Raw genomic sequence first — 94,513 nt, forward strand, 5'->3', positions numbered from 1 at the left:
TTCTCCCCGCCCGCCCTGTCCTCTCGTCCGCCCCCCCCCCCCCCCCCCCGCGCCGCCCCCCCCCCCCCCCCCACCCCCCGCCCCCCCCCCCCCCCCCTCCCCCCCCCCCCCCCCCCCCCCCCCCCCGGGCCCCCCCCCCCCCCCCCCCCCCCCCCCCCCCCCCCCCACGGCCTTGGCCCCCACCGGCGGCGGGCTCGCCCGGTGGGGGCTTAGTGCAGCGCAGAGCGCGGCAGCAGCCGCGGCGCTTGCGTTTTTGGCCCGGCCACCCGCAGGGGATGGGCCGGGGCGGTTCTTGCTGTGGGCCGTGACCGGGGCCGGCAAGACCGAGATGATTTTCCCCTTGCTCCAACATACATTGGATCGCGGTGGCCGAGCTTTGGTCGCTACGCCGCGCAGGGATGTGGTGCTGGAACTGGCTCCGCGTCTGGCCAAAGCCTTTCCGGACACCTCGCTCGCTACCCTTTACGGCGGCAGTGACGAACGTTGGAAAGACGCTCAACTGACGCTCGCGACCACACATCAACTGATGCGTTTTTATCAGGGGTTTGACCTCGTGATCATCGATGAACTGGATGCCTTCCCTTACCATAACGATCCCATGCTCGCTCACGCGGCGGCATCTTCCTGTAAACCGGATGGGAATTTTGTATATTTGTCTGCCACACCACCAGCTCGGCTACAAAGGGAAGCAGCGCAGGGGAAACTCACTCATGCCAAAGTCCCGGTACGTTTCCACCGTCATCCTTTGCCCGTACCAAGATTGATTAAGATGGTTACCGTTGCTGAATGTATTAGGAAACGAAATCTTCCGTCTGCTTTGAAATCTAACATCCAAATTTCATTGAAGCGTGACGCCCAGGTATTTGTGTTTGTGACACGCATTGCCCAGATTGAGGCGTTTGTGAATCTGATGCGTCATACTTTTCCCGGAATCCATATCGAAGGAACTTCATCTCAGGACCCCGATCGCGCTAGCAAAGTTACAGCCTTTCGTGAACGCACAATTCGTCTGCTCGTAACAACCACAATTCTGGAGCGTGGCGTAACCATTCCGCGCAGCGATGTCTTTATATTGGATGCAAATAATAGTCTCTTTGATGAAGCTTCACTGGTTCAGATGGCGGGCAGAGCAGGGCGTTCCATGGACGACCCGGCGGGTAGAGTGGTTTTTGCATCGTCTCGTCGGACACGTTCACAGGTGAGGGCCGTTGCACAGATTCGGAAAATGAACACCATCGCTCGTCGCAAAGGTTACCTGCATCCGCCATCCCAGACATAATTTTCATCTGCCTAAATATATGAATTAGCAACCATATTTCAAAGTACACACAGCGTATATTTCCGTACAACCATTAGATTCTCCAGACCAGATTGGAGGTTTACACGATTATGTTTAACTGGCTCAGCAACATGACTGATCACGCTCAACACCTTACCCAACGCCTCCACCATCTGCTCGCCCCACCGGGAGCGACTTGTCTGACATGCGGCACTCGGGCGATCCTTTCCTCGCTCTATCCAGGTGTATGCCCACGTTGTGTGAAGCAGATTCCATGGATTCGTTCCATCCGCTGTCTGCGTTGTGGTCGGGGTGTCGGATGCCCGGACTGTGCTCGTCCACATATGCAAAACCGTTCTTTTATCCTCAACCGCAGTGCCGTACAATACAACCCTCTTATGAAAGAATGGATAAGCATGTACAAGTTTCGAGGCCATGAAAGATACACGCCGCTCTTAACCGCGCTGTTGATTCAAGCTTTTCAAGCGATGAGAGAGGAGCAGAATTCTGCTTTGGCAAAAGAACCCCCAGCCCCCGTGGCTCACTCCGCCACACTTGCTCAACAAACGAAGCCGCAATGGCGGCCTGACGCGGTCACCTATGTTCCCGTGAGCAGCGAGCGCCTGGCCGAGCGCGGCTTCAACCAGGCGGAGCGGCTGGCTGCTGGGCTCGCCACCGCCTGCCGCCTACCTATCGTTGATCTGTTGCAGCGCCAGATCAACACGACCAAACAAAGTTTCAAATCACGCGGTGAGCGTATCGAAACGATGAAGAACGCTTTTTCCATCAACCCGGATGGCATGCATTTAATTGAAGAGCTACACAGGAGATCTCATCTACCAACACAAAAGGGCATATCACATGCTAAACCCATACTGATCCTGCTAATCGATGATATATACACAACAGGCAGCACCTTGGACGCTTGTGGCCGGGTTATTCTAAATGCTGGCTTCAACATGGCAATTCCGATCAAGATTTACACACTGACACTGGCAAGATCCTAATTAATAAATGGACTTTTTATATATTTATGGAATAATTTTATTTTAAATGTACGAATAGCATACTCCGCAGGAGGAGATTAGAGCGATATTTTAAGCAAAATGGCCATGAGTGGGATTTCGTATATGTGCATCCTGTTCCCCTCTTTTGTTTTGCAAATAGACTATGGCTTCATCGAAGAAAATAAGGTAATGTATAGTTATTATCTATTCGGAAATGGAAGTTTGAGAGGGGCGTTTTAGCGATGAATCTAGGTAATTGTCCTCGCTGTGGTAAATTATATGCGTTGAATTTTCGAGATGTATGCTCGAATTGTATTAAGGAAATGGAACAGGAATATCAGATCTGTGTAGATTATTTGCGCGAAAACAAAGGCACCAATATACAGGAACTATCGGATGCAACAGATGTTTCGATCAAAACCATTACCAAGTTCATCCGTGAGGGACGGATTTCCATCGAAAATGCCCCGAATATGATGTATCCTTGTGAAGTATGCGGAACATTGATTCGTGAGGGTCATATGTGTGACTCTTGTCGTCATCGCTTGACGAAAGACTTGGCTAGTGCAGCTCGCGATGTAGGTCAGAAGGATAACGGCAATATAGGCGGACGAACCTACAATGCTGTCGACAAACTACGCGATTAATAGGAGCGAGGGCTCAAATACATGTTTTGCTATAACAAATGTTTTGAAACGTACCGATAAACTTATTAAAGATTATCGGTTTTTTTTATTATCCTAATCATTTCGATAACATAAAGATAAAGTAAGAAAAACGTATATCAATGTAAAATTCTAACGTGGAAGGAAGTGCATTTTAAATGAAAATCAATGAACCGAGTAGAATTGGCGCTATCAATTCATATCAGAGGAACGTTGAATCCAATCAGCAGGCTGATGCCAAGAAGAGCCGCCGTAAGGACGAAGTATCCATTTCTCCGGAGGCGATGAAGATGCTTGAGGAACAAGGGCGTACACAGGATGCAGGACGCATTCAGCGGATACAGGAACTGAAAGAACAGGTCAGTTCAGGAACGTATCAGGTAGACAGCAGCAAGCTTGCTGACAAATTGCTACCGTATTTTAAGTCTTTTGATAAGGAATAGGTGATCACGTAATGGCAGCACTGGACAGATTAATTGCAGTTTTGCAGCAAATGGAACAAAGTCACCGCGATATGCTGGCACTCAGCGAGGTAAAGAGACAGGTCATTGTCAAAAACGATGTGGATGAACTCATTGCCGTTCTGAACAAAGAGTCCCGTTTCATGAAACAACAGGAGCCATTGGAGATCGAACGGCAGAGCGCAGTTCACGAATTGCTTCAGGAGCGTGGGATCAAGTCCATGCTGAACCTGAACATTACAGAGATCTCCAAACTGATTTTTGATCCGGCTGACAAACTGCGATTGCTTGAAGTCCAGAAGAAGCTGGCGGGAACACTGCAGGAGTTAAAGGAAATCAATCAACTGAATCAAAAGCTGATCGAGCAATCGTTGATGTTTATTGATCTTTCAATGGACATCTTTGCTTCTCGACCAGAACAGGATGCCACATATCAGCATCCTGCTGATAAGAACGGCAATCCAGGGCGAATCGGTCTGTTTGACACGCGTGCCTGATTAATTAGGGGGAAACCAGGTGACATCTACATTTCATTCAATCGAAACGGCTAAACGCAGTTTGTTCACACAGACGACAGCTCTTAGCACAACAGGCCACAACATAGCCAATGCCAACACGGAAGGCTACTCACGCCAAAAAGTAAACATGCAGGCATCTATTCCAATGGAGCCGTTCGCATTTCTGCATAGCACAACACCAGGACAGCTCGGTACAGGGGTAGAGTTCGACTCTATTACCCGTGTGCGTGAGAAATTTCTGGATGACCAGTATCGCAATGAAAATACCAACTTCGGGAGTTGGTCCATTCAACGCGATACACTTGAGAAACTTGAGGCTATTGTAAACGAACCATCGGACACCGGTTTTCGAACTGTCATGGATAATTTTTATAAATCCTGGTCAGACCTGAGTAAGAATCCTGAAGATGTTACAGCACGGCGGATCGTGAAAGAAACAACGTTAGCTCTGACCGATGCGATGAATCAGATCAGCCGCCAACTGGATGCCCTGAGTCAGGATTTGGATAGTAACATCGCTGTAAAAAGTAATGAGATCCAGGGTTACCTGGGTAATATTGCGAACCTCAATAGTGCCATTGTGAAAATTGAGTCACTTGGCGACAATGCCAACGATTTGCGTGACCAGCGTGATCTGATGACCGATAAGCTTTCCAAAATCATGAATATTACTGTTACGGATTCTCCACAAGGATATCAGATTCAAATGAATGGACAAGCACTTGTTACAGGCGGAGCAGTGCAGGTTGCAGTAGATCCTGCTTTTCTGAATGCCGCGTATACAGCAGGCACGCTCACTAATGGTGAAGTCCACGGCATGATTAAGTCCAGAGACACGTTGGTAAGTGATTACCAGAAACAAATGGATGACTTGGCTAATACCCTTGCTAACGGAGATATCGAGATTACTCTTCCTGCGGGTTCTGTTTTACCTGATAATACGATCCTTGATGGAGTTACATACACAGGTGCAGCACGGACACTAGCTACAGATCTCAAGGTTACAGTCAAAGGTCTGAATGGACTGCATCAGCTTGGATACAGCATGGATGGAACTAACTCTGGAGGATTACCATTCTTTACAGCAGCGGGTGGTGGAACAGCCATTACAGCTGGCAATATTTCATTGAACGCAGAGATCCTGGCTGATCCGAATAAGATTGCGACCTCACTCCGCACATCGGATGCTTCTGGTACAGAGACAGTAATCAAAGGTAATAATACACTTGCTATCTTGCTGGCGAATCTGAAAGATACACCGATGAAATCTGCAGACGGGTTACGTAATGCAACGATCGGTGCACAATTCAGTGCAATTGTGGGACAACTGGGGGTACAATCTCAGGAAGCTGCACGTCAGACATCCAACTCGGAGTTCCTTGTGGAGCAAGTGGACACCCGTCGTCAATCTGTTAGTGGTGTATCGCTGGATGAAGAGATGGCCAACATGATTAAGTTCCAACATGCTTATAGTGCTTCTGCACGTTTCATGACCACATATGATCAACTTCTCGATAAATTGATTAACTCTACTGGCGTAGTAGGCAGATAAAAGAAAGGAGTGACATAAAAGATCATGAGAATTACTAATAATATGCTCAGTTCACAGCTACTTTTGAACTTAAACCGGAACGCACAGCAGATGAACAACACCCAGACCCAACTGGCAACAGGTCGCAAGATCAACAAACCTTCGGATGATCCAGTAGGTATCACATACTCCCTTCGTTATCGAGCTGAGTTGTCGTCTAATGAGCAGTATCAGAAAAACGTAGACAGTGCCGTATCATGGCTGGAATTCAATGATACTGTAATGAACCAAGCTGGAAACGTAATGCAACGATTGCGTGAGTTGACGGTGCAAGCTTCGACGGGAACGAATCCTCAATCTGCATTGGATAGTATAAATGAAGAGGTACAACAGCTAAAGGAGCAGCTTGTCGATATATCCAACAGTAAGCTGAACGGTAAATACATTTTCAACGGCGAGACCTATGATGTTAAGCCATATGACTTTCCTACCAATGCAGATGGCTCGTTCGACACAACAAATGCTGCATCTGTGGTAACGGATAAAGGTAAGATTAACTTTATTGTTGGTGAGAGTGTACAATTACCAATTAACGTGGATGGTAATGAAGTATTTGGTACAGGTATAGAAGATGACAATTTATATGTTATTATGAATACAATTATGAAAGCATTATCGGATGGCGACCAGAAGGAGCTTTCGGGTCAACTTGATAACATTGATAGTCGGATGGACAAAATGCTGGCAATTCGCTCTGAAATTGGTGCAAAGACGAACCGAGTTGATTTGATGATGGGCCGATTAGATGACCTAGGGATTAACCTAACTAATCTTCAATCCAAGGTTGAGGATGCCGACTATGCAGAGCTTGCTATACAATCTAAGATTCAAGAGAATATTTACAATGCTTCCTTGTCTGCAGGTGCCAAAATCATTTCTCCGTCTTTGGTAGATTTCTTAAGATAGAAGGGGGAACGGGCTCTTGAAGACTCTTCCTTTCGTTCAGATTCGAACAACGCCATCTATTCTTAATTTTGATGCTGATCCTGGGCATTACTCCATTCGTCAGCCTAAGGCTGAAGTTCAGCTAAACACCAGACCTGCCAAGCTTACAGTGGAGAGTCAACCGATTACTCTTCATGTGGATCAGAGCAAGGCATTCTCTGCATACAATGGTGGCAATATGATTGACATGAATGCCCGAATTTACTCGGGTATTCAACAACAGTTTTTACAAAACATGGCTGAACGCGTTCAACAGGGAAATCAGTTGGCTGCTATTCATAAACCAGGCAACACGATAGCTAATATTATTGGTATGGACTGGCAACCAAAGCCTTTTCCAGAAACGAGGACTCCCGCATCATTTGATAACGTAGATATTCAAATTGATACGAGACCGCCAGACATTAGTTATGAACCAGCTGTCTCCGAGATGAATGTTATTGTGAATAAACCGGAAATTGATTATCAACGAGGTAAGTTGGATATCTATGTGAAACAGTATGCATCAGTTCAATACACTCCACCTGCCATAGATGTGGGGTTATGAGTTATAATGTAGAGCTATAGAAGGTCTCGGATGCAGCCCTCTATGGCTCTTTTTGTATATATATTAATCGCCAAGGAGGCGTTCGTTATTATTATTCATACAAGTACGTGGGGAGATGTAGAGATTAGTGGGGAAGAGGTATATCAGTTTCCCAAAGGTTTGCCTGGATTTGAAGAAGAGACAGAGTTTGCGTTAATTCCGTGGGAGGAAACGCCGTTCATTTATTTACAGTCCGTACGAGAGCCGAGTTTATCGTTCTTGTTGGTAAGTCCATTTACGTTTGTATCCGATTATAGCTTTGAGCTGAGCGAGGTAGACAAGGAAGAGATGGGAATCCTTGATCAAGTATCGGTGTACTCCATGGTTACGATCCATTCCCAAACGAATAAATCTACAATGAACCTTCTTGCACCTATTGTGCTTAATCCCGAAAATCGTGTGGGTAAGCAAGTTGTACTCCATCAATCCAGCTATGAGACACGTCATCTCATATGGGCAGAAGATGAAGAAAAATCAGTGAAGGGTGGAGTCTGACATGCTGGTACTATCACGAAAAAAGGGCGAGTCCATCATCATTCAGGATCATATTGAGGTGACTGTACTTGCCGTAGAAGGTGATACGGTACGAATAGGTATCTCTGCACCCAAGCATATTGATATATTCCGGCAGGAGATATATGCATCGATCCAAGAAGCGAACCGTGAGTCTGCAACACCTCTAGCAGCCAACGTTGAAGCGTTTATGGAGCGTTTGCGAAATGATAGTAATAAAAAAGAATAAAAAAATTCCAATTTGCTATAAACAGTTGATCCTCTCCTGTCGATATATTATTTAGACGCTGCTTCGGCAGGGCGGCCGACCTTAATGTCGCGGCGTTTACCACAAGGATGTGGAACTAACTTATTTTCAGGGAGGAAATATCAAATGATTATTAACCACAATATCGCGGCGTTGAACACTCACCGTCAACTGTCTACTAACACTACTAACACGAACAAAAACATCGAGAAATTGTCTTCCGGTCTTCGCATCAACCGTGCTGGTGACGATGCTGCAGGTCTGGCAATTTCCGAAAAAATGCGCGGTCAAATCCGTGGTTTGGATCAAGCATCCCGTAACTCGCAAGATGGTATCTCTTTGATTCAAACTGCTGAGGGTGCATTGAACGAAACTCACTCCATCCTGCAACGTATGCGTGAACTCGCAGTTCAATCCGGTAATGATACGAATACTTCTGGCGACCGTAAAAACTTGCAAGATGAGATGGATCAATTGAATAAAGAGATCGATCGTATCCAATCGACTACTCAATTCAATACTAAAAACTTGCTCGATGGTTCCATGGGTAGTGCGGTTAATACTGCTGTAGCAAATGTTAATGAAAATGCTGCCCTTAAAAACTCTGCAGGTGCTGCTTTAACTGCGGATACTACACTTTTAACTAATCTTACTGATAAAAATGGTAACAGCCTTGGAGTCACTGCTGGCGATAAAGTTACTGTTTCTTATGTTAAAGATGGCACGACTGTTAACACTGAAATCACAGTAAGCTCTACTACAGCTATAAGTGATTTAAATGGTGCTGATTCTGCACTTACTATTAGTACAGGTAAACTTGTTGTCACAGCAGGTACCGCAGGAACAACTGGTGCGGTAAATGGACTCACAATTTCTGTTAAAGATTCAAGTGGTAATGTTCGTACTTCTGCTACGAATGCACTCTCTTCGTTCACTGAGACAACAGCAGCAGCTAACGTTCGTACCGATGGAACAGCAACATTCCAGATTGGTGCAAACACAGGCCAATCAATGAACCTTGCAATCAATGATATGGGTACTTCTGCACTGGGTGTTAAAGGATTGCAAATTTCTACTCAAGCTCAAGCTGACGTAGCTATTAAAGTCATTGACGCAGCGACACAAAAAGTATCCACTGAACGTTCTAAACTGGGTGCTGTACAAAACCGTTTGGAGCACACAATCAATAACTTGGGAACAGCTTCCGAGAACTTGACTGCGGCTGAATCACGTATCCGTGACGTTGATATGGCTAAAGAAATGATGGAACAAACCAAAAATAACATTTTGGCACAAGCTTCTCAAGCTATGCTGGCTCAAGCTAATCAACAACCACAAGGCGTGCTTCAATTGCTTAGATAATTTGTTTAAGCTCATTCAATACATGTGCCCCACTTTTTGTGGGGCTTTATTTTTATAGTTTGATTTACAATGAATTGTTTTTAAATATGTATTTAAGGAGAAATTGCGGTGAAATTAATTGAAGAAAATATTAATATTTTATCTATGAACAAGTTACATTGGATTGGTGAGCCTAAAAATAATGATATTTCTTTTAACCTCTATGAGAAAGATCCGGATAAGGGGGACCTAATTGAAGTAAATAACCAAATAATATATTTGAAGAATAGCTTCGATGCTACCTTTTTACCAAATGTATTAAAGAAGGAACTCATTTTTGCTATAGGTCTATACTCAGTTTCAGAACTTAAGCAATTAATTCAAACTATGAGCAAAGAGTCTTTTCTGATCATTATAGAACCAAGTTTCTCATTCTTTAATCACGTTCTGAATGAAGAAGAACTTTCTTTTATCCAATCTTCGAACGTGATTCTTTTTGCTGATGATTTGAGCAGTATGCCTATGTTTTTGGAACATACGTTCTCTACTAGCCTGATTTTTTACCTCAAAAATATTAAATTTTATTTCACCACTTATTACCGGGATTTTGATGTCGATTCTTGTATTTCAGTTGTTAAACAAATTAAAGAAGTAGCTCAATATAAAACGACATCGTATGGAAACTCTGTAGACGATAGTTTACTAGGATTCAGACAAAATATGCTAAATATTAAAAATCTCGCGCGTTCGAAGGATGTTTCTCAATTAAGAGATTTGTTTAAAGATATGCCTGCTATTGTTGTAGCTGCTGGTCCGTCACTTAATAAAAATATAAAAGAGTTGAAAAAATTTAAAGGTAAAGCAGTTATTGTTGCGGTTGATACGATTGCTGAGAGGTTGTGTCAGGAAGGTATCGTACCTGATTTTATCTGCTCAATCGAAAGAGGCGAATTAACCTATTCCTATTTTTATAAGGATAAGTCATATCCATCTGAGGTTACATTAGTTGCACCCTTGCTAGTTTATCCGGAAATATTCGAAGAATTTCAAGGCGAAGTTATTATTCCAATTCGTGATAACGTTGGAGAGTATAACTGGCTTAAAGAAATATTAAATCTCACACAAGATAATTCAATTAGCATTGGATTATCTTGTGCTCATATTGCTTTTGGATTTGCTGAGCATCTAGGAGCTTCACCTATTGTTCTTGTTGGACAAGATCTTGCATATGGAAATTCCCTGGCGGAAACTCATGCTAGTAATACTATCTATGATCAGAAGCCTATAAATGCTGATAATGTGGCTAAGAGAGTGTATACAAAAGGGTATAGTGGCAGCGATGTAGCGACAACTGACACATGGAATGCATTCCGTAATTGGTTCGAAGCAGAAATATATAATAAACAGCTAAATGTTATTAATGCAACAGAAGGTGGGGCGTTGATCAATCATACATCGCAGATGAGTTTGAAAGAGGTCTATGACACATATTGTGGTACTAGTTCTTACTTAGTGAGCGCTTCCCAAGAATTAAAGAAACTAAAAAATTATTCTGTAGATATTAATTATATTAAAAATAGCTTGAAAGACGAATTGGAAAATTTCAAAGAAAAAGAAATGAAATTAAAAAAACAACTTATAAAACTTCAACAACTAGTCATTCACAAACGCTGTTCTCAATCTCAACTTTTAAAGTCGTTAAAAATATTAGAAAAGACGGATGTTCTTTTTGGGGAGCTAATGAGTAATTGGCTTTTACGTCATAATTTACAAGCCGTTTTAATTACTAGTGTGTGGAGATTGTTTGAGATAGAGCAATTCCTTTCAGCAGATAATTTAAGCAAGAACAGGGATATTCAAATCGAATTTGTACAAACAAGCCTACTTGTTCTCTCAGAAATAATAGCAGTGTTAGAAAACACAATCAGAGATTAAATAAAGTGGAGTATACAAAAATTACCTAATGTAACTTTGGGAATATACCGATAAACATAATAACATATTATTGTGGAGGCGGTCATTCATGAATATAGAATTATCATTAACGGCAAATAACGCTATAAGTAGACAGCAAAATTCTGAATACAACAACCAGCACTCGTTGACTGATCAATCAGTTCCTTTGGTCTCTGAGCCTAAAGAATCGAAGACAGCAGCGGTTCAGAATTCTGTAGTTAATGAACAGCTTGTTAAGACAATAGAGCGGGCAATCAAGTCTTTAGAGGGGCCTCAAACTTCATTAGAAATTAGTGTTCACGAAAAGACGCATGATATTATGGTAAAAGTATTGAACAGAGAAACTGGAGAATTAATTCGTGAGATTCCACCTGAAAAAACACTAGACTTAGTAGCTAAAATGATGGAAATTGCTGGAATTCTTATTGATGAAAAAATCTGAATCTAAGGGGGAAAGGAATTATGGTAACTCGTATTAATGGTTTTTCAGGTATGGATATAGATAGTCTTGTGAAAAGTATGATGACTGCTAAACGTGCTTCATACGATAAAATCACCCAAAATAAACAATTGGTAGAATGGAAGCGTGATAGCTATCGGGAGATAAATAGCAAGCTCTATGATTTCCGTTTTAATAAACTAACGGATAAGTATGGTAAAGATTCAGCATTAAATGCTAATAAAGCCATTATTACGGGGAATAAGGATGCACTTAAAGCAGATGCTACCGCTGATGCTAATGGGATTGATATGAAAGTACAAATATCAAAACTTGCAACAAGTGCTACCGTGCAAACTACAGGTACGGATAAGACTTATAAAGGTACTTCTACTCTTGCAGAAGTTGATGGTGTTGATTTGGCAGGGATGAGTGAAACTGCTCGTAAAGATTATCTTGATAAAGGTTTCGATCTGGTCATCAATGGTGTGAGTTTCAAAGATGATAATGGAAAGCCATTGTTCAATGGCCTTACATCAATTTCAAGTATGATTTCTACAATTAACTCTAATACCAAAGCGAATGTCAATGCAAGTTATGACGAATTAACAGGCCAGTTGATCATTCGCTCTAAGACAAGTGGCCCTACTGGTAAAGTAGATATCGGAGGGAACACTGGTACAAATTCTGTTATTAATTTATTTGGTGGTACACCCGATAAAACAGTTATCGAGACCAATGGTACGGGTTCAGGTTTTTTGGGAAGCACTAAATTGTCTGCACTTACTGGAGCCACTGAACCTTTTTCTCTCAAAATTAACAATGAAACTTTTAGCTTTGCAGGTTCTGCTACTATTGATGATGTCATAGCAGAGGTGTCGTCTCGTGCAGGTGCGAATGCAACAGCAAGTTTTGATAATGCAACTGGGAAATTAGTGTTCACCTCCAAAAATGGAGATGCAATTAAACTTGGAACTGATACAGGTGATAACACCTTACTGAATCTGTTTAAAGGTGAGAAAACATTCCAATCTGGTGAAAATGCAAAATTAAATATTAACGGAATAGATGTTGAGAAGGATAGTAACAACTTTATTTTAAATGGAATTACATTTAATTTGCTTGCAACGACACCGCCTGGGGAGACCGTTAATATAACAACTCAGAGAAATCCCGATAATGTTTTGGAAACTATTAAGGGATTTATTGAAGATTATAATTCTTTACTCAGTACATTGAATACTAAAACGAGTGAAGCCAAATACCGTAGTTTTGCACCACTTACAGATGAGCAAAAGAAGGAAATGAAAGAGGCAGATATTAAAGCTTGGACAGAAAAATCACAAAGTGGTTTGCTGAAAAATGATGATATATTGACATCCACGGTTTCGCAGATGCGGATGATTATCACCGCAAATTTGAGTGATCTTAGTGCTATGGGGATAACTACAGGTAAGTACTATGATGAAGGTAAACTTATACTGGATGAGTCTAAATTGAAGAGTGCTATCTCTGATAATCCTCAAAAAATATTGGATCTATTTCAAGGGTCGGTAAGTTCTCCTTCAACGGGAATTTTTGATAAGCTAGCTGAAAAAGTTGGTAATTCAATCAACATGATTTCTGACCGTGCGGGTACTGACCGTTTTTCTGGCTCAATCACAGGAGCTTATAAACCTGAAAGTGTTATGGGACGTGAGCTGAAATCGTATGATAGTCGTATGGATACAATGCTGAAAAATCTTACTATTGCTGAAAACAGATATTACAAACAATTTACTGCAATGGAACAGGCCATGAGCAAATTAAATTCCCAGTCTTCCAGTTTGTTATCAAGTCTGGGCTTGAATTCATAGTTAGAGGTGAGCGAATTGATTAATTCTCCTTACAATAAATACAAGCAATCAGCAGTCCAAACTTCAACTCCAGCCCAACTTGTTGTTATGCTGTATGATGGTGCAATAAGGTTTATCAAAACTGCGCTTCAAGGCCTACAGCAACATGATCATGAGAAGACAAGTACCAATCTTGGTAAGGCACAATCTATTGTCAGTGAATTGATGGGTACGCTTAATTTTGATTATGAGATATCAAAGAATTTGTACTCTCTTTATGAATACACCAACTATCTTCTTATCGAATCGAATATACGTAAAGATCACCAAAAGATAGAAGAAGCTTTAAGTTATCTAATTGAATTACGTGAGACTTGGGTTCAGGCCAATAAATTAGCATTAGGTCAAACGGAAACTGCTAATGGATAATTATATCGAACAATTGGAAAAATTAACCAATTTATTTATGGACAGTATCGAGATATGTTCTTACGAGGAAGTAGAAGAATTTATTACAAAGAGACAATCCATTGTGGATTTCATTAATATGGAATTGCAAAATAAAGATGTATCCACGGAAGATCAAAAAGACAGGATTAAACGAGTACTGGGATTGGATCCGGTTATACTAAAAAAAATGGAATCACTCCGTCTTGAAGCTCAGGAATGGTTGTATAATCGTAGGCAAGCGGCAACTCAACGGAGTGCCTATGAATCTAATCTCTCACCGGGTAGCATACTTATGGACCGTAGGAAATGATAGAAATGTTATCAAAAGAAACCCACTCAGTTATACACTGAGTGGTTTTTTTGCTCTAAGGATTCATAGAAGATTGTTTTAAACCGATATATGATAGTAAAGTAAAATATTTAATCTGATGAATTGTAATACGAAGTCGGGCCCCTTGTTGTGAAAAAGAGCTTTGTGTGTAGACTATAATGTTCACAACACTTTAATATATGAGAATCAGCCTAGGAGATATTAAAAGGTTGATTTATCTATAAATTTAATATTAAGGATTTAATAATTGAACTTCTTCAAAATTGTAATTAAGGAATTCATAAAAAGTGGTGGAATATACATGAGTGCCCAAATTCATAAAAATAGATTGATGAATAGCATGTGAATGGGACTGGATGGAGGTTATGTAGTATGTTTAAAAACAAAGTAATATTAATTACTGGGGGAACTGGATCAATAGGTAGTGAAATTGTTCGAAACTTATTGACTTATCATCCCAAAGCAATACGAATTTTCAGTAGAGATGAAAGTAAGCAGTTTGAACTACAGCAGGAACTTAAAGAGTTTGATAATATAAGATATTTAATTGGAGATATTAGAGATAAACAGAGGCTTGGATATGCCATGGAAGATGTGGATATAATTTTTCATGCAGCTGCTTTAAAACATGTTCCTTCTTGTGAGTACAATCCGATGGAAGCCATCAAAACGAATGTTATTGGTGTACAAAATATAATCGAAACAGCTATTGATCACAATGTTGAGAAGGTCATCGCTATTAGTACAGATAAAGTTGTCAATCCCACAAGCACAATGGGAGCGACCAAACTATTGTCTGAAAAACTGATTTCGGCTGCGAGTTTCTATAAGGGTAGCAAACGAACTATATTCTCTTGTGTTCGTTTCGGAAATGTAATGGGTTCTAGGGGTTCGGTTATTCCATTGTTCAAGAATCAAATTGTTGAGGGGAGACCATTAACGGTCACACATGCGGAAATGACGAGATTTATGATGTCCATTCCACAAGCTGCTCAATTGGTTATCGATGCTGCAAAATACTCTCAAGGCGGTGAGGTATTTGTACTTAAAATGCCAATCCTTAAGATTACAGATCTGGCAAATTGTCTGATTGATTCATATGAACAAGCTGGGAACCTAAGTTATTCCGGTGAGGTGATTGAAACGGGTATTCGACCTGGAGAAAAGTTATATGAAGAACTTATGACACTGGAAGAATCTGAGAGAGCTTTAGAGAATGGACAAATGTTTATTATTCCTTCTATATTCCTTGCAAAGGAATATGACTATGAAGGTTTTAGGAAAGCGAATCATCAAGAATATTCTTCCAAAACAGCCAAGCGAATATATACAGCAGAAATTAGAAAACTTATTGAAGCTAGTGGTCTTGGCTTCTCAAAAGTTGTGCTATGAATAAAACTGCTAAATGTCTGGCAGTGATCCCTGCACGTGGGGGATCGAAAGGATTGCTTCAAAAAAATATAAGAATGCTAGACGGAAGTCCGTTAATCGAGTATACCATTGAAGCTGCTCTTAAAAGCGGGTGTATGGATGTAGTAGTAGTGTCGACAGACAACGATGAGATAGCGAGAATAGCGGAGTTGGCTGGGGCTGATATACCTTTTCTTCGTCCGGTAGAACTGGCTACTGATGAATCAGCGAGTATTGATGTATTAAAACATGCGGTTCATTTTTATGAGCTTAAACTGAATCTTCATTTCCAATATATTATGTTGCTTCAGCCTACCTCTCCTTTACGAAATGATTACGATATCCGTGAGGCGTACCAATTATTTATAACCCATAAGGCAGATTCATTACAAAGTATTACGTTAGCCGATACTCATCCCTATCTTTTAAGGGAATGGAATCAGGGAATAATTCAACCTTATTTGAAAGATCAAGCTGGAAACCTTAGAAGGCAAGAGTTGCCTGAACTTTACATGTTAAATGGAGCAATATATATAATTAAAAGAGATCTGCTGATGGATGAAAACTTGATGGTAGGCCCAAATAATATTGGCTATATCATGCCAAAAGAGCGATCTGTAGATATTGATGATGAAATGGATTTGAAGTGGGCAGAATTTCTTATGCAAAATCGAGTGTAATATAATTCATATAACGATGTATCCATTTGATAGAGAGGAAGTATACATGAATGAGCAAATATTTATCAAAAATCAACGCTGGTTCGGTGTATATTATTGCAGAAGTAGGGGTGAATCACAACGGAACTTTGGAACGTGCGCTTCAGTGTGTGGATCAAGCTGCGATATGTGGGGCAGACGCAGTTAAGTTCCAAACGTTTGATAGCAAGAAATTAGTAACTAGGCATGCTCAAAAGGCAGCCTACCAAGCTGAAAACACAGGAATTTCAGGCAGCCAATTGGAGATGCTGCAAAAATTGGAGTTAAGTCATTCCGAATTTATAAATATCAAAAATTACTGTGACAAGAAAGGAATTGATTTTCTTTCAACCCCTTTTGATGAGGAAAGTGCTCAATTTTTAGATTCTATTGAAGTGAATGCTTTTAAAGTCAGCTCTGGCGATTTAAATAATACTCCCTTTCTCCAGCAACTTAATCAGTACGGCCGGCCAATTATACTTTCTACTGGTATGTCTGATATGAATGAGATAAGGGAATCAATGAAAATCTTTACAAAAAGTAATGTTTCTTTGCTCCATTGTACATCAGATTACCCTGCCCCTTTGGAGGACGTTAACCTACTTGCAATGAAAGCAATGGCCGATGAATTTGGCAGAATCACTGGTTACTCCGACCATACAGATGGTATTGAAGTGGCTGTTGCTGCTGTAGCAATGGGTGCAAAGATTATAGAAAAGCACTTTACATTGGATCGTAGCCTTCCTGGCCCGGATCACCAAGCATCTTTGGAGCCATCAGAGTTTGCTACTATGATCGAGGCCATTCGAAGAGTGGAAAAGGTACTGGGTAATGGAATTAAGCGTTGTATGCCATCTGAAGAAAGTACTAAGGCAGTTGCGAGGAAAAGTCTTGTTGCAGGCCGATCATTACAAGCTGGCGATACACTTCAAGAAAAAGATATTCATATTAAGCGTCCTGGAACAGGAATTGAACCTAAATTTTATACTGAATTTATAGGTAAGCAACTCACCAGGGATATTGTTGAAGATCAATTATTATCATGGGAAGATTTACGATGAAAAAAATTGTAGTAGTTACGGGAACTCGAGCCGACTATGGCATTTATTATCCTGTTTTAAAAGCGATTAATGCAGAAGAAACCCTTGATCTGCATCTTTTAGTAACGGGCATGCATTTGTCTCCGCAGTTTGGTAATACCGTAGAACAGATAAGACAAGATGGGTTTCAAATCTCAGCACAGGTGGATTGTCTGCTGCAAGGCTCCTCACATGCCAACATGTCTCGTTCTATAGGATTGGCTATTATCGGAATGACTCAAGCGCTGGAAACCATTCAGCCAGATGTGGTTGTGGTGCTGGGAGATCGGGGAGAAATGCTTGCGGCAGCTATTGTGGCTTCTCATACAAATATTCCCCTCGTCCACCTGCACGGGGGGGAAGTGACAGGCACTATAGATGAATCCGTTCGCCACGCGATCAGCAAATTGGCACATATACATCTGGTCGCTACTGAAAAGAGTGAAGAAAGATTAATTAGACTCGGTGAGGATCCATGGAGAGTTCATGTCGTAGGCGCTCCGAGAATCGAAACGATAATGAATACTGTCCTTCCCGACTATGAGCAAACGGCAATTAAATACAATATTCACCTGAAAAATAAATATGTTTTATTTGCATATCATCCTGTCACCACCAAATCAACAAATTTGCAGATGCTGGCTAGGATGCTACAGGTGTTGTTGATCCGTGGATACGAGATTATATGTATCATGCCTAACTCAGATGCAGGCTCAGATACACTTGTTGATATCTATAATCAGTTTGTTGTAAATCCTGATGTTCATCTTATAACCAATTTTGAGCCGCTGGATTATCTGGTGATGCTGAAGCATGCGGAGATTTTAGTAGGGAACTCATCTTCTGGAATCATTGAAGCAGCCTCATTTAATAAACCAGTTATTAACATTGGCGTTCGACAAGGGCGAAGAGAACGTTCTTCTAACGTGATTGACATTCAAGAGGACGATATTGAGCTTCAAAGAGCACTGGAAAAAGCAATTTCGCCAGACTTTCAGAAAGTTATCTCTGAAACAAAAAATGTATATGCTAAAGATAATACAAGTAGTTTCATTGTCAATATTCTCGAAAATATTAGTTGGACTGAACAACTTATTCAGAAAACAATTACGTATTAGTTGAGAATTCTCCATGGTATTGGCATTGCATCATGAATAGGGAGGTCTTTTTCTGGGCTATATTATCTTTGGAGCGGGTGGTCACGGAAAGGTAGTGCTAGATAACCTGCATTCATGTGGTGAAAAGGTCATTGGAATTATGGATGATCACTTGAGAGGTAGTGATTGGAGGGGGATCCCATTGCTCGGTGGGCTAGACCGGCTAAAAAAGATTGATCTTATGTACCCACAAAGCCTCTATATCATAGCCATCGGACATAATGCTACAAGAGTCAAACTAGCCAACATTTTTGAACAGAGCAATGTTCAATTTGGAAAAGCGATACACTCAACTGCGATTATAGGATCTAATGTTGTCATAGGCGATGGAGCTGTTATTATGGCTAATACAGTAATTAATGCTGATGCTCACATAGGTAGACATGTTATTGTGAATACTGCTGCTACGGTTGATCACGATTGTTTTATAGGCGATTTCGTCCATTTGTCACCAGGTGTTCATCTGGCTGGTGGTGTGGAGATCGGTTGTTCTGCTCATGTTGGGATTGGTGCGAGTATAGTTCCACAAGTTAAGGTTGGTAGAGGGACTATTGTGGGGGCAGGAGCTGCTGTTATTCAAAGTCTTCCTGAGCAAGTAGTGGCTGTAGGGTGCCCAGCGAAAATCAATAAACATTTCAAAAGCAAGGGATGAAAAGCACATGTCAGAGCGTAATCGTATTTATTTGGCCTCTCCCCATATGAGTGGGTTGGAACAACGATATATCGATGAAGCATTTACGAGTAACTGGGTTGCACCGCTCGGACCCAACGTAGAAGCTTTTGAACAGGAACTGGCTGATTATGTTGGTAGTGCTGGAGCCGTCGCTTTAAGTTCCGGAACGGCTGCTATCCACTTGGCTTTAGTTCTGCTTGATGTACAAGCAGGAGACATTGTTTTTTGTTCTTCTTTGACCTTTGTCGCCAGTGCCAATCCAATCTTATATCAGAAAGCAACGCCTGTATTTATTGATTCTGAACCTGGTAGCTGGAATATGTCTCCACTGGCTCTGGAGCGTGCCATGAAGGTTTATGCAGATAAAGGTCAAAAACCAAGAGCGGTCATTATAGTGAACTTGTATGGGCAAAGCGCAGACTACGATTCACTAAAAAAAATATGCGATGGGTACGGTGTGCCTATTATTGAAGATGCTGCGGAATCGCTTGGAGCTACATATAAGGGGCGAATGAGCGGAACGAATGGTAAGTTTGGCGTGTACTCGTTTAACGGTAATAAAATCATAACCACCTCAGGTGGTGGAATGCTTGTTTCAGATGATGTTGAGAGCTTGAATAAAGCAAAATATTATGCTACTCAAGCAAGGGACATAGCTAAGCATTATCAACATAGTCAGATTGGTTACAATTATCGGTTGAGCAATGTGCTCGCAGGTATTGGACGTGGCCAGCTTCAAGTACTAAACCAGCGAATTGAACAGAAAAGAGCGATTTTTGACCGATACTTTAGAAGTCTCTCTGATAGTGGTAGTTTTAATTTTATGCCAGAAGCTAGTTATGGAAATTCAACGCGTTGGTTAACAACAGCTTTGGTCTATAACGATAAACAAAACGATAATATTGAATCAATCATTAATCATTTGGAAGAAAACAATATTGAGTCACGTCCTGTGTGGAAGCCACTTCATCTGCAACCGATTTTTGAGGGGACCGATTATTATTGTCATTACGATAATGAAGATGTGAGTAAAATGTTATTTAACTATGGGATTTGTCTGCCCTCAGATACCAATATGGGATTGGAAAATCAACACTTTGTTATAGATCAATTAAAAGAGATAATAATTTAATAACTTTTGAAACGCACAAAAAAGTTTACTTGAAGTGAGGGGCATTGATGGAGATGAAAAAAGTTGTTTTATTCGGAGCGGGAGATGGGGGCCTACGCGTCAGCTACTCCTTAATTGGGGATTTTGAAGTTATAGCTTTTGTGGATAACGACTCTAATAAACAAGGAGAGACTCTGCTAGGAAAACCTGTATTAAGTCCGGAAAAATTATCGGAAATTGACTATGATTTTATTATAATTGCTAATATTCATGGTGATTGTATCTATGAACAGCTGACCATGGATTTGGGAGTTAAAGCAAGTAAGATCATAGATTATTATAATAATCAAATATTTGATTCAAGATTAGCAGTTTTACGGCAGGTAGCGGATGAAATTTATTATAATAACATTTCTGGAAACGTAGCGGAGCTTGGTGTTTTTCAAGGGGAGTTTGCTAAATATATTAATAAAACTTTTCCTGATCGTAAGCTTTTTTTGTTTGATACATTTAGTGGTTTTGATGAGAGAGATATAGTTGTTGAAAAAACTAAAGGGTTTTCTAATTCCCAGACTGGTGAATTTATAAACTCTGACATTGAAATCATATTAAAAAAAATGACAGTAAAAGAGAATTGTATCTTTAAGAAAGGATATTTTCCTGAATCCGCAATTGGTATTGAAGAAAAATTTGTGTTTGTAAGTATAGATGTTGATTTATACATGCCTATCCTAGAAGGGTTAAAATATTTTTATCCACGTTTAGAAGTGGGTGGATATATATTTGTACACGATTATAACAGCACTCGTTTTTTTGGAGCTAAACAAGCTGTTAGAGAGTTTTGTCTAGAAAATGGGGCGAGATTCGTACCAATAAGTGACCTGTGTGGTAGTGCTGTTATAGTAAAATAATTCATAGGCTCGATGGAGGGGAGGAAAGTCATGAATAAACAGAATATGATTATACTTTCTGATACGAACGTAAATCCACTTATTCGGTTTTTATCAGGAAGTTTCCAAGGTTTGTCTTTAGAAGTGACAGAAGGTCCCTATGATCAAGTTTACCAATCCCTCATGGACACATCTCATTCTGTTTGGAATAAACCTGCAGACATGTTATTTTTATGGACCGTTCCTGAAAAAGCAATTCCTTCTTTTAATAAATTAATTGATTTTAGAAGTGAGTTTAATATAAATGATATTTTAAAAGAGGTAGACTTTTTTTGCGAGCTCGTTTTGAAGCAGAAAAACAAATATAAGCATATATTTATTTCCTCTTGGTCCATTCTACCGGATTTAAGATGGATCCAAACACTTACTTGTAAACATAATAGAGGGTTAAGCAATATACTAATGCAAATGAACTTACGTTTAGCAGAAAGATTTGGTGATAGTGATCATATCATCATATTAGATACCCAATATTGGTATGCCTCACTTCAAAAAAAGAGTTATGATGCTAAAATGTATGCTTTAGGAAAAATTCGCTATTCTAGAGATTACTTTGAATTGGCTGGAAAAGAAATTCGTAGTATTATTTCTGGTTTATACGGACAATCTAGAAAGCTCATTATATGTGACTTGGATAATACTCTATGGGGAGGGATAATAGGAGACGACGGTATATCAAACATTAAGTTGGGAGGGATAGACCCTGTCGGAGAAAGCTTCCAAATATTTCAAAAAGAATTACTATTTTTAAAAAGACGTGGAATTATCTTGGCTATATGCAGCAAAAATAGTCAGGAAATTGCTATGGAAATGATAGAGACACATCCTGAAATGATACTCAGGAAAGAGGACTTTGCAGCTCTGAAAATAAATTGGGAAGATAAGGCGGGAAACATTTTAGAAATAGTGAAGGAACTCAATTTAGGCTTACAATCGGTTGTTTTCCTGGATGATAATCCCACAGAACGTGAACGAATAAAGCAAATTTTCCCTGAGGTGCTAGTACCTGAACTTCCGATAGAATTCACTCGTTATCCAGAGTTTATCCAACGTTTAGATTGTTTCGAATCTCAAGTGGTCACCAAGGAGGATCTCATTAGGACTGAGTGGTACGGCCAAGAAAAAGAAAGAGATTTGAATAGATTAAAAGTAGATTCTTTGAATGAATGGTTGCATTCCTTAGAAATCAATTTAACCGTTCATAAGCTTGATGAAACATCACTCAAAAGAGCGGTTCAGCTGTTAAACAAAACGAACCAATTTAATATGGCTACTCATAGGTATTCTGAGAAAGAGTTCTGGACGTGGAGTCTGATACCTGGGAATTTTGTTTTTATTTTTGATGTGAATGATAAATTTGGAAGTTCTGGCTCTACAGGCCTTATCTCTGTTAAACTACAACCCTATAATAAAGTGGAACTTCAGGATTTTGTAATGAGCTGTAGAGTGATGGGGAAAAACATAGAAGAGGCAATGTTGGCATACATTTGTAAGTACTTCAACACTTCAAACATAATAGCAAACTATATAGAAACACCCAAAAATCAACCGTTTAACATTTTTATTTCTAATTGGCTAGAGATTAATGAAGAAGAACAAAAATTGTTACTTGCCGAATTGAAAATGCCAAATTATATAACATTAATAGAAGGAGTAAATATAGATGGATAAATTTGATCGTGTACGTGAAATTGTTTCCAAAATACTGGAGGTTCCTATTTCTGAAATAAATATAGATTCTAAAAAAGAAGATTTTGAAAAATGGGACTCCTTGAACCAATTGAATTTAATAATGGAATTAGAAGCAGAATTTGCAGTGTCAATACCGATGGAGGAAATTGCAAATATTAATTCTTTAAAAGCAATATTAGGTGTTATATAAGCATCTAAGAGGTGTTTATTATCATTCTGACTAGGACTGATTATAATTTTAGGAAGAAGTGACTGGAATGGAAATTATAAATTATAACGATGCGTGGTATGAAAAATTGGTTTCCTTTCTTAAGGTGAACTGGTCAGAAAAACATGTTATATACAATCAGGAGTTATTTAATTGGCAATATAAAATTCGAAATACTGAAGAATCATCATCATTACTCCTTGTGAATAATGGAATGATCGTTGGATTCCTCGGTGTTATTCCAAGTTTATATGCAGTTAACCAACGCTTCGTTAATGGAGCAGGGCTTGCGATGTGGATTGTGGATGAAAAATATAGAAATAGCGGTATAGGAATTTTATTATTAAAGGAAGTAGAGAAAAAGAGCTTATTAACGCTGACTTTGGGTTGTAATCTACAAGTAGCGCCTATGTATCAAAGAATGGGCTACTCTTACTCTCCGAATTTAAATAGATATGTGTACCCTCTTAAACTTGAAGGTTATGTCAGTCTACTACCGAAAAAAATAGACAATTCAGTCATTTATGAATGGATTCAGGAGAATCTTCTGACCCAATCCGAAATGGTCGAACCCAATGAGTTTAATGATCTGAAGGAGCTTGAAAATCTATATTTAAATAGTATTGCAAAAAACTTTTCTTTATCTCAGGTACGTGATGCTTCATTTTGGAAGTGGAGATATTTGGAAAATGAGGGATATAGCTATATCATGTTTGGAAATCCTACACAGGAAGGTCTTATTGTAACTCGTTTAGAAAGTATACATGCCCCTGAAAATCCAAAACTGGATGGTTTGAAAGTATTGAGAGTTATTGAAATAATTCCTTCTTTAAATACTGTGTGGAATGGATATATTGACGAAAAATTAATTGAATTGATAAAAGGAGTATTAATATGGGCTGAGGGTAAGGGGTGTGTGGCTGCTGATTACCAACTTAGCTCTAATCGACTGGAACATATACTATTAAAAGTGGGATTTCGATTACAAAATGCTGATTATACTCCAACTGAGTGTGGGATAGCCGGACTATTTCAGCCATTTAGAAATCTTGTGAATCCTATTAATCTTGTTTGGAAATGTAACAATGACACGGAGAATTCCATAGATATTAATGATACTTATTTAGTTAAATCGGATGGCGATATGGATCGGCCTAATATATGGCCCTTACCTGAAAGAGGTGCTAAGCTTGAATAATGTCGCCGTTATGTATCATTATGTTCGTGAGCCGGATCATTGGAATGGTATAGTACCTTTATCTCCTAAACATTTTGAGGATCAAATCGATTATATAAGTAGAACTCATAACATTATTTCTGTAAATGATATTAGAAGGAAGCATACCAAACCATGGTGCGTACTAACATTTGATGATGGGACAAAAGATCAATATACATTCGCATTTGATATTTTAAAACGCAAGGGAATTTCTGCATATTTTACAGTTATGTCAGGGCCTGCAATAAGTCAAGATATTCCGCTTGTGCATCTTGTTCACTCAGTCCTGTCATTCATATCGGATGAAGAAATGTGGGAAAGAATAAATAATAAGTTCGATACCCGAGGAGTAGAAGGAGAAAGTCAGATTTACAGCTATGAAAAAAATATTCTTCGTAGATATAACAAATATATGCTTAATTTCAAATTATCTGAGACAGAGGTCGGAATGTTTCTTCAAGATATATTTAACACTCACTTTCTTAGTAAGGAAGAGTTTATTAAGGATTTTTATTTAAATGCTGCAGAAATTAAAGAAATGCATAATGCTGGTATGGAAATTGGAATACACGGCAATCGACATTTACCATATAATCTCGATCCGCAGACTTTTTATCGAGAAGAAATTGATACATGTAAAAAGTGGCTATGTTCAATCGGTATAGAACCTCGTTGGTATACACCTCCATTCGGTGGAGGTAAGAACTTTCATGAGATGAGAAATCAGTTAACTTCGATCTTGATTAGTAACGGTATCAATGGTGCATTTACTACACAGAAGGGTTTTATTTCTGACAATCAGGATTTTTGGATGAATCGTATTGATTGTAACCAAATTAAACAATTAATATAATTCTACAATTGAGAAAAAAACGATAAATTGATGCTTTATAGTAACGAATTGTAATAAGAAGTATAATAGATGCTGGAATAACGGCTCATGTGAAGTCATCACACAGCTTTTACAAAAGGTTCACCATTAGCTACCTTTAAAGAAGTAAAATAAAAATCCTCCATCGCCAAGGTGAAATTTCAACAACCTCTGCGAAAGAATTGGATATATCTTTCTTAAACGACTTGCTGTGAACTGGATCGTCTCAAACCGCACCCAATTAAGCAGAATAGCGGCGCGATAATGTTGTTTGTCAGTAGTCTTCATATACTATGGTGTAAGGTTTTCTTCATCTTGAGTAAAATAAAGACCGTATTTGGCGTCTGGTATCCACCACGAAGTGTGGATGACAGCCAACTAATTTCTTTTTCTTTCAGTTCCCCTACAGGTAATTGATTCTCTTGAGCATCTACATGATCGGATGGAGTAAATCTCCAAATCACAAAATTAAAAGATAGACGGTATAACATAGGAGTCCAATTTAGGCTTTTAAAGTGGGTAAAAGTTCATGAATAACAACCTTTTTCTAATAGGATTTAGTAGTCTGGTTGATATGTTGAAACATCCTTTACCATTACTATCTTGGAGAAATTATTTCAACGGAGACATAAAGAGTGCGGTTATATATTGAAACTATTAAAGACCAATCTGATCTTAAAAATGGCTAAAAATAGACTTACCAATCTTCAATTACCTGATATATTCAACATATCCCACCATTCAACACAATCCCCAATTAATCTACAAAAAATTCCAAGAAAACATTTACTTTACCAATTGACAATGGATAACTTTGGATGGTATTATCTGAATTGTGGGCAGAGGTTAAGGCCGAAAGCTTCACTTCATTTGATGACGAAGGGAATGTTAGTGCATGCAAGGTAAAGTAAAATGGTTCAACGCAGAAAAAGGTTACGGTTTCATTGAGACTGAAGATGGCGGCGACGTATTCGTACATTTCTCCGCAATTCAATCCGAAGGATTCAAAACTTTGGAAGAAGGTCAATCCGTAGAATTCGACATCGTCGAAGGCGCGCGTGGACCGCAAGCAGCTAACGTAATCAAATTATAATCATCCGGACAATCCGACCTACATATATGGTTAGATGGTTACCAAATTGAATTATCGCTAGCATCAGACTCCGGTACTTTCCGGGGTCTTTTTTTGTTGTAATAGATTCGAGATTCAGATCAGTTCGGGAACAGTATTCTTGTGGGATTTAATAGATTAAAGCAGTAGATTCAAGAGATCGATCAAAGTTCATTTTACATATTAGATTGAGGTGGCTCAAAAACGGTTAATTACATCATCAAGCGCCTAATAATTCATATCAACTAAATATTCGATTATGGCTGAATATGATAAAATATCGCGAAATATGGCGTTATGTCTATGTTGGCAGATGTGGCTTCAACAGATGTCATTATTCGGTCACCGGGAGTTTTTACATGGCGCTTACATTCGTGTTATAATGAAGTGGCAAAGGAAAAAGGAGGAGTGCCCTATGAATTTAAGTATTCGAGGTCAACAAATCGAGGTTACTGATGCTTTGAAGGATTATGTCGACAAAAAGTTGAGTAGACTCGAGAAGTATTTCGATGCACCCCTTAACTCTGACGGTGCTGTTACATTGAGCACGACGAGAGGTTTGCATACGGTAGAGGTGACGATCCCTTTGAAAGGCATTGTGCTCCGCGCTGAGGATGAGAGCGACGATATGTACGCATCCATTGACTCCGTGGTGGACAAGCTGGAACGTCAGATCCGCAAACACAAAACTAAAATTAACCGTAAGTTCCGCCAGGAAGGTAGCCTGAAAACACTCTTCGTTGAAGATCCAACAGGTACTGTAGCTACAGCTGAACTGGATGCGGACACGGATGAAGATGATTTGGAAGTTGTACGTACGAAACGCTTTATGTTGAAACCAATGGACGTGGAAGAGGCCATCCTCCAAATGAACATGGTTGGTCACAACTTCTTCGTATTCTCCAACATTGACAGTGAAGAAGTTAGCGTGGTTTATAAACGGAACGATGGTAAGTACGGTTTGATCGAACAAGGTTAATTTTAACGTACAGGATCATCGGAACTGAATAAGAACATCTAAATTTTAATAATGAACTCAGGAACTGTAGTTTCCTGGATTAGAGTTAACAAGAGCTTCCATCCCTTAGGGGGTGGGGCTCTTTTGTGCGTAGAGGGACGGGGAAACGACCTTTGGAAATAAAATGGTGAAACTATTCCCTATGCTGCTGCGTCTAATAGATAGTATGAAGAATCAATAATCCGTACAATTTAACCACCAGATTCCGATGGTTACGAAAATATTCGTACACCTAATATCGAGAACTTAATTTTGAGATTATCATCCAAATTTACCATCAAAATTCGTTGACAGGGCAGTCTGCCTTGTGAAATGAAACAAGACAATCGAACGCTTCCGCTAACGACTATGATTTTTTGCACTTAAACTCCATTTGATATGTCTCAGAAGTTCAAAGAAGTGTGCCGTGGCGTGTTGCGGCGACCCTTACAAACTGTTACAATTTATGCAAAGAGAATCATTGTCCTGATGAGGAATTGTCAACGAATGATCGCTAATCATAATCAATGACAGGCACAGCACCATGAACATGATTCGCAAGGCGCGGGCTTCGGCTAGTTTTTAATAACCGAATCCGTTTGAACACCGAATCAGCTTCATGAGGAACCCTTGGCAAGCCTGGAGTTGATTCATCCATATTACTTTTTATATTTTTGTCACCCCCGGGTAAGTGGATGCAATATCCATCCGATGGTGTCGCGTGGCGGCAACAGGGGGTCTATTCTGTTTTGCACGAAAGGGGTATACCATGCTAGGACTTGTCAAAAAGATCTTCGGCGACATGAATGAACGTGATGTTAAACGTCTGATGAAGACGGTCGATGTGATCAATAAACTGGAACCACAATTTCAGGCGTTGTCTGATGAACAACTGAAAGGTAAAACGGAGGAATACCGTGCTCGTATTGAAAAGGGAGAAACAACAGATGAGCTTCTTCCAGAGGCATTTGCAACCGTACGTGAGGCATCACGCCGTGTACTGGGCAAACGTCACTACGATGTACAGATGCTGGGCGGGATCGCTCTGCATGAAGGCCGTATTTCCGAGATGAAAACGGGTGAAGGTAAAACGCTGGTAGGAACACTCCCAGTATATCTGAACGCGTTGATGTCCAAAGGTGTTCACGTGGTTACGGTCAATGACTATTTGGCACAGCGGGATAGCCAGGAAATGGGACAAATCTACGAATTCATGGGCATGACGGTAGGGGTTAACCTGAGCGGTATGGACCATGCTTTGAAACAGCATGCATATGCATGTGATATTACGTACGGAACGAACAACGAGTTTGGTTTTGACTATCTGCGTGACAACATGGTTCTGTACAAAGAGCAAATGGTCCAACGTCCATTGTTCTTCTGTATCATTGATGAAGTGGACTCCATCCTGGTCGATGAGGCGCGTACGCCACTCATTATCTCTGGACAAGCTCAGAAGTCAACGGATATGTACTATGCAGCAGATCGTTTTGTGAAACGTTTGGTGCCGGAAGAAGACTTTACGGTAGACATTAAGGTGAAATCCGTAGCGTTGACTGAGGCGGGTGTGGCCAAAGCAGAGAAAGCATTTGGGATCGAGAACTTGTATGATCATGCCAACGTTACGCTCAACCATCACATTGTACAGGGCTTGAAAGCCAACGTAATTATGCGTCGTGACGTAGATTATGTGGTCAGTGATGAAGAAGTTATGATCGTTGATGAATTCACAGGTCGTCTGATGTCTGGACGTCGTTACAGTGATGGATTGCACCAGGCGATTGAAGCCAAAGAAGGCATTGAAGTACAAAACGAGAGCATGACGCTTGCTACGATTACCTTCCAGAACTATTTCCGGATGTACCGTAAACTTGCGGGTATGACGGGTACAGCGAAAACCGAGGAAGAAGAGTTCAAAAAAATCTACGGTCTCGAAGTACTGCAAATTCCAACCAACCGTCCAAACAAGCGGGATGACATGGCAGATGTCGTGTATAAGAGCATCGATGGCAAGTTTAATGCCGTTGTAGAAGAGATCGTTGCACGTCACAGTAAGAACCAGCCGGTTCTGGTAGGTACAGTATCCATCGAGAACTCGGAGCGCCTGTCTGACATGCTCAAACGCCGTGGTGTTAAACACCAGGTACTGAACGCCAAGTACCATGCGGAAGAAGCAGAGATCATCTCAGGAGCTGGTCAAGCGGGTGCAGTAACAATTGCAACCAACATGGCTGGACGGGGTACGGATATTATTTTGGGTGAAGGTGTAGCTGAAGTAGGCGGTCTTCATATCATCGGTACAGAGCGTCACGAATCACGCCGGATTGATAATCAGCTGCGTGGTCGTGCTGGACGTCAAGGTGACCCGGGTTCAACACAATTCTATCTGTCACTCGGTGATGAATTGATGAGACGTTTCGGTGCAGACAATGTACTCAACATGATGGAGCGCCTTGGTTTTGAAGAAGACCAACCGATCGAGAGCCGGATGATTACCCGTGCAGTAGAATCAGCGCAGAAACGTGTTGAAGGTAACAACTTTGACGTGCGTAAGGTCGTTCTCCAATATGATGATGTTATGAACCAACAACGTGAAATTATATATAAACAGCGCCGCGAGGTACTGGAGTCCGAAAACATCAAACAGATTGTTATGGATATGATCAAACCTTCCATTGAACGTATCGTTGAAGCACATTGTGGTGACGATATTCCAGAAAACTGGGAGCTGCAGGAAGTTGCCGATTACATGAACAGCAAATTGCTGGATGATGGTTCGGTAACAAAAGATGATCTGTGGGGCAAGGAAGCAGAAGAGATTATCGAGTATCTGTTCGAGAGAGTTCAGAACAAGTACAATGCACGTGAAGAGCGAATTGGCGAAGATATGGTTCGTGAGTTCGAGAAAGTGGTTGTGCTTCGTGCAGTAGACAGCAAGTGGATGGATCATATTGATGCAATGGATCAATTGCGTCAAGGTATCCACCTTCGCGCCTACGGCGGTACAGATCCACTGCGTGAGTACCAGTTCGAAGGCTTCGAGATGTTCCATCAGATGATCGCTTCGATTCAGGAAGAAGTAGCGACTTATGTGATGAGAGCACAGATCGAGAGCAATCAGGAGCGTCAAGCGGTTGTTGAGGAAAGCCAGATCTCGACAAGCGGTGAACCTGCTGAGAAACGTCCAGTGAAGGTTTCCGACCAAATCGGACGTAACGATCCATGCCCATGCGGTAGTGGCAAGAAGTTCAAACACTGCCACGGGCAAGAGTAGTACAATGGTTTTTATATACACTCTATAGTGTAATAAGTTGAACCTTGATTTTACACCGTAACGGAGAGTGCAGAAGCAATCTGAAGAAGCGGAGCGTTCGCCTTTATCCCCGGATTTTACCCTTTTGTAAGGGGATTAAGAAAATCTGGGGATAAGAGCGATCGGAAGATGCTACTGCAATCGGAGTGATATGGTGTAAAGATTGCTGGCTCAACTTAAATAGCATGACATGAACGGCTCCTTGCAGCCGGGCATTCCATAGGATGAAGTGAAGGATGCAAAACCGGTTAATGGTGCATAGTTATAATAATATGCCCATGATCATGGAGAAGAGATATACTGATACAACAGTAGTCTCAACACTAGGGTGGCGCATCACTTACTTGATCTGGAGGAATCCCCTGGATGCGGGGAGCTTATCTTAATGAAAAGAGGAATTGCACATGATCGATCCAAACGTGAAGCATGACCTGCGTGAAATAGGCAAGAAACTAACAAACCTTAGGGGGTCTCTTTGACTTAGATCTGAAGCAAGAGATGATCGGCAACTTCGAAGTGAAGATGTCTGCCCCGGATTTCTGGGATGATAGTGACAAGGCGCAATCTGTAATCGCTGAGCTAAACGCGGTGAAGGGATCTGTGGATCAATACACCAAACTTCAGCAGGATTATGATGATGCGGTGATGATGATAGAGCTGGCGGATGAAGAAGGCGACGAAGACCTCGCTACCGAGATTGGTAACAGTATTACAGCGATCGTGAACAAAGTCGCAGAGTTCGAACTTCAACTTCTTCTGAATCAACCATACGACAAGATGAATGCGATTCTGGAGCTTCACCCGGGTGCGGGTGGTACCGAGTCTCAGGATTGGGGCCAGATGCTGCTTCGCATGTACACACGCTGGTCTGAGAAGCGAGGCTTCAAGGTGGAGGTACTGGATTATCTGCCAGGTGATGAGGCTGGGATCAAGAGTGTTACGTTGTCGATCAAGGGACATAACGCTTATGGTTATCTGAAAGCCGAGAAGGGTGTACACCGACTGGTGCGGATATCTCCTTTTGACTCATCGGGCCGTAGACATACGTCCTTTGTATCCTGTGATGTGGTACCGGAGATTGATGATACGATCGAATTGGACATCCGCACAGAGGACCTCAAGATCGATACGTACCGAGCAAGTGGCGCGGGTGGACAACATATCAATACCACCGACTCTGCCGTACGGATTACTCACCTTCCAACAGGTGTAGTTGTAACGTGTCAGAATGAACGTTCACAGATCAAGAACCGTGAGCGAGCGATGACGATGCTTCGTTCGAAATTGTATGAGCGTAAAATTGAAGAGCAAAAACAACAGCTGGATGAAATCCGAGGAGATCAGTCGGATATTTCATGGGGTAGCCAGATTCGCTCCTATGTGTTCCATCCCTATAGTATGGTAAAGGATCACCGTACAAGTGTAGAGACAGGAAACACAGGAGCAGTAATGGACGGCGACCTCGATGCATTCATCGATGGTTATTTGCGTAGCCAGATTAAAGTAGAAACCGATTAATATAAGTTCCTGTATGGACCCATACGTGTAGGCGTATGCTGGTGTATACAGGAGCTTTTTTTTGAATCATTTTATAAGATATAGAGAACATGAACAAACAACTGATCAGTCACAACAAAGGAGAGCACGAGAACATGCAACAACGATCACAACTTCACAACAGCCGCAAAAAGAGGATAACTAGCCTCATTCCACTCAATGGTCCATGGAGAAACGTCGTGGACACGGTATCTATCATTTTAGGTTCGTTTTTAATTGCAGTGGCCTTTAATTTATTTTTATTACCGAATCAGATCGCTTCAGGTGGGGTATCCGGGTTATCGATCCTGGGCAAGGAATGGCTTAATTGGGAGCCGGCATATACCCAATGGGCGATAAACATCCCACTTCTAATCGCGGGTTTTCTGCTTATTGGTAAGCAGTATGGTATTCGTTCAGTCCTGGGCAGTATTGTCCTGCCGCTCTTAGTCTATCTCACAAAGGATTGGGCCATCCCAACAACGAATCCGTTACTTGGTTCACTGTATGGTGGAATAGGCGTTGGTCTCGGGATCGGCATTGTATACCGCGGTCGAGGATCAACAGGGGGCATGAGCATTCTGGCCAGAATCGTGCAGAAATACAGTGGACTGAGTTACTCAATCTGTGTGGTGATTATGGATGCTACCGTTATAATTATGGCTGCATTTGTATTATCATTGGAACAATCTCTCTATGCACTGATTGGATTGTATGTTACGGGGAAAGTGATCGATGCGGTTGAGATGGGGCTGGGTTTCTCCAAGGTGGCTTATATTATCTCCAACCAGACAGAAGCGATAAGTAAAGTGATTCTCGATGACCTAGACCGTGGTTTGACGAAGCTGGAAGCCAAAGGTGGTTACACCGATGATCAGCGAACTGTCCTGATGGTGGTGGTTGGGCAAAATGAGGTGCCAAGACTCAAAACGTTGATCCGGTCTGTGGACCCGGGGGCTTTTGTCATTATCAGTAACGCGCACGAAGTGCTCGGCGAAGGTTTTAAGCGGGGAGAACATGTGTGAACGGGTGTGAAAACTAGTTAGTGAGCCGTGTGGGCTCATGAGTTTGGAAATAAAAATTCAAAAAAAGCAGGTACATCCTTCTCTGCAATGACAGAGAGGGAGTACCTGCTTTTCTACTATTAAAAGTTCAACTTAACATTTACATGATAACGGAGGGGACAGAAATATCCTGAAGAAGTGGAGCGTTCGCCTTTATCCCCGGATTTTCCCCTTTAGAATAGGGAATCAAATAAATCTGAGGATAACAGCGATCGGAAGAATGTTCTGTCATCGGAGTACTCTCACTACAGAATCGGAGACAGCAGACGGGAAATGGCTTCTTTAAAGCGGATAATCAGACTGCGTTTTTGGTATTCATCGAGCGTCATCTCCCGCGATACATGCAGGTCGTGCTCAAAGGTTTGTACAAGTGCTGTCGCAATCGTTTCATCATACATAAAAGCATTCACCTCAAAGTTCAACCGAAAACTGCGGTAGTCAATATTGGCGGTTCCCACGGATGCAACCAAACTGTCAATGATAAGTGTTTTGGCATGAATGAAGCCATTATCATATATAAATACTTTGGCGCCGACCTTCAACAACTCACCAATATAAGATAAAGTTGCCCAATAGACGAAGGCATGGTCTGGCTTATTCGGGATCATAATGCGAACATCAATGCCGGACAGACACGCGAGACGAATAGCTTCGAATACACTGGCATCCGGGATAAAATATGGCGTTTGGATCAAAATCGATTGTTTGGCACCGTTAATCATCTTGAGGTAACTGTTCTTAATATGCTCAGTTTCTGCATCTGGTCCACTGGAGACAATCTGCATGGCAGTGTTACCCGTACCCTCGATATGAGGGAAATGTGCCGGAACATAAGGGGTATCGTGCTGTTTGGATGCTTCATTCCAATCCAGGAGGAAACGGGTCTGCAGCGCATGGACAGCATTTCCCTGAATACGCAGATGTGTGTCACGCCAGTAACCGAATTTCGAGTTCAAGCCGAGATACTCATCTCCAACATTAAACCCGCCTGTGTACCCAAGGTTACCATCAATGATGACAATCTTGCGGTGGTTCCGGTAGTTCATACGCAAGTTGATCAGACTGAATTTGGAAGGGAAAAAGACTTCAACCAAACCGCCTGCTTCGCGCAATTCTTTGAAAAAGCGTTTCGAAACCCGCCGTGATCCGAGCGCGTCATACAGTAAACGGACTTTGATGCCTTCCCGCGCTTTGCGGATAAGTGCATCCCGAATTCTTTTACCCAGACGGTCGCCTCTATAAATGTAGTATTGTACGTGCACGTGATCCTGAGCCGCTTCGATGTCGTCCAAGAGCCGTTGGAACTTGTCTGTTCCGTCTGTAATGATCTCAACCGCATTATCCTCCGTTAACAGAGCGCCGTTCTGCTTCAGGTTCATATAGATCATGTCCTGGCTACTCTCGGTTGCTTGGTTGCGGAAAGGGGTGCGGTTATCGTGCAACTGCGTGAGCTGGGCTTCAATACGTTCCTCTAGCCCGAGCTTCTTACGTTCTTTCCACTGGAAAAGCCGGTATCGGGTCAGATTCTGACCGGTTAAAAGATAAAGTACAAAACCAAACACCGGAATAAAGTTCAAGACGAGCAGCCAGGCCCATGAAGCGCTGGCATCCTTCCGTTCGAAGAAAACAACGGCTGCCGCAAAAATAATATTCAGGCCCAGGAGTACAATAAGTAAAATGGATTCGATATGCACTATAGTCCCCCACGTCTCATAATGACCATCATGAATCTATTCATATGTCCTTGATTAGCAGGTTAGTTATGAATGAGACCCTGATTGTAATGTTTCCTACTAATACGTATTTTAACAGAAGTATACCTGTTCGTCCCGGATGTTAAAAAAGATATGTTCGGATTGGGTGGAAATCCATGTGAAATTGATGATAGAGTGTTGTATTTATATAACCAGAGTCGTATAATAATACACAAATATGCATATAAGCGACGGAATTGCTGTGTTCGAGCCTCATTCATGCAAGGACATAGCACAAGTAGCGCATACATCGAGATTGGGGGAGCGAGAGTGAATAACAAATTAAAAGTAGCAATCGTCGGTTCCACCGGCTACGGCGGGGTGGAACTGATTCGTTTTTTCCAGAACCATCCGCAGGTAGAAATCACATCGGTGATCTCATCATCGAGCAGTGGTGAATCCATCGCAGATGGATTTCCGCATTTGACGGACGTGATTCACAGGCCACTCGACGGTGTAGATCCGGCTGAAATTGCGAGTCGTGCAGATCTGGTATTCACAGCGACCCCGTCCGGCGTAAGTGCAAAGCTCGTACCAAGCCTGCTGGCAGCAGGGCTTAAGGTCATTGACCTGTCTGGCGATTTCAGACTCAAGGATGGAACGGTGTATGAAGAGTGGTACAAACATCCGGCTCCTTCAGCTGATTTGCTGGAACAAGCTGTGTACGGCATGGCTGAGGTGTACGGTGAAAAGGTGAAGGGACAGAATTTCATATCTAACCCAGGCTGTTATCCAACGGCTACACTTCTTGGACTGATTCCTGCAGTAGAGGCAGGCTGGGTTGATCCTTCCACTATTATTATTGATGCCAAATCAGGCGTATCCGGAGCAGGACGCGGAACAAGTCTGACGAACCATTATGCAGAGATGAATGAGAATTTCAAAGCCTATAAGCTCAACAAGCACCAACATATTCCCGAGATCGAGCAAGTGCTTGGCAACATAACGGGAACGCCTGTTACGGTTACCTTCACCACACATCTGGTGCCAATGACACGTGGAATCATGAGTACGATGTATGCAAAACTCGTTGGGGAACACAGTGACCGGGAGATCGTAGATTTGTATCGCAAGTATTATGAGAACAGACCTTTCGTACGTGTACGTGAACCGGGTATCTGGCCTTCTACCAAAGAAGTGTACGGATCTAACTATTGTGATATTGGATTTGCGGTGGATCCTCGCACAGGGCGTTTGACGATTATTTCGGTCATCGACAACCTGGTGAAGGGTGCATCCGGGCAAGCGATTCAAAATATGAACCTGATGATGGGATGGGAGGAGAACCTCGGGCTGAACATGACACCGGTTTATCCATAAGGATTGGAATTCAGAAGGCACTGGAATATTCGATGTAAAAGTAAGAGTGCATTCATGGAGTGAACTTAGGGAGATCGGATCAGGTTAAGCAGGCGGATCATCGGCATATAGCTGAACGCATACGGGGGATATGATATGGGAACGAATGTGGAGCAACAGAGTTTTACCGTGGTTGAGAACGGAACAATTGTAACCCCTGGGGGATTCACTGCTGGTGGACTTCACTGCGGATTGAAAAAGACATCTCGGAATGACATCGGAGCGATCCGATGTGATGTACCGGCTACAGCTGCTGCTGTATATACAACGAATGTGTTTCAAGCAGCGCCACTCAAAGTAACGCGCGAAAGCTTGAACAATGGACGTCTTCAGGCTGTTATCGTTAACAGCGGTAACGCCAATGCATGTACAGGGCAACAAGGGGAAGAGGATGCGTATGCGATGCGTTCGGCTGCTGCGCGTGAGTTGGGTGTGGCAGAAGAGGACGTGGCGGTGGCTTCCACAGGTGTCATTGGGGAATTGCTCAAAATGGATGCTGTACATTCAGGCATCACCGGACTTCCAGCGCATATGGGCAAGGAATCGAATGAGGCGGAACAATTTTCACAAGCGATTCTGACAACGGATTTGGTGAAAAAGGAAGCCTGCGTCTCCGTTATGGTTAACGGCAAGACGGTTACGATTGCGGGAGCCGCCAAAGGCTCGGGTATGATTCATCCAAATATGGCGACGATGCTCGCTTTCATGACCTCTGACGCGGTCATTGGTGCGGAAGCGTTGCAGCGCCTGCTGCGCCAGGCAACCAATCACACATTTAACATGATTACCGTCGATGGCGATACAAGTACAAACGACATGCTGGTAGCTATGTCCAGTGGATATGCAGGCAATGAAGAGCTGACAACCGAGCACCCGGATTGGGACGCTTTTGCAGCCGGCTTCACCTATGTATGCCAAGTGTTGGCTAAAGCCATTGCTCGCGATGGTGAAGGAGCAACCAAGCTGGTCGAGGTAGAAGTTACAGGTGCGGTAAGTGATGAATCCGCGCAAGCCATTGCCAAAACCGTCATCGGGTCCAGTCTGGTGAAATCCGCCATGTTTGGCGCTGATGCTAACTGGGGACGGATTATTGCAGCCGTAGGACGTGCAGGGCAACCGGTGAACCCTGATACGGTGGATATTCGTTTGGGAGATATTTCGGTACTCGCGCAGTCCCGTCCAGTCGTGTTTGACGAAGAATTGGCATTGGCCTATTTGCAGACCGATACGGTGCGCATTGTGGTGGATCTGCATCACGGTGAGGGAACGGCAACAGCCTGGGGCTGCGACCTGACGTATGACTACGTCCGAATTAACGCCGCATACCGTACGTAATATTTTTGAGTTTTATTAACCTAGAGCAGCTTCATTATTAAAAAAGCTGCTTTGCAGAAATATGTAGAACCTCTATAAGGATTAAACTTTTGAGTCTGATCATTGACGGGGATAGTGGAAAAGTCGGAATCGATTCTGTAGAAGCGTAGTGTTCGCCTTTGTCTCCGGGTTTCCCCTTTAGAAAAGGGAATCAAAAAACCTGGAGACAACAGCGATCAAAAGAACGATCCGAATTTGTAACGGCTAACCCGTCAAACATGGATTTTATAAGTGTTAAGCCTTTAAGAATATTTGAACGAAAGGAGCTTGCCCCATGAATTCAACAATGCCAAACAAGAGTACCGCAACGGAAGCGAGCACAGAGAAACAGATGTTTGTCATGAAATGTGGAGGCAGCACGCTCGCAGCATTGCCTGAGTCTTTCTTTGCGGATCTGCGTGATTTGCAGTCTCAGGGCACGCAGCCGGTCATCGTGCATGGTGGAGGTCCTGCGATCTCAGATAACCTGGCGAAGCTTGGTATCGAAACCGAATTCGTTAATGGCCTGCGCAAAACAACTGAACCTGTGCTGGACGTAGTGGAGATGGTGCTTGCGGGCAGTATCAACAAACAGATCGTGCGCCTGATCCAACGTGTGGGCGGTCGTGCACTAGGTTTATCCGGCGTGGACGGTGGCTTGATCCAGGCTAAACCTGTTACAAACCACGCAGAGATCGGTTGGGTTGGCGATGTCACGGGTGTGAATGCAGAGATTATCCAAGGCATCGTGAACATGGGTTACATGCCGGTTATCGCACCAGTTGGCGTAGATGCAACTGGTCAACGCTACAACATTAACGCAGATACAGCTGCGGGTGCAGTGGCGTCTCATCTCGGCGTAAGCCGGATGATTGTCGTGACTGATGTTCCTGGCATCATGAAGAACGTGGGCGGCGAGAAAAAAGTACTGCCATCCGTATCTGTACAAGAGATTGAGGACATGATCCAGACCGGAGAAATCTATGGCGGCATGATTCCCAAAGTGCGTGCAGCTATCGCATGTATCCATGGCCAAGTACGTGAGGTCGTCATCGTAGACGGCAGCGAACCCCAAATCCTGAGCCGAGTGCTCGGCGGAGAAATCATCGGAACAAAAATTATCCGTATGCAATAATTATACTCAGTGCGCTAGGGTCTTCATGATCTGATAATAAATAAAAAATATGTGCACGGCTTTTTTTATATAAGAAATCTAATATTACACACACTTTAACGTAGGGTGCAGAATCAATCTGAAGAATAAAAATGCACAACGGAGAGGACAGAAATAACCTGAAGAAGCGAAGCGTGCGCCTAAAAGCTTTCTGAAAGAAAGCTACTTCGGAAGCATACACTATCCCCGGATTTCGACCTTTAAACAATTAATCAAAAAAATCCGGGGATAACAGCGATCGGAAGGTTGTTCTGTCATTGAAGTGGAGTATGCAGGCGTTCAAAAGATGATTCTGCAATCGGAGTGGTCTAGTGTAAGTCAGGGCTCTTATATGATTGCCGTTGCACCAACCAATAGGAGTGATATGGTCATGGCAAAAGGCAACGAACAGCCAGGTTCTGGCACAGCGGTAGCGGGCGCGACAGCAACAGGTGCAGCGGTACAGACGGAAAGCTCGCTTTTCCAAACGTATGCACGTTATCCAATCAGTCTGGTTAAAGGTAAAGGCAGCTGGTTGTGGGATGATCAGGGCAACCGCTATCTCGATTTCATGTGCGGCCTCGCTGTAACTAGCCTGGGCCATGCACCGGAGAAAGTTGGAGCCAAGCTGAAAGCTCAGATTGATGAGTTGTGGCATGTGTCCAACCTGTTCCAGATTCCGGGCCAGGAGAAAGCAGCAGCATTGTTGACAGCCAATACATGCGCTGATGCAGTGTTCTTCTGTAACAGTGGTGCCGAAGCGAACGAAGCGGCTATTAAAGTAGCCCGTCGTTATCACCAGAAGGTGAAGGGTACAGATCGGTATGAAGTGATTACCTTCGCCCAGTCCTTCCATGGACGGACACTCGCTACACTGACAGCAACCGGACAGGATAAGGTGAAAGAAGGATTTTTGCCATTGCCAGCCGGATTTGTAACTGTACCTTTGCATGACATCCCTGCACTTGAAGCGGCAATTGGACCTAAGACGGCAGCAATTATGCTGGAAATGGTTCAGGCCGAGGGTGGTGTATATCCGGTCGAGCCGGAATTCGTCAAGCATGTACGGAAACTGTGTGACGAGCACGGATTGTTACTCATTGTGGATGAAGTGCAGACTGGAATGGGACGTACTGGTAAATTGTTTGCACACGAACATTATGGCATTGAGCCAGACGTGTTCACCGTTGCCAAAGGTATCGGCAGTGGTTTCCCTGTAGGCGCGATGTTGGGTAAAGGCTTCCTGCGGGATGCGTTCACGCCAGGTAGCCATGCAACCACCTTTGGTGGAACACCACTTGCTTCATCCGTTGTGATTGCAACCATCGAAACGATGTTGGAAGATCGTTTGCCAGAGCGTGCAGCGGAGATGGGTGAATACCTGATGAGCTCCCTGCGGAATCGCTTGGCAGGCAATTCCTTTGTGAAGGAAGTACGTGGCATGGGATTGCTCGTTGGTATTGAATGTGCTGAGCCGGTAGGTGATATTGTACTTGCTGGGCAAAAACGCGGTATTTTGTTTGTCTCTGCAGGACCGAATGTGATTCGTTTGCTTCCGAACCTGTATGTGAGCAAAGAAGAGATCGACGAGGCCGTATCGCTGGTAGCCACATTGATTGAAGAGCACGTAGCGGCGAAAGCCTAATATAAAAATGAGAACCTTTCTGTCTCGGGGCCATTACCGGCCTCGAAGCAGAACGAGATGATGAATCCCTGTAGCCGCGTGGTGAACTTGCAGAAGATGGAAATGATTAAACAACTTGAGAAGCACCCAGACAAAGTGTCAACGTTGCTCTCTCTTCTGCCCATGCGGGTGCAGGGAACCGGAAATAAGGAGGACATTATAGATGACAGCACAACAGACGGAAAAGATTCAGAAGATTGATCTGAGAGGCCGGGATTTTATCGAGTTCACGGACTACACGGCAGAGGAGATTCGTTATCTGCTTGATCTCGCGATTGAGATTAAAGGCAAGCAAAAAAGCGGCGTACCTTTTCAACCGTTGAAAGGCAAAACGATCGGACTTATTTTTGAAAAATCATCCACACGTACGCGTGTATCCTTTGAAGTGGGCATGTTCCAATTGGGTGGACACGCACTTTTTCTGAGCAAAAATGATATCCAGCTGGGTCGCGGGGAAACCACACATGATACAGCCAAAGTATTGTCCCGCTACCTGGACGGCATCATGATCCGTACCTTTGGACACCATAATGTAACTGAACTGGCAGAGCATGCTGATGTTCCAGTCATTAACGGCCTGAGCGATGCAGCGCATCCTTGTCAGGTACTGGCAGACTTCCAAACGGTGCTGGAGCACAAAGGCAAGCTCTCAGGTCTGAAAATGGCCTACATCGGAGATGGCAACAATATGGCACACTCCCTGATGCTCGGTGCAGCGAAGATGGGTATGCATGTTGCTGTAGCAACGCCAGAAGGCTATGAGCCGGATAGCGCAGTTGTGGAGCAGGCGCGCATTATCGCACAGGAGAGCGGTTCTGAAGTGACTGTAACGTACAGTGCACAGGAAGCTGCGAAAGATGCAGATATCGTGTATACGGATGTATGGGCGAGCATGGGCTTTGAGGAAGAGCAGAAGATTCGTGAGCAGGCATTTGCGGCATATCAAGTGGACGAGGAACTGATGAAAGGCGCGAAGCCGGACTACATGTTCTTGCACTGTCTGCCAGCACACCGCGGCGAAGAAGTGAGTGCCGGTGTAATTGACGGACCGAACTCCCTGATCTTTGATCAGGCGGAGAATCGCTTGCATGCACAGAAAGCATTAATGGCTGCGTTAATGAGCGAATAGATGCTGTTTGCCTTTATGGGTTGATTTTAGGCGCAGATTTCGCGATGATAGATTCATCTATAATGTACTTTAAAAAGTTAATTAAATAAGAAGCTCGTAGGATTCAGTGTATGAAGGCTCTGTTTAACTTAACTGATCTTGGGGAGGACCATCACACATGGCTAAGGAAAAAATTGTACTCGCGTATTCAGGCGGGTTGGACACATCTGTAATTTTGAAATGGTTGAAAGAAACATATGATGCTGAGATTATCGCCTTCACAGCGGATATCGGACAAAAGGACGAACTGGATGGCTTGGAGGAAAAAGCACTCGCTACGGGCGCTTCCAAAGTATACATCGACGATCTGCGCGATGAATTCGCGAAAGATTTCATCTATCCAATGTTCCAGGCAGGTGCCCTTTATGAAGGACAATACCTGCTCGGCACAAGTATCGCTCGTCCACTGATCGCTAAACGCATGGTGGATATCGCTCGTGCAGAAGGTGCTACAGCCATCGCTCACGGCGCTACAGGTAAAGGAAATGACCAAGTTCGTTTTGAGCTGAACGCGGCTGCACTGACACCAGACATTAACGTCATTGCACCTTGGCGTCTGGAAGAATTCCGCAACCAGTTCCCGGGACGTGCCGAGATGATCGCGTACGCCGAGAAACATGGTATTCCGGTAACCGCATCTGCGGCTAAACCGTATTCGACAGACCGTAACTTGCTGCATATCAGCTATGAGAGCGGTGTGCTCGAAGATCCTTGGTTCGATCCAAGCGCGGACGAGAACAAAGACATGTTCCTGCTGAGCAGTGCGCCTGAGGATGCACCAGATCAAGCGGAATATGTGGAACTGGAATTCGAACAAGGCGACTGTGTTGCGCTGAACGGTGAGCGTTTGAGCCCATTGCAAGTGATGGAGCAACTGAACGAGCTGGGTGGCAAACATGGTATTGGCCGTGTAGATATGGTTGAGAACCGTTTTGTTGGTATGAAGAGCCGTGGCGTGTACGAAACGCCGGGTGGAACAATCCTGTTCACCGCACATCGCAAAATGGAATCCATCACGATGGACCGTGAAGTGATGAACCTGCGTGACAGCCTGATCACACGTTACAGCACACTCGTTTACAACGGCTTCTGGTTCGCGCCGGAACGTCTGGCGCTGCAAGCGCTGGTGACTGAAAGCCAGAAAAATGTAACAGGTACCGTTCGTGTGAAACTGTACAAAGGCAACATCATCGGCGCAGGTGTGAAAAGTCCTGTCAGCCTCTACAATCCGGACATTGCAACGATGGAAGCTGATCCAACGCAAGCCTACGATCAAGGCGATGCAACAGGCTTTATCCGCCTGAATGCACTGCGTTTGAAAGTAAACTCCGGCGTGGAGCAAAACAAAAACTAATTTCAACCTGCACAATAAAGCTACACCAATATAAATGACAAGGCAGGCCGTTCTTGCACATCTGGCAGGAGCGGCTTTGTCCATGAGCGAAAGGGGAGTACTCACTGTGAGCAAGCTGTGGGGAGGACGTTTTACAAAACAAACCAATCATTTGGTTGAGGAATATACGGCATCGATCAATTTTGACAAAGCTTTGGCTGAGGAAGACATTCAGGGTAGTCTGGCCCATGTAACGATGCTGGGCAAATGCGGCATTCTTCCGGCGGAAGATGTGGAAACGATCAAAGAAGGTCTAATCACTGTTCTGCACAAAATCCGTGCGGGCGAAGTGGAATTCTCCGTATCAGACGAAGACATCCACATGAACATTGAGAAAAACCTGATCGAAACGATTGGCCCTGTAGGCGGTAAATTACATACAGGCCGTAGCCGGAACGACCAGGTTGCAACGGATATGCACTTGTATCTGCGTGAGCGCGTGGTTGGCTTTGTAGGTATGCTGCACTCCTTGCAGGAAGCACTGATTGGACAAGCCAAAGATAACCTCGATACGATTGTACCGGGTTATACGCATCTTCAACGTGCACAGCCCATTCTGTTCGCCCATCACCTGATGGCGTATGTATCCATGTTCCAACGGGATGCGGAGCGTCTGATGGACAGCTACAGACGCATTAACATCCTGCCACTGGGCGCAGGTGCGCTCGCAGGCACAACATTCCCGATTGACCGTCATTTTGTGGCGGAACAACTGGGCTTCGATGGGGTTTACGAGAACAGTTTGGACGCAGTAAGTGACCGTGATTTCATCGTTGAGTTCCTGGCGGCAGCTTCGCTGATCATGACTCACTTGTCCCGTCTTAGTGAAGAGCTGGTATTGTGGAGCAGCACGGAGTTTGGATTCGTTGAACTGGACGATGCATTCTGCACAGGCAGCAGCATCATGCCTCAGAAGAAAAATCCAGACGTTCCTGAACTTGTCCGTGGTAAAACAGGACGTGTGTACGGCAACCTGATCGGCTTGCTGACGGTACTGAAATCTCTTCCACTGGCATACAACAAAGACATGCAGGAAGACAAAGAAGGCATGTTCGATACGGTAGCAACGCTGGAAGGTGCACTTCAACTGTTTGCTCCAATGATCGCGACAATGACCGTGAACAAGGATCGTATGCGTCAAGCGGTCAACCAGGATTTCTCGAACGCTACGGATATTGCCGATTTCCTCGTAGGCGAAGGCTTGCCTTTCCGTCAGGCGCATGAAGTCATTGGTAAAACAGTGCTGTACTGCATCCAGAACAGTAAGTATTTGCTGGATCTGACGATCGATGAATTCAAGCAGTTCTCACCGCTGTTCGATGAACGAATCTATGACGTACTGCAACCAGAAGCTGTTGTGAACGCTCGTAATGTTTACGGCGGAACAGCTTCGGGTCAAGTCGCCGAAGCCATCGCACGCAGTGAGAAGGTACTGGAGATTACCGAGCAATGGATTACGAACCGCGGTTAATATCACGGTTACTATAGGTATTTGTACAGATACGCCAGTACAATAAAGAAGCAGGCCAGAGAACTTTGTTCTCAACGGCCTGCTTTTTTGTGTTTTACAGCAATATGATGTGGATCATTCCAGCTCCATAGCAACGGAAGGTTGTTTTGTCATCGGAGTACCAGCCTTCATTATCCGTAGTAGCTCCCAATGTCCATTAGTCCCGCTTTGGCAAAGGCAACCATCTCAATACATCTTGAATCTTCGCATCCCAGTAGCCCCACTCATGTTCGCCAGGTCCTTCCTCGTATGTCAGTTCGAAGTCCGTCTGTTCACAGGCTTGACGGAAGGTTTGATTATCCTCATACAAAAAATCTTCCGTTCCGCAGCATTGGTAGAGCAGAGGCCGCTGAGGTTGGCTCTCTTTTAACAGATGAATCAGATCATTCTCAGTGCCTGCCACCTGTGGTCCGAAAATCCGTTGTAGCTCAGCCTGTTGCAATGCTGAGGATGCGTTTCTATCCATATGTGCAGACATATCGAGTGCTCCAGACAAACTGGCAGCTGCCGCATATTGCTCTGGTTTACGAAGGGCCAGCTTAAACGCGCCATAGCCACCCATGGATAATCCAGCAACGAAGTTATCCTCACGCTTTGGCGATAGAGGGAAGAAAGAGCGAGCAAGTGTAGGCAGTTCTTCGCTGATAAACGTCCAGTATTGTCCGCCTTCGACCATATCTGTATAGAAGCTGCGATGTACCTGCGGCATAACAACGGCGATTCCCAGATTTGCTACATAACGTTCAATTGATGTGCGACGCAGCCAGATGGAATCATCATCCGATAGACCGTGTAACAGGTACAGGGTTGGGTGAAGACCTTTGCCGGTCACGTTCTCCATACCGATCTGATTGTGGGTTTGTTGCGGGAGAATGACATGCATGCTGGTACTCAGCCCAAGCGTATCGGAGTAAAAATCACATTTAATAAGTGCCATGAGTATAAGAAACCCCTTTCATAAGTTCGTTAACCAAGTGTTTTTGACTTGTGAGAATGAGCCGGGATTGCTCCCTAATAGCTTTTAAGTGTCCATATGTAACAGGTTATACGCATTGCGCGTGCAATGCAATAACAAGATGCACTTTAAGAAATCATGCAGGATTATCTCTAAATTGTAAGGTAACATCAGGCTAAGCCGGGTGAGTGGCATGGAGGGAAAATCAACATTGTTACGACGTTGTTTACAACGTAACAATGTTATGTTACACTGATTTCACTATAAAGGGGGACCATATATGACGGATGATTTGATCTCCAAGAAAGAACTGCTGGACCTGACAGGAATCTCCTATGGCCAGTTATACCGATGGAAGCGGAAAAATCTCATTCCGGAAGAATGGTTTATTCGAAAGTCGTCCTACACCGGACAAGAGACCTTTTTTCCCAAACAACAGATTTTACTGCGCATTGACAAGATTCTCAATATGAAAGACGGATTATCGCTGGATGAGCTGGCAGACGTGTTCTCGCCTACGTTGGGTGAAGTAGAGATGTCTGCACAGCAACTGTTAGAGCGAAACATTGTTTCACAAATCTCGCTGGATCTGTTGAAAGAAGCAGCTCAGGAACAACCGCTATATGCTTTGGAGCAGATCATGATGCTCTACGTCCTTGATAAGCTGTTAATGAGCGGAGATATTACTCGGCAAGAGGGTGCGTTGCTGATCGAAGTGATGTCCGAACATTATTATCGTTTTACAGGCAAACCCAGCGAACTCGTGCTTATTCGTAAGATGGGTGTTCCTTCATTCATGCTGGTAACAGCAGGAACGGAGTTTTATTTTGACAATGGTGTGAAAGTGGTTCTTAGGCAGCCGATGGGAACATTTATGGAAGAATTAAAACTCAAATTGGGATAAGGAGTGGATCATCTATGGAAGAGCGGAATAAGCGGAATGATCTGAATGTGGCGGGCATAAGTCAAACGGCAGGCGGGAATTTTCACCGTGTATCTATTGATGGCATGGCTAAGGTGAACGGTAACCTGGACTGCACCTCTATGGAAGTGAATGGAACATTGAAGATGCACGGCGCTTTAAGCTCCGAGAGTGCAACGATTAACGGCATGTGCACGTTGAATGGGCCTTTGACCAGTTCTCGTGTTCGGGTGGATGGCTTAACTACAATTAACGGAGATCTCCATAGCCCTGAGCTTGAAGTGAACGGAAAGTGTACCGTACGTGGAAGAGTGGATGGGGAACGAATTGATATTGGCGGTGTGATCGATATTGAAGGGGATGTCCAATGTGAGTCCCTGAATGTACAGGGCAATATTAAGATTAGCGGCTTACTGAATGCGGGAACAGTGGAGATCAGGCTGCATACATCTTCTTCGGCTAAAGAGATTGGCGGAGAGCGTATTGATATTCGTCGCAAGGAGCAACAGAATGGATTTTGGAAAAGTATTGGCCTGGGCGGGACTCCATCATTTAAGACATCCTTAATTGAGGGCGATGAGATTGTGCTGGAAGATACCGAAGCTGATATTGTTCGGGGGAGTAACATTTTTATCGGTCGCGGCTGTAACATCAGGCTGGTCGAGTATTCAGGTGAACTTGAGGTAGATCAGGATGCCAAGGTGGGCAGCAGTCAGCGAATTTAAATTTTGGATATGGAGAGAAAGGGATGGGATCGACATGAATAACAATCCTGGGCGTTCTTTGGACAAAAAAGTGGATATCAGCATCGTTGGTGACGGCAGTTCTGCTGGGGGCGTGTACGGCAAGGTCAAGGTCGTAGGGGACGCATCCTTCAACGACAATTTATCTTGTGATCGATTCAAATGTACGGGTACATCGGTCATATACGGATCGCTTGAATCCACAGATATTAAAATTACCGGAACCCTTACTCTGACAGAGCGAGAGGCCAGCAACGATGTTGAGGATGGAATCCAGGCACCTGGCATGCATGCCAAAGCTGAGCATATCAAAGTGGTCGGTGAGCTTCATCTGTCAGGGGATTGTCAGGCGGAAAATATCAAGCTGAACGGACGGTTGACAATAGCCGGGATGCTCAGCGCTGAACAAATGACACTCAAAATCATGGGTCCATCCGAGGTCAAGGAAATGGGCGGTTCCATCATCTCGGTGAAGAGTGGCAGGTTAAATGACTTGTTTACGGGGAATAAATCAATTCTCAAGGCACAGATTATCGAAGGTGACAATATTGAATTAGAAAATACCGAGGCCGAGATTGTACGTGGCGATAAAATAAAAATCGGTCCTGGCTGCCGGGTCGGTACAGTGGAATACCGTTCATCTCTGCAAATTCATCCGCAATCGGAAGTTTTGCTGCAAAGCAATCGGTCCTTGGACTGATTAACGAAAACTTCTTTTCGGATATACTAATGCAGTCATATGAATAGAGCGTGAATGGAGAGATTGAGTACAATGGTTGCACGTAAAAACAGTATTGGATTGGTGCTGGCAGGGTTACTGCTCAGCATACTAATGGCTTCGATGGATAATACCATCGTGGCAACAGCTATGGGGGATATTGTTGGGAAGCTGGGTGGGCTCGACAAGTTCGTCTGGGTTACCTCCGCGTACATGGTGGCTGAAATGGCAGGGATGCCGATATTCGGTAAGCTATCCGATATGTATGGACGGAAGAAGTTTTTTGTATTTGGTATTATTGTGTTTATGCTTGGCTCAGCGCTGTGCGGAACGGCAACGTCTATTGTGGAATTGACGATGTACAGAGCGATTCAGGGTATTGGTGCGGGTGCCTTGGTGCCGATTGCCTTTACGATCATGTTTGATGTCGTGGCACCAGAATCTCGTGGTAAATTGGGTGGATTGTTTGGAGCGGTCTTCGGTCTGTCCAGCGTCTTTGGACCACTGCTTGGTGCTTATATTACTCAGTATGCGACATGGGAATGGGTATTCTATATCAACCTGCCACTCGGCTTGATTGCATTTGTGTTTATTGCATTCTTCTACAAAGAGTCTCATCAGCATCAATCCCAACAGATCGACTGGCTGGGTGCAGTAACGCTGATCGGCGCTGTAGTGTGTTTGATCTTTGGTCTGGAACTGGGCGGCAAAACGTTTGCCTGGGGTTCGTGGCAGATTCTTGGCTTGTTTGCCGGATTTGTAGCACTAGCGCTACTTTTCCTTTTTGCAGAAACAAAAGCCAAAGAACCAATCATCTCCTTCGGCATGTTCCGCAACCGGGTCTACTGGTCCAGTAACGTTATTGGGATGTTCAGTGGTGCGGCGTTCATTACAGCATCCGTGTACATTCCGATCTTCATACAGGGGGTACTTGGTGGCAAAGCGACCAACTCAGGTCTTGTGCTACTGCCCATGATGCTTGGGTCCGTTGTGACGGCGTCCCTGGGCGGGGTGTTGATGACCAAAATCAAATATCGCAATATCATGATCCCTACGTTGGCCTTACTTGTCATTGGACTTGGATTGCTGACTACGTTGGATGAGAATTCATCCCTTTGGACGATACGTATCTACATGGTGATGGTTGGTCTGGGTGTCGGTGCTTCGTTCTCGGTACTCAGCAATGCAGCCATGAACGCATTTGAACCGCAAAGACGCGGTGCGGCGAGTTCCACACTTAACTTTTTGCGGTCCCTCGGCATGACGATGGGCATTACGATCTTTGGTATCGTACAGAGCCAGGTATTTACGCGTAAAATGAACGATGCTCTCGCTGGTTCAGCTGCGGAAGCAGGCGGTGTTTCAGCCGGTGGCGTGCCTCAGGGAGTGGATCTGACCGATCCACATGCGTTGCTCTCGCCAGAACTCAGACAGGCGATTCCGCCTCAGGTGCTGGATAGCATCACACATGCTCTATCTTCTTCCATCGTGCAGTTATTTGCCTGGGCTGTAATTCCGGCTGCACTCGCGTTGGTCGCTTCCTTCTTCATGGGAAAAGAGAAGATGGTTGTAGGCGAAGAGCAAGGCGAATACACAGGCGGTCACTAAGCCGTTATGCAGTAAACCGTAAGTTACGGTAGTAAAGCCGATCTTAGCTTGGTAAAACTCCAATAACTTATCTTGAAATTGTAGAGACACACTTCTCGCTTTTCCTCAAAAAGGACGTGAAGTGTGTCTTTTTGTTTTCGTGTGATCAGCTTATGCTTATCCATGAATTACGGCAGGACCTTGTTTGTACCATTCCGTGATCTGTAAGTTGTCGGTTGCTTTGAAAAAAAATTAAGGCTGTTTCGTATCGCTGATCCCGTCCTCAACCACAGAAGGTTCTTGTGGATCAGGCAGGCTGCTATGACCTGAGCGGGCAATCAGACGACTTTGAGCTTTGTACGTGTCCCGTGTAATCGTTTTGGATTCGACCACTTTGCCGTCCAGCCTCTTGGTTCTTACCGTCTCCACAATATATCCAGGCTGTCCGTCTTGCAGCACCTGCTGTGCACCATCAGGCAGTACCGTACTGGACACATATTTTACCGGAACACTTAATGTTTCAATGGTGCGAGATTCAAGTGCATAGCTGACATTCTCCGGGAATGTGCCGAAAAATTTCACCATCAATTGATGGTTCTTCACCTCTGCATGAATGAGTAAGGATTTTCCGGTGTTGTTCTTGAAGCGAAAGTTGATGGCTCCGGAGGCAAAGGTGGCATCCAGTCCTTTCGGTAAATACTTGACCGGCAGGGAGTGGTTGCGACGCTCAATAATATCAAGACCCGTCAATAGCGCTGCGTTATACACTGTACTTGATACCTGGCAGATGCCACCCCCAATCCCGGGGGTCAGCCTTCCATTCACAATGACCGGGGCCTCACGAAACCCATACTCCTTTTCAGCCTTACGGATGACCTTCTCATAATCGAATGTGGCATCTGGTGGCAAAATCATGCCGTTAATTGCTTCCGCCGCTGCGCTGACATTATGTATCCGGCCTTCACTACTATTGCCCAGACCCGTGGAGAACTGGATGATCTTTCGGTCAATGCCTTCTTTGCGTAGCGAATCAAGGGTTACTTCAGGCTTTAGCGTATACAGTGGTACCTGGATCAGCAGTGGGGCAGGTTTCTCATTCGGGCTCAGTACACTGAAATCCCTGTGCAGCTTCGTCTGAATGAGATTTGTGAGTGTATCCCAATCAATCCGGCGGACACCCTTTTCCGGGATATACTGCACTTTGTCACTTGCGGTAATGCGTCGAACAGCGTCCGCAGGTGTACCGAAGGTTTCTTTTTCCCAGGCAGGGCTGAGATGTTCGTGAAGTGGTTGTAAGTCGTAACTCATATCAAGAGAGAACTTTTTCGGAAAATGATAACGTGCGTAAGCACGTTCCCACAGGTTACCTTTCTCCAGCTGCTGTATCGCGGATTCAAAGCTTTTAACGTTGTAGCTCACCCCCACCTGAGCTGCGGTATACGACATCGTCTGGGGGTTGGGTTCAGTCACTTCAAAGGTGACAGGCCAGTCCTCCAGCTTTTGGATCTGTTCATGCAATTCATGCAATACGTTCTTGCGATTCTTCCCCTCCAACAGCATGCCGCCAACATGAACATCTTTGGGCAGGGCAGGTTGATTCACATACATATACAGCAATCCATAAGACGCGGAGCCGATCAAGAGGATGGAGAATAGAACAATGACCGTCAGATGTATTTTTTTCATAACCGTACGCTCCTTTATACTTCAGTTGTTCCCGACTTTGTAACACTTTCTATATATATGATCCAATGCAGGAAAACTTTCGGGTACTCAATAGGTAACAAATTTGTTACAATAAACTTCATATGAATCCATGCTTCACCATCGAAACAGGAACGAAGTGGATTTTTTCCTGATGAAATTCAGGTCTTTTTAAAGGAAATGCCGGGATTGTGTCGAAATGATAATGGCTAACTATGCGAGCAGGAAGTGATGATGTGATAGAAATGCAGGACGTGTGGAAGACCTACGCCAATGGGACCCACGCATTACAAGGGGTGTCGGTGAAGATCGACCGCAATGAATTTGTCTATATCGTCGGTCCGTCCGGCGCAGGTAAATCGACATTTATGAAATTGATGTACAGAGAAGAAGTTCCGACAAAAGGACAAATATCCATTAACGGATTTAATATTGGTAAGTTGAAGCCAAGAAAGATTCCTTATGTGCGTCGTAACATCGGCGTTGTGTTCCAGGATTTTCGTCTGCTGCCACGGATGACAGCATTTGAGAATGTGGCATTTGCGATGGAAGTTATTGAAGCGCCGAAGCGTCATATCAAAAAACGGGTGATGGAAGTGCTCGACTTGGTGGGACTGCGGAGTAAGGCAAATCGCGAACCTTCACAGCTCTCGGGTGGAGAACAGCAACGTATTGCCATTGCAAGGGCTATCGTCAATAACCCGTCGGTTATTATCGCGGACGAGCCTACAGGGAACCTCGATCCGGAGACGTCATGGGGGATTATGCAACTGCTGGATGAGATTAATTTCCGGGGGACAACCATTGTTATGGCGACCCACAACAAAGATATCGTAAACACGATGCGTAAACGGGTAATCGCCATTGAACGTGGACAGATTGTACGGGATCAGATGAGAGGGGAATACGGTTATGAATTTTAGTACTCTCTTGCGCCATCTGCGGGAGGGATTCAAAAACGTATTCCGCAACGGCTGGATGTCTGTGGCCTCCATCATGTCCATCATTGTATCGCTATTGATTCTTGGTGTGTTTATGTTGCTGGTGCTCAATGTGAACTCCATGGCGAATCAGGTTGATAGCCAGGTGGAGATCAGCACGTTCCTCGAACTGAATGTGGACGAGAACCTGCGTAACACACTGGAGCAAGAAATCAGCGCGATGCCTGAAGTAAGTGAGATTCGTTTTGTTTCCAAGGAAGAAGGACTCAAGGAGTTCCGTGAGCGTCTTGGAGAGAGTGCAGATAACGTGCTTAGCGGTTTCGATGTGGACAACAACCCACTGCCGGAGACCATTGAAGTTGAGGTCATTGAACCGGAAACCGTCACTTTTGTGGCGCAAAAAATCGAAGCTTTGAACGAAAAACACCCGGAGAAGCCGATCATGAAAGTGAACTACGGCAAGGAAACGGTGGAAGTGTTGTTTAAATTTACGAAACTTGTTCGTAACATCGGATTTATTTTTGTCGGGGGACTGGGTCTCATGTCCATGTTCCTGATCTCTAATACGATTCGCGTAACGATTCTGGCACGTCGCCGGGAGATCGGAATTATGAAGCTGGTTGGCGCAACCAATACCTTTATTCGCTGGCCTTTCTTTATTGAAGGTGCACTCATTGGATTTATTGGATCGGTCATTACGGTTGGGGTGCTGTTCGTTGGATACAGCCAGTTGATGAAGACGATTGGTCAGGATGTCTTCATGCAGATGCTTAACTTGATTCCGCTCGGCGAAATCTGGTTGCTGTTTGGAACACTGTTGATTGGACTCGGTGTGCTGGTAGGTATTTTGGGAAGTACACTGTCCATTCGGAAATCACTCAACGTTTAATTTTGTTTTCAACGATCAAATTGCAGAATATGTCGAAAAGAATGGTAAAGCAGGTTCATTAATGGACGCTGTTTGACGATATGTAGGAAAGACGGAGTCTTTTAAGATTGAAGAAAGCAAAGAACATGCTGTTCACCACCTGTGCAGGTTGCTTTCTTGTGAAATCATAGGATGGGGGATCATCATTTTGAAAAAAACCGCTTCGCTGCTGGCCTTTACGTTATTGGCCAGTTTGACGCTTCAACCTTCTGACGGATATGCCAAGAGTAGCATCAGCGATATTGACCAACAGATTCAGCAACTGGAGAGCAAGGCGGCTTCTGCCAAGCAGGAGCAAAAAAAAGCGGCTTCCAACAAAAAGGAAGCACAGCATTACAAGAACAAAACCAACGCTTATCTGAAGGTTGTCATGGAACAGATCAATGTCGTTAGTGATGAACTGGCGAGTGTATCCTTGCAGATCGAGAACACGGAGGAAGATCTCCGTACAACGAAAAAAGATCTGCAAGCGGCAGAAGAACGCATTGTTGCAAGGGAAAAATTGTTGGAGTCACGCGTGCGCCTGATGTATACGGACGGTGCTGTATCCTATCTGGATGTATTGTTGTCCTCTACTAGCTTCACTGACTTCCTGACCCGTGCGGATTCACTCAAAACGATTGTGGATCAGGATCAGCATCTGCTGGATGAGCACAAAGCGGACAAGCAACTGGTCGTGGACAAAAAGGCAGAATTGGATGTGCAATATGCGGAAGCCAAGAGCCTGTATGCACAGAAGAAACAGCGCAAGTCCCAATTGAATGAAAAAGAAGCGGAAAAGCAAGTGCTTCTCGCTTCATATGATGCTAAAATTGAAGAGTCAGAAGAGCTGACACAAGAGCAGGAAGATGTATTAATGCAGATTGCCAGCAAACGTTCGGCGCTTCTTCAAGAGAAAAATAAATTGCGTGAACAGCAGGCAGCCGCCGCAGCCAAAGCAAAAGCCGCAGCAGCGGCTCGGGCGAAAGCAGCAGCCAAGGCGCCAACCAGAGTGAGTTCGGATAGTAGCAGTGAGGTCACGTATTCATCCGGTAATGGTATCTTTTCAAGACCGGTATCTGGAGGACGTATTTCTTCTCCATTCGGCCCCCGTACCCATCCAATTACGGGCGTAGTAGGTAAGATGCATGCAGGTGTCGATTTTGCTGTTCCTCAAGGAACTTCGGTTCACGCTGCTTCTGGCGGAATCGTGATCATGGCTGAATGGTATAGCGGTTATGGCTATACAGTTATTGTGGACCACGGCGGTGGACTATGGACGTTATATGGTCACTTGCGCGAAGGTGGATTCAAAGTCAGCAAGGGAGACACAGTAAGCAAAGGGGATACCATTGCTGAGTCAGGAAATACAGGGAACTCTACTGGACCTCACTTGCACTTTGAAGTGAGAGATAACGGTACCGCTGTAAATCCGATGAACTATTTGTAATTATTGCTCCATCGTTCGAATGGAAAAAACATATTCCGTACAAGCTAGACATATAATAAGCTGGCATGTTCAGGGAATGGATTCTGGCAACAATGGAATCGGACACGCTTCAAAACTAAAGGCGGTGACAAACGGATGATGAAGAAAAGATCGGCGCTACTGCTTGTCATTGTGGGTCTCCTGGGTGGTAGTTTGCTAACCCTGGTACTAATGACTTACCCGGGAATAGCAAACCAAACCACAGCTGGCGAAGGTTTGCTGGCTAGTGTAACCGGCAATACACAGCAGAAGAACGATTTGAAAAAGATTGAAACTGCGATGGATTTGATCTCAAGCAACTATTATAAAGACGTGGATCAGACCAAATTGATTGACGGTGCGATCAACGGCATGATGGAATCGCTTGGTGATCCGTACTCCAACTATATGGGGCAGGAAACGGCTGCTCAGTTTGAAGAGTCGATCGAAGGTTCATTTACCGGTATTGGCGCAGAGGTATCCTCACAGGATGGAAACGTTGTTGTTGTTTCCCCGATCAAAGGATCACCTGCCGAGAAAGCGGGTATTCGTGCCAAAGACATGATTATGTCAGTCAACGGCGAATCCTTGCAAGGTTTGGAACTGAACAAGGCTGTCAACAAAATCAGAGGTCCCAAGGGCAGTGAAGCGAAGGTACAGGTCAAACGTGCCGGATCTTCCGAGCTGATTGAATTTGTGATTGTACGGGATGACATTGATCTGGAGACCGTATATGCTCACATGGAGGATGGTGGAATTGGCGTTATTGCCATTACTCAATTCTCTTTGAATACAGGCGATCGCTTCAAGGAAGAGTTGGCGAAGCTTGAGAAGCAGAACATGAAGGGTCTGGTCATCGACGTACGGAATGACCCAGGCGGTGTATTGCAAGTTGTTATTGATATTGCTGAACAGTTTGTTCCTAAAGGCAAGGTTATTGTGCAAGTTGAAGACAAGAACGGCAAAAAGGAACAAAGCAAGTCCAATGGATCAGCCAAAGCTTATCCAGTCACAGTCCTGATGAACAAAGGCAGTGCGAGTGCTTCGGAGATTTTGGCCGGTGCATTACAACAGTCAGCAGGTGCGAAGTTGATTGGTGAAAACTCCTTTGGTAAAGGAACCGTGCAGACGAGTTATGACAAGCAAATGGGTGACGGCAGCTTGCTGAAGATCACCATTGCCAAGTGGCTCACTCCGAACGGAGACTGGATTCATGAAAAAGGAATCAAACCGGATATTGCGGTAGACCAGCCGGATTATTTCTCGGTGGCACCGATTAACAAAGAGAAGTTACCACTAAAATATGACAGCAATAGCACGGATGTGAAAAGTGCGCAGACGATGCTGAGAGGACTCGATTTCAAACCGGATCGTGTGGATGGATACTACGACCAGAAGACGGAAGAAGCGGTCAAGGCATTCCAGAAGCAAAAAGGCATTCAGGCTACAGGCCAGATTGATGAGAAAACCGCTGAATCACTGGAAGCGGCTCTGATTGAACGTATTGCCAATCCTCAATATGATGCACAGCTGAAACGCGCGATCGAAAATGTCTCAAAGGATATTTCGTCCGCTGTGTCGAAGCCATAAAGAAGGCTGATTTTCAGCCTTCTTTTTTTCTGAACCGGCTGAAAGAGAGGGGTGACCGACCACAATGGAATGGGTATGGCCGTGGTTAACTACATTAGGGGAAGCTTTGTTGCAGTTGTTTATTCAGCCGTTTTATTATATTGCGGTGATCCTGATTGCGCTGATCTATCATCGTCAGTTACTGCAGGAGCGTAAATTGTTTCATGTTCGTTTGCAAAGCTCGATAACACAGACGATTCGTGCCGTGCTCGGAGGCATACTCATTGGTACCATCGTCTCGATTGTGTCCCTATTCCTCGGTGCACATCTTACACTGGGAAGTCTGATATGCATATGGGCTGCAACGCTAGTTCTATCTTTGTTCCGCATCCGGTATCTGTGTTTTGCTTATGCAGCAGGGTTACTGGGTGTGCTGCAATTTGGTTTAAATCTGGCTTCAGGCTGGCAGCCATCGGGTTGGATGGGCAGTATCACGGAGGCACTACGTACCCTGGATATGCCTGCACTGCTTGTCCTGGCGGCGCTTCTACATATGGGTGAAGCCCTGTTGGTACGCATGCAGGGGGTATCGATGGCATCACCACTTCTCTTCGAGGGAAAACGCGGGAAACTGGTTGGTGGATATCAACTGCAACAGTTCTGGGCCATTCCTCTACTGATTCTTGTCCCTGTCACAGGCAGTGGCGCGGAACTGGCTTGGAATCCACTGATGAATGCAGGTCATAGTTATATGCTGGTTGCATTGCCGATTATGCTCGGATTTGGTGAGATAACGCAGAGTATGCTTCCGGGACAAAAGGTGCAGATCTCATCAAAGCGGTTGATGATATACGGGGCAACTTTGCTCGTGTTCAGCTTGCTTGCTGCATGGTGGTCTCCACTCATGGTGGTTGCTGCGCTAATTGCATTTATTGGACATGAATTTCTGGTATGGTACAGCGCGTTTGAAGAGCAAAACCGGAGTCCGGTATTTGTCCATCCGCAGCATGGGCTGAAGGTATTGGCTGTTATTCCGGAGAGTCCTGCTGCAGATTTGGGGATTGAAGCAGGAGAGACCTTGTACAAGGTGAATGGTAAGTTGGTTCATTCACCAGAAGAGTTACATCGTGCCTTGCGGATGAACCCGGCTTTTTGCAAACTTGAGGTGCGAAATCACCAAGGAGAAAGCAAGTTCATGCAACGAGCGATCTATGAAGGGGAGCATCATCAGCTTGGGGTCATTATGGCACCGGACAATCACGAGGTTTGGGCGATACGGTTACGTCCACTGACACTGTTCCATGTCATTAATCTCAAATTGTTTGCCCGTCTGAAAAAACCACAAAGGGACGAAGCTCCATTGGCGTTACCGCCAGCCCCAGTTCCCAGTGACAAAGGGTCTATTGAGATGTAACTAAGCATACATGATGAAGTATGTTCCATAAATCAAGCAATGAAAAAGGTATTTCCTAACGCCGTCACAGGCAAGGGAAATACCTTTTTTGTTATTGTTTTAACATAAAGATGGCGATTTGAGTCCGATCACGCAAGCTCAGCTTGCCGAGAATATCTGTGACGTAGTTTTTGACCGTGCCTTCACTGAGGAACAATTTGGCGGCAATTTCCTTATTGGACAACCCCTCCGATATGGCCTCGGCAACCGCCAGCTCCATACGTGTCAGTCCATAGGCTTCGATTGGGTTCTGTGTCAGGGGAATCGCAGCAGGACGAAGAAGGCCTGCCAATTTGCGGGCTATATCCGGATGAATTAACATATCACCGTTATGTACGGTCTTGATGCCTTGAATGATCCGCTCCGGGGGAACGTTTTTGAGCAAATAACCGCTTGCTCCATTCTGTAATGCCTGAATAATATACTCGTTGTCGTCAAACGTAGTCAGCATGAGCACCTGGATTTCAGGAAAACGTGACTTGATGCGTTTGGTACCTTCAACTCCATCACATTCCGGCATCCGAATATCCATCAACACCACATCCGCAGGTGTGCTTGCTTCAAGCAATTCCAACGCTTCCTGTCCATTTGAGGCTGTGCCTGTAACGCGAATGCCGGAGTCCAGTCCGAGCAGCACTTTCAGGCTCTCACGAATGAAGTAATCATCGTCGGCGAGAATCAGCCGAATAAGTGGGAGTTGGCCTGAATCATTCTTGTTGTTGACATCATTCCGTTCGGACATGAGAACATTCACTTCCTTTTTTCAGAGTATATCCATCTGGTTCGTTAATGGAATGCGTGTAATCACTGTATACGGATAAGCCGATTGAATCTCCAGAACTCCTCCCACCATTTGTGTGCGCAGAAGCATGCCTTCCTGTCCTATGCCATTTCGCTTGGAAGAATGAGGATTGATTTTGCCATCATTACTCACACTCATACACACTTCTGGATCCCCGAATACCAGCTCCACAGTGATCGAAGAAGCATTTCCATGTCGCAGGGCATTGGTCAGGGCTTCTTTGGCATTTTTGTATAAAACGATCTGTATGCTGGGATACAGCACATGGGATGGGCCATGAACTTCATAATTTGTCTTCACGCCGGTATCTCTGCCCACTTCCTCTAGGAGACGATCCAGCGCGTAGGCCTCGGATGCATAGGAATTAGGTTGCAGTTTGTGCAGTGTGCTGCGCATATCATCCATACTATCGGCCAATTGATCGCGAATCTGTCTCACCATTTCCGTTCCTTGTTCCATATTCAGGGGAAGGGTCAGCAGGGCGGCTTCCGACATCATTTTGGTGCGAATCAGTCGATGCCCGATATCGTCATGAAGCTGTCTGGAGATACGGGTACGTTCCTCTGCCTGAGCCACTCCTTCAAGTTGCTTTGTAAATAACAGGAGCTGTGCACGTGCTTCTTGTAGTTCGTAATGTTTGCTGCGGAGCTCGTCATAGACTTGTTCCAGTTGTCCGCGGCTGCTTGCCGTTCTTGATCCCTGCCAGGACAGAGCCGCTGTGATGAGCAGAAGCAGGTTGCCGAGAACCATCACAGTTGTCTCTGCGGAGAGTAATGTAGTGGCGGTTGTATTTAGTGTGGTTAACCCTGGCTGCGGTGCCTGTGGGACAGCATAATGCCAATGCAAAGCGACATTGTTAGCGACAAGCTGAATTGCAAACATCAACCATCTCCGATTTCCCTCCAGTCTGTATATATACACGTAGAGCACGGATAGAGAGAGGAATAGCAGAAACGGTCCATACGAAGCAATCAGCCAGCAGCTCCAGAGTATTTCGGCCAGAAGCAACAGCCATTGCTGTGTACTTGAACGGTTGAAATCTTTCCACACGGAGAGTCCAAGCGCGATGATGATATGCAGGGTGTAGACGGCTTCGTTTTCCAAGGGCAGCATCAACATGTACAGCACGGCTGGAACGATAATTAATCCGTATTGCAGAAACCGCATCGGCATATGTAAATGACATCCTTTATATAAAAAGTGGAGTAGAAAATCTCTTGGTAATGCGCCCTTGATTATACCATAAGCAGCATTCGAATCAGGAGATGACTTAAGTCACCTTCGATTCATGACTTTTTGTACCTTCGCTACAGAGTGCGATCCGTTACAATAAAATTATGAAATCCAGCGGCGAAGGCCGAAACGGAAAAGGGGCGTAAAAGGGATGGGCATACTTGAAGTAGATCATGTAGTAAAACGATACGGCAGCAAGCTGTCCGTGGATCATTTGAACCTTAGTGTTGGCAAAGGCGAAATTTTTGGATTGCTTGGTCCCAATGGAGCAGGAAAAAGTACCACCATCAGCATGATTGCAGGGCTCCTGAATATGGATCAGGGTGAAATCAGATTAGATGGGATATCGGTCAAGGAGCGACCGCTTGAAGTAAAGCGCAAGATCGGACTGGTTCCGCAGGATCTGGCTTTATACGAAACCATGTCTGCTGCGGAGAATGTGACCTTTTTTGCCAGACTGTATGGACTGCGTGGAAAATTGCTTAAGGAAAGGGTGCAGGAGTCTCTTGAATTTGTAGGGTTGCAGGATAAAGCAAAGGATGCCCCCTCGACCTTCTCTGGCGGTATGAAACGCAGGTTAAACATCGCATGTGCGATCACACATCGCCCGGATCTAATTATCATGGATGAACCGACAGTTGGCATTGATCCGCAATCTCGGAATCATATTCTTGAATCGGTACGGACACTTAACAAGATGGGTTCAACGATCATATATACAAGTCATTACATGGAGGAAGTGGCGGCGATTAGTCACCGGGTTGCGATTATGGATCAGGGGCGAATTATTGCCTGTGGCACGGAAGCAGAGCTGAGAGAACGGGTAGCATCGGAGGAAAAAGTAGTGCTCTCCACTTCCGGTATCGGTCCCGACGTTGTGGAAGAACTGAAACTTCACCCCCGCGTGCGGATGGTAGACGTTTCAGAGAATACCCTGACCATTACGCTGCCTTCGGCACAGCAGGATCTCCAGGATCTGCTCTTCATTTGCAGCAAACATGAAGTATCCATTCAGTCTCTCAAGGTCGAAGAGCCGGATCTGGAAACGTTGTTCCTCAATCTGACCGGGCGTACGCTTCGGGACTAGGGGGAACAAGAGATGAATATATGGCATATTTGCATCTTTGAATTAAGGCGTATTCTTAAGATTCGATCTGTGGTGTTGAACCTGTTCATTCTGCCGTTGTTACTGATTTTCATATTGGGCACGGCACTTTCCAGTACGATGGGTACGGCGGAGGATGTTATTCCGGATACTGTACGTGTGGGAATCATCCATTTGAGCACTGATTCAGGCGGAGGATCAAGTACGGTTAATCAAGCGCTGGATACATTCGTTGAATCCCCGGAAGTGGCTGAGATGGTCAAGGTGCAGAACTTTACGACTGAAGAAGAGGCCGTTCATTCGCTGCGTAGCGGCAAGCTGGACTTTGCTGTAATGATTCCTTCGGATTTTGAGCAAAACGTGATGATGGGGAAAGAGGCCAGATTACAGTGGATACGAGGAAAGGACAACACACTTAATACCTTGGGTGAAACTTTGTTCACACGTTTTACGGATGAATGGAACCGACAGATGGCGATTACCAAAGTGCTCGGTCCGGAAGTAATTGCTGCCATGGCCTCTGCTTCGGAGTCTGGTACGGCGAATTCCACCTCCATTGCTGTCACTAATCCCGGTAAGACAGGTACGGCGTATAGTGCCTCCCAATACTATGCAGCTTCCATGCTGGCGATGTTCATGTTGTACTCAGGCATGACTACCAGCACCAGCCTTTTTGGAGAGCGGGAAAATCGAACGTTGATTCGGCTTCAGGCCGCGCCGATAGGCAATGGAGTTATTTTCGCTGGCAAAATTGCAGGCAATAGTCTGCTCGCTTTCTTACAGGCAACAACGATTATCCTTATGACATATTGGCTCTACGGTGTGGATTGGGGAACCCATCCTTGGTATATTGTGCTGACTTGTGTATTCATTACATTGGCATCCATGACTCTTGGCGTAATCGTGGCATTGGTATGCAAAACCACGGCATCGGCCAGCGCAACCATCCAAGGTATCATCGTTGCCATGACATTCATCAGCGGTGGGTTCATGCCTATTCCGATTGATTTTGTACAACGGCTTAGCCAATTTACGGTTAACCACTGGGCGCTCCAGAGTTTTCTGAGAATGATGCTGGATGCACCTGTAGCAGAGATTGTGTATAACATTCTAATGTTAGGCGTAGTATGCGCTGTATTACTGTTCATCTCAGGAATGATCTATAGAAAGGCAGGATACCGATATGAATAGTCTACACATCGCCTGGTTGATGATTAGACGTACACTTGGCCGTAAAATGGGCTTCATTACGTTTCTGCTTCTGCCTTGCCTGGTGGTCACAGGAGCGGTTGCTCTATTTGGAAGCGAGCAGAGTACACGTACTGTTATTCCCTATGTCAATGAGGATGGAGGAGTGGCAGGGACATGGATGATTCATGAACTTGCTGGCAAAGAGGAGTATCTGCTCAAGCCGATGACAAACGAAGCAGAAGTGAAGGAAGCCATCGCTCAGCAAAAAGGAAGTTCTGGCATCATCATTCCGGCACATTATACGGAGGATCTGTTACAAGGAAAGCCAACCGAGATCCAATTGGTGGAACTGCGTATAAGTGAAAGTTCCTATACCCTACGAGCAGCAGTTGAAGGTTTGACGAGTGGATTGTTACAATCTGCTTCAGCTGTTAAGGTGGCGGCAGGTCCTGTCTCAAGTGAGACTGACATACTATCGAGTATACAGAAGCCCTTTGAACAGCTTTTACAGGAGATAGGAGAACATCAGGTTGCTGGTGAAGTCACCGATCTGCAGATCTATCCCAAGCCAGGCCTGAACAATGTGACTGGATTTACAATCATGTTTATGATGGGGCTGCTGACCAGTGCAGTGGCTGTGATCATGGAAGATCGCAGGAAACGTACGATGGCCAGAGTATATACGGCACCCGTCCGTGCATATGAGATTGCGCTTGGTAATTTCCTGGGTAGCTTTGTCATTGGTATGATTCAGATTGTGATCGTTTTGGGAGTCAGCAGGTGGCTGATTCATTATGATGCCGGTATTCCTTTTGGCATTCATTTCCTGATCTTGGCAGCATTCATGTTGGTCTCCATGGGGCTTGCAAGTACCGTGGCAGGATTAATTCGTAATCCCAAAAATGCCAACATGCTGAATTCACTTGTCATTATGCCTACCTGCATGATAGGTGGTTGTTTCTGGCCGATCTCGTTGATGCCGGATTATATGCAAAAGCTCGCCAACTTTGTTCCGCAGAAATGGGCGATTCAGGCGGTGGAAACGATCTCTGCTGGTGGTACCCTGGCGGATATCACACTGCCACTATTGATTTTGTTTGGCATGGCTGCCATTTTGCTGACCGTAGGCTCTGCGATTCTGCGCCCTAGCCAGCCAGGAGTAGAGGCATAAGTTGTAGTTCAAGACGGTTATGAAGAGCTGGTATCACCCTAAAAGGTTAAAAAAAAGCACGTTCTGCCCGAGTTTAATTCAGGCAGAACGTGCTTTCTATTTTAAATGGAGAACTGAGAATGAAGAATGTTAATGATGCATTATGTGAGATATAGATGATTAGGGTTGGAGTTGACGCAGGACTGTTATTTCAACCCTACGGTTCTTTTGTCTTCCGGCCGCTGTGGTGTTGTCACCCGTTGGGCGAGTATCTGCATATCCGGCATACTGGAAGCCGTCCGGGTTAAGCTTCTCTGTATCCAGAAAAAATCGTAATACAGACAGTGCGCGTTCTCCGGAAAGCTGCCAGTTATCGGTATAGGCGGAGTTTGCTCCCACAGGAATGTTATCGGTATGACCCTCAATGCTGACAACGGTATTTAGATCACGGAACAGGCTGGCAAGTTTACTGAGCGTCGGCGCTGCACCGTCCTTTAGAGCGGCCTGTCCCTGGTCAAACAGGAAGCGGTCACTAAGTGTAATGGCTAGGCCCTGTGGCTTGTCCGCAACAAAAATCTGATTTTCCAGTTTATTATCCTCGATATATTGGGTAATCACATTGAACAGATTTTGCAATTCTTGCTCCTGCGATCTGAACTGTTCTTCCCGTTCAGTGAGGGGCTTGTTGTCATCATCTGGTGTTACAGTCCCGGAGTCTTCACCCTGCACCTCGGATGGTGGAGTCTCTGTAATCGTTTGACCGGGTTTCTCACCGAGTCCCTCACCAAGCTCAAGGACAGAGTCGGACGCATTAAATGTATTTTGTAACGATTGAGTAACGACGTCATATTTACCGGAATCCAGATTGCTCATGGCATACATGATGACAAAAAAGATCAAAAGCAGAGTTATGAGATCGGCATAAGTAATCATCCAGCGATCCCGATGATCGATTGTTTCACGTTTTCCGCGCCGTTTACTGCGCCGACTCATCCAATCCCTCCTTTGCTAGGGGGCGTATATGCTGACGATGCGTAAGGGTGAAGGACTCCAGTCTTTTGCGTACAAGCTGGGGATTCTCACCGTTCTGAATGGCAAGTACACCTTCGAGAAGCATTTCCATGGTCTGCACTTCATCGGCACCTCTGGATTTGATCTTGGAAGCAATGGGCAAAAAGATAAGATTGGCACTGGCGACCCCATACAGGGTTGCGGTAAAGGCAACAGCAATGGCAGGTCCGAGTCCGGTTGGATCGGTCAAACTGCCAAGGACCTGAATAAGTCCCATCACGGTTCCGATGATGCCCATGGTTGGGGCGTAACCACCAGCAGATTCGAATATTTTGGCGTAGCCCTCATGTTTTTGTTCAATCGAGTCGATCTCCATCTCCAGGATCTGGCGAACCACATCCTGATCGGTACCATCAACAACCATCTGAATACCGTCTTGCAAAAATGGATGCGGATGATCCATAACCTTGCGTTCCAATGCAAGTACACCTGAGCGGCGTGCGATTGAAGACATCTCCACCAGTTCTTCAACCCACAAACCTGAATCATTATTGTTACGTCCAAAAGCCATACGCAGAGCAGCTGGAATCGTACGAAGGCGATGTGCCGGGAAACTGGCAACCACAGCAGCAATCGTTCCACCGAATACAATTAAAGCAGCCGTTTTTTGCAGGAGACCAGACAATTGGCCGCCTTCCCACAAAAAACCGCTAATGACTGCGGCAATTCCGGCAATAATACCGATAAGTGTCGCAATATCCATAAATTAACCCACTCCTATCTTCATTTCACGTTTGCATCACTAAAACGAACGAGGTATAATTAAACGGGAACAAATATTCCTATTACTATAAGTTTTCCCATATGAAAATTCGGGGAACTTCGACAATATATAGTGACTATTATTTTAGACGATAGGGTGAGATACGGCAATGAGCGATATTATAATGAGCGACAAAACGTTCGAAATCGAGTCAGAGTTTTCTCCCCAAGGTGATCAGCCTGCAGCCATTAAAGAATTGGTGAAGGGTGTTCAGGAGGGGAAGAGGTACCAGACACTGCTGGGTGCAACGGGTACGGGTAAGACGTTTACGATAGCCCAGACGATAGCCCAACTGCAACGTCCGACGCTGATTATTGCACACAATAAAACGTTGGCAGCGCAGCTTGCAAGTGAGTTCAAAGATTTTTTTCCTAATAACATGGTTGAGTATTTCGTCAGTTATTACGATTATTTTCAGCCAGAAGCCTATATTCCGTCCTCCGATACGTATATCGAGAAGGATTCAAGTATTAATGAAGAGATCGACAAACTGCGGCACGCAGCGACAAGTTCGTTGTTTGAGCGCAGGGACGTCATCATTGTAGCGAGTGTTTCCTGCATTTATGGTTTGGGTTCACCGCACTCGTATTCAAGCATGTTGCTGTCACTTCGGGTAGGCATGGAGAAACCGCGCAATCAGATTTTGTCCCGTCTGGTAGAGATCCAGTATCAGCGGAACGATATTAACTTTGTGCGGGGTACGTTCCGTGTTCGTGGGGATGTTGTTGAGATTTTCCCAGCTTCCAAGGGTGAACATGCAATTCGGGTTGAATTGTTCGGTGATGAGATCGAGAAAATTACGGAGATTGATGTGTTAACCGGAGAACTGATTGGCGAACGTGAACATATTGCCATCTTCCCGGCGTCTCACTTCGTAACGCAAGAAGAGACGATGAAGGTTGCGCTGGTGAACATTGAGCGTGAACTGGAGGAGCGTCTTGAAGTGTTGCGTGAACAGGGGAAACTGCTGGAGGCTCAGCGACTGGAGCAGCGCACACGGTATGATATCGAGATGATGAAGGAAGTTGGATTCTGTTCGGGGATTGAGAACTATTCCGGTCCACTGACTTTCCGCGAACGTGGCGATACCCCATATACACTTATGGATTACTTCCCGGATGACATGTTGATCGTGGTTGATGAGTCTCACGTGACTCTGCCACAGATCCGTGCGATGTACAATGGTGACCAGGCGCGGAAGACGGTATTGGTTGAACATGGTTTCCGTCTACCGTCAGCGCTGGATAATCGTCCGCTCAAATTCGAAGAGTTCGAAGGCAAGATGGATCAGATTATTTATGTATCAGCAACACCAGGCCCGTATGAGATTGAGCATACCGATACGATGGTGCAACAGATTATCCGTCCAACCGGATTGCTTGATCCAATCATTGAACTGCGTCCAACCAAGGGGCAGATTGATGACTTGATCGGTGAGATTAATGACCGGATTGCCAAAGACGAGCGTGTGTTGATTACAACATTAACGAAGAAGATGTCTGAGGACCTGACGGATTATCTGAAGGAAGTTGGAATCAAGGTTCGTTATCTGCACTCCGAGATCAAGACATTGGAACGGATGGCGATTTTACGTGATTTAAGGTTGGGTGTTTTCCATGTCCTGATCGGAATCAACTTGCTGCGGGAAGGTCTCGATCTGCCCGAAGTATCCTTGGTAGCCATATTGGATGCCGATAAGGAAGGATTCCTGCGTTCCGAACGCTCACTGATCCAAACGATTGGTCGTGCGGCGCGGAACAGCGAGGGTCGCGTTATTCTATACGGGGACAAAGTGACGGATTCGATGGATAAAGCGATAAAGGAGACCGAACGACGTCGTGCCATTCAGATCGAGTACAACGAGAAACATGGCATTACACCACAGACGATTCGCAAAAAAGTGCGTGATGTGATTGAGGCAACCAAAGTTGCCGAATCCAAAAAAGACTATCTCACAGGCGCAGCCGAGAAGATGTCGAAGAAAGATCGCCAGGCACTTATTCAGCGCCTAGAGGTAGAGATGAAAGATGCAGCCAAAAACCTGCAGTTTGAGCGTGCTGCCGAGCTTCGCGATGCGTTGCTGGAACTTCGTGCTGAATAAGATACAGCTCATTCATATGCTCCAATAAAGATGGATCTGTAACAAGAGAACGGCCAATTGGCCGTTCTCTTGTTGAGTAAGGAAATCGTTGATATCTACCGATAATAAGAGATGTTGAAATCTTGAAATCAGGTCTATACTGATAGAAATGTTGAAATTGGTTAAAAGGTTTATAGGAAAGCAATTGGGAGTCGTGTCCCCCTGAGAGTCGAGAGCGCCATGGTGTTGACCTCGGAGCCGAGCCAAAGGCAATGGCGAACTGCCGCGATCAATGCGAAGCCGAGAGCGTCCCCGGTGTTGACCTTGGAGCCGAGCCGAAGGCAATGGCGAACTGCCGCGATCAATGCGAAGCCGAGAGCGTCCCGGTGTTGACCTTGGAGCCGAGCCGAAGGCAATGGCGAACTGCCGCGATCAATGCGAAGCCGAGAGCGTCCCGGTGTTGACCTCGGAGCCGAGCCAAAGGCAATGGCGAACTGCCGCGATCAATGCGAAGCCGAGAGCGTCCCCGGTGTTGACCTTGGAGCCGAGCCGAAAGCAATGGCGACCTGACGCGATCAAGGCGGAGCCGAGAGCGTCCCGGTGTTGACCTTGGAGCCGAGCCGAAGGCAATGGCGACCTTGTCGCGACCAAGGCGGAGCCGAGAGCGTCCCGGTGTTGACCTTGGAGCCGAGCCGAAGGCAATGGCGACCTTGTCGCGACCAAGGCGAAGCTGAGAGCGTCCCGGTGTTGACCTTGGAGCCGAGCCAAAGGCAATGGCGACCTTGTCGCGACCAAGGCGAAGCTGAGAGCGTCACCTCGCAGTAGTGCGGCCGTATAAGGTTCCGGCAATGAGCCGGAACCTTATACGGAGCCGCGGGCACACGACCACCCTTCACATAGCAAGACCCGACCCCACACCGTTGCACCGCTTGTTTCGGGTGTCCAGAGGGCTGCGCCCTCTGGGGCCCTCCCTTGGAAGGGAGGGTTTGGGAGGGATCGAAAAGCCTTTTAAAAGGTTGGATTAGTAAATTTGAGAGGATGAATACTATTGGCGAGCGATAACATTGTCATTAAAGGCGCACGAGCGCATAACCTGAAAAATATCGACATTACCATCCCACGTGACCGCTTTGTTGTATTGACCGGTCTGAGTGGCTCAGGCAAGTCCTCGCTGGCTTTTGACACGATCTATGCCGAAGGACAGCGGCGTTATGTAGAATCATTGTCAGCTTACGCACGGCAGTTTCTGGGACAGATGGAGAAACCCGATGTGGATTCCATCGAAGGATTATCTCCTGCCATTTCAATAGATCAAAAAACAACAAGCCGTAACCCACGTTCCACGGTTGGAACTGTGACCGAAATCTATGATTATCTGCGTCTGTTATTTGCACGTGTGGGCCATCCGCATTGTCCGGATCATGGCGTGGAGATCAGCTCCCAGACCGTAGAACAAATGGTTGACCGCATTATGCAATATCCAGAGCGTACCCGGTTGCAGATTTTGGCACCCATTATCTCGGGTCGTAAGGGTGAGCACAAGAGTGTGTTTGCTGATGTGTCCAAGCAGGGCTTTGTCCGTGTACGGGTGAACGGGGAACTTCGTGACCTCTCAGAAGATATTCAATTGGAGAAAAATAAAAAGCATACGATTGAAGTCGTTGTTGACCGGATCGTTGTTAAGGATGATGTACAGGCGCGTCTGGCCGACTCTATTGAAACAGCACTTAATTTATCCGGTGGACAACTCCTGGTGGACATTATGGGTGAAGAAGAGCTGCGATTCAGTTCCAACTTTGCCTGCCCGGTGTGTGGATTCAGTATTGAAGAGCTTGCACCACGGATGTTCTCATTTAACAGTCCCTTCGGCGCTTGCCCGGATTGTGATGGGTTAGGTGTCAAAATGATCGTTGACCCAGATCTGCTCGTACCGGATCGAACTAAGACCATCGAAGATGGAGCTTTTGATGCTTGGACAGGTGGCACATCCACCTATTATCCGCAGTTCCTGAAGTCAGTATGTGAGCACTTCAACATTCCGCAGAATGTACCTGTCGAAGATCTGCCAGCTGAGCAGATGAACAAGTTGTTGCAGGGTACAGGTACGGAGAAAATCCGTTTCCGCTATGAGAATGATTTTGGACAACGGAAGGAAGCACTGGTTACCTTTGAAGGTATCGTGAATAACCTGGAGCGTCGTTATCGTGATACAGCATCTGAAGGTATCCGTGAATTCATTGAAGGTTACATGAGTGCGAAGCCTTGTGGTACATGTAAAGGTCAGCGTCTGAAACGCGAGAGTCTTGCGGTTACGATTAATGATCACAACATGGCCTATGTGACTAGTTTGTCCATTGGTGAGGCAGGCCGATTCTTCGATACATTGGAATTGACGGAGAAGGAGCAGACGATTGCCAAACTGATTTTGAAAGAAATCAACAGCCGTCTCGGCTTCTTGGTGAATGTTGGTCTGGATTACCTTACACTGAGTCGTGCTGCCGGAACATTGTCTGGTGGGGAAGCCCAGCGGATCAGACTGGCCACACAGATTGGTTCCAGCCTGATGGGTGTGCTGTATATTCTCGATGAGCCAAGTATTGGCTTGCATCAACGGGATAATGACCGTCTGATCTCAACACTTGCGCATATGCGAGACATTGGTAACACGTTGATCGTGGTTGAACATGATGAGGATACCATGATGGCTGCCGACTATATAATTGACATTGGCCCAGGTGCAGGTATTCACGGAGGTACCATCATGTCACAGGGTACACCGGAGGAGATCATGAACGATGAGAACTCCTTAACCGGTCAATATCTGAGTGGACGCAAATTCATTCCGATTCGTACAGAACGTAGAAGTGTAGGAGACCGTTGGTTGGAAGTACGTGGAGCCAAAGAAAATAACCTGAAGAATCTGAATGTGAAGATTCCTATTGGTGTATTTACTGCGGTAACGGGTGTGTCTGGCTCAGGTAAATCCACATTGATCAATGAGATTCTCTACAAAACGCTGGCTCGTGATCTGAATCGTGCTCGGGTACGACCGGGTCAGCATAAAGAGATTCGTGGTTTGGAGCATATCGATAAAGTTATCGATATTGACCAGTCGCCAATCGGGCGGACACCACGATCCAACCCGGCTACGTATACAGGTGTCTTTGATGATATTCGGGATCTGTTTGCTCAGACGAATGAAGCCAAAGTACGTGGATATAAGAAAGGTCGATTCAGCTTTAATATCAAAGGTGGACGTTGTGAAGCCTGCCGTGGAGACGGCATTATCAAAATCGAGATGCACTTCTTACCGGACGTTTATGTCCCTTGTGAAGTCTGCAAAGGCAAACGATACAACCGGGAAACGCTTGAAGTGAAATATAAAAACAGAAATATTTCCGATGTGCTGGAAATGACGGTTGAAGATGCAACCCAATTCTTTGAGAACATTCCGAAGATTCATCGCAAAATGCAGACACTGATGGATGTGGGCCTGGGTTATATCAATCTGGGACAACCTGCAACCACATTGTCTGGTGGTGAAGCCCAGCGTGTGAAGCTCGCTTCCGAGCTGTATCGCCGCAGTACCGGGAAAACAATCTATATCCTCGATGAGCCGACTACGGGTTTGCATGTCGATGATATCGACCGTTTGCTGAACGTATTACACCGTCTGGTTGATTCAGGGGAGTCGGTGTTGGTGATCGAGCATAACCTGGATGTGATCAAAACGGCAGACTATGTTGTTGACCTGGGTCCGGAAGGTGGTAGCGGTGGAGGTACCATTGTTGCAACCGGAACACCTGAGGATATCGTTAAAGTGGAAGCTTCCTATACAGGCAAGTACTTGAAGCCGGTTCTGGAGCGGGATACCGAGCGGAGCAAGGCACTGCAATTGGTGGACTAAGGTTCTCTAACCAGTAGTTATATCAATATGAAGTGGCAGTATTGGCCCTTCTTTTCGAAAAGGTAAAGACGTTGGATTACGATCTGATGTGCTCTGCTTCCGAGAAGAAGGGCTTTTCATTATGAATTATGCACAGTGTTTCCGTCGGACTAAGGTTATTTCGTGAAAGTGTTTACATATGCATGATGACGAGCGTTACAGGAATATTCGGCCAAATTGGCTTTTTTTCATTTTTATGGATGATAGGGCTTGCATTACAAGCATGGTCCAGATAACATAGAGGAAGATATTAGGGTATGCGTTAGCTGTTCAACTATGGTAAGGAGGTCTGTCTATCCATGCTGTTTGCAGAAGCTGCCACGGCGAGTACATCGAATTTTAATGCATTTGATATTTTTGTCATCTTATTTACGATCCTGATTTTCATCGGAGTTGTTCGGCTTCTTCGGGCACCGAAGAAGAATCTGTTTGCGATCGGATTTGCAGTAGTCAGCCTACTGGTATTTCTGATGACAGACTATGCGATGATAACGGGTTGGTTTGCTCAGTAGGAATGCCACTGAAGTGAATGGAATTTAAGCCAAAAGAGGTACAGACGAACACTTTCCAGAGAGACATGGAGGGTGTTTTTTTCATTTATACTGAAACGATTGAACAAGATTCTACCTTCTCTACTAAAATGACTTAAAACAATTGTATATCCAGATTCTGTATGATACATTGAGGGATACCGGAATTGCAGATGAGAGAAAGAGAGAATAGATTCAGCGATGAATCCGATGTCGAGTCGCGCAAGAAGGATGTATAGAGAGGGTCAGGTGAGAATATGAGCGTGTTGGGTAAAAAGGGGATAGCCATACTGATGGCTGCTGTACTCTCGATTAGTGTAGCGGCAACGGCTGGTGCAGCTGAATCCAAAGCGGCGATGCAAGCGAAAGTGGTAGACGGTCAAGTCTATGTGAACACCAAGGATCTGCTCAAGGCAGTTGGTGGAAGTGGACAATATGATGCCAAATCCGGAACGTACACGTACAAGGGAAGTGAAGCCATTCCCAAAGTGATCGAAAAGGTATCTCCTTCGGTCGTAGGCATTATTGGGAAATCTACCGAAGTGCAGGACGGTGCAACATCAGACGACCGTTATAATCTTGCACATGGTACAGGTGTCATTATCCGGTCGAACGGATGGATCGTAACGAATGCTCATGTGGTCGATGGATTAACGAATCCGGTGGTGGTAACGACGGATGGCAATACATACAAAATTACGAAAACATACAGTGATGCACTAAGTGATCTGGCGCTAATCAAAATCAATGCCAAATCACTCAAACCGGCGAGCTTTGCCAAAGCCTCACAAACTACTGTTGGAGAAACGGTGATTGCCTTGGGTACGCCGATTTCCTTTTCTTTGCGCAACTCGGCAACGGTAGGGGTAATTAGCGGCTTGAATCGTGGTGTTGAGGCGACCTACCGGTTGATTCAGACCGACACAGCCATTAACCCAGGAAATAGCGGAGGACCACTGGTCAACCTGAAGGGTGAAGTGGTTGGTATCAATTCCATGAAATTTTCTGCGGTAGGCGTAGAGAGTTTGGGATTTTCGATTCCAGTGGATACCGTTCAATATATCATCGATCAGTTTTTTAAATATGGCAAAATAAAACGTGCAAGTCTGGGACTACAGCTGGAAGAAAGCTGGTCTGCAATTGTGGGCCTGCCTACAGATGATCCCTTAACGATTACGGGCGTACTGTCTCCTGGAGCCAAGAAAGCCAAAATCAAAGAGGGCGATGTCCTTTACAGTGTTGCGGGCACACGTGTCTCTTCAGTAGTGGATATCAATGAGTTGCTCAAAAAGTATCTGCCTGGGCAAAAGGTAAAGCTGTTGATGCAATCGGATGGCGATATCGTCACCCGCACGTTGGTGCTTGCTGATCGCGCAGACATCGTAGACGAGGAAGATGAAGCGTTCCTCGCAGATGAAGAACAATAAAGCCCGGCGATCAGCCTGGATGGAGAGAGGACGAAAGAACGGAATGAAAAAGTCATGGATACGTTTGCTAAGCACAGGTGTATTAACCGGGATGCTGACCATTGGCGCGGCATTGCCTGTATGGGCATCTGATCTGACGACAAGTGAACTACGGGTCAAAGCGGGTAGCACGAGCGCCTACATTAACGGTGATAAGCAGGCCATAGCCAAACCGTACAAGTTCAAGGGTGTAACAATGGTGCCTGTAGGTGTGTTCAAGAAAGCATTTGGCAGTGAAATCCGGCTGGAGAAAAATGATGTTGTCAAAATCAAGGAAGGTCCGCACACGGTCACCCTAACGATTGGCAGTTCAATTGCCTGGGTGGATGGTGTGAAACATGAGATGGGTGCTGCTCCCAAGATGGTGAATGGCGTACTTATGGTTCCACTTCGTCCGGTTGCTGCCGGTATCGGAGCGACGCTAGCTCCAACCAGCTCCGGAGAAATAGTCATTCGTCTGTTGCAAACTGATGATTCGGTGGATGACGAGGATGGCATTCATCCGGATGAAGGCAAAACCAGAATTGGCAACAGTTTTTACGGTTGGTCCATTAACTACCCGGCAGACCTTATGGTTTTCCAGACCGGTGAGCAGGAGCGCATGATGACTTTTGGCGCTGCCGACAACAGTTATTATCTTGAAGTGTATGTCAGCGATCAGGATGTGGCTCTGGATGCAGATGATTTGTTGCAACAACTCGTCCAGGAGGCCAAACAATCGGGAGATACGGTGCTGGATCGTGAAGCGGTGTCGAAAGGCAGAACGCCTTATGCACGGATTATCGTGAAAGATGTAGACGGCATGTTATGGGAGATGCGTCAGTATCTGAGCGAAGGTCGTCAATATGATGTGTACCTCGCAGATTACGAAGCCCTGAATTATAAAGATCTGGGCAAACGTGCAGCGCTGCTCAATTCATTCCAGCCAACCTATGCCGAATCGGATCGAACGATCAAGGATCTGTCCACCGTAGATAATGGCATGCGCTCCGCGTGGAACGATGACTATGGTATTGAATTAAAGATTCCTGCCGGCTGGTCGATGGATAACAATCAGATGATCTATGAAGCCAAGGATGGTGCATATCTGCAATGGCGTGTCACTTCGGCGAAGGCAGGTACAACGGTAAAAGACTGGAGCGGGCAACTGGATAAGTGGATGCGTGAGACATTTACACCAGAGAGTTACGAGCCAATTGGTTCATATACGATGGATATCTCGGGAGAGACTGCTGAGGTGAATGAATTCCGTTATAACTTTGGCGGGGGCTGGCAGACGGAGTTCGATGTTCTTTTGCAGAAGAATGGGTATCGATATTATGCAGAGTATACGTTCCCTGAGGAGCAAGTTGCAGATCGGGCATGGTTTGAACGGATTATGAAAAGTGTGGAGATTGATTTTGATACGGTTGCCGATAATTTCGGTCAGCTGGATGAAGATCCTTATTTGACAGACAAAACGAAGACACTTACACGTACATCCAAACGTTATAAATACAGTGTAGATATTCCACGTTACTGGACGCCTTACAGTGATCGATTCGAATATTCACCTGTGGTGTACACCTTTACGGGCGGAGAATTCTCCATTGCGGCGAGCGAAGACAAGTCGATCGAGATGACGGTCAGTCAACTGAGAGAAGCTTATGCCGAAGCCACCAAAACCCGTAAGAACTTCAAGTTGCTTGGCAGTGAGGAGCTAACGTTTGCGGGTGTGCCTGCATTTTCCTTTACGTATCATGAACTGGACAAAGGCGTGCCATATGCGGGTCGCCAGATCGTGTTTGAAAAGGACGGAACAACCTATACGATCACAAGTGGGCTGAATGATGCCAACAAGACAGAAGTTCAGGCGGCAGCCTTGGAAAAAGCAGTGAACTCATTTACTTTTATTAAATAAAATTGTAGTTAAGCCGGAGGGGTAGTGACCTTCCGGCTTATTTGTTTCCTGTATAGTATAAATTAAATATTTACACTGGGACGAAGAGTGCAGAACCGATCTGAAGAAGCGAAGCGTGCGCGTTTATCACCAGATTTTTCCCTTTAGAAAAAGAAATAAATAAAATCTGGGGGTAACAGCGATCGGAAGATGGTACTGCAATCGGAGTGTCTAGTGTAAATCTTATGGAAATGAAAATGGTAAACGGTTTTTTCAGGAAAACGTAGAAGAGTCGGTGCAGAAGTGGTACACTATACTAGTTCAGGAGTTATGACTGCTGATCTGATGAATAGGAATGACTGTAAGCTTGGAGTTCAGGCAATACAGACATAATAGATAGATATAGCAATACCGTGACAATGCAGGTGTACCCGATAAGGTGCAGTTTTAAGCTTGGTATGTTCAGGCGGTTAAGGATATAGGGATGAAATCCGGCGGATAGCCGGCTATGGGGAGGATCTACATGAAAACAGCAACAATACGAAGAGAAGACGTTGAACTTCTGGCACCTGCTGGTGACTGGGATTGTATGCGTTCGGCGGTAGCCAATGGCGCAGATGCAATTTTCTTCGGAGTCGAAAAGTTTAATGCACGGGCACGGGCGAACAATTTCCGCATGGACGAGCTGCCGGAGATTATGGCGTTTTTGCACAGTTATGGCGTAAAAGGTTTTTTGACCTTTAATATATTGATTTTTGAAAATGAATTGACGGATGCCAAAGAACTGATTGATGCATGTGTCGATGCAGGTGTGGACGCTGTAATTGTTCAGGATTTGGGTCTGGTGAAGATGATCCGCGAGATCTCACCGGATTTCCCGATTCACGGTTCAACACAGATGACGATTACGTCACCGGAAGCGGTCGAGTTTACGAAGCCGTTTGATATGGAACGTGTCGTTCTGGGACGGGAGAACAATCTGAAGCAGATCCAGAAGATCGGGGAGCAGGCGAAGCTTCCAATGGAAGTATTTGTTCACGGTGCGTTGTGTGTATCCTACTCGGGGCAATGTCTGACTTCCGAAATGTGGGGAGGACGTTCGGCGAACCGCGGGGAGTGCGCACAAGCTTGTCGTCTTCCATACGATCTAATGGTGGATGGAGTGCACAAACCGATGGGTGATGTAGCCTATCTGTTGTCTCCTAAGGATCTGGCAGCGATTGACCTGATGCCGGAACTGATCGAAGCAGGAGTAACTTCGTTCAAAATTGAAGGACGTCTCAAAACGCCGGAATACGTAGCAAACGTAGTAAGCAAATATCGTAAAGCGATTGACCGTTATTTTGATGGAGATAACACACCGCCAAGCAAGGAAGAAGTTCGCGAATTGCAACAAAGCTTCTCCCGTGGCTTCACGCATGGTTTCCTGAGCGGTACAAACAACAAAGAACTAGTGGATGGAACATTCCCGAAAAGCCGTGGTGTCTACCTTGGTCGTGTGGATCAAGTGTTGCGCGATGGTGTGGTCCTGAAGCTGGATGCACCCGTGAAACGTGGAGACGGAATTGTATTTGACGCCGGAGACCCAACGAAGAAGGAAGAAGGCGGACGGGTATACGATGTACGTCGCAAAGGTGTAAAACTCGAAGGCGAAGCCGAAGAGGGCTGGATCGTTGACGTTGTACCAGGCCGCAGTGACGTGGATCTGCGCCGCGTGAAAGTTGGCGACAAAGTGTGGAAAACGAATGACCCGGCGCTGGACAAACGTCTGCGTCAAAGCTTTGAGACCGAGAAACCGTTCCGTGTATTCCCCGTGAAGGTGAAGGTCATCGGCAGCCCAGGCCAGCCGCTTAGCACTTGGTGGACAGACGTGCAGAAAGGCACAACCGTCCGGATTGATTCCGAGATGGAACTGGACATCGCACAGAAGCGTCCAATGACACATGAATTGCTCGAAGAGCAGTTCGGTCGTCTGGGAGGCACCGTGTTCCAGTTGGAAGGAATGGACGTCAACCTGCACGGTGACGTTATCATCCCGATGCGTGAGTTGAATAACATTCGCCGTCAGGCGGTTGAACAACTCGCGGGCGAACGCCCTAAACCACCCGTTTACGTGAAACGGGCGGTCGATGTGTACGGCGATTCGGTTAAACCGGCATCGCCAGTCGCTCGCGGTCAAGCAGAGCTGACTGCGCTCTGCCGCAGCCTGCCACAAGTGGAGGCAGCGATTGAAGCGGGCATCGGCATGATCTATGCCGACTTCGAGTTTATCAAGCAGTTCCCGGCGGCCGTGGAAGCTGTGCATGCCGCTGGTCGCAAGATCGCGCTGGCAACACCGCGTATTCACATGCCTGGGGAGAACGGATATCATAACAACATCCTGCGTCTGAAGCCGGATGCGGTATTGGTACGTAATACAGGTGCACTGTACTTCTACCTTCGCCACCGGATGGAAAACCCGGATGCAACGCACCCGGAACTGATCGGCGACTTCTCATTGAACATCGCCAATCACAAAGCCGTTGAATTGTTCCTGGAAGCAGGATGTGATTGGATTACGCCATCCTATGACCTGAACATTCAACAAATGGTTGATTTGCTGGGCCACTCCCGTACAAGTCAGACCGAAGTGGTTATCCATCAGCATTTGCCGATGTTCCACACCGAGCACTGTGTGTATTGTACGTTTATGAGTGAAGGAACGGACTATACGAACTGTGGACGTCCTTGTGAGGAACAGCGTGCATCACTGCAAGACCGGATCGGCATGTCCCACCCGGTACGTGTGGATGAAGGCTGCCGTAATACGGTATACAATGCCGTGGAACAGTCAGGTGCCGAGTATCTGACCAACTTTATGGATCTGGGTGTATCCCGTTACCGTGTGGAATTCCTGGAAGAGACACCGGAGCAGGTACGCGAAGTCATTGATCTGTACAACCGTGCACTGCGCGGGGAGATCAGTGGTACACAAGTTTGGAAAACACTCAAAGCAACGAACCAACTGGGTGTTACACGTGGTCAATTGGTGAAATAATTAGATTGTATGGTACAACAACAGTTACAGCATGAAGGAACCCCAATCTCTGCTTTAAGGAGCTCTTGGGGTTTTTTTACATCATGACACAGGAGGCGAAGAAGCGTGGCGCCATTCACAATTATGGATATCAAATTGCTGTGCGGGGTCACGGCATTCAAGCGCGGAGAAGATTATAACCAATCTGGCAGGGTGACCAATCTGGTGGTCAGTAACGATCAGCTTCATTATGAAGCACAGTTACGTGGAACGGAGCGCTATCAGGTGACGGTGGATATAGATGAAACGGGAGAGGTTGTGGCAGGCTGCAGTTGTCCGGGTGACGGCAGGCATTATGACTATTGCAAACATGTCGCTGCTGTCCTGTTGGCTATTCACGAATGGGGTGAGCAGCAGGATCGTAATGCCGCGATTGCTTCGGGGAAGCCTCCTCAACCTGTTACAGGCCAAGGAGCCAATACCAGTTCCAGCATAGATTCCAAGTCCAGGGTCGGGACGCTGGTCGAAGAAAGCATATGGGAGCGACCACAGTCTGCTTCACAACGAGAGCAACTGAATGATGCTCCAGAGCGTCCGCCTGTTCACTTTGCCCAAGCAGGTCGTCCAAGCTCAGCTTCGGGGTGGGGTCGCTCGGCAGATAAACCTTCTTACCGTACGGCGGATCAGATTCTGTCCATGTTTGCCAAGGATCGGAGACCGCTGCATGGAAATGATCGTAAATACACTGCCCCTGTCAGCCGTTCCTCCCTGCGGGAAGAATTGCAGGTCCAGTTTATATGCAAGCTGACACAGGTTCACAAGGGTGGTGGGAAACTTGCTCTTGAATTGAAAGTGGGTAACAAACGTCTGTATGTGGTGCAGAAAGTAAAGCAATTCCTGAACTGCATCGAAAAGGGCGAACCAATGTCATTTACCAAGCTGTTCCACTATGATCCATTGATGCATGTGTTTACTCCGCAGGATCAGGCGATTCTCTCGATGCTTATTCGAATGAGACAGAGTGAGGAGGCCTATCGCCAATCTATCTCCGGTTATCTGGGAGCTTCGGACGGACGGGATATACTGATTGCTCCGCTCGTATGGAAGCCATTGCTGGAATTACTACTACAGGCCGACAGTCGGATGGAGGGAACAGGATTTGCCAATGGACCGCTCACGCTCGGTGAGGGTGTATTGCCTTTATTTTACCGGATTGCCCAGGGAACGAATGAAGGGTATCAGCTTGAAATTTCCGGACTGCGTGAACTGATTCTTCTCCCTGCTTATGATGCCGCTGTGGTGGAAGGACAGTTGCATATGTTGGAGCCGATGCAGATGCGAAGTCTGGAGGACTTGAGTGGTGCACTCACTTCATATGGAATCAAGGAAAGCATCGATATTTCGACCCAGCAGGTGGATGAGTTTGTGCAGCATGTCGTGCCAGAACTGCGTACGCTCGGGCATTTGTCCATTGATTCGCAGGTGCGTGAACAGATCGCGGAACCGGAACTTTCACCAAAGCTGTACATCGACTTCTATCGTGAACGCATTACAGCACGTCTGGAATTCGACTATGAGGTCATGGTTATTAATCCGCTGGCAGAGTACTTGATTGATGAAGAAGAGAAAAAGGTTATTTTGGTGCGTGATCGATACAAAGAGCGAAACTTGATTGAACGGCTTGATCGATCCTTTCTCGAAAGGGATGGCAGTGTCTGGGCGAGCGAACGCGAAGATGCCATCTATGATGTCATGTACCATCTGTTGCCTGAGCTTGAGAAACAGGTCGATATCTATATGCCAAACGCCGTGAAGGCGATGGTGCAATCCTATCCCACACCGCCGAAAGTCCGAGCAGACTTGGGGAGAGGGCTGGACTGGTTGGAGATTTCATTCGAGATGGAAGGTGTGGACGAGCAGGAACTTCAGGAACTCATGCGCCGCATTGTTGAAAAGAAACCGTATTTCCGTCTCAAGAGCGGTGTCTTTCTCTCGCTTGAAAATGAAGGTGCAGATAGCTTCGCTCACATGGCAGATTCACTTGGACTTGGAGCAGATGACATCAAGAGCAGCCATATCCGGCTGCCAGCTGTTCGGGCGTTACAATTGCCGGGCAGGGATGAGGTTTCCGGTCATGTGAAGTGGGGAGGCTCCCTGAAACGTTTCCTTGATGATCTGCGCGATCCTGAACGGATGGATTTTGCATTGCCGGGATCTCTGACCCCCATTCTGCGGGATTATCAGAACAGCGGATACCAGTGGCTGCGTACCCTTTCTTATTATCGTTTTGGCGGCATTCTGGCGGATGATATGGGACTTGGCAAAACGTTGCAAAGCATCGCCTATATCACAGCAGTGCTTCAGGAGAAACCTGAGTACAACATCGACCATACGGGCGTTGATAAGTACCGGGAGAGCGGATCATTACGGGGCGGTGAAACGCTGGTGACTTCCGACATCGATCCCGAAACTGGGCTCCCATTGGATAAGATGACTTCAGAGAATACGGATGGTTCATGGTCTACGATGCAGCAGGATGGATTGACGGTCCGAACGAAGGTCATTCATCCTCCGGTACTTGTCGTGGCGCCTGCTTCGCTGACCTATAACTGGGCTAATGAGTTTGCGAGGTTTGCCCCGCACCTGAACGTCCTGATCGCAGCCGGGCAGAAAGAAGAACGAGCCAATATGCTTTCAGGCATGGATGAGGCAGATGTAATTGTGACATCGTATCCTTTGTTACGTCGGGATCTGGACACTTACCTAGGCCGAACATTCCATACGCTCATTCTGGATGAAGCTCAGGCGATTAAAAATGCTTCCTCCCAGACCGCGCAGGCGGTCAAACAAATTCAGGCCCCCCGTCGTTTCGCACTCACAGGAACGCCTGTAGAGAACTCGCTGGATGAATTGTGGTCCATTTTTGAAGCGGTATTCCCTGGGTTATTTCCAAGTTACAGAAGATTCCGCGACCTTCCTCCGGAACGGATCTCGCGAATGGTACGTCCGTTTATTCTGCGCCGTCTGAAGAAGGATGTGTTGGAGGAATTGCCTGATCGAATTGAAACGGTACAGCGGTCAGAGCTTACGGTTGAACAGAAGAAACTGTACGCCGCATACCTCTCTCAGCTTCAGGATGAAGCATCGAAGGACATGGAGGATAACGGATTCCAGAAGAACCGTATCAAAATTCTGGCAGGCATCACCCGTTTGCGTCAGTTGTGTTGTCATCCAGCCCTCTTTGTTGAAGGATATCAAGGCGATTCCGGGAAAATGGAACAGTTGCTTGAAACGGTCGAGGATTGTTTGGCTGCAGGCAAACGAATTCTCATCTTCTCCCAATTTGCTAGCATGTTGAACCTGATTCGTCAGACCCTTGCGGCACAGGGAAGAAACCTGTTTTACCTCGATGGTCAGACCCCTGCACAGAGCCGGGTCGAGATGTGCCACAGATTTAATGAGGGTGAAGCTGAACTTTTCCTGATTTCCCTGAAGGCGGGAGGGACAGGGCTAAACTTAACGGGTGCAGATACCGTTATATTATATGATCTGTGGTGGAATCCCGCAGTAGAGGAACAGGCTATTGGGCGAGCCCATCGCATGGGACAGAAACAAGTCGTGCAAGTCATCCGCTTAGTTACCGAAGGTACGATCGAAGAGAAGATTTTGGAGCTACAGCAACGGAAGAAGGACTTGATTGCCGAAGTGATCGAACCGGGAGACGGCGGATCAACAACCTTATCCGAACAGGATATCCGCGAATTGCTGATGGTATAATGGAGTCCAAGCATCGTAGCAATAAGATTCATTAAATATATTAAAATATGTATCTAGCAAAAGGAGTAGGTTCGTATGCAAATTCGCAAAGCGATTATTCCAGCCGCAGGGCTGGGTACCCGGTTTCTGCCTGCCACCAAGGCGATGCCTAAGGAAATGCTACCCATCGTGGACAAGCCAACGATCCAGTACATTATTGAAGAAGCTGTCGCTTCAGGCATTGAAGATATCATTATTGTGACAGGTAAAGGGAAGCGGGCCATTGAAGATCACTTCGATTATTCTTTTGAGCTGGAGCAGAATCTGGCGGACAAACAGAAGTGGGACTTGCTTAACGAAGTACGCAAACCCTCCGAGATGGCAGATATCCATTATATCCGTCAAAAGGAACCGAAGGGACTTGGTCACGCCATCTGGTGCGCCCGCAAGTTTATCGGCAACGAGCCTTTTGCCGTCCTGTTAGGGGACGACATTGTGGAAGCGGACCATCCCTGCCTGAAGCAGATGATCGATGTCTACGATGAACTGCAATCTCCGATTGTTGGTGTACAGCCAGTTGATTGGAGCGAGGTATCCCGCTACGGAATTGTGGATGGAGAGTTGCTGACCCCTACGGATGATCGCGTCTTTCGTGCACGTCGTTTAATTGAGAAACCGAAGACCGAAGATTCGCCCTCGAACCTGGCCATTATGGGACGTTATATTCTTACACCGGATATCTTTGAGATCCTGGGTCAGCAATCGGCTGGCGTCGGAGGAGAAATTCAACTTACGGATGCCTTGTCCCGATTGAATGAACAGCGGCAGATTATCGCATATCATTTTGATGGACTTCGTCATGATGTTGGCGAGAAGTTGGGCTTTATTGAAACGTCGATTCACTACGCATTGCAGCGCCCGGATCTACGGAAAGATCTTTTAAAGTATTTAGAACAGGTCGTAAAGGATCAATAAATGGTTTCCGCATGCCCTTGAAGTCCAGCCGAAGAATGATATCTCGGCTGGGCTTTAATTTATTTTATGGAAGAGTAAATATGAGGGTTATACAGGCCAATGAACAAACACTTACCCGACACTTTACATATACATAGTCAATATGAAGAAATGATGTCAACAGCAAAACGGAGGGATGTCATGAAGGTACTTCCGCTGTTTATGGATGGCGCTGCCATATTGGAACCCCAGGTTTATGGTGATCACCGTGGATATTTTATGGAAAGTTATAATGAGCAGGTTCTGCATGAACAGGGGATACAGCACGTCTTTATTCAGGACAATCAATCCTTGTCGGCTGAAGCAGGTGTTCTGCGTGGGCTTCATTACCAGCTTCAACCCAAAGCACAGACTAAATTGGTGAGGGTTATATCTGGGGCTATATATGATGTGATTGTGGATGTCCGCACCTCATCCCCTACTTTTGGCCAATGGAAAAGTGTCATTCTAAGTGAGTACAACCAGCGGCAACTGCTTGTTCCTCAAGGATTTGCTCATGGATTTTGTACCTTGGTGCCTCATTCCCAGGTAACTTATAAGGTGGATGCCTATTATTCGCCTGAACATGACCGTGGAATTCTGTGGAACGATCCGGCGCTCGCCATTGATTGGCCTGTGACGAAACCTATATTATCGGAGAAGGATCAGAAGCATCCTTTACTGAGAGATGCTGAACTGAACTTCGACTAATTAATCAGACTTTTCAGATACTTCTGTATCTGGAGGCAGAGGGAGAGAGACAGCATGAAACTACTGGTTACGGGTGGGGCCGGATTTATCGGCAGCAACTTTGTGTTATATATGCTTCGTGAACATCCGAGTTATGAGATTATCAATGTGGATGCATTAACGTATGCGGGAAACTTGGAGAACTTGCATACGGTAGAGTCAAATCCTCGATATACCTTTATCAAGGCAGATATTGCAGATGTACAGCAGATGGAAGCTGTTTTTTCCCAAGGCATCGATGTGGTTGTGAATTTCGCTGCCGAGTCTCATGTGGATCGAAGTATTCTGTCCCCGGATATCTTTGTGCGTACCAATGTGATGGGTACTCAGGTTCTGCTGGATGCGGCGAAGAAGTATCAAGTCACCAAATTTGTTCAGGTATCGACGGATGAGGTATATGGATCATTGGGTGCTACAGGTTTATTTACTGAAGATACACCTCTGATGCCAAACAGTCCGTACTCTGCAAGTAAAGCTGGCGGGGATATGCTCGTAAGAGCCTATCATGAAACCTTTGGACTGCCTGTAAATATTACACGTTGCTCCAATAACTACGGGCCTTTTCAATTTCCGGAGAAACTGATTCCGCTGATTATATCCCGTGCATTGAATGATGAAGCCATCCCAGTATATGGTGACGGGCTCAATATTCGTGACTGGCTTTATGTCGAGGATCACTGCAGCGCGATTGATCTGGTGATTCATAATGGACAATCTGGAGAAGTATACAACATTGGTGGTAATAATGAACGTACTAATATATACATTGTGGAGAGCGTATTGGAGCAACTGGGTAAGCCGGCGAGTTTGATACAATATGTACAAGATCGGTTGGGACATGACCGACGTTACGGTATAGATCCTACCAAGATACGTACAGAGCTTGGTTGGCAACCTGCACACAATTTTGAGACAGGGATCAAGGAGACGATCCAATGGTATCTGAAACATCAAGATTGGTGGACGAGAATTCAAGCAGGCACATATCAGGACTATGTTCAGCTTCAGTACGGTAAACGGATGGGTGATTCATCCAAATGAATTATAGAATTATGGTGACTGGCGCAGCGGGACAGCTGGGTTATGATGTGGTGAAGACCTTCCAAGCAGAGGGTCATCAGGTATTGGCCTGTGACAAAAACCAGATGGATATTACCGATCAACAGCAGTGCTCAGATAGGATTAAGACGTTCCTGCCTCACATCATTATTCACTGCGCTGCTTACACGGCGGTCGATCAGGCTGAGGTAGATGAGGATACAGCATACGCAATCAATACATCAGGTACTAGAAATATTGCAGTTGCCGCCGAGAGTGTGAAAGCAAAACTGGTATATATCAGTACCGATTATGTATTTGATGGGAGCGGGACTACACCATACCGCGAATACGATGTAACGAATCCGCAGAGTGTTTATGGCAAGTCGAAGCTTGCCGGGGAACGGCTGGTTCAAAGTTTGTGTACGCAATGGTTTATCATTCGAACATCATGGGTGTTTGGCGTGCATGGCAGTAATTTTGTCAAAACCATGCTGGAACTTATAGCAAAGCGTCCACAACTGCAAGTGGTTCATGACCAACAAGGTTCGCCTACCTATACGGTGGATCTTGCACGATTCATCTATCTCCTTTCCGTAAGTGAAAAGTATGGCATCTATCATGCTTCCAATTCAGGAACTTGTACATGGTACGAGTTTGCACAGGCAATAAGAGAGGAAGCCGGTAAGCAGAGTGGGTTCGAGCCGACAGCCGAACTTATGCCATGCACAACCGACCAGTTTCCGCGTCCAGCCCCTCGTCCTGCATACTCGGTGATGGATCATCTGGCGATTCGAACGAACGGTCTGGAACCTCTGAGACCTTGGCGTGAGGCGCTGATTGCGTTTTTGAAAGAGTTGAGTGTACAGCAAAAGGACTGAGCATGTGGAGGTCCGTGCTTTATTCCCAAACTGCACCCACCATTTAACAGCCGCCTCCGGGCGGCTATTTTGTTTTACACCTAATCAATTCGGGTAGTTAGCTAACAAAAAGGTACTGAGGATGTGAATGCTATATGAAACGCATTGCCGCCGTGTTAACACTACTGATCGTTACCGTAGGAACACTCTTTTTCGCCTATGAAAGCGAGAGTGAAGAAAAAAGGGACGGATTTACCGCTTATAGATTAATCGCCCACGCGATGGGCAGCATTCGTGATCAACCATATACTAACGCCTATGAAGCGATGATTGCCAATTACGAGAAAGGCACACGTGTATTTGAAATCGACTTTATGTTGACCTCGGATCGTAAAGCCGTAGCCAGACATGAGTGGACCGCTAATATGAGCAAAATGCTAGAACAGGACCAAGAGCTTCCCGAGGAAAAACAAGCCGGGGCGCTGACACATGATGAGTTCATGAATACGCCCATTCTGGGCATGTATCAACCCATGGATGCCGACGGCATTATAGATGTACTGGCTCAGTACCCGGATATGTATATCGTAACCGACACCAAGGAACAGAAGGATGAGGATATTCAGCAGGTGTTAAGGTCCCTCGTGGATGCAGCCAAAGAACATGATCCATCCGTGCTGGATCGAGTGGTTGTACAAATCTATAACGAACCGATGCTCGAAACGGTGAAAGAAGTCTATGCATTTCCTTCCATTATCTATACGTTATATGCCACACAGGATACAGAAGCTCAGGTTGTTGATTTTGTTCAAAAAAATGATATTGATGCGGTGACTATGCCGGAATATAAAGTAAACCAGAATTTTGTCGCCAAGCTGAATAGTGCAGGCTCAGTTACCTACGTGCATACCATTAATGACACCGAACAGGTGGCTAACTATGAGAAGTGGGGTGTGTACGGGGTGTACTCGGACGTCCTGACGGAGCAAGAGTTGGATGAGATGAATACACGGTTTGCCTGGAAACCGTAAAATGTCGTAATTATAATCATGCAAATTCCAAATCATAGGCTTTTCCCTACCAGGACCGGGAAATGTCTGTGATTTTCTGTTCCCCTTTTTATACGAACATTGACACTCACTGCCTGCTGACTTAGACTTAGTTTACAAGCTTTCTAGGATGCAGAAGAACCTCTGGAGGAATGTTCGTTGATAGACATGATTAAGCAGTGGAGACATGTGTTTAAGCTTGACCCGGACCGGGAGATTACAGACGAAGAACTCGATCTGGTCTGCATGTCGGGGACCGATGCAATTATCGTCGGTGGATCTTCGGGAATTACTTACGAGAACACGGTAGACCTGATGTCCCGTGTGCGTCGTTATGAGTTGCCATGTGTGCTTGAAGTATCCGATCTGGAGGCTGTTGTTCCCGGCTTTGATGGATATCTGATCCCAATGGTCCTGAATGCAACGGACAGCAAATGGATGATAGGGCACCACCAGCAAGCCATAGAGCGTTACGGTTATCTTATCCCTTGGGATCTGCTGATTGCCGAGGGTTATATTGTGCTTAATGCAAACTCCACGGTAGCGCGGTTGACTGGTGCAGATACGGATCTGACGACAGGAGCAGCGGTGGCATATGCCCAGGCAGCGGAGCGTCTGCTCAATCTTCCCATTGTATACATGGAGTACAGCGGAACGTTCGGAGATATGGAACTTGTTGGTGAGACACACAGACAATTGGAGCGGGCACACCTCATCTACGGCGGCGGAATTGATGATCCGGAGAAAGCCGCGCAAGCTGCTCAGGTGGCAGATACCATCGTTGTAGGTAATATCGTGTATAGTGATCTGAACAAAGCGCTTGAGACGGTGTTGGCCGTAAAAGGTACCGATGAAACGGTTTAGTTTACCATTCCCCCATTTTCCCCTTATGATCTGTTAAAATAGAACTTTGCCCTTACTAAATAAAGAAGTTATATGAGCGTTATGTCGTTTACGCGAGAACGAAGAGAGAAGTGAGCTGGAGAAACGAAATGCTCGTAAAAAGCTTTCTGTAAGAAAGCTAAATCCTAAGCATACTTCTACTACCTGATTTTGTTCTTTTTTTACTAAGAAATTCGTATACAGGTACTATGTTTACACAGAAACGGAGAGTGCAGAAGCAATCTGAAGAAACGAAGTGCTCGCATTTATTACCGGATTTTCACCTTTTACTAAGCGAATCGTATACAGGAACTATGTTTACACTGAAACGGAGAGTGCAGAAGCGATCTGAAGAAACGAAGTGTTCGTATTTATCACCGGATTTTCCCTTTGATAAAGGGAACTAAAAAATCTGGGGATAACGACGATCGGAAGATGCTGCTGCAATCGAAGTCCAAGTGTAATGGATAGATCACTTATACCGACCAACCAACCAACGAAAGGAGCATGCATGCATGCAACCTGTAAATATACATGATGCCGTTGCACGGCTTAACACGCCTCAACGGCAAGCCGTCGAGGCGACGGATGGCCCGCTGCTGATTATGGCCGGAGCGGGATCCGGCAAGACCCGGGTGCTGACTCACCGGATTGCCTACCTTATTGCAACACGGAAGGCGCCCCCGTGGGGCATTTTAGCAATTACATTTACGAACAAAGCCGCCCGTGAGATGCAAGACCGCGTATCCCAACTGGTTGGTGGCTCCCAGGGCCGCGACATTTGGGTATCCACATTTCACTCCATGTGCGTGCGTATTTTGCGCCGTGATATTGAACGTATTGGCTTTACCTCCAACTTCAGTATTTTGGACTCATCGGACCAATTATCTGTAATTCGCAGTTGTATGAAAGATCAGAATATTGATACCAAGAAATTCGAGCCCAAAGCAGTTCAATCGATGATGAGTACGGCCAAGAATGAACTGATTAGTCCAGAGCAATATGAGAAGCAGGCAGGAGATTATTTCGAGGGTATTGTAGCGAAGATATATAAGATGTACCAAAAACGGTTAAGAGCCAACAACTCACTTGATTTCGACGATCTCATTATGCAGACCATTCAACTGTTCAAGGAAGTGCCTGAAGTCCTCGACTTTTACCAAAAGAAATTCCAGTACATTCACGTGGACGAGTATCAGGATACAAACCGTGCACAGTACATGCTGTGCCGCATGCTTGCTGACAGTCACCACCGCATTTGTGTTGTAGGGGATAGTGACCAATCGATCTATCGCTGGCGCGGGGCCGATATCAGTAATATCCTGAACTTTGAGAAAGATTACCCTGAAGCAAATACGATTTTGCTGGAACAGAACTATCGTTCTACTTCCAATATCCTGAATGCAGCGAATGAAGTGATCGGCCTGAATACAGGGCGTAAACCGAAGAAACTGTGGACGGACAAAGAGGGTGGTTCGAAGATCAAGGTGTACCGTGCGGATTCCGAGCATGATGAGGGGTATTTTGTTACCTCCGAGATTAGTAAAAATGTGAAGAACGGCAAATCCTATCAGAACCATGCGATTTTATACCGTACCAATGCCCAGTCCCGGGTTATAGAGGAAATTCTGATCAAGTCTGATATTCCGTATCAGATTGTCGGCGGCATCAAGTTCTATGATCGTAAAGAGATCAAGGACATTCTGGCATATCTGCGCCTGTTATCTAACCCGGACGATGATATCAGTCTTACCCGGATCATTAATGTACCGAAGCGTAGCATCGGGGATACAACAGTAGCGAAGCTGGCGGCTGCGGCAGGAGAGCGTGGAATTTCCATTTTCCGAGTACTTCAGGTCGTGGATGATCTTGGTTTTGCTGGTCGTACGCGGAATGCGCTTGTGGAGTTCTATGACATGATCGCTGCGCTGCATCAGATGGTAGAATACCTGTCTGTAACTGAACTGACCGAGAAGATTCTTGAGATGAGCCAATACCGTCTTGAGATGCAAAATGAAAATACACTCGAATCCCGTGCACGGCTGGAGAACATTGATGAGTTCCTGTCGGTAACCATGGAATTTGAGAAAAATAATGAAGACAAAACGCTCGTATCGTTCCTCACCGATCTTGCATTGATTGCTGACATCGACAGTATGAACGATGATGAAGAGGATCAGAGCGACGCTGTTACCCTGATGACCATGCACAGTGCCAAAGGTCTGGAGTTCCCGGTTGTCTTTATCGTGGGTATGGAGGAAGGGGTCTTCCCGCATAGCCGTGCCTTTATGGACAATGAAGAGCTGGAGGAAGAACGCCGACTTGCTTATGTGGGGATTACTCGTGCAGAAGAGCAACTCTTCCTGTCGTGTGCCCAGATGCGTACCTTGTTTGGACGTACCACAGCGAATCCACCTTCCCGCTTCCTGGACGAAATTCCGGATGAGCTGAAGGAAGATACCTCCATGGCTCGTGATCGTTACCGTCGTGGCAGTAGCGGAGGCGGCTCATATGGTGGACGTGGACTAGGTTCCAGTGGAGGAAGTAACTTCGGTGGTGGCACCAAGCTCTTTGATCACCAAAGCAAGAGCGGTTCATCTGCTACCTCATCCACGCCGACTTCACGTGTGACTACGAGTACCTCTCGCCCAACATACTCTACGCCATCATCTGCTTCCAAGCCGGTAGCTTCTAATGGTGAAGCAGGGTTCAAGGCAGGCGATAAAGTGCAGCATGGCAAATGGGGGACAGGCACCATTGTTGCGGTCAAAGGGACAGGGAATGATACCGAACTGCAGATTGCCTTCCCGGCTCCGGTGGGTGTGAAACGTTTGCTTGCCGGCTTTGCCCCTATTACGAAAGTAGAATAAGAACGAAACCTCCTTTTGCACGATAACAGAGAGAACAGAAATAACTTTTTTAAGGAAAACTGCATCGGCACGGTAACGAAGAGAACAGAAATAACTTGAAGAAGCATAGCGTTCGCCTTTATCCCCGGATTTCCACCTTTTAAAATGGATTAAAAGAAATCCGGGGATAACAGCGATCGGAAAGTTATTCTGTTATCGGAGTGTCAGTGTGGATATTCATTCATTGAAATTATGTAGTGATATCAACGATGGAAAGTTATACTGTTATCGGAGTTCACGTGCAATAGGAGTGTTCGTTCTACATAGATCAAATTAACGGAGGGATGGCCCTGTATGGACCCGATGCACCGGATGGAGCAACTCGTTACCGAGCTGAACCAGCATAATTATCAGTACTACACGATGGATCAGCCACAGATTAGCGACAAGGAGTATGATCTTCTGTACGATGAACTGGTTACGCTGGAACAGGAAAGCGGCATGGTTCTGCCTGATTCTCCAACACAGCGTGTGGGCGGCGAACTGCTCAAAGGGTTTACCCCACATCGCCATTTATCCTCATTATGGAGTCTGGACAAAGCGCAGAATATTGAGCAGCTTCGGAGCTGGAATACCCGTTTACTGAAACTGATTAACGACTATAACAGTAAAAATCCCGATACACCTTTACCGGAACCAGGTTACGTCATTGAGTTGAAATTTGACGGATTGACGCTAAACCTGACATACACCAACGGTGAGTTGGTGCAAGCCTCTACACGAGGGAACGGTACTGTAGGCGAAGGTATTTTGGCACAGGTGAGAACAATTAGATCTGTACCGCTCAAAATTCCTTACACAAGCGGCACGATTGAAGTACAGGGTGAAGGTATCATGAATCTGTCTGTCCTGGAGCGATACAACGAGACAGCGGCAGAACCACTCAAGAATGCGCGGAATGCAGCAGCGGGAGCGCTGCGTAACCTGAATCCGAAGGCGACGGCTGAGCGTCGACTGAATGCTTATTTCTATAACGTAGGTTATTCGGATGACATTCAGTTTGCCAATCATCAGCAGATGATGGACTTCCTGCGTGAGAACCGATTCAAAGTTAATCCATCCATCACGTATTTCCATGAGTTTGATGATGTGATGGAACAATTGGCTGCGATTCAGGAGAACCGAGGTCAGCTGGACTATCTGATCGATGGAGCTGTTATCAAAATTACGGACATGCGCACGCGTGAGGTGTTGGGTTATACCGATAAATTCCCTCGCTGGGCGGTGGCATATAAATTCGAGGCTGAAGAGACCACGACGGTTCTTAACGCTGTGGTATGGAATGTGGGCCGTACTGGCAAAGTAACTCCGCTGGCACGCGTAGAACCGGTTGAACTTGCCGGGGTAACAGTACAGAACTGTACTCTGAATAATGTTGGCGACATTGAGCGCAAAAATCTGAAGTTTGCTCTGGGCACACGGGTCTTTATCCGTCGCTCCAACGACGTCATTCCTGAGATTCTGGGTAAAGTGACGGAGGAGAGTGATGGAGAGGAGATCGTCTTCCCTGAGCAGTGTCCTGCATGTGGATTCCCACTGGAGCAACGCGGAGCGCATCTGTTCTGCAACAATAGACTTGCGTGTAAACCGCAAACGGTGGCACGTATTTCTCATTTTGCTTCCCGTGATGCCATGGACATCGAGACGTTTAGTGAGAAAACGGCGATTCAGCTGTATGATGAATTGAACGTGCGTGAGCCTGCTGACCTGTATACGTTACAGTTTGATGATCTGGTGAAGCTGGAGCGGTTTGGGGAAAAGAAAGCGAACAACCTTATCGCTGCGCTTGAGCTTAGTAAAGATAGAGACTTGGCTTCCTTCTTATACTCACTGGGTATTCCGAACACAGGTAAATCGACAACGCGCATGCTCGCTGATCATTATCGAGATCTGCACGCCATTATGAATGCAACCGTGGAAGAACTGGTTGAACTACCCGACGTGGGTGGTATTGTGGCTGAGAGCATCGTAAACTTTTTTGCAGATCCGTTTACACAGGCTGCGATTGAGAAAATGCTTAACTTGGGCGTGAAAGCTCAGGCACCTGAGGCGCCAGCCGTTGCTGTTGTGGAAGATTCCTTCTTCAGTGGTAAAACGGTCGTCTTGACCGGAACGCTGCACCAATTGACGCGGGAAGAGGCGACGCAAAGACTGGAAGCGCTCGGAGCGAAGGTGACTGGCAGTGTGTCGAAAAAGACAGATCTGGTTATTGCCGGAGAGAAGGCAGGTAGTAAACTAACCAAAGCCCATGATCTCGGTATTCCAACGATTGAGGATGAGGACGAACTTGTACGTCTTTTGAACCCACAGGGTTAGAGGATGAATTAACAAAAGAGTTCATATAAGAAAGCCCCCGAAGACACGAATATGTGATCGGGGGCTTTTGCTGTTTATTGAATTATTTGATACAACGAATGAAACCTCATCAATCTTATCTGATCATGATCCACTTAAATTGTTAGGGATGCGCTGAGATGCACCTGTAAGCCATGCATCCTTATCATATCCTCGCTCTTCCCAGTAACCAATATGTTCGCTGTCGATGAGTTCAATGCGATTTAACCATTTTACTGATTTATAGGCATACATCTGAGGAATGACGAGCCGTACCGGACCGCCAAGATCAGCCGGGATGGGTTTGCCATCATGCATGACAGCGACCATAATATCTTCCATTTGTGCTTGATCCATCGTAATCGCATCTGTGTATACACCATCACCGGAATAAAACTTCACACTATGAGCTTCCGGTTTGACCCCGGCTTGTTTCAAAAGCTGTGCAAGAGAAATGCCTTCCCAGGTATTTTTATATACAGACCAGCCCGTTACACAGTGGAAATCACTAACCTGTACGGTACGAGCGAGCTTCACGAATTGTTCCCAGTTCCATACCTGTGCCCGTTCAACCAACCCATCAATTCGAAAAGACCAGTTAGCATTGGAGAAGGACGGTATGGGCGTAACCGTATATACGCGGAAATGACCGTCAGCTCCGCCTCCAATGGGAGGAGAAGAGGCAGATAGCGGTTGTGGCAGAGGAACCATACGGTTAGGATCGTTCTCCAGCATGCTATCAATACTATTATCGATCTTGAGATTTCGTCCTACCCAGGATATAAAAGTAGGACCAAGAGTCACGGCGAGACCAACCCCCACAGCAGAACGGATGAAAGCTCGTCGTGTATACAATGGCTGAGGTCGCTCCTCTGATTTGAGGGGATCTCTCTCGGAACTGCGATCAAACTGGGAAGAAGATATAGCAGCCGGAGTTTCTTTTTCATCCGATATTGAATCAGATGGATCAGCTGTATTTTGAGTTCGTGTTGGAGATGTAGTAGTTTTAACCGCACGACGTGCAGGGTCCTTTAACCATTTGGTCCGAGTGATGGAGTGATAGATAATATAAGGTAGGCCCACCCAAGTCAGCAGGTCATGGATCAAAAGTGCAGCATTCGACCATCGAGGTCCAGCTAGCTTGAACTGCCATAATACAATACCCGAGAGTAGCCAGCCTACCAGCAGCGCAAGAACAAAGATGGTGTTCACCCTTTGCCAAGGTCTATTACGAAGCTGTTTCCAGTGCTTTCCGGCCAAAATCAAGTAATATACTACGGGTGCCAGCATAGCTAGCCCAACGATGATATGTAGCCATTTTAACCAGACACGTCCAATTCCGAGTATCTCGCGCCAAAAGCCGCCAACCAGCATAAGCCCTGAGATTGCAAGGATCACAACGATCCAGGCATTCCAAGCGTGGATGGAAACCAGTTTCTTGCCGTAACCTTTGCGTACATTCTTTAACCATTCTTTCAAGCGCGATCACCCCATATTAGGTTAGTAATGAGTTTATTCAGAACTTTGATATGTAATAGCTAGCTGTGAATGGAGTACGTGATCGGAGTAAAGGTGCAATGCGTGATGAATATACGATTGTTCATAGGCTACTTATGAAAGTAGTAGCACTTGACTGCTTAACCTTATCTCTATATCCTATATACCTTATTATAGAGTTTTTGGATCACTTTCTTCAAACGAACAGAAGGGCGGGGATCGTTCCCATCTTGGGTTCAGAGAATGTGCTAATCTGTCGAATACAGGTTGGAGACAAGACACCGTAGATGAAGATATCAAGATATTAGAAGGTTGATTAAAAATGCTTGCTAAATAAATCACTACGTGATATATTATTTCTTGTCGCTTCAAACGAATGATTGTCATAATCATTTGAAAGATGACGAAAACAAAGTGTTGACAGTAAGTTAGTTAACATGATATGATAAGATTCCTGTCCGGTTGACAAACATCAACATAAACGGACATACAAGTTCCTTGAAAACTGAACAAATGGATAGTAACTTTTGATTCACAATGAATCGTCAGATTCAAAATGAGCTTATCGCTCTTTTCAATACTTTATTGGAGAGTTTGATCCTGGCTCAGGACGAACGCT

76 protein-coding genes and 1 pseudogene are annotated in these 94,513 nt (G+C 45.4%); 67 read left to right on the top strand and 10 right to left on the bottom strand.

The window, feature by feature from the left end; all coding sequences use genetic code 11:
* Positions 1-166: 166 nt before the first annotated feature.
* Positions 167-1,279: pseudogene (locus FE296_RS04230) on the top strand (helicase-related protein); the annotation flags it as partial.
* A 38-nt stretch (positions 1,280-1,317) separates the two neighbouring features.
* Here the strand turns inward: FE296_RS04230 and FE296_RS33205 are convergent.
* Positions 1,318-1,623, bottom strand: a complete 306-nt coding sequence (locus FE296_RS33205) for a hypothetical protein (protein ID WP_223868763.1) — start codon at positions 1,621-1,623, stop codon at positions 1,318-1,320.
* Here FE296_RS33205 and FE296_RS04235 point away from each other — a divergent pair, their 5' ends adjacent.
* The 28 genes from FE296_RS04235 (at position 1,624) to hpf (ending at position 27,322) form a co-directional block, all read left to right on the top strand.
* Entirely contained in the window at positions 1,624-2,286 is a 663-nt protein-coding gene (locus tag FE296_RS04235) for a ComF family protein (RefSeq protein WP_223868764.1), read from the top strand. It abuts the gene before it with no gap.
* A 242-nt stretch (positions 2,287-2,528) separates the two neighbouring features.
* Positions 2,529-2,933, top strand: coding sequence for a TIGR03826 family flagellar region protein (locus tag FE296_RS04240; protein ID WP_150364309.1), 405 nt, complete (start codon positions 2,529-2,531; stop codon positions 2,931-2,933).
* Between the two features lie 176 nt (positions 2,934-3,109).
* Complete coding sequence (gene flgM / locus FE296_RS04245) at positions 3,110-3,394, top strand: flagellar biosynthesis anti-sigma factor FlgM (RefSeq protein WP_053779526.1); 285 nt, start codon at positions 3,110-3,112, stop codon at positions 3,392-3,394.
* A gap of 11 nt (positions 3,395-3,405) precedes the next feature.
* Positions 3,406-3,909: a flagellar protein FlgN gene (locus tag FE296_RS04250; protein ID WP_076319201.1), complete on the top strand. Its 504-nt coding sequence runs from the start codon at positions 3,406-3,408 to the stop codon at positions 3,907-3,909.
* Positions 3,910-3,928: 19 nt separating this feature from the next.
* Positions 3,929-5,482, top strand: a complete 1,554-nt coding sequence (gene flgK, locus FE296_RS04255) for a flagellar hook-associated protein FlgK (protein WP_150364310.1) — start codon at positions 3,929-3,931, stop codon at positions 5,480-5,482.
* A gap of 24 nt (positions 5,483-5,506) precedes the next feature.
* On the top strand, positions 5,507-6,427 hold the full coding sequence (flgL, locus tag FE296_RS04260) for a flagellar hook-associated protein FlgL (protein WP_150364311.1): 921 nt from the start codon (positions 5,507-5,509) through the stop codon (positions 6,425-6,427).
* Positions 6,428-6,443: 16 nt separating this feature from the next.
* On the top strand, positions 6,444-7,013 hold the full coding sequence (locus tag FE296_RS04265; RefSeq protein ID WP_150364312.1) for a DUF6470 family protein: 570 nt from the start codon (positions 6,444-6,446) through the stop codon (positions 7,011-7,013).
* Between the two features lie 42 nt (positions 7,014-7,055).
* Complete coding sequence (gene fliW, locus FE296_RS04270) at positions 7,056-7,547, top strand: flagellar assembly protein FliW (RefSeq protein ID WP_223868765.1); 492 nt, start codon at positions 7,056-7,058, stop codon at positions 7,545-7,547.
* A 1-nt stretch (position 7,548) separates the two neighbouring features.
* On the top strand, positions 7,549-7,794 hold the full coding sequence (gene csrA, locus FE296_RS04275) for a carbon storage regulator CsrA (RefSeq protein ID WP_110000849.1): 246 nt from the start codon (positions 7,549-7,551) through the stop codon (positions 7,792-7,794).
* 144 nt (positions 7,795-7,938) lie between these two features.
* Complete coding sequence (locus tag FE296_RS04280; RefSeq protein ID WP_150364313.1) at positions 7,939-9,174, top strand: flagellin N-terminal helical domain-containing protein; 1,236 nt, start codon at positions 7,939-7,941, stop codon at positions 9,172-9,174.
* Between the two features lie 108 nt (positions 9,175-9,282).
* Positions 9,283-11,088, top strand: a complete 1,806-nt coding sequence (locus tag FE296_RS04285) for a motility associated factor glycosyltransferase family protein (RefSeq protein ID WP_150364314.1) — start codon at positions 9,283-9,285, stop codon at positions 11,086-11,088.
* A gap of 88 nt (positions 11,089-11,176) precedes the next feature.
* The gene (locus FE296_RS04290; protein ID WP_150364315.1) at positions 11,177-11,551 is read left to right on the top strand and encodes a flagellar protein FlaG; all 375 of its coding nucleotides are present in this window, start codon (positions 11,177-11,179) and stop codon (positions 11,549-11,551) included.
* A 20-nt stretch (positions 11,552-11,571) separates the two neighbouring features.
* The gene (gene fliD / locus FE296_RS04295; protein ID WP_150364316.1) at positions 11,572-13,404 is read left to right on the top strand and encodes a flagellar filament capping protein FliD; all 1,833 of its coding nucleotides are present in this window, start codon (positions 11,572-11,574) and stop codon (positions 13,402-13,404) included.
* 6 nt (positions 13,405-13,410) lie between these two features.
* Positions 13,411-13,812: a flagellar export chaperone FliS gene (gene fliS / locus FE296_RS04300; protein ID WP_317889397.1), complete on the top strand. Its 402-nt coding sequence runs from the start codon at positions 13,411-13,413 to the stop codon at positions 13,810-13,812.
* A complete protein-coding gene (locus FE296_RS04305) occupies positions 13,805-14,143 on the top strand; it encodes a hypothetical protein (protein WP_150364318.1) in 339 nt (112 codons plus the stop codon). The genes fliS and FE296_RS04305 overlap by 8 nt, the downstream gene beginning before the upstream one ends.
* 393 nt (positions 14,144-14,536) lie before the next feature.
* Positions 14,537-15,556, top strand: a complete 1,020-nt coding sequence (locus tag FE296_RS04310; RefSeq protein WP_150364319.1) for a UDP-N-acetylglucosamine 4,6-dehydratase family protein — start codon at positions 14,537-14,539, stop codon at positions 15,554-15,556.
* Positions 15,553-16,254 carry an acylneuraminate cytidylyltransferase family protein gene (locus FE296_RS04315; protein WP_150364320.1) on the top strand — a complete coding sequence of 234 codons (702 nt, stop codon included), beginning with the start codon at positions 15,553-15,555 and terminating at the stop codon, positions 16,252-16,254. Before FE296_RS04310 ends, FE296_RS04315 begins: the two co-directional genes overlap by 4 nt.
* A 50-nt stretch (positions 16,255-16,304) precedes the next feature.
* Positions 16,305-17,333: an N-acetylneuraminate synthase gene (gene neuB / locus FE296_RS04320; RefSeq protein ID WP_150364321.1), complete on the top strand. Its 1,029-nt coding sequence runs from the start codon at positions 16,305-16,307 to the stop codon at positions 17,331-17,333.
* On the top strand, positions 17,330-18,469 hold the full coding sequence (gene neuC / locus FE296_RS04325) for a UDP-N-acetylglucosamine 2-epimerase (protein WP_150364322.1): 1,140 nt from the start codon (positions 17,330-17,332) through the stop codon (positions 18,467-18,469). Before neuB ends, neuC begins: the two co-directional genes overlap by 4 nt.
* A gap of 64 nt (positions 18,470-18,533) precedes the next feature.
* Positions 18,534-19,160 (top strand): acetyltransferase, encoded by a 627-nt coding sequence (locus tag FE296_RS04330; protein ID WP_223868769.1) that lies wholly within the window; start codon positions 18,534-18,536, stop codon positions 19,158-19,160.
* 7 nt (positions 19,161-19,167) lie between these two features.
* On the top strand, positions 19,168-20,313 hold the full coding sequence (locus FE296_RS04335) for a DegT/DnrJ/EryC1/StrS family aminotransferase (protein ID WP_150364324.1): 1,146 nt from the start codon (positions 19,168-19,170) through the stop codon (positions 20,311-20,313).
* A 53-nt stretch (positions 20,314-20,366) separates the two neighbouring features.
* The gene (locus tag FE296_RS04340) at positions 20,367-21,203 is read left to right on the top strand and encodes a TylF/MycF/NovP-related O-methyltransferase (RefSeq protein ID WP_223868766.1); all 837 of its coding nucleotides are present in this window, start codon (positions 20,367-20,369) and stop codon (positions 21,201-21,203) included.
* 30 nt (positions 21,204-21,233) lie between these two features.
* Positions 21,234-22,913, top strand: a complete 1,680-nt coding sequence (locus tag FE296_RS04345; RefSeq protein ID WP_150364326.1) for an HAD-IIIC family phosphatase — start codon at positions 21,234-21,236, stop codon at positions 22,911-22,913.
* Positions 22,906-23,124 carry an acyl carrier protein gene (locus tag FE296_RS04350; protein WP_150364327.1) on the top strand — a complete coding sequence of 73 codons (219 nt, stop codon included), beginning with the start codon at positions 22,906-22,908 and terminating at the stop codon, positions 23,122-23,124. Before FE296_RS04345 ends, FE296_RS04350 begins: the two co-directional genes overlap by 8 nt.
* 67 nt (positions 23,125-23,191) lie before the next feature.
* Positions 23,192-24,340, top strand: a complete 1,149-nt coding sequence (locus FE296_RS04355) for a GNAT family N-acetyltransferase (RefSeq protein WP_150364328.1) — start codon at positions 23,192-23,194, stop codon at positions 24,338-24,340.
* Positions 24,333-25,214 carry a polysaccharide deacetylase family protein gene (locus FE296_RS04360; RefSeq protein WP_150364329.1) on the top strand — a complete coding sequence of 294 codons (882 nt, stop codon included), beginning with the start codon at positions 24,333-24,335 and terminating at the stop codon, positions 25,212-25,214. The genes FE296_RS04355 and FE296_RS04360 overlap by 8 nt, the downstream gene beginning before the upstream one ends.
* 913 nt (positions 25,215-26,127) lie before the next feature.
* Positions 26,128-26,325, top strand: coding sequence for a cold shock domain-containing protein (locus FE296_RS04365; protein WP_024631599.1), 198 nt, complete (start codon positions 26,128-26,130; stop codon positions 26,323-26,325).
* A 433-nt stretch (positions 26,326-26,758) separates the two neighbouring features.
* Complete coding sequence (hpf, locus tag FE296_RS04370; RefSeq protein ID WP_124116500.1) at positions 26,759-27,322, top strand: ribosome hibernation-promoting factor, HPF/YfiA family; 564 nt, start codon at positions 26,759-26,761, stop codon at positions 27,320-27,322.
* A gap of 532 nt (positions 27,323-27,854) precedes the next feature.
* Here hpf and FE296_RS32625 read toward each other — a convergent pair.
* On the bottom strand, positions 27,855-27,998 hold the full coding sequence (locus FE296_RS32625) for a hypothetical protein (protein WP_190945025.1): 144 nt from the start codon (positions 27,996-27,998) through the stop codon (positions 27,855-27,857).
* A gap of 111 nt (positions 27,999-28,109) precedes the next feature.
* On the opposite strand from FE296_RS32625, the gene secA reads away from it, so the two are divergent.
* The 3 genes from secA to FE296_RS04385 all read left to right on the top strand — a co-directional run bounded on the left by secA (position 28,110) and on the right by FE296_RS04385 (position 33,214).
* On the top strand, positions 28,110-30,614 hold the full coding sequence (gene secA / locus FE296_RS04375) for a preprotein translocase subunit SecA (RefSeq protein ID WP_124116499.1): 2,505 nt from the start codon (positions 28,110-28,112) through the stop codon (positions 30,612-30,614).
* A 443-nt stretch (positions 30,615-31,057) separates the two neighbouring features.
* A protein-coding gene (gene prfB, locus FE296_RS04380) for a peptide chain release factor 2 (protein ID WP_124116498.1) occupies positions 31,058-32,171 on the top strand; the annotation gives its coding sequence in 2 pieces (ribosomal slippage) (positions 31,058-31,129 and positions 31,131-32,171; 1,113 coding nt in all).
* A 134-nt stretch (positions 32,172-32,305) separates the two neighbouring features.
* Positions 32,306-33,214: a YitT family protein gene (locus FE296_RS04385; RefSeq protein ID WP_124116497.1), complete on the top strand. Its 909-nt coding sequence runs from the start codon at positions 32,306-32,308 to the stop codon at positions 33,212-33,214.
* Between the two features lie 284 nt (positions 33,215-33,498).
* On the opposite strand, the gene cls is transcribed toward FE296_RS04385, so the two are convergent.
* A complete protein-coding gene (cls, locus tag FE296_RS04390; RefSeq protein ID WP_150364330.1) occupies positions 33,499-34,947 on the bottom strand; it encodes a cardiolipin synthase in 1,449 nt (482 codons plus the stop codon).
* A gap of 330 nt (positions 34,948-35,277) precedes the next feature.
* On the opposite strand from cls, the gene argC reads away from it, so the two are divergent.
* From argC to argH, 8 genes are all read left to right on the top strand, one after another.
* Positions 35,278-36,327 (top strand): N-acetyl-gamma-glutamyl-phosphate reductase, encoded by a 1,050-nt coding sequence (gene argC, locus FE296_RS04395; RefSeq protein ID WP_150364331.1) that lies wholly within the window; start codon positions 35,278-35,280, stop codon positions 36,325-36,327.
* Between the two features lie 135 nt (positions 36,328-36,462).
* A complete protein-coding gene (gene argJ / locus FE296_RS04400; RefSeq protein ID WP_150364332.1) occupies positions 36,463-37,701 on the top strand; it encodes a bifunctional glutamate N-acetyltransferase/amino-acid acetyltransferase ArgJ in 1,239 nt (412 codons plus the stop codon).
* Positions 37,702-38,014: 313 nt separating this feature from the next.
* Entirely contained in the window at positions 38,015-38,854 is an 840-nt protein-coding gene (gene argB, locus FE296_RS04405; protein WP_124116494.1) for an acetylglutamate kinase, read from the top strand.
* A 409-nt stretch (positions 38,855-39,263) separates the two neighbouring features.
* Positions 39,264-40,517, top strand: a complete 1,254-nt coding sequence (locus tag FE296_RS04410) for an aspartate aminotransferase family protein (RefSeq protein ID WP_150364355.1) — start codon at positions 39,264-39,266, stop codon at positions 40,515-40,517.
* An 87-nt stretch (positions 40,518-40,604) separates the two neighbouring features.
* A complete protein-coding gene (locus FE296_RS32630; RefSeq protein ID WP_190945027.1) occupies positions 40,605-40,757 on the top strand; it encodes a hypothetical protein in 153 nt (50 codons plus the stop codon).
* A complete protein-coding gene (gene argF, locus FE296_RS04415) occupies positions 40,720-41,685 on the top strand; it encodes an ornithine carbamoyltransferase (protein ID WP_124116492.1) in 966 nt (321 codons plus the stop codon). Before FE296_RS32630 ends, argF begins: the two co-directional genes overlap by 38 nt.
* 157 nt (positions 41,686-41,842) lie before the next feature.
* A complete protein-coding gene (locus FE296_RS04420; RefSeq protein ID WP_017692004.1) occupies positions 41,843-43,078 on the top strand; it encodes an argininosuccinate synthase in 1,236 nt (411 codons plus the stop codon).
* A gap of 106 nt (positions 43,079-43,184) precedes the next feature.
* Positions 43,185-44,588, top strand: a complete 1,404-nt coding sequence (gene argH, locus FE296_RS04425; RefSeq protein ID WP_150364356.1) for an argininosuccinate lyase — start codon at positions 43,185-43,187, stop codon at positions 44,586-44,588.
* A 196-nt stretch (positions 44,589-44,784) separates the two neighbouring features.
* Here the strand turns inward: argH and FE296_RS04430 are convergent, their stop codons facing one another.
* Positions 44,785-45,564, bottom strand: coding sequence for an alpha/beta hydrolase (locus FE296_RS04430; protein WP_150364333.1), 780 nt, complete (start codon positions 45,562-45,564; stop codon positions 44,785-44,787).
* Positions 45,565-45,862: 298 nt separating this feature from the next.
* Between FE296_RS04430 and FE296_RS04435 the strand changes: the two genes are divergently transcribed.
* From FE296_RS04435 to FE296_RS04450, 4 genes are all read left to right on the top strand, one after another.
* Entirely contained in the window at positions 45,863-46,486 is a 624-nt protein-coding gene (locus FE296_RS04435) for a YhbD family protein (protein WP_150364334.1), read from the top strand.
* 14 nt (positions 46,487-46,500) lie between these two features.
* Positions 46,501-47,229: a polymer-forming cytoskeletal protein gene (locus FE296_RS04440; protein ID WP_150364335.1), complete on the top strand. Its 729-nt coding sequence runs from the start codon at positions 46,501-46,503 to the stop codon at positions 47,227-47,229.
* A 34-nt stretch (positions 47,230-47,263) separates the two neighbouring features.
* Positions 47,264-47,947: a hypothetical protein gene (locus tag FE296_RS04445; protein WP_150364336.1), complete on the top strand. Its 684-nt coding sequence runs from the start codon at positions 47,264-47,266 to the stop codon at positions 47,945-47,947.
* A 72-nt stretch (positions 47,948-48,019) separates the two neighbouring features.
* Positions 48,020-49,573 carry an MFS transporter gene (locus tag FE296_RS04450; RefSeq protein WP_150364337.1) on the top strand — a complete coding sequence of 518 codons (1,554 nt, stop codon included), beginning with the start codon at positions 48,020-48,022 and terminating at the stop codon, positions 49,571-49,573.
* A 231-nt stretch (positions 49,574-49,804) separates the two neighbouring features.
* On the opposite strand, the gene FE296_RS04455 is transcribed toward FE296_RS04450, so the two are convergent.
* A complete protein-coding gene (locus tag FE296_RS04455) occupies positions 49,805-51,238 on the bottom strand; it encodes a VanW family protein (RefSeq protein ID WP_150364338.1) in 1,434 nt (477 codons plus the stop codon).
* Positions 51,239-51,492: 254 nt separating this feature from the next.
* Between FE296_RS04455 and ftsE the strand changes: the two genes are divergently transcribed.
* From ftsE to FE296_RS04480, 5 genes are all read left to right on the top strand, one after another.
* Positions 51,493-52,179, top strand: coding sequence for a cell division ATP-binding protein FtsE (gene ftsE / locus FE296_RS04460; protein ID WP_024631580.1), 687 nt, complete (start codon positions 51,493-51,495; stop codon positions 52,177-52,179).
* Positions 52,169-53,086, top strand: a complete 918-nt coding sequence (gene ftsX / locus FE296_RS04465; RefSeq protein WP_091013078.1) for a permease-like cell division protein FtsX — start codon at positions 52,169-52,171, stop codon at positions 53,084-53,086. Before ftsE ends, ftsX begins: the two co-directional genes overlap by 11 nt.
* Positions 53,087-53,273: 187 nt before the next feature.
* Positions 53,274-54,554, top strand: a complete 1,281-nt coding sequence (locus FE296_RS04470) for a murein hydrolase activator EnvC family protein (protein WP_091036424.1) — start codon at positions 53,274-53,276, stop codon at positions 54,552-54,554.
* A gap of 135 nt (positions 54,555-54,689) precedes the next feature.
* Positions 54,690-56,162 carry a S41 family peptidase gene (locus FE296_RS04475; RefSeq protein ID WP_074096593.1) on the top strand — a complete coding sequence of 491 codons (1,473 nt, stop codon included), beginning with the start codon at positions 54,690-54,692 and terminating at the stop codon, positions 56,160-56,162.
* Between the two features lie 64 nt (positions 56,163-56,226).
* A complete protein-coding gene (locus tag FE296_RS04480; RefSeq protein WP_150364339.1) occupies positions 56,227-57,555 on the top strand; it encodes a PDZ domain-containing protein in 1,329 nt (442 codons plus the stop codon).
* A gap of 91 nt (positions 57,556-57,646) precedes the next feature.
* On the opposite strand, the gene FE296_RS04485 is transcribed toward FE296_RS04480, so the two are convergent.
* The gene (locus FE296_RS04485) at positions 57,647-58,336 is read right to left on the bottom strand and encodes a response regulator transcription factor (protein WP_150364340.1); all 690 of its coding nucleotides are present in this window, start codon (positions 58,334-58,336) and stop codon (positions 57,647-57,649) included.
* A 21-nt stretch (positions 58,337-58,357) separates the two neighbouring features.
* On the bottom strand, positions 58,358-59,569 hold the full coding sequence (locus tag FE296_RS04490) for a sensor histidine kinase (protein WP_150364341.1): 1,212 nt from the start codon (positions 59,567-59,569) through the stop codon (positions 58,358-58,360).
* Between the two features lie 211 nt (positions 59,570-59,780).
* Between FE296_RS04490 and FE296_RS04495 the strand changes: the two genes are divergently transcribed.
* Genes FE296_RS04495 through FE296_RS04505 form a run of 3 tightly spaced genes read left to right on the top strand, consistent with a single transcriptional unit; the run spans position 59,781 to position 63,096 of the window.
* Positions 59,781-60,716: an ABC transporter ATP-binding protein gene (locus FE296_RS04495; RefSeq protein WP_036667718.1), complete on the top strand. Its 936-nt coding sequence runs from the start codon at positions 59,781-59,783 to the stop codon at positions 60,714-60,716.
* 12 nt (positions 60,717-60,728) lie between these two features.
* Complete coding sequence (locus FE296_RS04500; RefSeq protein WP_150364342.1) at positions 60,729-61,925, top strand: ABC transporter permease; 1,197 nt, start codon at positions 60,729-60,731, stop codon at positions 61,923-61,925.
* Entirely contained in the window at positions 61,918-63,096 is a 1,179-nt protein-coding gene (locus FE296_RS04505) for an ABC transporter permease (protein ID WP_150364343.1), read from the top strand. The genes FE296_RS04500 and FE296_RS04505 overlap by 8 nt, the downstream gene beginning before the upstream one ends.
* Positions 63,097-63,255: 159 nt before the next feature.
* On the opposite strand, the gene FE296_RS04510 is transcribed toward FE296_RS04505, so the two are convergent.
* Both FE296_RS04510 and FE296_RS04515 read right to left on the bottom strand, forming a co-directional pair.
* Complete coding sequence (locus FE296_RS04510) at positions 63,256-64,068, bottom strand: flagellar motor protein MotB (protein ID WP_124116480.1); 813 nt, start codon at positions 64,066-64,068, stop codon at positions 63,256-63,258.
* The gene (locus tag FE296_RS04515) at positions 64,052-64,849 is read right to left on the bottom strand and encodes a flagellar motor protein (protein WP_036612388.1); all 798 of its coding nucleotides are present in this window, start codon (positions 64,847-64,849) and stop codon (positions 64,052-64,054) included. Before FE296_RS04515 ends, FE296_RS04510 begins: the two co-directional genes overlap by 17 nt.
* 169 nt (positions 64,850-65,018) lie before the next feature.
* Here FE296_RS04515 and uvrB point away from each other — a divergent pair, with 169 nt between their 5' ends.
* The 15 genes from uvrB to ligA all read left to right on the top strand — a co-directional run bounded on the left by uvrB (position 65,019) and on the right by ligA (position 92,379).
* Complete coding sequence (gene uvrB, locus FE296_RS04520; RefSeq protein ID WP_091013102.1) at positions 65,019-67,010, top strand: excinuclease ABC subunit UvrB; 1,992 nt, start codon at positions 65,019-65,021, stop codon at positions 67,008-67,010.
* 1,027 nt (positions 67,011-68,037) lie between these two features.
* Complete coding sequence (gene uvrA, locus FE296_RS04525) at positions 68,038-70,896, top strand: excinuclease ABC subunit UvrA (RefSeq protein WP_150364344.1); 2,859 nt, start codon at positions 68,038-68,040, stop codon at positions 70,894-70,896.
* A gap of 338 nt (positions 70,897-71,234) precedes the next feature.
* Positions 71,235-71,447, top strand: a complete 213-nt coding sequence (locus FE296_RS04530; protein WP_017692026.1) for a hypothetical protein — start codon at positions 71,235-71,237, stop codon at positions 71,445-71,447.
* Between the two features lie 275 nt (positions 71,448-71,722).
* Complete coding sequence (locus FE296_RS04535; RefSeq protein ID WP_223868767.1) at positions 71,723-72,892, top strand: S1C family serine protease; 1,170 nt, start codon at positions 71,723-71,725, stop codon at positions 72,890-72,892.
* Positions 72,879-74,831, top strand: a complete 1,953-nt coding sequence (locus FE296_RS04540; RefSeq protein ID WP_223868768.1) for a stalk domain-containing protein — start codon at positions 72,879-72,881, stop codon at positions 74,829-74,831. The genes FE296_RS04535 and FE296_RS04540 overlap by 14 nt, the downstream gene beginning before the upstream one ends.
* 502 nt (positions 74,832-75,333) lie before the next feature.
* On the top strand, positions 75,334-77,847 hold the full coding sequence (locus FE296_RS04545) for a U32 family peptidase (RefSeq protein ID WP_124116478.1): 2,514 nt from the start codon (positions 75,334-75,336) through the stop codon (positions 77,845-77,847).
* A 105-nt stretch (positions 77,848-77,952) separates the two neighbouring features.
* Complete coding sequence (locus FE296_RS04550) at positions 77,953-81,603, top strand: DEAD/DEAH box helicase (protein ID WP_150364345.1); 3,651 nt, start codon at positions 77,953-77,955, stop codon at positions 81,601-81,603.
* Between the two features lie 75 nt (positions 81,604-81,678).
* Positions 81,679-82,557 carry a UTP--glucose-1-phosphate uridylyltransferase GalU gene (gene galU / locus FE296_RS04555; protein ID WP_150364346.1) on the top strand — a complete coding sequence of 293 codons (879 nt, stop codon included), beginning with the start codon at positions 81,679-81,681 and terminating at the stop codon, positions 82,555-82,557.
* A gap of 180 nt (positions 82,558-82,737) precedes the next feature.
* Positions 82,738-83,286 (top strand): dTDP-4-dehydrorhamnose 3,5-epimerase, encoded by a 549-nt coding sequence (rfbC, locus tag FE296_RS04560; RefSeq protein WP_150364347.1) that lies wholly within the window; start codon positions 82,738-82,740, stop codon positions 83,284-83,286.
* Positions 83,287-83,340: 54 nt separating this feature from the next.
* Positions 83,341-84,366 carry a dTDP-glucose 4,6-dehydratase gene (gene rfbB / locus FE296_RS04565; RefSeq protein WP_124116474.1) on the top strand — a complete coding sequence of 342 codons (1,026 nt, stop codon included), beginning with the start codon at positions 83,341-83,343 and terminating at the stop codon, positions 84,364-84,366.
* Positions 84,363-85,244 carry a dTDP-4-dehydrorhamnose reductase gene (gene rfbD, locus FE296_RS04570; RefSeq protein ID WP_150364348.1) on the top strand — a complete coding sequence of 294 codons (882 nt, stop codon included), beginning with the start codon at positions 84,363-84,365 and terminating at the stop codon, positions 85,242-85,244. Before rfbB ends, rfbD begins: the two co-directional genes overlap by 4 nt.
* A 134-nt stretch (positions 85,245-85,378) precedes the next feature.
* Positions 85,379-86,254, top strand: a complete 876-nt coding sequence (locus FE296_RS04575; protein ID WP_150364349.1) for a phosphatidylinositol-specific phospholipase C/glycerophosphodiester phosphodiesterase family protein — start codon at positions 85,379-85,381, stop codon at positions 86,252-86,254.
* Positions 86,255-86,431: 177 nt separating this feature from the next.
* Entirely contained in the window at positions 86,432-87,136 is a 705-nt protein-coding gene (gene pcrB / locus FE296_RS04580; RefSeq protein WP_124116471.1) for a heptaprenylglyceryl phosphate synthase, read from the top strand.
* 533 nt (positions 87,137-87,669) lie between these two features.
* The gene (pcrA, locus tag FE296_RS04585; protein WP_124116470.1) at positions 87,670-90,024 is read left to right on the top strand and encodes a DNA helicase PcrA; all 2,355 of its coding nucleotides are present in this window, start codon (positions 87,670-87,672) and stop codon (positions 90,022-90,024) included.
* A 333-nt stretch (positions 90,025-90,357) separates the two neighbouring features.
* The gene (gene ligA, locus FE296_RS04590) at positions 90,358-92,379 is read left to right on the top strand and encodes an NAD-dependent DNA ligase LigA (protein ID WP_150364350.1); all 2,022 of its coding nucleotides are present in this window, start codon (positions 90,358-90,360) and stop codon (positions 92,377-92,379) included.
* Positions 92,380-92,502: 123 nt separating this feature from the next.
* Here ligA and FE296_RS04595 read toward each other — a convergent pair whose 3' ends face one another.
* The gene (locus FE296_RS04595; RefSeq protein ID WP_150364351.1) at positions 92,503-93,876 is read right to left on the bottom strand and encodes a molybdopterin-dependent oxidoreductase; all 1,374 of its coding nucleotides are present in this window, start codon (positions 93,874-93,876) and stop codon (positions 92,503-92,505) included.
* Positions 93,877-94,513 lie beyond the last annotated feature (637 nt).

It is taken from the genome of Paenibacillus sp. UASWS1643 (assembly GCF_008693195.1).
GTDB classification, from domain to species: domain Bacteria; phylum Bacillota; class Bacilli; order Paenibacillales; family Paenibacillaceae; genus Paenibacillus; species Paenibacillus amylolyticus_B.

Excerpts from the sequence above, each read along its gene's own strand:
- FE296_RS04540 (WP_223868768.1), top strand. The coding sequence starts at position 72,879 with ATGAAGAACAATAAAGCCCGGCGATCAGCCTGGATGGAGAGAGGACGA.
- FE296_RS04410 (WP_150364355.1), top strand. The coding sequence starts at position 39,264 with ATGGCAAAAGGCAACGAACAGCCAGGTTCTGGCACAGCGGTAGCGGGC.
- FE296_RS04430 (WP_150364333.1), bottom strand. The coding sequence starts at position 45,564 with ATGGCACTTATTAAATGTGATTTTTACTCCGATACGCTTGGGCTGAGT.
- argF (WP_124116492.1), top strand. The coding sequence starts at position 40,720 with ATGACAGCACAACAGACGGAAAAGATTCAGAAGATTGATCTGAGAGGC.
- FE296_RS04350 (WP_150364327.1), top strand. The coding sequence starts at position 22,906 with ATGGATAAATTTGATCGTGTACGTGAAATTGTTTCCAAAATACTGGAG.
- FE296_RS04385 (WP_124116497.1), top strand. The coding sequence starts at position 32,306 with ATGCAACAACGATCACAACTTCACAACAGCCGCAAAAAGAGGATAACT.
- argB (WP_124116494.1), top strand. The coding sequence starts at position 38,015 with ATGAATTCAACAATGCCAAACAAGAGTACCGCAACGGAAGCGAGCACA.
- FE296_RS04480 (WP_150364339.1), top strand. The coding sequence starts at position 56,227 with ATGGAATGGGTATGGCCGTGGTTAACTACATTAGGGGAAGCTTTGTTG.
- FE296_RS04575 (WP_150364349.1), top strand. The coding sequence starts at position 85,379 with ATGAAACGCATTGCCGCCGTGTTAACACTACTGATCGTTACCGTAGGA.
- FE296_RS32625 (WP_190945025.1), bottom strand. The coding sequence starts at position 27,998 with ATGGATGAATCAACTCCAGGCTTGCCAAGGGTTCCTCATGAAGCTGAT.
- FE296_RS04420 (WP_017692004.1), top strand. The coding sequence starts at position 41,843 with ATGGCTAAGGAAAAAATTGTACTCGCGTATTCAGGCGGGTTGGACACA.
- FE296_RS04455 (WP_150364338.1), bottom strand. The coding sequence starts at position 51,238 with ATGAAAAAAATACATCTGACGGTCATTGTTCTATTCTCCATCCTCTTG.
- FE296_RS04545 (WP_124116478.1), top strand. The coding sequence starts at position 75,334 with ATGAAAACAGCAACAATACGAAGAGAAGACGTTGAACTTCTGGCACCT.
- rfbC (WP_150364347.1), top strand. The coding sequence starts at position 82,738 with ATGAAGGTACTTCCGCTGTTTATGGATGGCGCTGCCATATTGGAACCC.
- secA (WP_124116499.1), top strand. The coding sequence starts at position 28,110 with ATGCTAGGACTTGTCAAAAAGATCTTCGGCGACATGAATGAACGTGAT.
- FE296_RS04450 (WP_150364337.1), top strand. The coding sequence starts at position 48,020 with ATGGTTGCACGTAAAAACAGTATTGGATTGGTGCTGGCAGGGTTACTG.
- FE296_RS04435 (WP_150364334.1), top strand. The coding sequence starts at position 45,863 with ATGACGGATGATTTGATCTCCAAGAAAGAACTGCTGGACCTGACAGGA.
- csrA (WP_110000849.1), top strand. The coding sequence starts at position 7,549 with ATGCTGGTACTATCACGAAAAAAGGGCGAGTCCATCATCATTCAGGAT.
- flgL (WP_150364311.1), top strand. The coding sequence starts at position 5,507 with ATGAGAATTACTAATAATATGCTCAGTTCACAGCTACTTTTGAACTTA.
- FE296_RS04345 (WP_150364326.1), top strand. The coding sequence starts at position 21,234 with ATGAATAAACAGAATATGATTATACTTTCTGATACGAACGTAAATCCA.
- flgM (WP_053779526.1), top strand. The coding sequence starts at position 3,110 with ATGAAAATCAATGAACCGAGTAGAATTGGCGCTATCAATTCATATCAG.
- FE296_RS04365 (WP_024631599.1), top strand. The coding sequence starts at position 26,128 with ATGCAAGGTAAAGTAAAATGGTTCAACGCAGAAAAAGGTTACGGTTTC.
- argJ (WP_150364332.1), top strand. The coding sequence starts at position 36,463 with ATGGGAACGAATGTGGAGCAACAGAGTTTTACCGTGGTTGAGAACGGA.
- fliW (WP_223868765.1), top strand. The coding sequence starts at position 7,056 with ATGGCTCTTTTTGTATATATATTAATCGCCAAGGAGGCGTTCGTTATT.
- FE296_RS04280 (WP_150364313.1), top strand. The coding sequence starts at position 7,939 with ATGATTATTAACCACAATATCGCGGCGTTGAACACTCACCGTCAACTG.
- FE296_RS04290 (WP_150364315.1), top strand. The coding sequence starts at position 11,177 with ATGAATATAGAATTATCATTAACGGCAAATAACGCTATAAGTAGACAG.
- FE296_RS04505 (WP_150364343.1), top strand. The coding sequence starts at position 61,918 with ATGAATAGTCTACACATCGCCTGGTTGATGATTAGACGTACACTTGGC.
- pcrA (WP_124116470.1), top strand. The coding sequence starts at position 87,670 with ATGCAACCTGTAAATATACATGATGCCGTTGCACGGCTTAACACGCCT.
- FE296_RS04340 (WP_223868766.1), top strand. The coding sequence starts at position 20,367 with ATGAAAAAAGTTGTTTTATTCGGAGCGGGAGATGGGGGCCTACGCGTC.
- FE296_RS04310 (WP_150364319.1), top strand. The coding sequence starts at position 14,537 with ATGTTTAAAAACAAAGTAATATTAATTACTGGGGGAACTGGATCAATA.
- FE296_RS04495 (WP_036667718.1), top strand. The coding sequence starts at position 59,781 with ATGGGCATACTTGAAGTAGATCATGTAGTAAAACGATACGGCAGCAAG.
- FE296_RS33205 (WP_223868763.1), bottom strand. The coding sequence starts at position 1,623 with ATGTGGACGAGCACAGTCCGGGCATCCGACACCCCGACCACAACGCAG.
- FE296_RS04530 (WP_017692026.1), top strand. The coding sequence starts at position 71,235 with ATGCTGTTTGCAGAAGCTGCCACGGCGAGTACATCGAATTTTAATGCA.
- ftsX (WP_091013078.1), top strand. The coding sequence starts at position 52,169 with ATGAATTTTAGTACTCTCTTGCGCCATCTGCGGGAGGGATTCAAAAAC.
- FE296_RS04515 (WP_036612388.1), bottom strand. The coding sequence starts at position 64,849 with ATGGATATTGCGACACTTATCGGTATTATTGCCGGAATTGCCGCAGTC.
- FE296_RS04445 (WP_150364336.1), top strand. The coding sequence starts at position 47,264 with ATGAATAACAATCCTGGGCGTTCTTTGGACAAAAAAGTGGATATCAGC.
- rfbD (WP_150364348.1), top strand. The coding sequence starts at position 84,363 with ATGAATTATAGAATTATGGTGACTGGCGCAGCGGGACAGCTGGGTTAT.
- neuC (WP_150364322.1), top strand. The coding sequence starts at position 17,330 with ATGAAAAAAATTGTAGTAGTTACGGGAACTCGAGCCGACTATGGCATT.
- FE296_RS04440 (WP_150364335.1), top strand. The coding sequence starts at position 46,501 with ATGGAAGAGCGGAATAAGCGGAATGATCTGAATGTGGCGGGCATAAGT.
- uvrB (WP_091013102.1), top strand. The coding sequence starts at position 65,019 with ATGAGCGATATTATAATGAGCGACAAAACGTTCGAAATCGAGTCAGAG.
- FE296_RS04510 (WP_124116480.1), bottom strand. The coding sequence starts at position 64,068 with ATGAGTCGGCGCAGTAAACGGCGCGGAAAACGTGAAACAATCGATCAT.
- galU (WP_150364346.1), top strand. The coding sequence starts at position 81,679 with ATGCAAATTCGCAAAGCGATTATTCCAGCCGCAGGGCTGGGTACCCGG.
- fliD (WP_150364316.1), top strand. The coding sequence starts at position 11,572 with ATGGTAACTCGTATTAATGGTTTTTCAGGTATGGATATAGATAGTCTT.
- FE296_RS04475 (WP_074096593.1), top strand. The coding sequence starts at position 54,690 with ATGATGAAGAAAAGATCGGCGCTACTGCTTGTCATTGTGGGTCTCCTG.
- FE296_RS04240 (WP_150364309.1), top strand. The coding sequence starts at position 2,529 with ATGAATCTAGGTAATTGTCCTCGCTGTGGTAAATTATATGCGTTGAAT.
- FE296_RS04315 (WP_150364320.1), top strand. The coding sequence starts at position 15,553 with ATGAATAAAACTGCTAAATGTCTGGCAGTGATCCCTGCACGTGGGGGA.
- FE296_RS04535 (WP_223868767.1), top strand. The coding sequence starts at position 71,723 with ATGAGCGTGTTGGGTAAAAAGGGGATAGCCATACTGATGGCTGCTGTA.
- neuB (WP_150364321.1), top strand. The coding sequence starts at position 16,305 with ATGAGCAAATATTTATCAAAAATCAACGCTGGTTCGGTGTATATTATT.
- ligA (WP_150364350.1), top strand. The coding sequence starts at position 90,358 with ATGGACCCGATGCACCGGATGGAGCAACTCGTTACCGAGCTGAACCAG.
- hpf (WP_124116500.1), top strand. The coding sequence starts at position 26,759 with ATGAATTTAAGTATTCGAGGTCAACAAATCGAGGTTACTGATGCTTTG.
- FE296_RS04355 (WP_150364328.1), top strand. The coding sequence starts at position 23,192 with ATGGAAATTATAAATTATAACGATGCGTGGTATGAAAAATTGGTTTCC.
- FE296_RS04500 (WP_150364342.1), top strand. The coding sequence starts at position 60,729 with ATGAATATATGGCATATTTGCATCTTTGAATTAAGGCGTATTCTTAAG.
- FE296_RS04250 (WP_076319201.1), top strand. The coding sequence starts at position 3,406 with ATGGCAGCACTGGACAGATTAATTGCAGTTTTGCAGCAAATGGAACAA.
- rfbB (WP_124116474.1), top strand. The coding sequence starts at position 83,341 with ATGAAACTACTGGTTACGGGTGGGGCCGGATTTATCGGCAGCAACTTT.
- FE296_RS04485 (WP_150364340.1), bottom strand. The coding sequence starts at position 58,336 with ATGTCCGAACGGAATGATGTCAACAACAAGAATGATTCAGGCCAACTC.
- FE296_RS04235 (WP_223868764.1), top strand. The coding sequence starts at position 1,624 with ATGCAAAACCGTTCTTTTATCCTCAACCGCAGTGCCGTACAATACAAC.
- FE296_RS04335 (WP_150364324.1), top strand. The coding sequence starts at position 19,168 with ATGTCAGAGCGTAATCGTATTTATTTGGCCTCTCCCCATATGAGTGGG.
- FE296_RS04490 (WP_150364341.1), bottom strand. The coding sequence starts at position 59,569 with ATGCCGATGCGGTTTCTGCAATACGGATTAATTATCGTTCCAGCCGTG.
- FE296_RS04305 (WP_150364318.1), top strand. The coding sequence starts at position 13,805 with ATGGATAATTATATCGAACAATTGGAAAAATTAACCAATTTATTTATG.